Source organism: Lederbergia citri (genome assembly GCF_018343625.1).
In the GTDB taxonomy this organism is placed as follows: domain Bacteria; phylum Bacillota; class Bacilli; order Bacillales; family Bacillaceae_C; genus Lederbergia; species Lederbergia citri.
The window spans coordinates 233045-348387 of sequence record NZ_JAGYPG010000003.1; the positions used below are offsets into that span (position 1 = coordinate 233045).

General features: G+C 37.1%; 113 protein-coding genes and 1 tRNA gene (2 of these 114 running past the window's edge). 69 read left to right on the forward strand and 45 right to left on the reverse strand.

All coding sequences use genetic code 11. The annotated features are described in order from the left end of the window. The 9 genes from KHA97_RS17300 to KHA97_RS17335 form a co-directional block, all read left to right on the forward strand. Positions 1 to 784 carry the 3' portion of an MFS transporter gene (locus KHA97_RS17300; RefSeq protein ID WP_213126024.1) on the forward strand. The gene continues 428 nt to the left of window position 1, outside the view, so the window shows 784 of its 1212 coding nt (coding positions 429-1212); its start codon lies beyond the left edge, outside the window; the stop codon is at positions 782 to 784. Positions 785 to 912: 128 nt separating this feature from the next. Continuing rightward, complete coding sequence (locus KHA97_RS24135; protein WP_233713611.1) at positions 913 to 1305, forward strand: hypothetical protein; 393 nt, start codon at positions 913 to 915, stop codon at positions 1303 to 1305. Positions 1306 to 1313: 8 nt separating this feature from the next. After that, on the forward strand, positions 1314 to 1952 hold the full coding sequence (locus KHA97_RS24140; RefSeq protein WP_233713612.1) for a mechanosensitive ion channel family protein: 639 nt from the start codon (positions 1314 to 1316) through the stop codon (positions 1950 to 1952). Between the two features lie 183 nt (positions 1953 to 2135). Beyond that, positions 2136 to 2459, forward strand: coding sequence for a PadR family transcriptional regulator (locus KHA97_RS17310; RefSeq protein WP_213126025.1), 324 nt, complete (start codon positions 2136 to 2138; stop codon positions 2457 to 2459). Then, positions 2452 to 3012, forward strand: coding sequence for a DUF1700 domain-containing protein (locus KHA97_RS17315; RefSeq protein WP_213126026.1), 561 nt, complete (start codon positions 2452 to 2454; stop codon positions 3010 to 3012). The genes KHA97_RS17310 and KHA97_RS17315 overlap by 8 nt, the downstream gene beginning before the upstream one ends. Next, complete coding sequence (locus KHA97_RS17320; RefSeq protein ID WP_213126027.1) at positions 3005 to 3862, forward strand: DUF4097 family beta strand repeat-containing protein; 858 nt, start codon at positions 3005 to 3007, stop codon at positions 3860 to 3862. The genes KHA97_RS17315 and KHA97_RS17320 overlap by 8 nt, the downstream gene beginning before the upstream one ends. A gap of 328 nt (positions 3863 to 4190) precedes the next feature. Beyond that, positions 4191 to 5087 carry a helix-turn-helix domain-containing protein gene (locus KHA97_RS17325; protein WP_213126028.1) on the forward strand — a complete coding sequence of 299 codons (897 nt, stop codon included), beginning with the start codon at positions 4191 to 4193 and terminating at the stop codon, positions 5085 to 5087. Positions 5088 to 5130: 43 nt separating this feature from the next. Next, positions 5131 to 5592 (forward strand): hypothetical protein, encoded by a 462-nt coding sequence (locus tag KHA97_RS17330; RefSeq protein ID WP_213126029.1) that lies wholly within the window; start codon positions 5131 to 5133, stop codon positions 5590 to 5592. Between the two features lie 125 nt (positions 5593 to 5717). Beyond that, positions 5718 to 6458 carry a MerR family transcriptional regulator gene (locus KHA97_RS17335; RefSeq protein WP_213126030.1) on the forward strand — a complete coding sequence of 247 codons (741 nt, stop codon included), beginning with the start codon at positions 5718 to 5720 and terminating at the stop codon, positions 6456 to 6458. A 421-nt stretch (positions 6459 to 6879) separates the two neighbouring features. Here KHA97_RS17335 and KHA97_RS17340 read toward each other — a convergent pair whose 3' ends face one another. Genes KHA97_RS17340 through KHA97_RS17350 form a run of 3 tightly spaced genes read right to left on the reverse strand, consistent with a single transcriptional unit; the run spans position 6880 to position 9677 of the window. Beyond that, on the reverse strand, positions 6880 to 7128 hold the full coding sequence (locus KHA97_RS17340; protein ID WP_213126031.1) for a YkuS family protein: 249 nt from the start codon (positions 7126 to 7128) through the stop codon (positions 6880 to 6882). 51 nt (positions 7129 to 7179) lie between these two features. Continuing rightward, the gene (locus KHA97_RS17345; RefSeq protein WP_213126032.1) at positions 7180 to 8784 is read right to left on the reverse strand and encodes an ABC transporter permease; all 1605 of its coding nucleotides are present in this window, start codon (positions 8782 to 8784) and stop codon (positions 7180 to 7182) included. Continuing rightward, positions 8784 to 9677, reverse strand: a complete 894-nt coding sequence (locus KHA97_RS17350) for an ABC transporter ATP-binding protein (protein ID WP_213126033.1) — start codon at positions 9675 to 9677, stop codon at positions 8784 to 8786. Before KHA97_RS17350 ends, KHA97_RS17345 begins: the two co-directional genes overlap by 1 nt. 147 nt (positions 9678 to 9824) lie before the next feature. Between KHA97_RS17350 and KHA97_RS17355 the strand changes: the two genes are divergently transcribed. Beyond that, on the forward strand, positions 9825 to 10409 hold the full coding sequence (locus KHA97_RS17355) for a TetR/AcrR family transcriptional regulator (RefSeq protein WP_213126034.1): 585 nt from the start codon (positions 9825 to 9827) through the stop codon (positions 10407 to 10409). 33 nt (positions 10410 to 10442) lie between these two features. Here KHA97_RS17355 and splB read toward each other — a convergent pair whose 3' ends face one another. From splB to KHA97_RS17370, 3 genes are all read right to left on the reverse strand, one after another. Then, positions 10443 to 11471: a spore photoproduct lyase gene (gene splB, locus KHA97_RS17360; protein WP_213126035.1), complete on the reverse strand. Its 1029-nt coding sequence runs from the start codon at positions 11469 to 11471 to the stop codon at positions 10443 to 10445. Beyond that, complete coding sequence (locus KHA97_RS17365; RefSeq protein WP_213126036.1) at positions 11464 to 11715, reverse strand: transcriptional regulator SplA domain-containing protein; 252 nt, start codon at positions 11713 to 11715, stop codon at positions 11464 to 11466. Before KHA97_RS17365 ends, splB begins: the two co-directional genes overlap by 8 nt. 61 nt (positions 11716 to 11776) lie before the next feature. Beyond that, the gene (locus KHA97_RS17370) at positions 11777 to 12208 is read right to left on the reverse strand and encodes a DUF2383 domain-containing protein (protein WP_213126037.1); all 432 of its coding nucleotides are present in this window, start codon (positions 12206 to 12208) and stop codon (positions 11777 to 11779) included. A 170-nt stretch (positions 12209 to 12378) separates the two neighbouring features. Between KHA97_RS17370 and KHA97_RS17375 the strand changes: the two genes are divergently transcribed. Continuing rightward, on the forward strand, positions 12379 to 13137 hold the full coding sequence (locus KHA97_RS17375) for a class I SAM-dependent methyltransferase (RefSeq protein WP_213126038.1): 759 nt from the start codon (positions 12379 to 12381) through the stop codon (positions 13135 to 13137). Positions 13138 to 13148: 11 nt separating this feature from the next. Here the strand turns inward: KHA97_RS17375 and KHA97_RS17380 are convergent, their stop codons facing one another. Together KHA97_RS17380 and KHA97_RS17385 are read right to left on the reverse strand one after the other, a co-directional pair. Further along, entirely contained in the window at positions 13149 to 14099 is a 951-nt protein-coding gene (locus KHA97_RS17380; protein WP_213126039.1) for a C45 family autoproteolytic acyltransferase/hydolase, read from the reverse strand. Between the two features lie 93 nt (positions 14100 to 14192). After that, a complete protein-coding gene (locus KHA97_RS17385) occupies positions 14193 to 14834 on the reverse strand; it encodes a DedA family protein (protein ID WP_213126040.1) in 642 nt (213 codons plus the stop codon). A gap of 176 nt (positions 14835 to 15010) precedes the next feature. On the opposite strand from KHA97_RS17385, the gene glcD reads away from it, so the two are divergent. Next, positions 15011 to 16423, forward strand: a complete 1413-nt coding sequence (gene glcD, locus KHA97_RS17390; protein ID WP_213126041.1) for a glycolate oxidase subunit GlcD — start codon at positions 15011 to 15013, stop codon at positions 16421 to 16423. Then, positions 16423 to 17748, forward strand: coding sequence for a (Fe-S)-binding protein (locus KHA97_RS17395; protein ID WP_213126453.1), 1326 nt, complete (start codon positions 16423 to 16425; stop codon positions 17746 to 17748). Before glcD ends, KHA97_RS17395 begins: the two co-directional genes overlap by 1 nt. A gap of 34 nt (positions 17749 to 17782) precedes the next feature. On the opposite strand, the gene KHA97_RS17400 is transcribed toward KHA97_RS17395, so the two are convergent. Next, the gene (locus KHA97_RS17400; protein ID WP_213126042.1) at positions 17783 to 18322 is read right to left on the reverse strand and encodes a hypothetical protein; all 540 of its coding nucleotides are present in this window, start codon (positions 18320 to 18322) and stop codon (positions 17783 to 17785) included. 223 nt (positions 18323 to 18545) lie between these two features. On the opposite strand from KHA97_RS17400, the gene KHA97_RS17405 reads away from it, so the two are divergent. After that, positions 18546 to 19205 carry a Type 1 glutamine amidotransferase-like domain-containing protein gene (locus KHA97_RS17405; RefSeq protein ID WP_213126043.1) on the forward strand — a complete coding sequence of 220 codons (660 nt, stop codon included), beginning with the start codon at positions 18546 to 18548 and terminating at the stop codon, positions 19203 to 19205. A gap of 145 nt (positions 19206 to 19350) precedes the next feature. Here KHA97_RS17405 and KHA97_RS17410 read toward each other — a convergent pair whose 3' ends face one another. Together KHA97_RS17410 and KHA97_RS17415 are read right to left on the reverse strand one after the other, a co-directional pair. Then, positions 19351 to 19968, reverse strand: coding sequence for a CPBP family intramembrane glutamic endopeptidase (locus KHA97_RS17410; RefSeq protein ID WP_213126044.1), 618 nt, complete (start codon positions 19966 to 19968; stop codon positions 19351 to 19353). A gap of 545 nt (positions 19969 to 20513) precedes the next feature. After that, a complete protein-coding gene (locus KHA97_RS17415) occupies positions 20514 to 21431 on the reverse strand; it encodes an aminoglycoside phosphotransferase family protein (RefSeq protein WP_213126045.1) in 918 nt (305 codons plus the stop codon). Positions 21432 to 21554: 123 nt separating this feature from the next. On the opposite strand from KHA97_RS17415, the gene KHA97_RS17420 reads away from it, so the two are divergent. The 3 genes from KHA97_RS17420 to KHA97_RS17430 are packed head-to-tail and all read left to right on the forward strand — an operon-like array spanning position 21555 to position 23128. Further along, positions 21555 to 21911 carry a PadR family transcriptional regulator gene (locus KHA97_RS17420; protein ID WP_213126046.1) on the forward strand — a complete coding sequence of 119 codons (357 nt, stop codon included), beginning with the start codon at positions 21555 to 21557 and terminating at the stop codon, positions 21909 to 21911. Further along, a complete protein-coding gene (locus KHA97_RS17425) occupies positions 21901 to 22581 on the forward strand; it encodes a permease prefix domain 1-containing protein (protein WP_213126047.1) in 681 nt (226 codons plus the stop codon). Before KHA97_RS17420 ends, KHA97_RS17425 begins: the two co-directional genes overlap by 11 nt. Next, positions 22574 to 23128, forward strand: a complete 555-nt coding sequence (locus KHA97_RS17430) for a DUF4825 domain-containing protein (RefSeq protein ID WP_213126048.1) — start codon at positions 22574 to 22576, stop codon at positions 23126 to 23128. Before KHA97_RS17425 ends, KHA97_RS17430 begins: the two co-directional genes overlap by 8 nt. A gap of 197 nt (positions 23129 to 23325) precedes the next feature. On the opposite strand, the gene KHA97_RS17435 is transcribed toward KHA97_RS17430, so the two are convergent. The 3 genes from KHA97_RS17435 to KHA97_RS17445 form a co-directional block, all read right to left on the reverse strand. Continuing rightward, complete coding sequence (locus tag KHA97_RS17435; protein WP_213126049.1) at positions 23326 to 23751, reverse strand: exosporium protein C; 426 nt, start codon at positions 23749 to 23751, stop codon at positions 23326 to 23328. 181 nt (positions 23752 to 23932) lie between these two features. Further along, positions 23933 to 24559 carry a hypothetical protein gene (locus KHA97_RS17440; protein ID WP_213126050.1) on the reverse strand — a complete coding sequence of 209 codons (627 nt, stop codon included), beginning with the start codon at positions 24557 to 24559 and terminating at the stop codon, positions 23933 to 23935. Between the two features lie 74 nt (positions 24560 to 24633). Beyond that, positions 24634 to 25836: an MFS transporter gene (locus KHA97_RS17445; RefSeq protein ID WP_213126051.1), complete on the reverse strand. Its 1203-nt coding sequence runs from the start codon at positions 25834 to 25836 to the stop codon at positions 24634 to 24636. Positions 25837 to 25991: 155 nt separating this feature from the next. Here KHA97_RS17445 and KHA97_RS17450 point away from each other — a divergent pair, with 155 nt between their 5' ends. Together KHA97_RS17450 and KHA97_RS17455 are read left to right on the forward strand one after the other, a co-directional pair. Beyond that, a complete protein-coding gene (locus tag KHA97_RS17450; protein ID WP_213126052.1) occupies positions 25992 to 26918 on the forward strand; it encodes a phosphotransferase family protein in 927 nt (308 codons plus the stop codon). Between the two features lie 105 nt (positions 26919 to 27023). Further along, positions 27024 to 27764, forward strand: coding sequence for a ThuA domain-containing protein (locus tag KHA97_RS17455; RefSeq protein WP_213126053.1), 741 nt, complete (start codon positions 27024 to 27026; stop codon positions 27762 to 27764). A 134-nt stretch (positions 27765 to 27898) separates the two neighbouring features. Here KHA97_RS17455 and KHA97_RS17460 read toward each other — a convergent pair whose 3' ends face one another. Further along, positions 27899 to 29056, reverse strand: coding sequence for an MFS transporter (locus KHA97_RS17460; RefSeq protein WP_213126054.1), 1158 nt, complete (start codon positions 29054 to 29056; stop codon positions 27899 to 27901). Positions 29057 to 29274: 218 nt separating this feature from the next. Here KHA97_RS17460 and KHA97_RS17465 point away from each other — a divergent pair, with 218 nt between their 5' ends. The 4 genes from KHA97_RS17465 (at position 29275) to KHA97_RS17480 (ending at position 31668) form a co-directional block, all read left to right on the forward strand. Then, positions 29275 to 29724 (forward strand): GntR family transcriptional regulator, encoded by a 450-nt coding sequence (locus KHA97_RS17465; RefSeq protein ID WP_267912449.1) that lies wholly within the window; start codon positions 29275 to 29277, stop codon positions 29722 to 29724. 180 nt (positions 29725 to 29904) lie between these two features. Continuing rightward, on the forward strand, positions 29905 to 30234 hold the full coding sequence (locus KHA97_RS17470; protein ID WP_213126056.1) for a PadR family transcriptional regulator: 330 nt from the start codon (positions 29905 to 29907) through the stop codon (positions 30232 to 30234). 2 nt (positions 30235 to 30236) lie between these two features. Next, a complete protein-coding gene (locus KHA97_RS17475; RefSeq protein ID WP_213126057.1) occupies positions 30237 to 30911 on the forward strand; it encodes a DUF1129 family protein in 675 nt (224 codons plus the stop codon). A 1-nt stretch (position 30912) separates the two neighbouring features. Next, a complete protein-coding gene (locus tag KHA97_RS17480; protein WP_213126058.1) occupies positions 30913 to 31668 on the forward strand; it encodes an HAAS domain-containing protein in 756 nt (251 codons plus the stop codon). Between the two features lie 8 nt (positions 31669 to 31676). On the opposite strand, the gene KHA97_RS17485 is transcribed toward KHA97_RS17480, so the two are convergent. Both KHA97_RS17485 and KHA97_RS17490 read right to left on the reverse strand, forming a co-directional pair. Continuing rightward, positions 31677 to 32555, reverse strand: a complete 879-nt coding sequence (locus tag KHA97_RS17485; protein ID WP_213126059.1) for a DMT family transporter — start codon at positions 32553 to 32555, stop codon at positions 31677 to 31679. 105 nt (positions 32556 to 32660) lie between these two features. After that, positions 32661 to 32996, reverse strand: coding sequence for an MGMT family protein (locus KHA97_RS17490; protein WP_213126060.1), 336 nt, complete (start codon positions 32994 to 32996; stop codon positions 32661 to 32663). 178 nt (positions 32997 to 33174) lie between these two features. Here KHA97_RS17490 and KHA97_RS17495 point away from each other — a divergent pair, with 178 nt between their 5' ends. From KHA97_RS17495 to KHA97_RS17535, 10 genes are all read left to right on the forward strand, one after another. Next, positions 33175 to 33876: a response regulator transcription factor gene (locus tag KHA97_RS17495; protein ID WP_213126061.1), complete on the forward strand. Its 702-nt coding sequence runs from the start codon at positions 33175 to 33177 to the stop codon at positions 33874 to 33876. Continuing rightward, on the forward strand, positions 33873 to 34838 hold the full coding sequence (locus tag KHA97_RS17500) for a sensor histidine kinase (RefSeq protein ID WP_213126062.1): 966 nt from the start codon (positions 33873 to 33875) through the stop codon (positions 34836 to 34838). The genes KHA97_RS17495 and KHA97_RS17500 overlap by 4 nt, the downstream gene beginning before the upstream one ends. Positions 34839 to 35259: 421 nt before the next feature. Continuing rightward, positions 35260 to 36024: an ABC transporter ATP-binding protein gene (locus KHA97_RS17505; RefSeq protein WP_325167508.1), complete on the forward strand. Its 765-nt coding sequence runs from the start codon at positions 35260 to 35262 to the stop codon at positions 36022 to 36024. Next, on the forward strand, positions 35999 to 37294 hold the full coding sequence (locus KHA97_RS24145; protein ID WP_325167492.1) for an ABC transporter permease: 1296 nt from the start codon (positions 35999 to 36001) through the stop codon (positions 37292 to 37294). Before KHA97_RS17505 ends, KHA97_RS24145 begins: the two co-directional genes overlap by 26 nt. After that, positions 37237 to 37860 carry an FtsX-like permease family protein gene (locus KHA97_RS24150; protein ID WP_233713613.1) on the forward strand — a complete coding sequence of 208 codons (624 nt, stop codon included), beginning with the start codon at positions 37237 to 37239 and terminating at the stop codon, positions 37858 to 37860. The genes KHA97_RS24145 and KHA97_RS24150 overlap by 58 nt, the downstream gene beginning before the upstream one ends. Positions 37861 to 37952: 92 nt before the next feature. Then, positions 37953 to 38885, forward strand: coding sequence for an ABC transporter ATP-binding protein (locus KHA97_RS17515; protein WP_213126454.1), 933 nt, complete (start codon positions 37953 to 37955; stop codon positions 38883 to 38885). After that, a complete protein-coding gene (locus KHA97_RS17520; RefSeq protein WP_213126064.1) occupies positions 38878 to 40104 on the forward strand; it encodes an ABC transporter permease in 1227 nt (408 codons plus the stop codon). Before KHA97_RS17515 ends, KHA97_RS17520 begins: the two co-directional genes overlap by 8 nt. 277 nt (positions 40105 to 40381) lie before the next feature. Continuing rightward, positions 40382 to 40933 (forward strand): DUF3221 domain-containing protein, encoded by a 552-nt coding sequence (locus tag KHA97_RS17525; RefSeq protein WP_213126065.1) that lies wholly within the window; start codon positions 40382 to 40384, stop codon positions 40931 to 40933. Between the two features lie 480 nt (positions 40934 to 41413). Continuing rightward, entirely contained in the window at positions 41414 to 41809 is a 396-nt protein-coding gene (locus KHA97_RS17530) for a VOC family protein (RefSeq protein WP_213126066.1), read from the forward strand. A gap of 270 nt (positions 41810 to 42079) precedes the next feature. After that, positions 42080 to 43354, forward strand: coding sequence for an IS110 family RNA-guided transposase (locus KHA97_RS17535; protein ID WP_213126067.1), 1275 nt, complete (start codon positions 42080 to 42082; stop codon positions 43352 to 43354). Positions 43355 to 44131: 777 nt separating this feature from the next. Here KHA97_RS17535 and KHA97_RS17540 read toward each other — a convergent pair. Continuing rightward, complete coding sequence (locus KHA97_RS17540) at positions 44132 to 44842, reverse strand: SDR family oxidoreductase (RefSeq protein ID WP_213126068.1); 711 nt, start codon at positions 44840 to 44842, stop codon at positions 44132 to 44134. Between the two features lie 190 nt (positions 44843 to 45032). On the opposite strand from KHA97_RS17540, the gene KHA97_RS17545 reads away from it, so the two are divergent. Next, positions 45033 to 45593: a TetR/AcrR family transcriptional regulator gene (locus KHA97_RS17545; protein ID WP_213126069.1), complete on the forward strand. Its 561-nt coding sequence runs from the start codon at positions 45033 to 45035 to the stop codon at positions 45591 to 45593. Between the two features lie 222 nt (positions 45594 to 45815). Further along, positions 45816 to 46253: a YybH family protein gene (locus KHA97_RS17550; protein ID WP_213126070.1), complete on the forward strand. Its 438-nt coding sequence runs from the start codon at positions 45816 to 45818 to the stop codon at positions 46251 to 46253. Between the two features lie 396 nt (positions 46254 to 46649). On the opposite strand, the gene KHA97_RS17555 is transcribed toward KHA97_RS17550, so the two are convergent. Beyond that, a tRNA-Pro gene (locus KHA97_RS17555) sits at positions 46650 to 46723 on the reverse strand. Between the two features lie 48 nt (positions 46724 to 46771). After that, positions 46772 to 47521 (reverse strand): GTP pyrophosphokinase, encoded by a 750-nt coding sequence (locus KHA97_RS17560; protein WP_213126071.1) that lies wholly within the window; start codon positions 47519 to 47521, stop codon positions 46772 to 46774. 133 nt (positions 47522 to 47654) lie between these two features. Between KHA97_RS17560 and KHA97_RS17565 the strand changes: the two genes are divergently transcribed. The 8 genes from KHA97_RS17565 (at position 47655) to KHA97_RS17600 (ending at position 52346) form a co-directional block, all read left to right on the forward strand. Further along, on the forward strand, positions 47655 to 48038 hold the full coding sequence (locus KHA97_RS17565; RefSeq protein WP_213126072.1) for a GntR family transcriptional regulator: 384 nt from the start codon (positions 47655 to 47657) through the stop codon (positions 48036 to 48038). Next, complete coding sequence (locus KHA97_RS17570) at positions 48035 to 48943, forward strand: ATP-binding cassette domain-containing protein (protein ID WP_213126073.1); 909 nt, start codon at positions 48035 to 48037, stop codon at positions 48941 to 48943. Before KHA97_RS17565 ends, KHA97_RS17570 begins: the two co-directional genes overlap by 4 nt. Continuing rightward, positions 48915 to 49661, forward strand: coding sequence for a hypothetical protein (locus KHA97_RS17575; RefSeq protein WP_213126074.1), 747 nt, complete (start codon positions 48915 to 48917; stop codon positions 49659 to 49661). Before KHA97_RS17570 ends, KHA97_RS17575 begins: the two co-directional genes overlap by 29 nt. Beyond that, a complete protein-coding gene (locus tag KHA97_RS17580; protein WP_213126075.1) occupies positions 49658 to 50353 on the forward strand; it encodes a hypothetical protein in 696 nt (231 codons plus the stop codon). Before KHA97_RS17575 ends, KHA97_RS17580 begins: the two co-directional genes overlap by 4 nt. A gap of 42 nt (positions 50354 to 50395) precedes the next feature. Then, positions 50396 to 50647 (forward strand): hypothetical protein, encoded by a 252-nt coding sequence (locus KHA97_RS17585; protein WP_213126076.1) that lies wholly within the window; start codon positions 50396 to 50398, stop codon positions 50645 to 50647. Further along, positions 50648 to 50950: a hypothetical protein gene (locus KHA97_RS17590; protein ID WP_213126077.1), complete on the forward strand. Its 303-nt coding sequence runs from the start codon at positions 50648 to 50650 to the stop codon at positions 50948 to 50950. A 20-nt stretch (positions 50951 to 50970) separates the two neighbouring features. Continuing rightward, positions 50971 to 51705 (forward strand): glucose 1-dehydrogenase, encoded by a 735-nt coding sequence (locus tag KHA97_RS17595; protein WP_213126078.1) that lies wholly within the window; start codon positions 50971 to 50973, stop codon positions 51703 to 51705. Between the two features lie 68 nt (positions 51706 to 51773). Beyond that, positions 51774 to 52346: a superoxide dismutase family protein gene (locus KHA97_RS17600; RefSeq protein WP_233713614.1), complete on the forward strand. Its 573-nt coding sequence runs from the start codon at positions 51774 to 51776 to the stop codon at positions 52344 to 52346. 49 nt (positions 52347 to 52395) lie between these two features. Here KHA97_RS17600 and KHA97_RS17605 read toward each other — a convergent pair whose 3' ends face one another. The 3 genes from KHA97_RS17605 to KHA97_RS17615 all read right to left on the reverse strand — a co-directional run bounded on the left by KHA97_RS17605 (position 52396) and on the right by KHA97_RS17615 (position 54659). Continuing rightward, on the reverse strand, positions 52396 to 53322 hold the full coding sequence (locus KHA97_RS17605; RefSeq protein WP_213124256.1) for an IS3 family transposase: 927 nt from the start codon (positions 53320 to 53322) through the stop codon (positions 52396 to 52398). Further along, positions 53223 to 53789 (reverse strand): helix-turn-helix domain-containing protein, encoded by a 567-nt coding sequence (locus KHA97_RS17610; RefSeq protein WP_213122867.1) that lies wholly within the window; start codon positions 53787 to 53789, stop codon positions 53223 to 53225. Before KHA97_RS17610 ends, KHA97_RS17605 begins: the two co-directional genes overlap by 100 nt. An 81-nt stretch (positions 53790 to 53870) precedes the next feature. Then, on the reverse strand, positions 53871 to 54659 hold the full coding sequence (locus KHA97_RS17615; protein ID WP_213126079.1) for a TIGR00266 family protein: 789 nt from the start codon (positions 54657 to 54659) through the stop codon (positions 53871 to 53873). A 178-nt stretch (positions 54660 to 54837) separates the two neighbouring features. Between KHA97_RS17615 and KHA97_RS17620 the strand changes: the two genes are divergently transcribed. The 4 genes from KHA97_RS17620 (at position 54838) to KHA97_RS17635 (ending at position 57031) form a co-directional block, all read left to right on the forward strand. Beyond that, the gene (locus KHA97_RS17620) at positions 54838 to 55200 is read left to right on the forward strand and encodes a DUF2089 domain-containing protein (protein ID WP_213126080.1); all 363 of its coding nucleotides are present in this window, start codon (positions 54838 to 54840) and stop codon (positions 55198 to 55200) included. A 14-nt stretch (positions 55201 to 55214) separates the two neighbouring features. After that, positions 55215 to 55607, forward strand: coding sequence for an SHOCT-like domain-containing protein (locus KHA97_RS17625; RefSeq protein WP_213126456.1), 393 nt, complete (start codon positions 55215 to 55217; stop codon positions 55605 to 55607). A 5-nt stretch (positions 55608 to 55612) separates the two neighbouring features. Next, complete coding sequence (locus KHA97_RS17630; RefSeq protein WP_213126081.1) at positions 55613 to 55900, forward strand: hypothetical protein; 288 nt, start codon at positions 55613 to 55615, stop codon at positions 55898 to 55900. A gap of 141 nt (positions 55901 to 56041) precedes the next feature. Beyond that, on the forward strand, positions 56042 to 57031 hold the full coding sequence (locus tag KHA97_RS17635) for a nuclease-related domain-containing protein (protein WP_213126082.1): 990 nt from the start codon (positions 56042 to 56044) through the stop codon (positions 57029 to 57031). A gap of 371 nt (positions 57032 to 57402) precedes the next feature. On the opposite strand, the gene KHA97_RS17640 is transcribed toward KHA97_RS17635, so the two are convergent. From KHA97_RS17640 to KHA97_RS17655, 4 genes are all read right to left on the reverse strand, one after another. Beyond that, entirely contained in the window at positions 57403 to 58125 is a 723-nt protein-coding gene (locus KHA97_RS17640; protein WP_213126457.1) for an amino acid ABC transporter ATP-binding protein, read from the reverse strand. Between the two features lie 9 nt (positions 58126 to 58134). After that, positions 58135 to 58797 (reverse strand): amino acid ABC transporter permease, encoded by a 663-nt coding sequence (locus KHA97_RS17645; protein ID WP_213126083.1) that lies wholly within the window; start codon positions 58795 to 58797, stop codon positions 58135 to 58137. A 34-nt stretch (positions 58798 to 58831) separates the two neighbouring features. Then, positions 58832 to 59596: a transporter substrate-binding domain-containing protein gene (locus KHA97_RS17650; protein WP_213126084.1), complete on the reverse strand. Its 765-nt coding sequence runs from the start codon at positions 59594 to 59596 to the stop codon at positions 58832 to 58834. 211 nt (positions 59597 to 59807) lie between these two features. Further along, positions 59808 to 60554, reverse strand: coding sequence for a GntR family transcriptional regulator (locus KHA97_RS17655; protein ID WP_213126085.1), 747 nt, complete (start codon positions 60552 to 60554; stop codon positions 59808 to 59810). A 253-nt stretch (positions 60555 to 60807) separates the two neighbouring features. Between KHA97_RS17655 and KHA97_RS17660 the strand changes: the two genes are divergently transcribed. The 14 genes from KHA97_RS17660 (at position 60808) to KHA97_RS17725 (ending at position 77176) form a co-directional block, all read left to right on the forward strand. Further along, positions 60808 to 61794 (forward strand): N-acetylglucosamine kinase, encoded by a 987-nt coding sequence (locus KHA97_RS17660; RefSeq protein ID WP_213126086.1) that lies wholly within the window; start codon positions 60808 to 60810, stop codon positions 61792 to 61794. Next, on the forward strand, positions 61791 to 63104 hold the full coding sequence (locus KHA97_RS17665) for a 6-phospho-beta-glucosidase (RefSeq protein WP_213126087.1): 1314 nt from the start codon (positions 61791 to 61793) through the stop codon (positions 63102 to 63104). The genes KHA97_RS17660 and KHA97_RS17665 overlap by 4 nt, the downstream gene beginning before the upstream one ends. Before the next feature lie 174 nt (positions 63105 to 63278). After that, a complete protein-coding gene (locus KHA97_RS17670; RefSeq protein ID WP_213126088.1) occupies positions 63279 to 64223 on the forward strand; it encodes an aldo/keto reductase family protein in 945 nt (314 codons plus the stop codon). 492 nt (positions 64224 to 64715) lie between these two features. After that, entirely contained in the window at positions 64716 to 65471 is a 756-nt protein-coding gene (locus KHA97_RS17675) for a sugar phosphate isomerase/epimerase family protein (protein ID WP_213126089.1), read from the forward strand. 14 nt (positions 65472 to 65485) lie between these two features. Beyond that, positions 65486 to 66649, forward strand: coding sequence for a Gfo/Idh/MocA family protein (locus tag KHA97_RS17680; RefSeq protein ID WP_213126090.1), 1164 nt, complete (start codon positions 65486 to 65488; stop codon positions 66647 to 66649). An 84-nt stretch (positions 66650 to 66733) separates the two neighbouring features. Continuing rightward, positions 66734 to 68083 carry an MATE family efflux transporter gene (locus tag KHA97_RS17685; RefSeq protein WP_213126091.1) on the forward strand — a complete coding sequence of 450 codons (1350 nt, stop codon included), beginning with the start codon at positions 66734 to 66736 and terminating at the stop codon, positions 68081 to 68083. A 26-nt stretch (positions 68084 to 68109) separates the two neighbouring features. After that, entirely contained in the window at positions 68110 to 68709 is a 600-nt protein-coding gene (locus KHA97_RS17690; protein WP_213126092.1) for a VanZ family protein, read from the forward strand. Between the two features lie 95 nt (positions 68710 to 68804). Continuing rightward, a complete protein-coding gene (locus KHA97_RS17695; protein WP_213126093.1) occupies positions 68805 to 70034 on the forward strand; it encodes a S1C family serine protease in 1230 nt (409 codons plus the stop codon). Between the two features lie 91 nt (positions 70035 to 70125). After that, positions 70126 to 70827: a response regulator transcription factor gene (locus KHA97_RS17700; RefSeq protein WP_213126094.1), complete on the forward strand. Its 702-nt coding sequence runs from the start codon at positions 70126 to 70128 to the stop codon at positions 70825 to 70827. Next, positions 70824 to 72227, forward strand: a complete 1404-nt coding sequence (locus KHA97_RS17705) for a sensor histidine kinase (RefSeq protein WP_213126095.1) — start codon at positions 70824 to 70826, stop codon at positions 72225 to 72227. Before KHA97_RS17700 ends, KHA97_RS17705 begins: the two co-directional genes overlap by 4 nt. Positions 72228 to 72344: 117 nt before the next feature. Next, positions 72345 to 73232: a peptidylprolyl isomerase gene (locus KHA97_RS17710; RefSeq protein WP_213126096.1), complete on the forward strand. Its 888-nt coding sequence runs from the start codon at positions 72345 to 72347 to the stop codon at positions 73230 to 73232. 232 nt (positions 73233 to 73464) lie between these two features. Further along, entirely contained in the window at positions 73465 to 74217 is a 753-nt protein-coding gene (locus KHA97_RS17715) for a hypothetical protein (protein ID WP_213126097.1), read from the forward strand. A 141-nt stretch (positions 74218 to 74358) separates the two neighbouring features. Then, positions 74359 to 75975: a spore germination protein gene (locus tag KHA97_RS17720; RefSeq protein ID WP_213126098.1), complete on the forward strand. Its 1617-nt coding sequence runs from the start codon at positions 74359 to 74361 to the stop codon at positions 75973 to 75975. Next, the gene (locus tag KHA97_RS17725) at positions 75965 to 77176 is read left to right on the forward strand and encodes a Ger(x)C family spore germination protein (RefSeq protein ID WP_213126099.1); all 1212 of its coding nucleotides are present in this window, start codon (positions 75965 to 75967) and stop codon (positions 77174 to 77176) included. The genes KHA97_RS17720 and KHA97_RS17725 overlap by 11 nt, the downstream gene beginning before the upstream one ends. A gap of 110 nt (positions 77177 to 77286) precedes the next feature. Here KHA97_RS17725 and KHA97_RS17730 read toward each other — a convergent pair whose 3' ends face one another. From KHA97_RS17730 to KHA97_RS17745, 4 genes are all read right to left on the reverse strand, one after another. After that, the gene (locus KHA97_RS17730) at positions 77287 to 78309 is read right to left on the reverse strand and encodes a GerAB/ArcD/ProY family transporter (RefSeq protein ID WP_233713615.1); all 1023 of its coding nucleotides are present in this window, start codon (positions 78307 to 78309) and stop codon (positions 77287 to 77289) included. Beyond that, on the reverse strand, positions 78288 to 79082 hold the full coding sequence (locus tag KHA97_RS17735; RefSeq protein WP_213126100.1) for a DUF3231 family protein: 795 nt from the start codon (positions 79080 to 79082) through the stop codon (positions 78288 to 78290). Before KHA97_RS17735 ends, KHA97_RS17730 begins: the two co-directional genes overlap by 22 nt. A gap of 301 nt (positions 79083 to 79383) precedes the next feature. After that, on the reverse strand, positions 79384 to 80241 hold the full coding sequence (locus KHA97_RS17740) for an MBL fold metallo-hydrolase (protein ID WP_213126101.1): 858 nt from the start codon (positions 80239 to 80241) through the stop codon (positions 79384 to 79386). Positions 80242 to 80533: 292 nt separating this feature from the next. Next, on the reverse strand, positions 80534 to 81223 hold the full coding sequence (locus tag KHA97_RS17745; protein WP_213126102.1) for a DUF421 domain-containing protein: 690 nt from the start codon (positions 81221 to 81223) through the stop codon (positions 80534 to 80536). Between the two features lie 404 nt (positions 81224 to 81627). Here KHA97_RS17745 and KHA97_RS17750 point away from each other — a divergent pair, with 404 nt between their 5' ends. The 3 genes from KHA97_RS17750 (at position 81628) to KHA97_RS17760 (ending at position 91616) form a co-directional block, all read left to right on the forward strand. Further along, on the forward strand, positions 81628 to 84408 hold the full coding sequence (locus KHA97_RS17750; protein ID WP_213126103.1) for an FIMAH domain-containing protein: 2781 nt from the start codon (positions 81628 to 81630) through the stop codon (positions 84406 to 84408). A gap of 88 nt (positions 84409 to 84496) precedes the next feature. Then, positions 84497 to 87256 carry an FIMAH domain-containing protein gene (locus tag KHA97_RS17755; RefSeq protein WP_213126104.1) on the forward strand — a complete coding sequence of 920 codons (2760 nt, stop codon included), beginning with the start codon at positions 84497 to 84499 and terminating at the stop codon, positions 87254 to 87256. A 148-nt stretch (positions 87257 to 87404) separates the two neighbouring features. Then, the gene (locus KHA97_RS17760; protein ID WP_213126105.1) at positions 87405 to 91616 is read left to right on the forward strand and encodes an NPCBM/NEW2 domain-containing protein; all 4212 of its coding nucleotides are present in this window, start codon (positions 87405 to 87407) and stop codon (positions 91614 to 91616) included. Positions 91617 to 91688: 72 nt separating this feature from the next. Here the strand turns inward: KHA97_RS17760 and KHA97_RS17765 are convergent, their stop codons facing one another. Then, positions 91689 to 93167 (reverse strand): response regulator transcription factor, encoded by a 1479-nt coding sequence (locus tag KHA97_RS17765; protein ID WP_213126106.1) that lies wholly within the window; start codon positions 93165 to 93167, stop codon positions 91689 to 91691. 1052 nt (positions 93168 to 94219) lie between these two features. Between KHA97_RS17765 and KHA97_RS17770 the strand changes: the two genes are divergently transcribed. Together KHA97_RS17770 and KHA97_RS17775 are read left to right on the forward strand one after the other, a co-directional pair. Then, a complete protein-coding gene (locus tag KHA97_RS17770) occupies positions 94220 to 96427 on the forward strand; it encodes an FIMAH domain-containing protein (RefSeq protein ID WP_213126107.1) in 2208 nt (735 codons plus the stop codon). 235 nt (positions 96428 to 96662) lie between these two features. Continuing rightward, positions 96663 to 97157, forward strand: coding sequence for a DinB family protein (locus tag KHA97_RS17775; protein ID WP_213126108.1), 495 nt, complete (start codon positions 96663 to 96665; stop codon positions 97155 to 97157). 95 nt (positions 97158 to 97252) lie between these two features. Here KHA97_RS17775 and KHA97_RS17780 read toward each other — a convergent pair whose 3' ends face one another. The 7 genes from KHA97_RS17780 to KHA97_RS17810 form a co-directional block, all read right to left on the reverse strand. After that, the gene (locus KHA97_RS17780) at positions 97253 to 98956 is read right to left on the reverse strand and encodes a DL-endopeptidase inhibitor IseA family protein (RefSeq protein ID WP_213126109.1); all 1704 of its coding nucleotides are present in this window, start codon (positions 98954 to 98956) and stop codon (positions 97253 to 97255) included. A gap of 79 nt (positions 98957 to 99035) precedes the next feature. After that, a complete protein-coding gene (locus KHA97_RS17785) occupies positions 99036 to 100418 on the reverse strand; it encodes a sensor histidine kinase (protein WP_213126110.1) in 1383 nt (460 codons plus the stop codon). Next, the gene (locus KHA97_RS17790; protein ID WP_213126111.1) at positions 100415 to 101116 is read right to left on the reverse strand and encodes a response regulator transcription factor; all 702 of its coding nucleotides are present in this window, start codon (positions 101114 to 101116) and stop codon (positions 100415 to 100417) included. Before KHA97_RS17790 ends, KHA97_RS17785 begins: the two co-directional genes overlap by 4 nt. A gap of 174 nt (positions 101117 to 101290) precedes the next feature. Continuing rightward, positions 101291 to 101794 carry a sigma-70 family RNA polymerase sigma factor gene (locus KHA97_RS17795; protein WP_213126112.1) on the reverse strand — a complete coding sequence of 168 codons (504 nt, stop codon included), beginning with the start codon at positions 101792 to 101794 and terminating at the stop codon, positions 101291 to 101293. A 123-nt stretch (positions 101795 to 101917) separates the two neighbouring features. Next, positions 101918 to 103033: a Ger(x)C family spore germination protein gene (locus KHA97_RS17800; RefSeq protein ID WP_213126113.1), complete on the reverse strand. Its 1116-nt coding sequence runs from the start codon at positions 103031 to 103033 to the stop codon at positions 101918 to 101920. Next, a complete protein-coding gene (locus KHA97_RS17805) occupies positions 103030 to 104127 on the reverse strand; it encodes a GerAB/ArcD/ProY family transporter (protein WP_213126114.1) in 1098 nt (365 codons plus the stop codon). The genes KHA97_RS17800 and KHA97_RS17805 overlap by 4 nt, the downstream gene beginning before the upstream one ends. A 74-nt stretch (positions 104128 to 104201) precedes the next feature. Beyond that, positions 104202 to 105551, reverse strand: a complete 1350-nt coding sequence (locus KHA97_RS17810; protein ID WP_213126115.1) for a spore germination protein — start codon at positions 105549 to 105551, stop codon at positions 104202 to 104204. A gap of 745 nt (positions 105552 to 106296) precedes the next feature. Here KHA97_RS17810 and KHA97_RS17815 point away from each other — a divergent pair. Next, complete coding sequence (locus KHA97_RS17815; RefSeq protein WP_213126116.1) at positions 106297 to 108219, forward strand: LTA synthase family protein; 1923 nt, start codon at positions 106297 to 106299, stop codon at positions 108217 to 108219. Positions 108220 to 108537: 318 nt separating this feature from the next. Here the strand turns inward: KHA97_RS17815 and KHA97_RS17820 are convergent, their stop codons facing one another. From KHA97_RS17820 to KHA97_RS17830, 3 genes are all read right to left on the reverse strand, one after another. Beyond that, positions 108538 to 109143 carry an alpha/beta hydrolase gene (locus KHA97_RS17820; protein ID WP_213126117.1) on the reverse strand — a complete coding sequence of 202 codons (606 nt, stop codon included), beginning with the start codon at positions 109141 to 109143 and terminating at the stop codon, positions 108538 to 108540. 14 nt (positions 109144 to 109157) lie between these two features. Then, complete coding sequence (locus KHA97_RS17825) at positions 109158 to 110129, reverse strand: ring-cleaving dioxygenase (RefSeq protein ID WP_213126118.1); 972 nt, start codon at positions 110127 to 110129, stop codon at positions 109158 to 109160. Positions 110130 to 110250: 121 nt separating this feature from the next. Next, positions 110251 to 111657, reverse strand: a complete 1407-nt coding sequence (locus tag KHA97_RS17830) for a LysM peptidoglycan-binding domain-containing protein (protein ID WP_213126119.1) — start codon at positions 111655 to 111657, stop codon at positions 110251 to 110253. A gap of 95 nt (positions 111658 to 111752) precedes the next feature. Here KHA97_RS17830 and KHA97_RS17835 point away from each other — a divergent pair, with 95 nt between their 5' ends. Then, positions 111753 to 111947 carry a hypothetical protein gene (locus tag KHA97_RS17835; RefSeq protein WP_213126120.1) on the forward strand — a complete coding sequence of 65 codons (195 nt, stop codon included), beginning with the start codon at positions 111753 to 111755 and terminating at the stop codon, positions 111945 to 111947. A gap of 123 nt (positions 111948 to 112070) precedes the next feature. Here KHA97_RS17835 and pxpA read toward each other — a convergent pair whose 3' ends face one another. Genes pxpA through pxpB form a run of 3 tightly spaced genes read right to left on the reverse strand, consistent with a single transcriptional unit; the run spans position 112071 to position 114472 of the window. Next, complete coding sequence (gene pxpA / locus KHA97_RS17840; RefSeq protein ID WP_213126121.1) at positions 112071 to 112826, reverse strand: 5-oxoprolinase subunit PxpA; 756 nt, start codon at positions 112824 to 112826, stop codon at positions 112071 to 112073. Further along, a complete protein-coding gene (locus tag KHA97_RS17845) occupies positions 112819 to 113778 on the reverse strand; it encodes a 5-oxoprolinase subunit C family protein (protein WP_213126122.1) in 960 nt (319 codons plus the stop codon). Before KHA97_RS17845 ends, pxpA begins: the two co-directional genes overlap by 8 nt. After that, on the reverse strand, positions 113768 to 114472 hold the full coding sequence (gene pxpB / locus KHA97_RS17850; RefSeq protein WP_213126123.1) for a 5-oxoprolinase subunit PxpB: 705 nt from the start codon (positions 114470 to 114472) through the stop codon (positions 113768 to 113770). Before pxpB ends, KHA97_RS17845 begins: the two co-directional genes overlap by 11 nt. Before the next feature lie 118 nt (positions 114473 to 114590). On the opposite strand from pxpB, the gene KHA97_RS17855 reads away from it, so the two are divergent. Next, a protein-coding gene (locus tag KHA97_RS17855) for a dienelactone hydrolase family protein (RefSeq protein ID WP_213126124.1) crosses the window boundary here: on the forward strand, positions 114591 to 115343 show its 5' portion. It continues 153 nt past the right edge of the window; 753 of the gene's 906 nt are visible here — the first part of the coding sequence; its start codon is at positions 114591 to 114593; its stop codon lies off the right edge, out of view.

Sequence of the window (115343 nt, forward strand, 5' to 3'; positions counted from 1 at the left end):
AATTTTCGCCGTTTTCATGGTGTTGGGTCCGGTGGTTGGTACATTTGTGTTCCAACAATTTGGAATCGATGTATCGATTGCTATTACAGGCGTGGCATTCCTTCTCTCAGCTGTCGCACTTTTGTTCATCCCAGCTGATCACGATGTGGAAAAAGCGGACAATACAACAAGTGTTCTAGAGGAAATGAAAGCGGGCGTAAAGTATGTTTTAGCAAAAAAAGAATTAAAACTTCTTGGTCTCTGTTTTATGGCCGCAGGATTTGCGCTTGGTATGATTCAACCACTCAACATTTTTCTTGTCACAGAAAGATTGGCACTTGCAAAAGAAAACTTACAATGGTTATTGATGGCAAATGGAATTGGAATGATTGTTGGAGGCGCTCTGTCTGTGATGTTTACTAGGAAAGTCGCGTCACAAAGGCTGCTTGTCATAGGGATGCTTGCAAACTCAATTGGATTGAGTGTAGTTGGTTTTTCCACCTCTCTACCGCTTACGTTGGGAGCGGAGCTCTTTACTGGACTATTTTTCCCATGCATTCATATCGGTATTAACACGATGATTCTCCAAAGTTCGAAGGCAGAATTCATTGGCAGGGTAAATGGTACATTAAGTCCTTTGTTTACAGGTTCGATGGTTCTGACGATGAGTCTTTCCGGTATTTTAAAGGAAATGACATCCATTGTACTCATATTTGAAGTGTCTGCTCTCATTTTCGTGATTGGAATTTTAGTCATTTTGCCGATCTTTAATATGAAGATTCAGCCTCAAACCGAAGGGGCATAATTTTAGTCAAACGTCTTTTCCACCAATAATTTAGGTGGTATCTGCCGCTCCATTTCTACTTGGGGCGGTTTTTTTGTGTTAAAATCATTTAACGATGATTTTATGAAATTTTCCAGGAGGCCCTCGTCATGTTTTGGGAATATCTTAATACATATGAGAACTTAAAAAACATCTTGATATCCATCGCCATTTTATTATTTTTCCTGTTTTTGAGGAAAATTTTTGCGAAGTATGTATTTACATTATTTTTAAAATTGACAAGTAAGGCTCCAAGTAAGCTATTTTCCAATATTTGGATTGCCTTCGAAAAACCGATGCAGTGGTTTTTTATCATACTAGGGATTTATATTGCTGCGAATTATTTTCCTTATTTTGAGCAGACAGACCCGCTCTTTTTAAGTTTAATTAGATCTGGATTCATTCTTCTTGTTGCATGGGGATTGTTCACCTTTCTGACGCCTCTTCACTTCTTTTTTCAAGAATTAATAAGAGGTACAACATTGAAATTGATAATATATTAGTTCCATTTTTGTCCAAAGCTATTAGGGTGATCATAGTTGCAATAGCGATTACTGTTATTGCCCAAGAATTCCACTATGATATTAATGGTTTCGTTGCTGGCCTGGGATTAGGCGGTTTAGCCTTTGCGCTTGCGGCTAAAGATGCGCTTGCCAATTTATTTGGCGGAATCATTATTATTACCGAAAAACCTTTTACAATAGGTGATTGGATATCGACTCCAAGTGTTGAGGGGACAGTAGAAGACATAAATTTTCGGAGTACGAAAGTGCGTACTTTTACTCAGGCTCTAGTTACTGTACCAAACGCTACACTTGCTGACCAGCCGATTACTAACTGGAGCAAAATGGGGAAGAGGCAAATTTCATTTTCCTTAAAGCTTCCTCTTGATACTTCAAAAGAAAAGTTGGAAAGGACCATCCGTCGAATAGAAGAGTTATTGAAAGCATATCCCGGTATTCATCCAGATACCATTCATGTCACATTTGATAAGTATTTGGTGGATGGATATGAAATTTTCCTTTATTTCTTTACGAAATCAACAGAATGGGGAGAATATTTAAAGGTAAAAGAAGATGTTAATTATAAAATACTGGATATCCTTAAAAGTGAAGAAGACGATAAAAATGCTTCCTTCCAAGAGTCCTAACTGATCTCTAATCTCCGCTCAATATAAGAGCGGTTTTTTTGTTGAAAAAAAACACTAATTAATTTTATTTAGTACATTGCATTATACAGTACTGTATGATATATTATCTTTGCAAGGTATTTTTTAATGATTAGTAGTGTATAATGTACAGTAGTGAATACAGAAATGAGGTGCAACTTAACATTGAACGTTCAATTTAAAAAAGGTGTGTTAGAGCTATGTGTTTTAGCACTGCTTGATAAGCAAGATCGCTACGGTTATGAGTTGGTCCAGAAAATTTCGGATCAAATTGCTATATCGGAAGGCACTGTATATCCACTTTTGAGGCGATTAACGAAAGAGGAATATTTTACGACATACTTACAAGAGTCAACGGAAGGTCCATCTCGAAAGTATTACAGATTGACAGAAAAAGGGAGAAAGTATCTATATGAGTTGATTCAGGAATGGCAGGAATTCATTTCCGGGGTCAACCAATTAATTAAAGAAGGGGTAAATCATGAATAAATATCAATTTATGAGAATATTGGAATCATCTTTAGAACGACTTCCGTCCAATGAACGATTAGACATTATACAAGATTTCGAAGAGCACTTTACGATTGGATTGGAAGAAGGAAAAACGGAAGAACAAATTGTAAATTCACTTGGATCGCCACAACAAATTGCAAGAGAAATTTTGGCGACGCATCATCTTGAAAAAGTGCAAACAAAGGCAACGACTGGAAACGTGTTTCGTGCAGTATGGGCGGTCATTGGATTAGGTTTCTTTAATTTAGTCATTGTACTCGGTCCTTTTATTGCAATCGCTTCGATTATTATAGCAGGCTGGGCGGTAGGAATATCCTTTATAGCTTCTCCATTGTTAGTTTTGGTGAACTCAGTTATCTTCCCAGGAACTTTTGAATACTTTGACCTGTTTATATCAATGTTGCTTTGTGGAATTGGGTTATTTATCTCGATTGGAATGTATTTTGCCACTCGATCTATTGTTAACGGCTTCGTCCGTTATTTAAAATTTAATGCAAGAATCGTTAAAGGTGGGTTAAAACATGAATAATATTAAAATAATCGCAACAGCTGCCCTGTTTTTATTATTAGTAGGGCTAGTAGGGAGTATAGCTACATTTAAATCAATAGGCCAATCTGAACAAATTTCAGATGAAAGAGTAATAGACAAGGATATTGCGAACATTTCCATATCCACAAATAACTCTAAAGTAGAAATTTATCCTTCAAATGATTCTAAGACAACAGTAGAGCTTTCAGGTAAAGCAGCTAAAAACTTAAAATATACTTTTTCTGCTGATGTAAATGGAGATACATTGAACGTAGAATTAAAAGAAAAGCTTAGAAAACTATTTAACTTTGATTTTTTTGCAACGTCTTTGACCCTAAAAGTATATGTACCTGAAAAACAATATGAATCGATTCAATCAAAGAGTAATAATGGATATATTAAAGCGGAAAAACTAAATGCAGGCGAATTTACAATTGATACGGACAATGGACGAATTCAGCTTGATCATATTAAAAGCTCCACTGTTACAGCAAAAGCAAGCAATGGCATGATCGATATGAATAATATAACTGCTACCTCAGTTGAAGTAAAAGCTGCTAATGGGAAAGTTAACCTTAAAGACGTGGAAGGTAAGATTGTAGGAAAGGTAAACAATGGAAGAGTTTCCCTTACAACTAATAATCTAGATCGACCGATTAATATCGAATCAGATAATGGGGAAATCATCATTACCACAGACAAAGAGCCAACTAATGCAACTATTGATGTGACGGTTCACAATGGAAAAACAGACGTGTTTGGCCAATCCAATCGCAATGTCGTATTTGGAAAAGGGGAAAATATGATTAAACTCGTCACTCATAATGGAAGAATAACAGTTAACAAATAAATAGGTGAAACGGATGGGCACTGAGGACTAAAGTGTTCATCCGTTTTTTATTGAAGTAGTGAAGAACTTTATTATGAATACAGATAAGTTGGTGTTGCGGCGTAAAGTGAACTGGAAATACGATATGTATGTGTCATGTCTTCAAATATACACAAATGAAACATAAATGTTAAAATTGAATATTTTCTTTATTAGCTTGAATAATAGTACAATAATATCATTGGAAAAATAAAAGACACACTATATATAGTATGAAAGTATTGAAAACACTGCTATAATGGTGTTAAGAACTCAATGTTAAAGTTATTTTGACAAAGGGGTAAAGTGTATGAGCGAGAATTTCATAAACATTGGTGAAATCCTACAGTCATTAAGAGTGAACAAAGGATTGGCCTTAGACGAATTAGCAGAAGGTATTTGCTCAGTTGAGGAACTCGATTTAATGGAAAAAAACAAGCAAGTTCCTACAATTGATCAACTATTTAGATTGGCCAATAAACTAAATGTTAAACTAAGTGACTTCTTTGATTTTACTTCAGCAGACTCTGCAAGTTACGTTTCAGCAGTCAGCGGGTTAATCAATAAATATAGAAGAGAACGAAATTATAAGGCTATCCACGAAATTGTACAAAGAGAGAAAAACAATCCACTCTTTAATTTTCCATCTAGCCAGCAATTTCTACTTTGGCATGAGGCGATTTGTTTATATTATTTAGCAGATCCCGATAAAAGGGATAAAAAGACTTCAATAAAGATGTTAAATGAAGCATTAGATTTAACAAATCCATCAAGAAAAGGTTTTTCAGAAAGAGAAATAGAAATTAAAATGGCGATAGCGTTGATTGAGAAAGATGATTTGAACATTGAAGAAGCGATAACAATTTTAAAAGGAATATTAGAAGATATTGATAAACTTCCCTCGCTAGCTGAACCGCAAATTCGATTAAGGGCATTATTTGGATTATCTCAATGCCTTGCTAGGCTACATAAATATGAAGAATCACTGTTTTATAGTGAAAAAGGAATTAAACAGTGTATTAATGATGAGGTTATTTACTTATTAGGAGAGTTTCTTTATCAATCAGCATCGAATAACTTAGCTTTGGATAATAAGAAGGAAGGAATAAAATACCTTACAAAAGCACTTTATATTTTTAAATTACAGGAAAATAGTAGATTTAGTGATCTTGTAGAAACTCAATTGGAAAAATTATCATCTGAATGATATAATTTCAATAATTATATAATTATATAAGGAGAGTTTAATGATGAAGAAACTAATAATTACTTCTGCTCTTGCAATTGGATTGTTTGGTGTAGGGGGCTCTGTAGGGACTATAATAGCAGGACAACCGTTGCCAGAATTACCAACTCAACATAGTGTAAAACCAGTAATAGCGGGACAGCCATTACCAGAATTACCAACTCAACATAGTGTAAAACCAGTAATAGCGGGACAGCCATTGCCAGAATTACCAACTCAACATAGTGTAAAACCAATATTAGCAGGACAGCCATTACCAGAATTACCAACTCAACATAGTGTAAAACCAATATTAGCAGGACAGCCATTACCAGAATTACCAACTCAACATAGTGTAAAACCAATAATAGCAGGACAGCCATTGCCAGAATTACCAACTCAACATAGTGTAAAACCAGTAATAGCAGGACAGCCATTACCAGAACTACCAACTCAACACAGTATAGATATTAAAGCATACGCTTAATAACCAACAACGCCGCATTCAAATAAATGCTGCGTTGTTTTTTTATGTATAAAAACTTTAAAAAACACATTGACACTCACGTAACGTGATACCTTATAGTTAAAAAAGAAGGGAGGCACAACAGGTTGAAAGTGAAAGAAGTGGCTGATTTGGTTGGGATTAGTGTGCGCACACTGCATCATTACGATGATATTGGGTTGTTGATTCCGGAAGAAACAACCGAAGCGGGATATCGAATCTATTCCAATAAAAATCTCGAGACGCTACAGCAAATTTTATTTTTTAAAGAGTTAGGCTTCCCTTTAAAGCAAATTAAAGAAATTATCAGCAGTCCATCTTTTGATCGAGAAGAGGCGCTGTCCTTACACCGAAAGATGTTGGTTGAGAAGCGCCGCCGACTTGATCGGATGATTGAGACAGTTGAGAAAACAATGAAGCATATGAAAGGAGAGATAAAAATGTCTAATAAGGAAAAGTTTGAAGGCTTTGATTTCAGCCATAATCCATATGAGCAAGAAGCACGTGAACGTTGGGGAGATGAAGCTGTCAATAAAGCTAATCAAAAAATAGGCAATATTTCAAAAAGTGAAAAGGACGAGTTTGAAGAACGATTTAACGAAATTTATCGTAAGTTGGCAGAGATACGTCATACATCTCCTGATTCGAAAGAGGCTCAAGAAGGTATTAAAGAATGGTATGACTTTTTAAACACGATGGGGGATTATTCATTTGATGCCTTCAAAGGTTTAGGACAAATTTATGTAGATGATGAACGGTTTACGAAAAATATTGATCAATTCGGCAAAGGTCTAGCCCAATTCATGCGTGATGCGATGGCTGTTTTTGCAGACCGAAACAATAAATAATTGTTGTCTCAATTCGCATTCAATCGAGATCGAAATGGTCAAAAAGCGGAGAATGTGTCTCGATTCGCATCCAATCGAGACTGAAATCGTCAAAAAGCATAGAATGTGTCTCGATTCGCATCCAATCGAGAATGAAATCGTCAAAAAGCATAGAATGTGTCTCGATTCGCATCCAATCGAGACCGAAATCGTCAAAAAGCAGAGAATGTGTCTCGATTCGTATCTAATCGAGACCGAAATGGTCAAAAAGCAGTGAATATGTCCCCATTCGCATTTAATCGAGACTGAAATCGTCAAAAAGTAGAGAATGTGTCTCGATCCGTATTCAATCGAGAATGAAATAATCAAGAAGCAATAAACGTGTCGATTCAAATCCAATCGAAAAAAGAGCTTGGGACCCCAAGCTCTTTTTTTACACTAATTAATGAAGTTTTAGTTTATCTTCAACTTCCCGACAGACTTCATCAGCGGACATACCATCCGCATCAATGATGGACCCTTCCATGGAAATGTTTTGAATTCCCATAAAATTGGAATCCATGCCTGATACAACGCAACAATCGACATTTTTAATATCCGATTCATTATGGACTGGAATTACTTCGTAACCTTTTTCTTCTAGTGCTTGCTGTACATTTGTCAAAGCTGGTTCAATACCGATTTTAGCCACAGAGCACACCTCCCTTTTCTAATCTAGTTTCCCTGTTTACCATGGAAATATTCATCCATGAATGTCGCGCCTATTGTAAAAAGCAAATCCTAGGAATGACATGGCAATCGCGAATATTGTCAATACGGAAACAATCATAAAATCCATGTCTTCAACAGGAAGCTGTGGAATTTGGCCATAAGGTGATAAATTGCTCATCCAATCTGGGAATTGCAGCAATCTGCCTAAATAAACAACAATGAATGAATAAAGCAAATAGATCCAAGCAAGTCCGGAAAACTTAGGGGCAAAGCCAAGAAATAATACTGCCAGGCCGATCATGATCCACATTGCCGGGAGATAGGCCATTGCCGCGCCATAAATCGTACTAAAGGGAATGCTGTCATCCATTACAGCTGCACCCGCCGCCCATAATCCAATGGCTGCCATCGATAGAGCAAGAAAACCATTTCCAATCGATACGATTAGATAACTCATCAATAGTCGTGACCGTGAAACAGCTCGACTTAATAAGTGTTCAGTACGATTTTTTTCTTCTTCTCCTTTTAATTTTAAAATCGCCATTAATGCTGGAATTGTGCTAATCATCGCCAATATCGACATTAACATCGAAATAAACTGTTCGGTTAGAGAAAATCCTTCGGTTGATGTTAAGACGTCTTTCATCACTTCAAGATTTTCCAAAAACGATTCTAAATCACCTAAAACAGATCCATAAGATGCCCCTAAAACAAACATTCCGATTGCCCAAGAGATCAAACCAGTCCTTTGCAAACGAGCGCTAAGACCAAGAGGGCTCTGTAATAATGAGGACGCATGTTTTTTACCAGGCTTCGATGGCAAAAATCCTGCACCTAAATCTCGAATCGCATTCAAATAGTAAGCGAGAATAAATAAAACGAAGGCTGCACCGACCGTTAGTAAAATCGGCCACCAATAATTGTTCACATACACTTCGGAACTTAATATCCATCCCAATGGAGAAAACCAAGACAGCGTTTCATTGCTTACATCGCCGATTGCTCGTATCAAATAAGAGACACCTAATACGACAAAGCTAAGTCCAATCGTTCCACGTGAGTTTTCAGCAAGTTGGGCAAAAATAGCTGTAATAGCCGCGAAAAAAATTCCCGTTGCTCCTAGTGCTGCCCCATATAAAAGAGAACCATTCAAGTCCATGCTATCAATTCTTAAAGTATTTAAACCCAATCCGATTAAAAGGGCTAGTAACACATTCGTTCCAACTAAAACTAAAATGGTTGCACTCAAATTGGAGAGCCGTCCGACAGGCAATGAACGAATCAATTCGACTCGACCATCCTCTTCGTCAGTACGAGTATGGCGGGCAACAAGCAAAATGCTCATCAAACCAACGATGAGAGCTGTAAAAAGCAGCATTTGATGAGCCATCATCGCACCGCTAGTATAATTATCCAATCCGTAGCCTTTTCCAACCATTGCCGTCATAGCCGGATTTCGCATAGTTTCTGCAATTGCCTGTCTATCAATATCTGTTGCATATAAATCCTTAAAAGCTAAAGCGGTTAAAAATGTAACCGAAGATAATGAAAGTAGCCAAATAGGAATTCTTATACGATCTCGCCTGATAATAAAGCGGGTAAGACTCCCTGTCTCATTGTATAGCTTACTGGCCATTATGCTTCACCTCGAGATCCTTCGTAATGGCGCATAAATAAATCTTCTAATGTAGGCGGTGAGCTTTCCAATTTCACAATCCCAAATTGACTAATATATTTCATAACATTGTCCAACTCTTCTGAATCGACTTGGAATGAGAGGGTTTGTTCTTTTTGTATAATATCGTGAACACCTTTTATTTCATGAAGCTTTGGCATTGGCTGCCTAGATTCTACGACAAGATTCAGTCTTGTTAAATGGCGCAATTCATTCAAGGATCCTGTTTCAATAATTTTTCCTTCACGAATGATTCCGACTCTGTCACACAACTTTTCAACTTCCGATAAAATATGGCTTGAGAGAAGTACGCTTTTCCCTGCTTTTTTAGCGTCCATAACACACTCTTGAAAAACTTTCTCCATTAGTGGGTCAAGGCCAGATGTTGGCTCATCTAAAATGTAAAGATCTGCATCGGATGAAAAAGCCGAGACTAATGCAACCTTTTGTCTGTTTCCTTTCGAGTAAGTTCTACATTTTTTCGTCGGGTCTAATTCAAATTTTTTTATCAATTCCTCACGTCTACTCTTATGATTGGAACCGCGAAGTTTTACGAATAAATCAATGACTTCTCCTCCTGTTAAGTTAGGCCATAAATTCACATCTCCAGGTACATAAGCAATCCGTTTGTGTATTTCAACAGCATCTTTCCAGGCATCAAGTCCAAAAATCTTAGCTTCTCCTTCTGTTGCTTTTAGGATCCCAAGCAAAATCCGTATGGTTGTAGATTTTCCGGCTCCATTTGGACCAATGAATCCAAAGATTTCCCCTTCATTCATCTCTATATTTACTCCGTCTAATGCAGTAAAATTTCCAAATCTTTTTATTAAGTTGGATGTTCTTAAAATGGGCATTTCCCCTCACCACTTTCGAAAGTTTTGAAATATTTTAATTCGTTTAGTTCATAATATATAAAACCATGACTCATTTCAATATACTTATGAACTATTTTAATTGTTTTATTACAAAACTTTCATTAAAATTATGATGAGGTGAATTTAATGGATGGATTTATACGCCGGAAAGAAATGAAGAAGACCGATATCCTAAATGCAGCATTGGCGTTATTTTTAGAATTTGGCGTCCAGAAGGTTTCAGTTGCGGAAATAGCGAGGAAAGCCAATGTATCCCAAGTGACGATCTATAATTATTTTGAAAGCAAAGATAATTTAGTTCATGAAGTCATCATTTTTTACATAGATAAAGAGTGGCGTGAGTATGAGGAATTACTAAAAAGCAATCTTGCTTTTCCTGAAAAAATAAAAAGAATTATTTTTAATAAGAAGGAAACAGCTAATAAGATTCATGAGGATTTTTATCAGTATTTTATGAGGGAATATGCGGCAGGGATGAGCTATATCGAAAATCTTTATATTGAAAAGACAGTGCCAAGTTTCATTGAGTTGTTTAATGAAGGGAAAGAGAAGGGGTATATTGATCCAGATTTATCGAATGAAGTGATTTTATTTTATATTCAAATGATGAAGGAATATATGCAGCGTGAGGATGTTTATCAAAGGATCCTGCCCATGACAGAAGATTTAATGAATCTTTTGTTTTACGGAATAATGGGGAAAAGGGACTGACGAAAATAGGATACGGAGCTCAATGCCGTATCCTTAAGTGAAGTACTCCATTTTCGCTTCTGGAAAGTATTTTTTCAAATAACCACCGAGTGTATCTTTAATATCTGCTTGTTCTTCATCCTTATATACATATTTGCCGATTCCGTATTTCCCCCATTTATATTTCCTTTTTGCCTCATCGAGTTCCAGTTTTGTCATTGGATAGTTTTTTTGAATGACCCGTTTAGCCGGCATCGTAAAGCGATGCTGGATTAATTCAAATGTTAAATTCTTTTTTGCGAAGCTTGGCAACTCTGCTTCAAGCTTTTGAAACATTTCCCCATATCCTTCTTTCCAGCCTTCGTGCAAATAGATAGGAGCTACAATAAATCCTAACGGATAGCCGGCATTAGCCACTTTTATCGCGGCTTCAATTCTTTCATTTAACCGCGAAGTTCCCGGTTCAAAATACTTAATAATATAATCATCGTTAATGCTGAAACGAAATCGAGTTTTACCATTATGTTTGGCATCTAATAGATGATCCACATGGGCAAACTTTGTAACAAAACGTAGTTTTCCATGTTCCGATTGGCCAAAATATTCAATGGCTTTCTTCAACGTATGAGTCAGATGGTCGACACCAACAATATCAGACGTACAGGATGCTTCGAACCTTGTCTCTTCTGGTGCACGTTCTTGCATATAGTTTTCAGCGGATTCAAGAATTTCATCGACATTCACGTATGTTCTAATATATGGCTTACTTCCCATCGTTGTTTGCAAGTAACAATAATGACAATGCCCCATGCAGCCCGTCGCAAATGGAATGGCATATTCAGCAGAAGGCTTGGACGTATCAAATTTTAACGTTTTTCTAACGCCTACAACAAGTGTTGATTTGGCAATTCTATATTTTTGAAAATGATTTTCACCTGGTAAATTGCGGATTTGATTATGTGAAGTCGTTTGTCTCGTTTCAATTCCCATTTCTTTAAATTTATTTACTAATGTCTTTCCAAGTGGATATTCAAGAGCGCCCGGTTCAAAATAGACGAGTTGAGGAACAAAAGGTTTAACCATAGTATTCCTCAATATCAGAAGAGCCGAATGCCTCATAATAAGCTTGTTCAGCCTCTTCTTTTGATGGGAAAATAGCTAATTCCTCTGAAATGGGGTAATACGTATCATATAGAAAAAGAGATAATTGGTTAGGATGATCAGGAGCTTGGACGACAGCTGCTTCTTGAATGTTGGCGACATCCTGTGTATGTGGGTTGCGATAAATGACATATACGATTTGACCTGGACTATAATTACTCTGCATTTTTTCGCCTGCTTCCTAATAAATAATGTATATGTTTTTACTATGTATAAAAACAGTAACTTTATTCACCCACCAAGTTATTTAGCTCATCTATATGCATTCGATCTTCATTTAAATTAGCAATAACAATTTGCAAGCTTTCCTCGTCTAGATCACCTCTAACAATTTCTTCTGTTTTATTGATTCCCATTTCTTGGCCTCTTATCGCGTCCTTTAAAATATCCTCAGTATGATTTGGAATCCCTTTTAATTTCTTCATTCCTTCCATAATAGAGAGCATAAAGCCATTATCTTCTACAGGCTTTCCACCCAAGTTTTGAATTCTTTCCGCTGTTTTCGCGGCGTGTTGTTTGTGCTCTTGTTGGATCTTTTGCAAAGCTTTCTTTACGTTAGGATTTGATATATTTTGAATGTAGTGCTCATATGAGTGGATAGCCATAAATTCACCTTTGAGATATGCATTTAGCTCTTTTACTATATTTTCTTTGTTCATAGCATTATTCACTCCTTAAATATATTTAACTTTGATTTAGGTGTATAAATGGTAAAAAATAATTATAAAATTACTTTTCACTGATTTATAAAAAATATAACAATATAATTAGATAAGAAGCGATTTTTCGATTCGAATAATTTATATTGTAAAAGAAGGTGGGGTACATAATGTTCAGTAACTATGGGAAACTTTGTACAGAGTTTTATGATTTTACAAAACCAGTTGGGAAGTCAATCGACGGAGATATCGAATATTATTTTGAACGTTTAAAAAATGTTAAAGGAAGAATTCTAGAAGCTGGAGTCGGATCAGGCCGATTTTTGATACCACTTTTGGAAAATGGATATGTTGTAGATGGATTGGATTATTCCGCAGATATGTTGAAATCTTGCAGAAATCGTTGTGAAAGTCGAGGTTTCAATCCGGATTTATTTGAAGGCAGGCTAGAAGACTTTCATTTGCCTAACAGGTACGAAGCAATCATTATACCGACTGGAACATTTTCCTTGTTAGAGACAAGGGAAGCTGCGCTGAATGCATTAACGTGTTTTAAAAACCATTTGCTACCTGGCGGTCGAATCATCATCGACTTATATTTGCCTAATGATGTAAAAGTAGGGGACATTTCTACAAATGCTATTTCATTCCCTAATGGTGAAGGAATCACGCTTGAAAGTAAATCAGTTGAACTTGATTGGATTCAGCAAAGGACCGTAACACATATTAAATATGAAAAGTGGAAAGATGGAAAACTTATAGATACAGAGCTTCAAAGATTAGTATTGAGCTGGTATGGAGTCGAAGAATTTAAGCTTATATTACATAATATTGGGTTTGTGAATATTTCCGTTTCTTCTGGCTATGTTTATGACAAGTACCCGACGAATGCGAACGAAGTCATTACGTTTGAGGCGGAAGTAAAATGAGAGCTGGAAAATTAGGCTCTCATTTCTATTAAAAGTCGTTCCTTGCTTCCTGCAGCGGTAAGGTAGATTTTAGATTCATTCGGAATATAAGAAACAGTATAAAGCGTACCGAAAAATTGATCATAATCAGTATAAAACAAAGGAGAGTCTGTTTGACTGAACCAATCGTGAAGTTCCTCTGCTGTTCGTGAAGTGTTAACATTTTCTAGAACTGCTAAACGATCCTCTGATGAACCTGTCCATTTTCGGTTATAGGCTCCCATTTTTTCGGTTTGGAATTTGTTTACACAGGCAAGCTCGTTTGGACGAGTAAGAATATGAATTTCACCAGGTGAAGCTTCGGCCACGGCAAAGTTACCTTTTCGATCCAACAAAGAGTAGTTATAACAAGCCGCATGAGGTAGTTTTTTCAATAATTGAATCGCTTCCTCTACATCTTTGCACATTTCCAAAACAATCCGTACAATCGTACTGCACAAAAAGCCTTTTTGATAAAATTCATTATTCACAAAATGCAAACCAACTACGAGACCATTGTGATTCATTCCGTCCAATCGTCCAACAAGAAATTGGGTATTTCCGTAAATGGTGTTGTTTTTAATAAATAGACTATCATAAACCTTTGGGCTAAAATCATAATTTCTTACATAAAAGTCGCTTGTAATGAAACTCGTACAGCCTAATTCAGAAAGTTGCGGCATATCATATCCAGCGAGCATGCGAAGGACGTCAGCTTCAAGATGGCCCGACCCATCGATAATGCCTTGCAGTTCCTCAAAAAGAGGAGGACAATAAACATTTAGAGCTTCTTTGATTTCATCGATATTTTGTTGCAAGGAATATGCCTTTTGCAGCTCTTCGAATTGTGTTTGCATCACTGGTGATTGCTTTAGCATGGCACCAATGGATAGTCCATTTTCGTAGTAACTTCCGGAAAGAGTTAATGATTGAATAGGAAACAAATAATCACTCCCTTTTATAAATTGTAAAAATATTTTAACATTTTACCAAAAGAAAAACCGGACTTCAATTGCTCAATGAAGTCCGGTTTGGTTTTATTTTGAAAATCGCTCTTTTATAAAGGCAATAATTGCAGGTAGAACAGATATAAAGATAATAAGCAAGATAACCGTTGAGAAATTATTTTTGATAATAGGGATATTCCCAAAGAAATATCCTGCGATTGTACAAAGTAAAACCCAAATTGCACCGCCAATGATATTATAAGTAATAAAATAACGGTAGTTCATTCGGCTTGCACCTGCTACGAATGGAGCGAATGTACGAATAAATGGCATGAAGCGAGCGAAAATAATGGTTTTGCCACCATGTTTATTGAAAAAATCTTCTGCCTTTTCCATTTTCTCTTTGTTAATCATCTTACCGAGCCAGCTATTTGGCGGAATCGATGTGCCAACTTTTTTTCCTATATGATAATTGACCGTATCACCAATTACCGCGGCACTAAAAAAGACAACCAAAAGTAATACAATATTAAATGCTCCTACTGCGGCAAAAGCCCCACTCGCAAATAATAAAGAATCTCCAGGTAAAAATGGAAACACGACGACTCCGGTTTCAACAAAGACGATTAAAAATAAAATGGCATAGGACCATAGATCAAATATTTGAATGATGTCGATTAAATGCTCATCTATATGTAAAATGAAACTAATTAAACCTTTAATAATATCCACGTTTCCAAATCCTTTTCGAAGTTAATAAAAAATGTATGCCCAAAACACATTATCACCTTTTTATACTTTTACCGCAAGTGATAATCATAGAAAGGGCTACATGGTGGCAAACTTTTTTAGTAAAATGAAGTTAATATGTAGTAGATTGATAGAAATGTTGAAAAGGTTGTGAATACATGATTACGGGTCAAATAAGGGCAAGACTAGCAGAAATTGTTGGGAAAGAAAATGTGATCACTTCTATAGCTGGTCGTCTTGTATATTCATACGACGCTACACCAAATTATCAATCGATGCCAGATTTGGTCATTGCTCCACAGAATACAGAAGAAATAGCTGAAATTGTAAGCGTTTGCCGAGATGAGAGAATACCGATCATCCCTCGTGGATCAGGGACGAATCTATGTGCCGGGACAGTGCCGACTGAGGGAGGGATTGTTCTTTTATTCAAACATATGAACAAAATCCTCGAAATCGATGAAGAAAATCTAACAGTTACCGTCCAGCCAGGTGTTATTACGCAGGATATGATACGGGAAGTGGAAAAACGCGGATTATTTTATCCACCTGATCCAAGCTCAATGAAAATATCAACGATTGGCGGCAATATTAACGAGAATTCAGGTGGACTACGTGGGTTAAAGTACGGAGTAACCGCCGATTATGTGATGGGGCTTGAGGCGGTGTTGCCGAATGGAGACATCATTCGAACAGGTGGAAAACTGGCAAAAGATGTGGCGGGCTATAATTTGACTCAGCTGCTCGTTGGCTCTGAGGGGACCCTTGCTATCATTACGGAAGCAACCTTGAAACTTATTCCGATTCCGGAAACGAAGCAGACGATGCTTGCACTCTATCAAAACATGGATGCAGCCGCGCGATCTGTTTCTGAAATTATTTCATCTAGAATCATTCCGGCAACACTTGAGTTCCTTGATCAACCGACCTTAAAAGCAGTTGAAGATTTTGTAAATATTGGACTTCCTACTGATGTGGAGGCGGTTCTTTTAATTGAACAAGATGGACCACCTGAAATTGTTGCAAGGGATATGCAAAAAATGGCGGATATTTGTACTAGGGAAGGAGCGGTTTCTGTAAAAATTGCCGAAACCGAGGTAGAGGCACTTGCTTTAACAGAAGCGAGGCGATCGGCACTTTCTGCGTTGGCACGATTGAAGCCGACTACGATTCTCGAAGATGCGACTGTTCCTAGATCGGAAATCGCTAATATGGTGAAAGCCATTAATGAGATAGCCAAAAAGCACAATGTCACGATTTGTACGTTTGGTCATGCGGGGGATGGAAATTTACATCCTACATGCCCAACTGATGTAAGGGATAAAGAGGAAATGAAACGGGTGGATGCAGCTTTTGCGGACATTTTTGCGAAAGCAATTGAATTAGGTGGAACAATCACTGGTGAGCATGGAGTGGGGATGATGAAAGCTCCGTATTTAGAATGGAAGCTTGGAACAGAAGGGGTTTTAATCATGAGTGCGATCAAGCAGTCTTTTGATCCTCATAACATTATGAACCCAGGGAAAATATTTGCAAAAGAAACACGGAAACGGCTGGTGGTAAGCCGATGATGGATATGACGAAAAGGGAGAAAGCGATTCAGAAAGCATTTAAAGAACGAATGGATGAAACAGAGCTACTAAACTGTATGCGTTGCGGTTTTTGTTTGCCGGCATGTCCAACTTATATAGAAACTGGATTTGACGAAACGCAATCACCGCGTGGACGAATTGCTTTAATGAAAGCGGTCCATGATGGCTTGATTTCCCCAGATGATGATGTCGAGAGGTCGCTCAATCTTTGTCTCGGATGCCGTGCATGTGAGCCAGTTTGCCCAGCGGGGGTTCAATATGGGCATTTGCTTGAAGAAGCAAGGGATATCTTTAATGAATATAACCGCCATTCTCTTCCTGTAAAAACGGTGAGGAAAACAGTGTTTGAAGGAGTATTTCCTCATCAAAACCGAATGGAGAAAACAATTGGCTTGCTTAGCTTTTATCAACGGAGCGGATTACAAAAGGCTGTTCGAAAAATAGGTTTTATGAAGTTGTTTCCGGAAAATCTCAGACAAATGGAAAAAGTGTTACCTGAAGTGCCTTCGCGAAAGGAAATGAAAAATAGACCTATGAAGCTTCCTGCTAATACGAATCAAGTAAAATCAAAAGTAGCCTTCTTTAGTGGGTGTTTAATGGATACGATGTTTATGGAAACGAATGATGCGACGTTAAAGCTTCTGCAAAAAGCAGGATGTGAAATCGTCATTCCAGAAGGGCAGAATTGCTGCGGTGCTTTGCATGGTCATAGCGGTGAAAAGGATAAAGCGATGGAGCTTGCTAAGAAAAATATTGATGCTTTTGAAGATACAGGCGCAGACTATATTATTGTTAATGCTGGAGGTTGCGGTGCGTTTTTAATAGATTATGGTCACTTGCTAAAAGATGATCCTGAGTATGCGGATCGCGCAAAAGCGTTCGCGGGAAAAATGAAAGACATTTCCGAAATATTATACGAACTCGATTTCCATCAACAAGTTCCTCTTTCCATCAAAAATCAAACCATTACGTACCAGGACTCCTGCCATCTGCGCAACGTAATGAAAACATTTTTAGCACCACGGGCACTGATTACGGCAATCAAAGGTGCAGAATTTAAAGAAATGGATAAAGCGGATAGCTGTTGCGGATCTGCAGGAATTTATAATATTATAGAACCCGAAATGTCCATGCGAATATTAGATCATAAAATGGAGAAAGTAGTTGAAACAAAAGCTCACACAATTGTAACAGCCAACCCGGGATGCCTCCTGCAAATGAAGTTGGGGATTGAAAGGGAAGGATTGTCAGATCGCGTACGTGCGGTGCATATTGTTGATTTGTTGCTGGAGGCGTGTAACTAAGAAATTAAAGAATGACGAAACATTAATCGATTCGTCATTCTTTTGCTTTTTTTGGCGAAATAAAATAGCTCATTGATATAGCGAAATCTATTCCAAGCACAAGTGTCCAAACTTTTAAAAATCCTGCCAACACTGCTGTTCTGGAAGCATCGTTGATAAAAAAGATAAGCCCAACTAGAAAACCTGCACCTATAATGTATGCAAGTAGATGCTGCCCCCAACTTTTAAAATAATGTTTGGCATAATCCAATCCATATCGTCGTTTGGGCTTGGGACCTTGCTTCGTAATGTAATATTGAAAGCGAACATCAGCCCATTGAATCATACTCTTACCAAAGGCAATCGAGACACCAATATAAATTGCAGCCAGTGCATGTGCAACTGTAGCAGTAGCGCCGCGATAAAGATCCACGCTCGTCGCAATTAATAATATTAAATCAATGACTGGGGTAAGGGCTAAGAGAATTAAACCAAGCTTCTTATATTTCAAAATATATCTTGTGACAAGTCCTAAAATAATCAATACCCAAAAACCAATTTCACTCGCTACAATCAACCAAGCTACTAAATTCAAAGAAACACCTCATTTTTCAAGTTACGGATTAAAGTAGATTAGTAATATAACAATAGGTAATTAATACACACTTTTGATATACTTTATTACGCATAATGCCAAAAATGGAACCATCTTCCCTATTATAACGATGGAATTTGTAATATGAAAAGGCATCGAGAATAAAAAATTCACTAAAAATATTTGAATGATAAAAAAATTGGATGATAAGTAGGTGTAAATAATGGACAAACATTTATTTCTTTTCGGTGGCGGACCTCCCTTTACTTTAAACATGGCAAAGTTATTTGTAAGGAAAACTTCCCACTCGAAAGAACCGATCTCCATTTTATTCGTTGAAAGGGACGGCTGGGAGGAATATATGCCGGTTTATACTCAAGCATTGGAGGACTTAGGAATAAACGATTTTCATTACTTGCCTCTTCCTAACATACCAATTGAGCAAGTGATCGAGTGTCTCACCAAAAGCTCAGGAATCATTATTGGGGGCGGGGATACGAATTTATATGCAGATTATATCGTTGAAACTGAAATCTCTAATATTATTAAAGAACGATATAAATCAGGTATCCCGGTTGCGGGATTTTCGGCGGGAGCGTTAATAAGCCTAGAACAATGCATTATTTCCCCTAAAGATAATGCACAAAACGAATTTCAACAACGAAAAGGTTTGGGACTACTATCAAATGTATTGATAGCCGTACATTTTTCTGAATGGAAAGATGAAGATCATTTAAGAAATGCCGCAGTTCATTTTAACGGTCATGTCAATTATGGAATTGATGAAAGTACGGGTATGTATTTTTTAAACGGACATCTTGAATCAACTGAAGGTAAAGGTGTTTATCGTTTAGAAAATGGAATGATAAATAAGATAAATTAACAAGATTCAATAACCAGTCGGAAGGTAGATAAGCCAACTGGTTATTTTATTTGGCTCTTTCCCAAACATAGTTGCAATTAGATGTAAATCTAAATAACGAGAAATAGATTTTATCCTTGGAAAATAGAAACCCATAATAAATATCTTATTTTAGAAAATAATTTGAAATATTGAATATCCCATGCAGTAAAATGCTTGGATAAATCGATTCTGTTTTTTGACGAATCCAAGAAAAGATTAATCCAAGTAAAAATGTAAACACGCCATATGAAACTGCATCTGTCATTGTACTACCATTTGCCAAAGATCCTAAAAAATGAATAGTACCGAAACCTACTGATGAATACCAAAAGCCAAACTGTTTTTGGACAAACCCTCTCCAAAATAGTTCTTCTGAAATGGATACAAAAAACAGTTGAAATAAAATGGTACTTAAAGAGGGTACGTAAAATTGTAATATTCCTTTTGAAAAATAATCAGCCAATTTGGTTAGAAAAAGAACACTAAGTGAAATTAAACTATACCAAATCAAATTTTCTTTCCATTTGCCCAATTTTAAACCCATTTCTCTTACTTTACTTTTTGTTAAACTACCAAGCAAAATAAATAACAGTAGATTAAAAGAAACGCCAATGTAATTCCATTCCCATACATCTCTTTGCCATTCCATCAAGCTAAAACCATTTATAGAAATGAACGCTGGAACCGAAAGACACAAAAATAAAGCGATAATTAAAAGGAAAAAATATGTTATTTTCTTCAAGCTAACATCTCCTGTTATAAAAAGTAATTTGTCATCACTCTATTAAATTTAAAATACAAAAAGCTTAAATTCATTATTCAATTCATCATAAAATGAAAATACCACAGTCCAAAAGACCTTGGTAGCCCCTTAGCCTATAACAATAATAAAAGCGACATTAGATGGACTACGCTGATCAGGTTTTAAACCAAGTTCTTTCAAGGCCAATTGTCTGGCCATTTGCTGCAGGAACGATCTTGAAATCAACTGAAGGTAAAGGTATATAGTTTAGAAAATAGAATGATAAATAAGATAAATTAACATGATTCAATAACCAGCCGGAAGATGCATAAGCCAACTGGTTATTTTATTTGGCTCTTTTCCCAAACATTGTTGCTTTTAGATGTAAATCTAAATAACGGGAAATAGATTTTATCCTTGGAACTGATATTAAAATGGGAAAAGAGCTACCGGCTAAATAAGAACCGCTAAACTTCCTTATTAGGAGTAAAAGCCTGCTCTTGGGCTTTTACAAAAACAATAAACTTTAAAAAATAGCCTTTTATTTAAATCGAAGAAAGTTTATCTTTTATCATTTCATATGCCGCTTTATCTTCCTTTTTTGCAAAAAATCTCAGAGCATCTATCCCCTTAAAAAGCATGCCGCACTTTAAACGTTCTCTAAAATAAGGTATATCTTCACCTGCTTTATTCCAGGTATGGCGAAAAACTTTAGGGATTTGTAACTGTGGAGCCCAGAAGTGTAGGTTAGCAAGATCGAACATAAAGTCCCCATACATTGCCATCTCCCAATCAACAATGCCGGTAATATTCTTACCGTCTGAAATAATATTTCCTAAGTGGAAATCTCCATGAACGAGATACTTTTCCTTAGGTGCATACAATGATAATTCCATCATCATTTCGTAATAATAGTCAAAAACCTCTTTTTCTAAGAAACTATGATCAAAGAGTGTGTACCAATCCTTCCAAAACCCATCCTGATCTTTCTGAAAAAACGATTCAATATATTCTTGCCACGTATCAAATGCTCCTTCTCCATAATGGTTAACTGCTCCATATTTTTCAGATGAATCGATTGGAATCTCAGTCATTTTCTTATATTCAATAACTAGTGAAGGTAAAATCTTCTTGATCTCATCTTCGGGATAGGCAACCAACGATTGTCCAGAAGCTTTTTCTGATATTGAAAAAAATAAATCATTGAACTTACCATTTCTTTCAATTCGTGGAATGGGGATCCCCAACATTGATAGTTTTTGATACAAATACTCGTCTTTTATAAACCGTTCGCCATTGTTATTAAAATGAATAACATATGCTCTGCCTTTATATTGATAGCTAAAGACTTTGCTCAATTCTCCGAAGTTAATGGATTCAACATTAGAAACAGCATCTTCCATTATTTTTTCTATTATCGTATGTGCAGTATGTAAATCCATATCTAATTTAAAAGATTTCATTATTCTAATCCACCTCTCTTCTGTGATTATACCAATTATGAATGTTAATTAATGATTTTTTTAAAAAGTACTTCAACACACATAGTAATATGTGATACAATGCAAAATAAGAGGAGGGTTATTATGGATAATGCTACTCCCATCAGCAGCGATTTGATTCGGGGTCACATTGATACGATCATATTGCGCGTTTTATCTGAAGGGGATAATTACGGATACGAAATCATTAAAACTATTTTTGAAAAAAGTAATGGAACATTTGAATTGAAAGAGCCATCTCTCTATACAAGCTTGAAAAGATTGGAGAAACAAAAATTGATTGAGGCTTACTGGGGCGACGAAAGCCAAGGTGGAAGGCGAAAGTATTATAAAATCACGGATGCCGGAATAGTTGCTTATAAAGAAGCTGTAGATTTATGGATGAATGCAAAGGAATTGATTGATTTATTGATTGTAAAGAGGGGTGAGAATGATGAATGAATTAAAGGTTTATGTTGATCATTTGTTTAAAAAATATAAAAATCATCGTGATATCGAAGAATTGAAGGAAGAAATTATAGGGAATTTAGAGGCAAAGGTTTCTCATCTCATCGCAGAAGGTGTAGATGAAAAAAGTGCAATAATAAAAGCAAAAAACAGCATTACCAATATTGATGACCTTATCGATAGTAATAAATCTGTGAAAATCAATGAATTTATGTATAAAGCCTTTCAAATTGCTTTTTTATATTTCATCATAGCTTGGATTGTCACGATTCCCTTTACACTTATGAGAATAGGGATACTGGTTAATTATTTACTATTATTTATTGTCCTTGTACTTTTCGTTGTTTACTTGATTGTAGGAAAGCTGTTCAAGAGCAACCAGGATAAAGTTGTAACATTGAATATAGCATCCTTCATGAAAACAAAAAAGATAATATGGCTACTTTGGGCGATTTTCATTTTTATTACTTGGGGCTATCTTTCTGCGATATTGTTTGGAAGTAATATATGGTTTTCAAGACCTATTCATATCGACGGACCCTATCAATTCGGGGTATTAGTGGCTAGATACGCCTTACCATTTATAACAATTATCTTCCCGCTTATTTTTTCAGCTTGGGAAAGATTAATATCGCAAATTGAAGTGGGGGAGCAACATGAGTAAATTGGGAAACTGGATTATCGGGTTATTTGTCCTTGGTGTAATTCTGTTTGTCGTCGTTCAATTCGTGGTCATTCCAAAGCAAAACGCAGAAGCTGAACAATATTTAATTGATCAAAATAAGCCGCTTACACATGATTTAGAGTATATAAAGCAATATAAAAATCCTTATATGGGGAATGCGAGCAACATCACCAATCTTTTTCGTCATCTGCCATTAAATGATACGTTGAAGGACTTTGAAATAAAATCCGAAGAGTTGACTGTGATGGTTAATTTTACTAAGAAAACGACTGACATCAACCAGCAATTATTGAATCAATCTCTTATCTATAACTCTACTGCTGCTTTCGCTTTAATCGATAATCTTGAAAAAATTGAATATCGTTTTTTAGATCAGACCATTGAAGTAGAAAGACAAAGCGTTGAAAGCCAATATCAGAATTTTAACGAATTGACCGAGAGTACAAAAACTTGGAATGAAAAAGTTCGAAATCCGTTAAAGAGTCCTCAATATGTAGAGGATTTTATAAAAGAAATTATGAATTAAAACACGAAACAAAAGAGGAAGGGAGAGACGATGCAAGCTTTCATCTACCCGCTACTCTATTACTTATTCAATTCCAAAACAACAAACCCCTTCAGTGCCTAAGCCGAAGGGGAATGATTTTATTTTTTGATACTTTAATCAGACTAATATCTTCGCTCATTTAGATTTTGACCCTGCTTTAATCCACGACTCAGTCATTATGAACGAGCAATTGCTAAACCACTAAAGGATATAGGGCCAACTACAGCAGCTTCCGTTCCCCTTGTTATATTTTCAACAGTTACTTGATAAGTATGGATACCTTTTCTCACATTCGTATCTATCGCTTGGAATGTTTCTACATAGTTTACCTCAGAGGTAGGATCTGATTCTACTCCTACTTGAGTCTTAAAGATTTGTCTTCCGTCACGGAAGATCCTAAACAAAAGTTGTGATGTACCAGTAACACCACGTACTCCAACTGTTGAAATTAATTCTACACGATTGTTGGTTGCATTACTTCGAGGAATAGTTATACGAATAGTTGCTAATGTAGTTCTAAAAGGAGAATGAGGTATACTAAGATTAACTTGATTAACTCTGCTAGCGGGTTGTGTTGCTTGGTAATCAATAATACTAACCATTACAGCCACCTCCTTAACGTAATACAAATAAAATACGCAATTAAGAAGAAGTGGCTTGGATATTCTAATTATAGTAATGGGTAAAAGTAGTCGAAAAATGAAAAAAGGGCTACGATCTTTATAATAATTGTATTTATATAGACTATTTTGTTGAACTATCACGGCAAATTAATCTTTTGAATTAAACCTCAAGTACCTTATAAATTTTGAGTACTCTTTTTAATTGGGGTGCCGTAAGCTCGTTTTCTCTTTTTTTTAGCACGGCTAAAAATTGCTCTTTATTGTAGTCTGTTACTGCAAAGATAGTACTTTCGGAATGTTGAGGGATTTCCTTTGGTCTACAGGTTTCCAAATGAGTGAGTAAAAACGGAAAAATTCGTTTATTGTTTTGATCATTTACTGCCGCTAATTTAGCCAGGGTTAACACGCCTTTATCAATCGTAATAACAGAGCCAGTTTTCATTGCAGAAAATAATGTTTCAATATGTTCCATAATAATCTCGGATGACACTTGTGCAATGGTTGATATTGCAGTCATCGCTCCCCAGACTAAACGATTATTACGACTTTTTAGAAGTTCTATGAAAATCAAAGCGTACTCACTAATAAGTTCTGGCTCAATTTCTCCAATTTCATATGCTACTTTTATACAATCCTGTTGAATCTTTTTATCCTTATTTGATAAATTCTGAATAACTTCTTTAATACCATCATGATTACTTGTGTTAACTAGTTCGTGTGCAAGTTCAATATTAGGCTCTTCATCCTTACGATTAAGTTGTGTAGCTAACTTTTTTATGATCGTCATAATAATCCCTCTTTTGTTATCCAGAAAAAGACTGCCGAATAAACTCAACAGCCTTTTTCCTTAATAATAGGTTGTTAAGCCGTAGCTTTATCAACTACTTCACTTGCCCCTTTTCGATAGTAAAAGATAGCCCCCATTAATACGACAAGAAGGAACCCAAATAATACAAGTGTCCATAAAGTAACCGAAATAGGGAATCGATCAATCATTACACCTGCTATTTTAGGTAGGAAGGCTCCGCCTAAACCACCCATCGCAACGAGTAAGCTTGTCGTCCATTCTTCCAACCCAGCTGAATTTTCGTTAATGATTAACAATCCAATAGAGAAAATACCGCCCATCAATAACCCTGTTAAAAAGATTGCCGCGTAACTAATGATGGTAGAAGGTGAAACGGCAAAAAGGATTAAAGCGAAAAATTGCCCTATGCAGCTGATGATGAAAAGCTTTACATATCCAATTTTATCAATAATGAATGTCATGCAAAGTCTTCCAATCGTCATTGCTAACCAGAAAACAGTTATACTTAGTGCTAGTGAGGAAGCGTCTAAATTGGTTGTTTTACCTAAAATTGTAGGTAAGTAGTTTGGAAGTACCATTTCTGTACCCACATACATAAAGAAAAAGAATGCTCCAATAACCAATAACGGAATTTGTTTTCGCGGATATCGGCTTCTACTTATCTTATCTTTATTCTCTGTACGTTCTTTCACCTGCTTTTTTAAAATAGGATCCATTTCTCCGAATGATAGAAAGAACCAGCCAATTAACGTTACGCTAGTAATAATGGCGACAGTTGTAAAAGAGGCATTCCACATGCCATTTAAAATAAAAAATGCGGAAATGATTGGTATAACGAGTGCACCCACTCCAAAAAACACTTCTGTCAGTACAAGAGTGGAAGCTTTTCTTTCCTTTAAATGTCCGACGATTAGTGCCGCCACAATCGTTTCTGCAATACCAATACCAGCTCCGCCAATTGGAGCAGTAACTAATAATAAGTCCCACTTCGGAACAGAGCCTAATACAAATTGGGCAATAGCGAAGCAAAGCAATGCTATGGAAAGGGTCATTTTACGACCAATCGCCTTTACAATCGCTGGTGCAAATAATACCCCGACTAAAAAGCCCATAAATTGATTCATAATGAGCTGGCCGCCATCTCCGTAATGAATACCGTATGATTGCACCATAGGTTCTAAAACTGTACCAATGATAATATGGCCAAACCCATTCAAACAATAGATGAGGCAAGCAAAAAATACAAATCGTTTCATATAATTCTCCTATACAATTAATGTCCACGTTATCTTATCATTGAAGATGAAAAAGGTCTATATAAGAAACTATAATAGAAAAAAGGAGTATATGGAGGTTGTATGGAATGTAAATATAATCTAAATCTTATAGATTGAAAAAAGGCGGTTGTTAGATGGAAACAGTCGGAAATATGATTTTGCCGGAAAGAGTTCAGAAGTGGGTAGTAGATTCAATTAATCCGGAAGCTACGATAGAATCTATAAATCAATTGAAAGGCGGCATTTCCTCCCTTGTTTATAAAGTTAGACTAAAGGTGAGTGAGGAAATATATGAATATGTAGTTCGCTTGCATTTCGCCGAAGGCTGGAATGAAAATAGTCCAGATTTAGTCATTAATGAGGCTGAGAACCTTCGCTTTACAAAGCTAAAAAAACTTCCGACACCTGAGATTATTGCGATTGAAGAGACAGGGACTCTTTTTGGTTCTTATGCTTCAATCATGACCAAGCTTGAAGGCAAGGTTGTTCTGGAGCCCGATGATATGAAATCTTGGCTAAGTGGACTTGCTCTGGCGCTTGTGCAAATACATAAAATAGAAGCTGATTTTCCGCGTTCTTACTATACATATCAGGACCCTAATGCATTCGAGATTCCTGCATGGTCGGGCTTAGAGGAAGAATGGAAAAAGGTTCTTACCATTATTAAAGGGCAACGTCCTGAATTCCAGGAGTGTTTTATCCATCGAGACTACCATCCAAATAATGTGCTATGGTCAGGAAATTCTGTGAGTGGAATAGTAGACTGGATTAACGCGTGTAAAGGTCCTGCTGGTGTGGATGTTGGCCATTGTCGAGTCAACCTTGCTCAATTGTACGGGGTAAAAGAAGCGGATCTGTTCTTATCTTATTATCAACAGTACGCTGGTCGAAAATTTGAGTATGAACCCTATTGGGATATCATTTCGCTCGTTGATTTTCCTTTAGAAGATCCCGAAGTATACCCAGGATGGACGGACTTAGGTTTTAAAGGATTATCTGCTCAATTAATCAAAGAGCGTTTGGAAGCCTATTTGGTAAGTTTAATCAATCGTTTTAAATGAATATCAACTTAATTTAACGGTTAAACAATGTACAGAGAACCGTATGTTTGTTAAAATGAATACAGCTTATTAATAATTATTTATAGTAGGGAGTGGGAGGAGCATATGAGTAAAAAAGCACTGATTGTATGGGGTGGCTGGGATGGTCATCAACCTGAACAAGTAGCGGAAATATTTAAAGGAATTCTAGAAGAAGAGAATTTTAACGTAGAAGTTTCTAATTCACTAGATTCATATGCCGATACAGAAAAAATGAAAGCGTTTGATTTAATTATTCCACATTGGACAATGGGACAAATTAAAAATAATTTCGCTCTGAATATTTCTGAAGCAGTGGTAAGTGGTGTTGGCTTGGCCGGCTGCCATGGCGGGATGTGTGATTCCTTCCGCAATAATGTGGACTGGCAGTTCATGACAGGGGGCAATTGGGTTGCTCATCCTGGTAATGATGGCATTGAATATATGGTAAATATTAAGCATTCTTCTAGCCCGCTTTTAGAAGGGATTTCAGATTTCAAGGTTGTCAGTGAGCAATACTATTTACACGTCGATCCTGCTGTAGAAGTTTTGGCAAGCACTCGCTTTCCAGTTTTTGAAGGTCCTCATTCAACGAATAAAGCTGTTGATATGCCTGTTGTGTGGACAAAGCGTTGGGGAGCTGGCCGTGTTTTTTACTGTTCACTAGGCCATCAAGCAAATATTGTTGCGATGCCTGAAGTGACGGAGATTATGAGAAGAGGGTTCCTATGGGCTGCAGAAGGCAAGACACTTTACAGCGAATTAGGAGCGAAATTATCAGTAGGAAATGTTCGTTCTTATACAGGAATGGGAGATAGTTCAGATTGATAAAGAGGAGCTGTCAAGGTGCAAAGCACTTATGACAGTTCCTTTTTATGTTATTGAAAAAACCCTTTTTAAATCCATTTAAAGTAAGTGGGTCTATTCACGAAAACGAGTTAACAAAAAAATGGAACTGCCCATTACGACAGTTCCACTTTTTTCGGTTGAGAGGTTTTTCTACGAAGAATCATAACTGATGCTCCTCCAATTAATAAGATTCCTGTAAATAGAAAACCTTGATTGGCAGTTAAGCCTAATAACCCAGTTAATCCCGAGCCAACGACTACGCCAATGGAAAAGAATGCGTAAAAATATCCATACGCTTTACCTCGATGTGTTTGTTCTGTAGCTTCTATCAACAAAGAGTTAAGTGAAGGGAATAGAAAAGCAAATCCAATTCCATAGATCCCCATAATGACATATAGGGAAGGAATGCTATTGCTAAAACTAATTAAGATTAAACCAACAGCCATTGCTGACATACCAAATGCAGCGCTCTTTACGGGCTTTATAATATCAAATAAATTATTAATTGGTAAAACGAATACAAGAATAGCTACGATTCCAAACGTACTTAACAAAAGCCCACTCGTTTGCGAATCCTGTCCAAGTGCAACTACTTTTAATGGAAGCATGTACGCAAGTACCCCTTGGGAAAACATTAGAAAAAACGCTCCGGAAAATGCCCTTATAATAAGTTTGTTTTTGAAAAAAACTCTTACTGATAGCGTGTCTGCCTTCTCCTTATTTCCTTTTTCAATTACTCTTCTTCTTAAAAAAATAATAGAAAGAATTCCTAGTAAAATCATGAAAAATGCGGTCACACTTAAAACCGTTGTTTCACTTGATTTACTTGCTACAATTCCGCTGAATGCCGGTCCAATCACAGCAGCAAGACCTACAAATGCACCAGATAATGCAGCACCCTTTCCTTTTTTCTCTTCCTTAGCCGAATTTGCTAAATAAGTAAAAGCCGCCGGCACAATTAACCCTGCTGTTAAGCCATGTAAAAAGCGAATGAACAGAAGAGACCAAGCATCAATGGCGAGAAAATATGAAAATAGCATTACTCCTGTAAATAATAATCCTATTAACAAAATAACGAAAGGACCTCTTTTATCTGTTAAAAACCCGGAAATGACATTTCCAATTGTATTTGAAAAAGAGTACATCCCAACTGCCAAACCTGTTAAAAAGGGAGTGGCGCCAAGTGATGTCGCAAGAGGAGTTATAATCGGCAGCTGAGTAAATAAATCAAAAAATGAAAAGAATACAATGAAATATACGAAAACCCGCATGAATATGATTGCCTCCATCTACTAAACTTATTTCTATCATCTCTTTTTCATGTTCAATAGGCAAGTGGTGATCTTCCTCTTCCTAACTCCCAATGGATTTTAGCAACTCGCAAAATAGATAAGCTTGTTTTTTATTTTATAATAAGGGAAAAGGTACCTTTATTGCCAAACCGAAACTGGAGCAATCATTAACGGGATTTTATAGTTTTAGTAAGGTAATGCAGGAAAGTGGTTTAGAGCCAAATGATGTGATTATTGAGATGAAGGTAGTTCAGCCCACAACGAAAATAATGAGAATTTTGCAATTAAATATGAATGATAAGGTAATTGAGTTAAAAAGACTGCGATGTGCTAATAACGAACCAATTATATTTGAAACTTCCTACATTCCAGAACGTTTCTTACCAGAAATTTCGATGAAAGACATACAAGACAGTTCGCTTTATGATGTGATGGGGAAAAAATTTGGAATTATCGTATCAAGAGCAAAAGAGGTCTTTGAACCAATTTTAATCCAAGAATACGAAAGCAAGTATCTGGAGGTAAAAGAGGGATACCCAGCACTATTATTAGAGAGAATAGCCTATGACACTAGTGAGACGCCGGTTGAATTTTGTCATTCCGTTGTTCGCGGGGATCGTTGTCGGTTTTATACAGAGTTAATTTAAAATTTTATCTTGACAAAATAAAGATTCAATTATATGTTTAAAACAACTACTTTGCAAAGCCAAGTAGTTGTTTTAAAAGTTGCTATCTTGTTAAACAAAGTAGCGAAGTTGTTCGACTAAGATCTTTTTATTTTGATTCGCTATCTTGTTTAACAATGTAGTAAAGGAAGGAGGGTGCATATGTCGATACGAAGCCAGCTATTAAAAGGAATTTTAGATGGATGTGTGTTGGCTGTAATCGAAAAGGAACCCGTTTACGGATATGAACTTTCAAAAAAACTACAGGATATTGGTCTTGAAGATGTAAGTGAAGGGACGATATATCCGGTTTTGTTAAGACTTCAAAAAAACGGATTAATTAGAGGGGAAATGAGGCCATCAGATTCGGGGCCAAATCGAAAATATTATTTTTTGACGGAGATAGGGGAAGAGGCCTTACTGACCATTACAGAAGAGTGGAATCAAATAAGTGAGCCTGTCAATGCATTGTTCAAAAGGAGAGAAGACTAGTAATGAAAGCCAAAGAGTTAATAGAAGAAAACAATCGGAAAAGAGAATTATTGACTAAGGAAAACGAAGTTTATTATAGCGATATGATGATCTATATTCGACTTCAAATGTCACTATCAGAGCAACAGTCAGAAGAAGTATTAATGGAAATGCTTGATCATTTGCTTGAAGGTCAGGAGGAGGGAAAAACCGCTAACGACATATTCGGAGACGATCCAAAAGCTTTTGCAGATGAAATCATTGAGCAATTGCCGAAAGAGAAAAAAAGAGCGGTCATTCCTTTTGTAACAGGAATAGTAGCCAATATAGTCAGTTGGGTTTTAATGATAAGAGGAGTTCTTTTTCTTGTATTGTCACAGTTTACAAAGGTGAAAACTGAAGTTTATCTAATCGGTACTATAGTAGTTGCATTAGTCATCGCTTGTTTCGTTGCCTTCACGATTTGGTTTATTTTTAGATTAATTAAAAATTCTCTGTTTAAAGAAAAGAAAAGCACAAAAATGGATATGCTGAAGGCTGGGTTAGTCGGAGCGGCAGGCATGGCTGTCGTAATAGTAGCTACAAAGTTTACCCCGGAAGTTGGACCCTCATTTAATTTTTCGTGGTGGGCATCTTTAATTGCTGGGGGAGTTCTGTGGTTGATTGTGTTTACTACGAAAAAATTCGGAGGGAAATAAAATGTTATCGAATAAAAGTAAGAGATTCATTGAAAATCTTCGATTGTATCTCATGACATCAGGTAAGAATGAAAGAGAAATAAGTGAATTAGTAGAGGAATTAACGAATCATCTTATTGAATCAGAAAAACGGGGAAAGAATATTGAGGAAATTATAGATTGCACTCCTGCTGAATATATGGCTTCTCTGAAAAGGGAAATGAAAACTGATTATAGAAGTCTAGTAAAAAATCTACCTATCTTTTTTCTAGGAGTCATTGCTTATTTTATGATGGGACCTGCGATAAAAGGTGAATTTGAACTGAATATTGTTCAAGTATTGGGATTTCCCATCATTGCTACAATTGGACTGGTCATTTACGTTGTCTTTTTACAACGTGCAGGAAAAAATCAATATTCCAACAAGAAACTTTTCTTTGCTGGCATGATGGCTAGTGCAAGTGTGATGGTCCTGTTCATACTTTTAATGGTAGTGAGTGGTATTTTTATTGAACCTTTTTATAAGGCGAGTACACTTGCAAACTGGATTATTGTAGCGATTTGTTCCTTCATTTTTATTTTCGGTGCGTTATGGGCTAAAGCATGGTTTCCTATTTGGATCCCGGCTATTCTTTTCATTCCCGATTTTCTTTTCCGTTTTTCCAATTTAACGGATGAAACGATTCTTGTTATTAGTTTTGTGTCTTTTATACTTATGTTTATTTTAATTATTTTAAGTTTAGTGGTGACCGAGAGAAAAAAGCCAAAAGTAACATAATGGATATGTTACTTTTGGCTATACAGCTGCTTTCGTTGGTAGGTAGACAGTACGACTCCTCCTACAATGAAAATCGAGCCAACTATTTCTACGCCAGTAATTGGTTTGAATAGTAATATGAGTCCAAATAACATTGCGACAAAGGGCTCAAGATTTGATAATATGGATGCCTTAGAAGCATCAACATGTCGTATATTACTATTCCAAATGAGTGTAGCAAGCCCATGCACAATAACAGCTGTCCCAATTAGAAGTCCCCAATCGAAGATGCTACTACTGATTCGTAATGGACGATCGAGTGGTAAAGCAAAAAACATCGAAACAATTAAGCCTATAACATTTGAATATAAAGTAATCATCAGGGGATCGATTCTTTGAGAGAGTATTCTTGTCATAATGATCATAATTGCGAAGGTGATCATTGTAACTACAATCCAAAGGAGACCACTATCAACATGTATAGAAGATAAACTCCCTTTTGTTACAACGAAAAAAATTCCAATAATCGCCACAATAGAGCCCAATGCCATTCGAGTAGATAGTTTTTCTTTTAAGAAGATCGCAGCCAGAACACTAGTTAAGATAGGAGTCGTGGCTAATATTAATGCAGAAGTTGTGGGGTCAGCTGTTTGTAGTCCTACAAAAAAAGACCATTGATTAATATATACCCCGATAAATCCTAGAAAGAAAATAACAATGGCATCTGTCTTATTTAAACGGAATAGCTGTTTTTTGTAAGATAATCCGAATAAGAAAAGGACAATAAAGACAAGCCTTAGAAATGTTAATAGTGCAGGAGAGAAACTTTGAACTAAAATTTTTCCAAATACAAAATTACTTCCCCATACAACCACACAAAAAGTTAGCCATGCATAAGCCTTAAACATAGGTGCACCCATCCTTTTACAAAATGCTAACTTTTCTATTCTATCCTTCAATGGATGTATAGTAAACTTTCGAACCCCATTTCAAAACTTCCCTTTTCTATTGAGTTAGCCTTCAAGCCAATCCCAATATGAGTCCTCTTGTTCCCACTGATATTGACGGAGGTTAATCTGCTTGCCATTAATAAGCTCTAGCCCTTCACGTTCTAGTAATATCTTTTGTTCGTAGGCAGTTTCAGGATCTCCGATTACAATTTCCCCTTTCGCATTAACGACTCTGTGCCAAGGTAGCCCGTATTTCGAACTCATGGAGTGAAGAATTCGTGAGACCTGCCTAGCCGCTCGTGGATTTCCTGACAGGCGAGCTATTTGTCCATACGTTGCAACACGACCTTGAGGTATTGATTTTATTAAAGAAATAACTTTTTCTGTAAAGGCATTCATGTTTACCCTCTCCAATCTTTTTTAGTATATCATTAAAATAATTAGGATTATGAAAGGGAGGAGGATCCTAAAAGGGTTACTATCGTACCCTAGTGGTCTTTCTCGTTCAGAAAATCTATAACGTAACGAGGATTTTTTGTATAATGAAAAGTAACAATTTGGTAAAAGGAAGATTGATATGGCGAAAATCATGATAGTAGAAGATGATCCTAAAATTGCAAAACTGCTTCAAAATCATCTTGAAAAATACGGATATCAAGCTAATATAACAGAAGACTTTGATCATATATTTGAGCTTTTCACTGAAATTAATCCCGACATGGTTCTGCTGGATGTTAATTTGCCAAGTTACGACGGCTATTACTGGTGCAGGCAAATTAGAAAAATATCAACGTGTCCTATTTTATTTATATCTGCAAGGTCTGGTGAGATGGATCAAGTCATGGCCTTGGAAAACGGTGCGGATGATTTTATTACAAAACCGTTCCATTATGAGGTAGTTATGGCGAAAATACGCAGTCAACTGCGGCGGGCGTATGGAGAGTATGCTCCTAAAGTTGAGGAACGAACAGTGGAATTAGAAGGATTGACCTTATATATGGAACGGATGGAAGTAAAAAAGGGTGATCATATCGTTTCTTTGACTAAAAAAGAAGCCATTATGCTAGAAATCCTTATGAAACGTTCTCCTCGAGTGGTCAGTCGAGAGACGATTTTAGAAAAATTATGGGATGATCAATCTTTCGTAGATGAAAACACGTTGAATGTAAATGTGACTCGTGTGCGGAAAAAGCTTCAGGAATTAGGAATTGACGATGCAATTGAAACCGTACGAGGAGCGGGTTATCGTTTCATACCTAATTGGGTGAAAGAGGGATGAAGTTATTTTTCCGTGAGCACCTACCTCTGATCATTGTTAATATCGTACAAATGATAGCCGTCTTGTCCATCTATGTTTTAGATGGATACCGGAATTATTTGACGGCGTTTTATTCTATATTTATCGGGATTGTATTATTAACCGCCTATCTAATCTATCGCTATGTTACTCATAAAGATTTTTATATGAGGTTATCTATCCCCATTCACAAGCTTGATGAAGTAAATGAAATATTAGGATTTGCTCCTCTCCCAGAAGCATTAACTCAACTTTTAAAATCCCAATATACCGAGTATATGAATGAACTTCACCTACAAGAAAGAAAACGGAATGATCATCTAACCTTCATTAATCAATGGGTTCACCAAATGAAAACGCCGTTATCAGTTATCCAGCTGATTGCACAAGAGGAAGATGATGAACGTTTCACTAGTATTCAAGAAGAAGTAGATAAAATTGGGAAGGGCTTGGATATGGTTTTATATGCGGCAAGGCTAGAGGCTTTCGAACATGATTTTCAAGTGGAATCCGTCAACTTGAGAAAAATAACGGAACAAACTATCACGGAAAATAAGCGACTTTTTATTAAAAATGGTGTTTATCCTGAAATTCAAATTGATCAGAGTATTATAATTGAGTCAGATGAAAAATGGCTAATGTTTATTTTGAATCAGTTAATCACGAACGCTGTAAAATATTCAGCAGGAAAGTCGCAAAAAATATTTATAGAAGGTTCAGACAGATGGGTTGAGGTGCGGGACAATGGGATCGGAATCCCAAAGGCTGATATTAAACGAGTATTTAATCCGTTTTATACTGGGGAAAACGGTCGTCTGTACCGTGAATCTACCGGGATGGGTTTGTATCTTGTAAAAGAAATTTGCGATAGACTCGGGTCTAATATTGAAATTGAGTCAGAAGCAGGAAAGGGTACCTCGGTAAAAATAACATTCCTTGTCTAGCTCCAGCGCCTATCGACTAGCAAACTTCTGTCCTCTTCCCTACCATAAGTCAACATCGGCTCGTCCTGTCTAGCTTCAGGCACCAGCCCCTCGAGGTCAAATAACCTGAGTCAATAAAAGTCAAAGATCGGACTTTTTTTGCCTCAGAACATTTGCTTGTCAGGGCTGACCAGGCGCCTTACGCTTTTCCAACCTCGCCGTGTTTCCTTATCTCAGCGAAGGTCACAAGGAACGTCGACTAAATGCGTCACGTCCTGTGGCGACGTCGACGGACCCACATCCGTGGGCCTGTACGTCGATGAGCAAGGCGCTTACGCTTTCCTTACAAAGATGTAAGGAAACTGAAAGATAAATAGATGGTTGAATATTCCTCTTTTCATCTACAATAACGATAGATGGAAAGGGGATTTTTATAATGGAAATGTTAAAAATCAAAAACTTAAGTAAAGTATATGATGGAAAAGTTGCATATAGGGCGCTATCAGATATCGATTTAACCATTGAACAAGGTGAGTTTGTTGGGATTATGGGACCTTCTGGAAGCGGAAAAACTACTCTTTTAAATATGGTGGCAACAATTGACCAGCCAACTTCTGGTTCAATTTTAATTAATGGAAAGGATCCATTTCGCCTAAAACAGAATCCATTGGCTTTATTTAGGCGCAGACAATTAGGGTTTGTGTTCCAAGATTTCAACTTACTTCAGACGCTTACTGTTGAAGAAAATATCGTCCTTCCGCTTACATTGGACGGGGTAAGCGTAAAAGTGATGGATGAAAAAGTAGAGGCTATTGCCAAAAAATTAGGGATCACGGAAATTTTAAAAAAACGTATTTACGAAATTTCTGGAGGACAGGCGCAAAGGACAGCGATTGCACGAGCAACGATTCATTCTCCACAAATGGTACTGGCGGATGAGCCGACTGGAAATCTTGATTCGAAAGCGTCCAGAGCCGTGATGGAAATGATGGAATCCATCAATAAAAAGGATAGAACGACGATGATGATGGTGACACATGATCCGATTGCAGCAAGCTATTGCGATCGAGTTGTCTTTATTAAAGACGGGAAATTTTATAATGAAATTCACCGCGGTGATAATCGCCAAGCCTTTTTCCAAAAAATCATCGATGTGCTCTCACTGTTAGGAGGGGATTCAAGTGACCTTCAGACAGTTCGCATTTAACAACGTCTTTCGAAACAAACGGACATATGCAGCCTACTTTTTAAGCAGTATGTTTTCAGTTTTGGTGTTTTTCGTTTACGCCGTTTTCGCATTTCATCCTGCACTTAAAAATATTAATGCGAATGTTGCGGTTGGCCTGCATTTTGCGGAAGGGATTATTTATGTATTCTCATTCATTTTTGTGCTAGTTTCAATGAGTGCGTTTTTAAAATCGAGAAAAAAAGAATTCGGTCTTATGGTTATGCACGGGATGACGAATATGCAGTTGCGTAAAATGGTCTTTTTAGAAAATGTCTTTATAGGATTTTTTGCAACTGTTTTTGGAATGCTGATTGGTGTTATTTTTTCTAAAATGATTTTACTTACTGCAGAAAACGTCTTGAATTTGGATGAAGTTTTACCTTTTTATTGGCCGGTTAATGCAGTCATATTAACGTTTGTTGCTTTTTTGCTTCTTTTCGTCACGATTTCCTTTTTCACTGTTTCTGTTTTAAAAGGGAATAAACTCGTTGATTTAATTAAAGGAAGTGCAGCACCAAAAAAAGAACCGAAAGCTTCATTTGCATTATCGTTATTAGCCATTGTCCTTTTAGGTATTGGTTACGCGGGTGCTTTAATAGCTAATGGTTTGCAGGTCGTTGTGGCAATGATTCCTGTTACGATTGTCGTTATTATTGGCACATATTTTCTATTTACACAGGTTAGTGTTTTTACGATTAATCGACTAAGAAAAAGCAAATCCTTCTTCCTTAGAAAAACGAATTTAGTCGTGATGTCCGACCTTGCATATCGAATGAAAGATAACGCAAGAGCCTTTTTCTTCGTTGCGATTGTTTCCACTGTGGCATTTTCAGCGATAGGTTCGCTCGTTGGGTTTAGGACGATGATGACGGCGGATTTGTTTAAAAATAACCCGTTTGCTTTTGAGTATACATCAGAAGAGGGCAATGGTTTGGAAACGAAGCATATCCAACAAATTAGAAATGAACTTGAATCGTTACCTTATACAGAAGCAAGTGTGGATATTAAAAGAATGCTTTCGAAAAATGATTCATATAGTGTAACTAGTCAGTCTGGATACAATCAACTTCTTACAATGTTAGGCAAGGATGCTGAGAAAGTCGATCTTAAAGAAAATGAAGCTACGAAAGTGCTCTTGACATGGCGCCAAGGGTTAGTGGGCAAGATACAATTACTTTTGGTGATCTCGTTTTGGAACAGAAAGAAGCACTTCCTACTAATGTATTTCCATCGTATCGAAATTTTTTAGTAGTTTCTGATGACGTATTTGATCAGATGAAAAACTTTGAATGGAAACAAACATACTATGCTTTTTATATGAAGGATTGGAAACAATCAATAGAAGCTGGTAAGAAATTAGCAAAGGAAATTGACCGTTTTGGTCCTGAAGGAAAATATGAATATTTTTCACTAGCCTACACATGGCATGAAATTAATCAGATGTATGGTGCCGTGTTATTTATAGGATTGTTTATCGGAGCAGTATTTTTCGTATCAGCCGGTAGCTTTTTATACTTCCGACTATATGCCGATTTTGAAGATGAAAAGCGAAAGTTTTCTGCAATCAGAAAGCTAGGATTGACGGATAAAGAATTGTCTAAAATTATTACGATTCAATTGGCTTTGCTGTTTTTCGTTCCGATTATTGTGGCTGTGATTCATGGGGCAGTTGCCCTGACAGCATTGGAGCATATGTTCAATTTTAGCTTGGTAAAGGAATCTACACTTGTCCTCAGTAGCTTTGGGTGTATCCAAATTATCTACTTTTTATTTATTAGATTCAATTATATAAGAAAAATTAGACGTTCGATTTAAGCACTCATTGTTATGAGTGCTTTTTTTCTGGAACTTTTTTGGAATTCATTCGTAGATGATAGGGCAGATTGATGAAAGGGTGAAATGATGTGATGGAGACTGTTTTAACAGTCGAAGGACTAGGAAAGTCTTTCAAGCAAACGCAAATAATCCAAAACATCTCCTTTGATGTTAGAAAAGGAGAAATCATGGCCATTCTCGGCCCAAACGGAGCTGGAAAATCTACGACAATCAGAAATATTATGGGAATTATGTATCCTGATGAGGGCTCGGTAAATTTTCATAACTATGCCTCCGGTGAAATTCCTCGCAATAAAATTGGTTATTTGCCGGAGGAACGCGGGTTATATAAAAACGTAAAAGTTATGGACATGATTTTATATTTAGCCGAGCTAAAGGATTATCCGCTTAAAAAGGCAAAAGAGCGTGCACTTGAGTACTTGGCGAAGCTTGGTCTCGAAGGGAAAGAAAAAGTCTCGGTTGAAGAATTATCAAAAGGGATGGGGCAGAAGGTTCAATTTATTGGCTCGATTATTCATGAACCGGAATTGTTGATATTAGACGAACCTTTTTCAGGGCTCGATCCAGTTAGCCAAGAAGTTTTTAAAAATGAAATTAAAGAACTTGCTAGTAAGGGAACAGCGATTTTATTATCTTCCCACCAAATGAATATGGTTGAAGAAATATGTGATCGCTTGTTTATGATTCACCGTGGTCAAAAGGTGATTGACGGTACGTTGGAAGAAGTTAAGAATCAATATGCTAATTTTAAATGTACGATACGGGGGAAAAATGACATTTCAATATTGGAGCGACTTTCTCATGTGAACCGTGTGGAGCAAAAAGGGGATATCTCTATCGTTTATTTAACTCAGGATGTGGTTGTGCCTCGTTGGCTTAAACAGTTACCTGAATCGTTGAATATACTGGAGCTTTCCATAGACCGGATTTCACTCCATGAAATTTTTATAGATGTGGCGACGGATCAACATGTCGTAGGCGAAGGGAGTGTCGTGAATGCGTAATAGCTTAAAAGTAGCAAAATGGGAGATCAAAAGAAATATGATGAATAAATCGTTCATTATATCTCTTTTATTAACTCCAGCTCTTTTTATGTTCTTCTTTTTCGTTCCACAATTATTTAGTAGCAAGGACAAGTCTGATGAAGTGAACGTTTTTGTATCCGACGAGTTGGGAGTTTGGGATGATGTAAAAGCGATTGTCGATACGCAAGGATTAGACTGGAATTTACAATTAACTGATTTAAATGAATCCGAGATGGAGAAACAAGTTGCTAATACGGAAAATACTGTATATATTCCGCTCACAGAAAAAGCATTAGACCAAGGTTTAATCAACTTATTTATGAGTGATGATGTCGGAGAAAATTTTACTTATGAAGCTTATACGTTGGAAGCTCCTTTACGCCAAAAACAAATTGATCGACTCGGATTATCGGAGGAACAGAAAAATGTGATCGCGAAAGGGATTTCCGTTCAGCAAGCCGACTTGGGACCAGCTGGGGAAAGTGAGGAATCTGCTGCAGATGAGAGCGATCCACTTAAAAGGGTAATTCCAGGGGCTTTTGCAGGAATCATTTTGTTTTCAATTGTCATGACAGGTATGATGATTTTTACTTCAGCTTCACAGGAAAAGAAAGAGAAAGTAGCTGAGATTATCTTGTCATCCGTCACTCCGGGCGAATTAATGCAAGGAAAAATCATCGGGTACTTTGTCTTAGGTATCACACAAGTAGTCGTTTGGCTCGCAGTTGGACTTCCATTAGTTGCATGGAAGCTTGAAATGCCACTGATGAAATACTTATTGGTACCAGAATTATTGTTGCTGCTAGTACTAGCCATTTCTGGATATCTATTATTCTCGGCAATCTTTGTCGCAATCGGCGCTACGGTCGAGGACATGACTTCTACAAGCAATTTCCAAGGACTCGTCATGATGCTCCCGTTTTTACCACTTATATTTATCGGACCGATTATCAGTGACCCGAGCGGAATCATCGCCAAAATTGGCTCTTTTTTCCCAATCACGTCACCTGCCGTCTGGATCATCCGCCTCTCCATGCTGGACGAATGGCCATGGATTGAAATCGTAATTGCATTAGCCATTTTGTTCGTAACCATCTGGTTCATGATGAAAGCTGCCGGCAAGATATTCAAAATTGGAATCCTTATGTACGGAAAAAACGCTACACCGAAAGAAATTTGGAAGTGGTTGTGGGCATAGGAATTTAGAAGGCTAAGCTCTCGGTGAATGTTGAGCCGAGAGTTTTTTGTTTTTGTTATATTGCGATTATGACAATTTAATACGGAGTAGGGTGATGTTACCGCTTATTTTCACCGTTAAACTACTCACTAATTAATATCCTTACAGTATTATAGAATAGTTATAGAGGTAATAATAGGGAGGCAAAGCAAATTAATCAAACGTTTTATTAAGTATAAAATGGAACGTTTTCGATCCTTTTCCGTCTAACTTAATAAAGGGAACAAGAGGTGAGAAGATGAAAATTCGATATTTGATGTTTCCTTTGGCCGTTTTTCTCCTTTTTATACTTGCTGGCTGTACATCCAATGATACGCTTGCAAAAGCCAATTCCGTTGCAAAGACAATAAATAAACCATCCAAAGAGGGTTCATATGTTGTAAAAATTGAAGGCGAAGGTGTCTTGGTAGTGGATGCAAAACCACAGGATTTTAGCGCGACAGGTGGAATAAAAGAATTTTATAACGCAATAAGATTCTCGAACGTAAAGGAGAAATTAGAAATCGGTCAAAGAGTACGGATAGAAGTTGATGGCCCTATTATGGAATCATATCCAGCGCAAGCAAAAGCGGGAAAAGTTGAAATCCTGCCTACGTATAAACCAGATAAAGCCGACTTAACGGAAGCTCAGGTGGTCAAGGAAGCTGTAAAAATAGCAGACACAAAATCCAACTGGTTTCCAGCGATACGATATGTCGAATATGTAGAAGCAGAAGATATTTGGAAAGTTGGTATTAAGCAGGAAGAAAATGAGTATGAACTAGTAATTGAAGATAAGGCAGAAAAATAATAGTATCCGCCGGAGCAAATCAACATGCTTCAAAGCGGTTTTTTTGCATCTATTTAATTAAAAATTGGGATGACTTGAATTGAACCCGCGACCCCTAGCACCCCATACAACACGTTCGAGGAACTGAAGGACATTAACCCTACATCCACTTCTACAATAACGACTGAATACTGCTGCATACAACAGGTTTGCTCCGATTAGACTTGACCCTTGATAAGGTAAGCCATCAGCATTTCCGCATTGGGCAAACAAATCGATCTTTTAGCGAAAGCTTCATCATGGCTAACCCTTGAATCGTCGAGAAGAACAACAAGGTGTGCGTTAATCGAAGAAGGATTAACGCCTTTTTTGTTGAAGTTATTAAGCTAACGGTACAGTTTAGTTCAAGAGAGGTTTTTTACTTGTATTCAACAATCGGGCCATATTGCGGAAAAAGGGTTATTAAATTTTTAGATGTATAATATATTGGAGGTGCTAGTTATGAGTGGAATATCTTTTGCAATCTCGCAAATAACAATCGCTTATAATCAAGAGAATGAGATGGTTGATTTTTATAATCATCTTTTCAACGCCGATTTGAAACCTCTCAAGGCTGGTGACTTTATATTTTATAAAGGAAAGATTGGGGAAATTGGCTTATTATTTTGCCCGAATGAAATGCTAGGAATTAAAGCTGAAAAAAATAATATCCAATTTACTGTACAAGTACCAAACCTGGAAGAAATTCTTTCTAAAGTTTCTCAGTATGGTGGTAAACAAATTCAGGAAATTAATAGAGAGGAGAGTAAATCCTCAGTAGGAATTTCAGACCCAGACGGCAATTCCATAGAATTGTTGGAGATAAAAGTGCCAGACAGAAGAATAAAACGAACGTGAATAGCATGGAACTGTCGCGTGCTTTAGTTGATCAATACTTGTTCAAGAATAGGGAGCTTTTCTTTAAAGCTTCTGATTCTGGAATAACTTATTTAATAGATTGGATTATGTTTAAAGTATAGAAGAGATTGTGAAGGTTTCTACTTATACTAACGGGCAGGTTAGCATTCCTGTAGATCGTTAAATATCGGGTTTGAAAAAATTAGAGCTCCTCAGTAAGATACGAGTAGAGTCCAATCTAACTAAGAATCTTAAGGAGGAAGCCCTACTATGAATTTTAAAATGCAAGACAAACAAAATCAATTAATAGAAAGAATTTCTGATACTCATCTTATTGTTGGTGTGGATATCGCTCAACAATTACACGTCGCACGAGCTGTTAACTACCGTGGAATTGTAGTTGGAGATTCTCTTACATTTGAAAATAATGAAGAGGGTTTTGTTAAACTATTAAACTGGATTCAAGATTTAAAGAGACTAAAAAAATTAGATTCAACAATCGTAGGGATGGAGCCTACTGGTCATTACTGGATTAACCTATCAAAATGGTTATATAGCCAAAGCATTGAGGTAGTAACCGTCAATCCCCACTTAGTAAAAAGGAATAAAGAGAATCGTGATAATACCCAATCAAAGAGTGATAAAAAAGATGCACTCGTTATCGCTGATATGGTCAAAAACGGCTATTATTCTTTTATCCGCCCATCATCTGAATCATTCGAGAAACTTAGAGTTCTTATGTCTAATCGTGATGTGATTGTGAAACGACTGGTCATGGCAATCAATCAGATCAACCGATGGGTAGATGTGGTATTTCCTGAGCTAAGACAAGTATTTAAAGATGTTTCATGTAAAGGTGCCATCGCAACCCTTCGTTTGTTTCCAACTCCAGATGAAATATCCCCCATGACTTCACTCGATATTATAACGGGATGGAAGACAGTGATGAAAAGACAACCTGGACTAAAAAAAGCTCAATTATTGATCAAGTCAGCAAAGTCCTCTGTTGGAAATAGACAAGCTCTTGATGCTTATAAGTTTCACCTAGAACAATTACTAGAGGAATATGACTTGGCTGTAAAACAACTCGAAAGAGTAGAACAACAAGTGAGAGAAGTTCTCTACAAGATCCCATTTGCCCAAAAACTACTTATGATGAAAGGAATAAGTGAAATTTCCTTAGCTGGGATACTAGGGGAAGCTGGCGATCTTAGTGGTTTTTCTCATGGAAACTCCTTATTACGGCATGCGGGATTACATCTAGCAGAAGCTAGTTCAGGTAAATGGAAGGGGCAGATAGTGCTTTCTAAACGTGGGAGATCACGACTAAGACGCTTCCTCTATTTAGCCACTATGAGCCTTGTGATGAATAACCCTGAGTTTAAAGCCATCCATTCTTATAATGTCAAAGTAAAGAATATCAAGAAAATGAAATCGATCATGAAATTAATCGGTAAATTAGCAAGGATATTTGTAGGAATAGCACGAAGAAACGAGTCTTACCGCCCTGATAAAGTTCAAGTATTAATACCTTTAGCAGCATAGAAATAAAACGTTAGTCAATGAAAATGTATCTATTAAAATAGTTCCCTTAAATTTTGAATGTTGTCTTATTCGTAGGATTTTCAAATATGTACGGAGTACCAGGTTTCTTAAACAAAAGGGCATCACGACCCATCAGGTTAGCATAACTGGCCTCCACCCCTTGGATAGGCATAACGAAGGAATGAGGGCAATAGACCCGTTGAGACATGGGAGGGAAAGCCTCCAGGGGCGGCGTGGAGATGTACATTATATGGTAAAATATGGAGTGAAAGCTGACTCCTTTATTTCACTATGCCTTCACGAAGCCAAACTTGTCTGGACTCATATCTATTAGCCCACAATACTATTTTAAGGGTTATGAAATCCTGCGAATAAGGGAGCATTCGAGAGATATTCGTATCAAACTGAGGGAGTTGAAGAGTATTGTTTAGCATATGTTCAACAATTTTGACCATTTAATGGAACAATATAAGCAGAGAATGGTCAAACTTTTTTATAAAAATAATTTAAACTACAGGGAAAGACTCCATTTTGATCATTTTTTTTCAAAATGGAGTCTTTTAATTTATCGTAAAATATGGGCTTGTGAGGTATTTTTAATGAAACTCTATTAGAAAGTTAAAATTAGCTGGTTTTATTCCAAATCACCATTTCACACTTTCGTCAATCTCTACTTACCTGATTTATCTTGCCTTCTTTTTTTTCACTTGGCATCGGCCTTTATTAATTTTTTACACGAAAAATGGTGTTAATTTCCTATAGTATAATCAGAAAGTTTTATATTGATTGCAACGTAGGTCTGATTACAATCTCGTTTACGTTGGCATCATCAGGCTGATTGATTGCATAAGCAATCGCTTGTGAGACAGTGGATGGGGAAAGACTTGGATAATCTGAATACTCATCCAACACACCAGTCGCTGTCATTCCTGGTGAGATGATTGTAGACCGAATCTGAGAATCCGTTGATTCTTCTTGACGCAACCCTTCCGAGATTGCGCGGACAGCAGACTTACTTGCGCTATATACAGCAGTTGTTGGGATAATCTTATGTCCCACGACTGAGGACATGTTGATAATATGTCCTGATTTCTGTTTCCTCATTGTCGGCAATACTGCTGCAATGCCGTAAAGAACTCCCTTGATATTCACATCAATGGTTTGCTCCCATTCGTTCATTTTCAGTTCATGTAATTTAGAATTCAATTGAACACCAGCATTATTGATAAGAACATCAATTCGCCCAAATTTTTCCAGTGCAAACTGTGCCAGTCTATGCATGTCTTCAGCTGAAGTAACATCTGTCTGCATATAAACTGCGTTACCACCATCCTGAAGAATGGTGTCCACAATGGTTCTTATCCGATCCTCTCTTCTTGCGGCCAATACAAGTCTTGCTCCATGTTGAGCTAAAAACTTGGCAGTGGCTTCTCCAATTCCGCTGGATGCCCCCGTAATAATAATTACTTTAGATTGTATGTTTTCCACTTCTATCTCCCCTTAAATTTATTTTTTGATAGCCTCTCAACAGTTTATTGAACAAATGTTGATTATTTAACTGTTGTTGATTATTATTTTAAAGAGAATATAGATAAATTCAATCGCTAATATATGTGATTTTGTTTGATATACAACAAACGGATGAATAGTGTTGATTAACGAAGGGAGACATTAACAAATGGAAACCAAAACAGATAGACGAATTCTTAGAACGAAGAAAGCCATTAATAGAGCGTTTCTAGAATTGTTTACGGAGAAAGAATTTGATCGAATTACCATTAATGACATTTCTGAACGGGCTGATGTGAATCGTGGGACTTTTTATCTTCATTATATTGATAAATATGATTTGTTGGATCAATGCATCGACGACCATTTGAACAGAATGATTCACTCTTGTACCTTTTCCAAGTTTACAGAGGAAAAGGTGGAGCAGGTTGAAGCAATTGAGGCGCTGAAGTCCTTGTTTGTATATTTTGAAGAGAATTTTCTATTCTTTTCTTCAATGCTCTCCAATAAAAAAACATCCGCATTTCGAGAACGGATGTTGGAATTCCTTTCGTCTGCTATACAGAAGAAGATTCATCTGCAGGGCATGGAGAATGAATTGATTGTACAATTTATGGCCTCAGCCTTTGTTGGAACTGTGGAGAGCTGGATATTAAATCACATGCCACACCCACCTCAATGGATGGCAGAGCAAATATGGACATTATTTGAAAGGAATGGTATAAAATAATTTCAGCTGTATTGTTTCGACACCAATAACTATAGTATCACCAAGTCTATGCTTGATAAGAGCACCTTTTTTTTGTTGAAGCTATTAAGTTAACGAGCAGGATTGTTTAATAAGAGTTTGGAAATCAAGAAAGAATATGGATATTCGCTACAACATTATGTTAAACTCTACTATATATTACCTCATTATTTTGTATTATCAGAAAATTAGGGAGGTTAGAGTATGAATGATGGATTTACAAAGGTTCAGGACGTTATAGAAAATTATAAGACAGCCGTTTATGAACAGGATGTTGAGAAGTTTGTAACAGCATACGCTACTAACATTCAAGTTTATGATTGTTGGGAAGACTGGGAGTATAAAGGTATTTCGAAGTGGAAGGAAGCTGTGAATGGTTGGTTCAACCACTTGAAAGAGGAAGGTGTTCAACTCAAAGTAGAGTTGAATGATTTAGTTGTTGAAGAAAATGTGGGACTTGCCTTCATATATTGTAATATGTCTTTAATGGCTTACAATGGGTCTGGAGAGAAACTACGCCAGATTACTAATAGATTTACATTTGGATTAAAAAAGGAAAATAATTCTTGGAAAATAATACATCAACATTCATCATTACCAATCAGTATGGAAACGGGAAAAGGCATTTTTAACTTAAAGTAATAACCAGAACTAACTAAAATATAATCATTCCTTAAATTATAGGGGTATTCTTTAAATAGAGTATCCCTTTTTCTTCAATAAACGGAAGCAAGAGCAGAAGAACAGAGCTGTCATTTAGACGGCTTTTTCTTCTAGCTTCAAGAAGCGATTAATTTACTTTGATAATAGATTACTTTATATGGTACTTGGATAACGTACAGTCATCGTAATGAATTTAAAGGTGGATTGAAAACGTCACTCGATTTAATGAATTTTATTATTCTTTCAGTGAGAAATAAATAATAAACCCCAATTAACCCCCAAAACTTCTGTATTATTAAAATAACAACTAAACTGTATCAATATAAAAAGCGCCAAATCCTTTGATGCGAAAGGACTTGGTGCTTTTCTGTTATATCGGGATGACAGGAATTGAACCTGCGACCCCTAGCACCCCATGCTAGTGCTCTACCAAGCTGAGCTACATCCCGATAATTTCATTATAGGACGTCACCGTCATATAAACAATTTACTAAAACCTATTCATGCCCAATCCTTTTCTGATACTCAGACAAGGCTTTCAAAAGAAAAGCTGGAATATCCCCATTTTCCAGAAAGGCCAGCCCCGTATCTTCACTATTTTCCTCTTTAATCACAGATACCTCTTTGTGAAGCCATTCCATTTTTCGATCAAGCTCTGCTGCTACGAGAGCGGCATTTCGAAGTTCATTGGCGAGTCCACCAGGAATTTCTTTATTGTATTTGTAATAAATTTTATGCTCCAAGCTTGCCCAAAAATCCATAGCAATAGTGCGGATTTGAATTTCTACATATGTATTTTCAGTACGGTCTGACATAAAAATAGGAATTTCCACAATCATATGAAGGCTTTGATATCCATTTGGCTTTGGAGTTTTTATATAATCTTTAACCTCAACTACCTTGATATCCCCTTGATTTTGCAGCATTTCACTTAGAACATAAATATCGGAAATAAATGAGCACGTGATCCGTACACCCGCAATATCCCTAATGTTTTCACGGATGGAAGCAAGGGAGAAATCATATCCTTTTCGCTGCACTTTTTTAAAAATGCTTTCGGGTGATTTTATACGTGATTTCACATGCTCAATTGGGTTGTAGTCGTGAATGTAGTTGAATTCGTCGGATAAAATATTGATTTTTGTATTAATTTCATCGCAAGCAAATTTATAAGCCATCATGAAACGGGTGAGTTCTACTCGCATTTCTTTTAAATAATTTAAGTCAAAAAAATGATTATTTTCCATACAAGACAATCCCTTCTTGCTGAAATGCTTTAAAAATATCGTACCATATTTAGTTTACTTCTTGCATATTTTAAAAATATATTATATAGTACATTACAACAGTAATGCACTGCGTTAGAGAGGAGGCAACTGTGTGATATTAAACTCGGACAGTTCTAAACCGATTTACGTGCAAATATCGGAATGGTTGGAAAATGAAATTATTAGCGGAAATTTTAACAGTGATGACAAAGTGTACTCACAATATCAGCTTGCCGAGTTGTTCAATATTAATCCAGCTACGGCTGCAAAGGGGTTGAATATACTTGTGGATGAGCAAATTCTTTATAAAAAGCGTGGACTCGGAATGTTTGTTGCAGAAGGGGCATTGGCGAGAATTTTGGATAAACGAAAAAATGAAACGTTAAAGGAATTGGTTAATGCACTCGTTATAGAAGCAAAACGGTTGAACGTTTCTGAAGAAGAGTTAATCAAAATGATTCAAGAAACAAGCAGAAAAAGGAGTGAAGAAGAATGAATGTAATTAATTGTACGGATTTAACGAAAACATATGGGCGGCACACCGTACTTGATCATATGTCCTTTACGATTCAAGAAAACAAAATTACAGGCCTTATCGGGCGAAATGGAGCAGGAAAAACAACTTTATTAAATATTATTTCTGGATTTATTCACGAAACTTCTGGTCATATTGAAGTTTTTTCGGAAGCACCTTTCAATAATTTGTTTGTGTCGGCAAATAGTATACACATCGATGATCAAATGACATTTCCTCCTTCTATGAATCTAGCGGAAATATTAAAAGAAGCCGAAAGTTTTTATGGAAACTTTAATTCGGAACTTGCGGATGGGCTTTTTAACTACTTTTCTCTTAATCCAAAACAGCTTCATAATAATCTTTCAAAAGGAATGAAAAGTACGTTTAATATGATTCTCGGTTTGGCATCGAGGTGCGCGCTTACGATATTTGATGAACCGACTACTGGAATGGACGCGGCGGTTCGCAAAGATTTTTACAGGGCATTGCTAAAAGATTACATCGCCTTTCCACGTACGATTATCATTTCTAGCCATCATTTGAATGAAATTGAGGATCTTTTGGAAGATGTACTTCTAATCAAGGACGGAAAAGCCCATCTTCATCTACCTATCTCTGAATTAAAAGAGTGGGCGGTAGGGCTTCAAGGAAAAAAATCGACAGTAGCAGGTTGGACACATGGCAGGGAAATCATATACAAGCAAGAAAGTGAAAATAGGACATTTACGGTTGTCCGTAATAACTTTAATGAAAGTGACAAGCAAAGTCTAAAACTCGATGATATCGAACTGAAATCTGTATCTTCGAGCGATGTATGTGTATATTTGACAGGCTCAGATAAAGGGGGAATAGATGATGTCTTTAATCGAATTGAGTCTATCTGATGTGGTGAAAAAACAATATAAATTTAAATTAAGAGCCTTTTTTGGCAGTTTTAGCTCCCTTGCTTTTATGCAATTATTGGGTTTGTTATTTTCCCTCGGCGGTTCTGGTGGAATGGGGTTTTCGAGTGAACATTATTCCATTCATATTTCGTACTATTCTGCAGAAATGGTTATTGTTTTCACGCTGCTATGGGCCTTCCTAACGGCAATATTGATAACAGCAAAAGCGGCAAGATTCGATGATTTTTCATTTGTATCAAATCGAATAAGCAGTAATATTGCTAATGCTTTGTTTCTAGTTACAGCTAGTGTTATCGGTGGAACATCGGCCATTTTGTCAGGATATTTACTCAGAGTCATCACATATTTCACTTCTGATGTCCAATACGGTGTTAATAGTGGCCTGCTTGTAGCGCCAAAGGAATTCTTTCTTGGCATTTCAGCGACTATTTTGTATGTGCTTTTATTTAGCTCAATTGGTTATATGTTCGGTATGCTTGTTCAAATAAATAAAATTTTTATTGTGTTACTCCCGTGTCTGATCATTGGATCCTGGATTTTTTTGGGAATTACAAACGAGGGAATGATAAAACCCATATTTGATTTTATTTTTAGAGAGTCGGTTTTTTCATTGTTCTTTATAAAAATAATTGGCATCTCAGGACTGCTATTTGCGGGAGCTGCGGCATTATCTAACAGAATGGAGGTTAGGAAATGATGAATTTACTAATTTTTGCACCATTCCTTGTTCTTATTATCCTCCTTGTTTGGTTTTTCTTAAGCAGTCGCTCAAAAACCATCTTTAAAAATAAGCTGGTTACAAAAACTTTTTTATTAACATATGCCATTCTTTTGGTGCTATCTCTTATTGTGTACGAAATGCTCCCTCATGATATCAAGGAACTTCCGATGGCCAAAGTGGATAATTTAGATAAATTAGATACTGCTGTTTTTCATGGGAGAATTAATGAAATTGACCCTTCCCTCATTCGTGAAGAGTGGAAATTTGATTATAGTGGTAAAGAGCTGCTAATTCGTCAAGTGGAAGGTTACTTTGATGGCATGATTATAGTAGATAGAAAACCCGAAAATGATGGATTAATAGAAGTGAAATATATAGCTACGAGTAACTTAGATGGATTCGATATAACAGATGAGATGAAGCCATTAAATGCCGAACTTCAAAATAATAACTTAAATCTAAGTTTTAAATTTAGACAAAGAGAAATTAGTTTCACAACGTATAAAAAGGAATTTGTGATTAACCAGTTTACAGGAAGAAAAGACAATGATTTTGGTTCATCGGGTTCATTTGGGGAAGCTAGGTACGTATTTTTAAAAATTCCAAAGGACCTTAAAATCGTAGAAGATGAGAATATTTGGGTCAATTATACAGATGAAGTGCAATAGAACGGTTGAAGGATAGTACTTACCAACAGGGGTGAAATCGTTTTGAAAAGTATAAAATTAGCCATACCATTAATTGCTTTAATCATTGTTTTTCTTTTAGGAAATTGGTTTTACCCATATTCTTGGATAAGTATTAATAAGGCTTACTCTTATAACCAAGACAATGTATCAGGGAGGGAATTCCTTGAAAAATATCAACGTGGTAAGGAGTTTATAAAGGAACAAGAGACTGATAAAGTGTCACTTGCAGTCAAGGATTTCTATAACACGATTGATGATTCATTTATTGTATAATTGGGGAAACAATCAATCACTAAGCAAGAATTATCTTCACTTGAACGAGTTTTAAAGAAAAACAGAAAATCATTTACGAAATTATTAGCATACGGTAATGTTGAATTGACAGCAGAATCTAGGCAAGATTTATTAAAAGTGATTGATACAATCGAAAACACTGAGAACTGGATCGAAGACATACAACATCAACTTTTTGATAGGAAGACTTTGAGAAGGTCGCTTCGCAACACGCTCGTTACCTTAGTATTCGCAAGCGAGTTAACGGATGATTTTTACCATCAATATGTAGAGTCAAAATAAAATACTAGGATGTGGATGTAATGCAAAATCTAGTTGTCATCATTACAGGCGCTGCAAATGGAATAGGCAAGGGAATTGCAAAAGCATATGTTGACCAAGGGGCGAGAGTGGTACTTGCGGATGTGGATGTAGAAAGTGGGAAAAATGTTGCAGCTGAAATAGGAACGAATGCTTTATTTATCAAAACCGATGTCCGAGAAAATAATGATATCATCAACTTAATGAAGCAAACTATGGAGTCTTTTGGAAGAATCAATATTTTTATTAATAATGCTGGTAAAGGTGCATTTCTTTCACCATATGACTTGAAGATTGAAGAATGGGACGATGTGATCAACACAAATTTGCGAAGTGTATTTTTATGTTCCCGTGAAGCGGCAAAATATATGAGGGGAAATGAAAATGGCGGAGCGATTGTCAATATAGCCTCTACCCGAGCGCTGATGTCTGAGCCAAATTCTGAGGCTTACGCTGCTTCAAAGGGAGGCATTGTTGCCTTGACCCATGCGCTAGCTGCCTCATTCGCCGAGGATCGGATTACTGTAAATGCCATCTCCCCAGGCTGGATTGAAACAGGAGATTATGCAGTTTTACGAGAAATCGATCATACACAACATTTTTCAGGACGTGTGGGGAAACCTGAAGATATTGCAAGAGCATGCCTTTATTTAACAAATCCTGAGAATGATTTTGTAACGGGAATTAACCTGGTCGTGGATGGTGGAATGACGAGAAAAATGATGTATGTAGAATAAAAACCTGTGTTTAAAATTTAAATTCTTGGAAATCATGCTAAGGATTTAAAACACAGGAGGTTTTTACTTTGAAAAAAGCAATCATGTTTATCACAACGCTAGTTTTTACTATTGCTTTAACGGCCTGTGCTTCTGATAAGGATATAAATCCGCAACACCTCGAGGAGGCCATTCCGGTTACGAGCCATACCCCGATTTATGTGAACATGCTTAACACGGAAGGGGTAAAAGTAGGAAACGCAACACTCACCGAAACGACAGAAGGGGTTAAAATTCATCTTGAAGCTAAGGGGCTTGAACCTGGAACAAAAGCAATCCATATTCATGAAACAGGAAAATGTGAAGCTCCGGATTTTAAATCTGCAGGCGCCCATTACAATCCTGGACATAGGCAACATGGGTTTCATAATCCGAAAGGGTTCCATGCAGGAGATTTGCCAAACATAGAGGTAACGGATAAAGGCAAGATAAACGTGGAAATAACAGCTCCAAATGTTACATTAAAACAAGGTGAGAAAAATACGCTGCTTGATGAAGATGGAAGTGCTATTGTCATTCACACTCAGGCGGATGATTATAAATCGGATCCAGCTGGAAATGCCGGAGATCGAATTATATGTGGAGTTATAAGTGAAAAATAATAAACATAGGGGCTTGTCTGAGGTGACCCCCAAAAGTTAGAGTTTTATATTAAGCTGCTAATTGGCTGGTATGAATCCGGTATTCAACTGGGCTCATGCCTGCCAGTTTTTTCTTTATACGTTTATAATTATAATAATTTATGTATTCTTCTATTCTCGTTTTCAATTCCTCATATGAGCACAGAGCTTCCCCGTAATACATTTCTTGTTTCATTAATCCGAAAAAGTTCTCCATAGGTGAATTATCTAAACAGTTTCCTTTTCGAGACATACTTTGAAAGACCTTGTGTTCCTTGAGTGTTTTTACCCACATATTATGTTGGTAGTGCCAACCCTGATCAGAATGTACGGTGGTTCTATACTTTGATTCTTTTACTATCTCTAGAGCTTTCTCTAGTGGTTTAAGGGCTATTTCTAAGGTTGGTCGCATACTTACCCCGTAAGATAGGATTTCACCATTGAACATATCCATAATAGGATTTAGATAAAGTTTTACACCGTCTGAACACTTGAATTCTGTAATATCCGTTGTTAACTTTTGACGACAGACATTTGTGTAAAAACGACGTTTAATACGGTTCTTGGCAATATTTCCAACCGTCCCTTTATAAGAACTATACTTGCGTGATTTTCTTGTAAACTTTGTAGCTTTAAGTCTAAGTTTCTTCATGATGCGCTGTACTTTCTTATGATTTACTTGAGTACCACGTTTTTTTAATTCCAAGTAGATTCGACGATAACCGTAATTGCCATCATGTTCATCAAAAATTAATTGAATACATTCTTCAAGCTCTTGATCTGGGTTTTCCCGTTTCATCACTTTTATATGATAATGGTAGGAAGACTCCGGAATACCCACTCTATGTAAAACATCTTTTAATTGGAAGGTTTCTTTGAGTTCGAATGATAACGCTGCTTGTGCTTTTCGAGATAGCCTTCCGGATCCATCTGAAAAGCTCGCAACTTTTTTAAGTATTCTATTTCTAAACGAAGAAGTTCATTTTCTCTCTCCAATTTTTGTTGATATGTCATTTCTTTTTCATCTGTTCTTTTTTGGCTTTTTCTATTCTTAGCTTTATCAGACATGGGCGGCCGTCCTTTCGGTCTCTCCAGGCCTTCAATTCCCCCCTCCAAAAATGACTTTTTCCATGAGGCTATAATAGGAGGATTTGTTAACCCAAAACGAAGGGCAGCCTCTGTCTCTGAAGAACCTGTTCTTTTCATAAAGCTTAATACATCTAGCTTAAATTGAACAGAATAACTTTCAGAATGCTTCTTCCTCTTTAATCCTATTTCTCCAAACTTCTCATAGATTTTTACCCATCGTTCAACTTGTGCTTTACTCTTAACACCATGCTTCTCAGCAAGAGATCTATGTCCAAGTTTTCCTTCCTGATACTCTTTAACCACCATAAGTTTAAATTCTTCACTGTATTTAGCCAAAAACAAACACCCCAAAAGTCAGATTTCACTCTAACTTTTGGGGTGCAGTACAGTCCATTTAATTGGAAGCCCCTTTTTATTTTAACGATCTCCACCAAGAATATTAAATAATCCTCCGATTCCACCTTCATCCTTCGAGCCGCCGCCAGCAGGCATTGCTGCAAATACGCGACTTGCAAGCCTCGAGAACGGAAGGGATTGGATCCATACGGTTCCAGGACCGCGAAGTGTAGCAAAAAATAAACCTTCGCCTCCAAAGAGAGCTGTTTTTACTCCGCGAACCATTTCAATATCGTATTCAACGTCCCCTGTCATCGCAACGAGGCAGCCTGTATCCACTCTTAAAAGTTCACCAGGACCTAAAACTTTTTTGTGAATGGTTCCACCTGCATGAACAAATGTCATGCCATCGCCTTCAAGCTTTTGCATAATAAAACCTTCACCGCCAAAAAAGCCTGCTCCTAGTTTTCGCTGGAAGGCTATACCGACAGATACTCCTTTAGCCGCAGCAAGAAAGGAATCCTTTTGGCAAATGATTTTTCCGTTTAATTCACTTAAATCCATTGGGATGATTTTTCCAGGATAAGGTGAAGCAAACGATACATGTTTTTTACCAATGCTATCGTTTGTAAACATCGTCATAAAAAGACTTTCACCTGTTAGAAGTCTCCTTCCGGCACCCATCAATTTTCCCATAAGTCCGTTTCCTTCATGGGATCCGTCCCCGAAAACAGTCTCCATCCTTATACCGTCATCCATCATCATTAAACTGCCAGCTTCGGCCACGACTGTTTCGCCGGGATCGAGTTCAACCTCGACAAATTGCATATCATCGCCAATGATTTCGAAATCAATCTCATGATTATTCATTTTGTCCACCATCCTTTTGTAGTGATTACGGATTATAACATAAAAAAGATTCAAAAATAAAAAATGTTGAGTGATGAATTAATTATTTTAATTTAAATATTAATATTTTTAATAAAATGTCTTTACAATTTTAAATATGTGTAATATGATGTTGATAACATTAAGAGAGGAGAAGATTATGGCTTACCCGATTATCACAAATTGCCCTGTTTGCAGCGAAGCATTAAAGATCACAAAGTTACAGTGTACCCATTGCCATACAACCATTGAAAATGAGTTTGAGCTATCCAAGTTGGCGACTCTTACTCAAGAACAGTTAGTTTTTGTAGAAATATTTCTAAAGACGCGCGGAAACATTAAAGAGGTTGAGAAAGAATTGGGTGTTTCCTATCCGACTGTGCGAGGAAAGTTGAATGAAATCGTATCCGCACTTGGGTATGCCGAAAAGAAAAATGAAGTGGATGAACGAAAAGTCATCTCGATGTTAGAAAAAGGAGAAATCTCTCCTGACGAAGCATTAAAAATAATAAAGGGAAATTAGGGAGGAACTAGATGATGAAAGAAGAAATTACGAAGGTGCTTACGATGGTACAAGAGGGGAAGCTTGATTCAGATGAAGCAAGTGAACTAATTCAAGCATTAAAGGAAAAAGATTCTACCCCTGCTACAATAAAAGGTTCCAACTACCTTGATAAAATGTTAAAAATTCGCGTTATGTCCGAAGAAGGCGATAAAGTAAACGTGAACCTGCCATTACGACTAATCAAAGTCGCATTAAAAACAGGCTTAAGTATTGCTTCAGCGATACCAGAATCTGCTAAGTACGTAAAAGACATCGACGTTTTGGACGTTGACTTAATTTTAGAGGCAATTGAAAATGAATTATCAGGTCAAATTGTCGACGTAGAGAGTACGAAAGGCGAAAAAGTCTCCGTCGTTATAGAGTGATTGCCATGTTAAAAGTTAAAGTGAAACTTAAAGATAAGAAGGAATTCACGGTTCCTTTACCATATGCTCTATTACATGCTGGCGGTTGGGTCGCTTCTTCTCCAATGCTTTGGAAATTTGTAAACACTACTTTTATACAGAAAAACGTTGAAGAAAATGCGAAAGCTTTCATCCCAACCTCTATTGACCGCAGAGCAGTGAGGCATTTACTGAGAGAAATTAAACGATATCGCGGGTTAACGATTGTTGAAGTGAAAGAGAAGGATGGAACAGAAGTCGTTGTCAGATTATAAATGCAGATGGTACCGAAGTAGTTGATAAATATAAATTACGGGGGCGTTCCGACGAATTGGAATGCCTTTTTGATTTTTAAAAAGGGATGTAAGGAGTTTTGTAGAAGACATATTATGTACTATTAATTTTGAGGTGATGAATTGATAAAGAAACTACGCACCATTCCGATTATTATTGTTATGTTAGAGGCATTGTTAAGGAGACTTCCGCAAAACCATCCTAAAAGAGGTGAAATGGAAGAAGAATTATCAAGACGATGGGCAGGATTTCGTGGAGAACAAAGCCTAGATTACTATGTTGAGAGTCTTTTGGGTCGTGAAAGATATATCGTTTTTCATGATTTACGCCTTCCGATATCAAATGATAAATTCTTTCAAATTGACACCCTAATCCTAGGTCCAAATTATTTCATCATTTTGGAAGGAAAAAACATATTAGGAGAACTATTTTTCGATCCAAACCAGTTGAAACGTACATTAGATGGCAAAGTAGATATATTCCCCAATCCCATTCTTCAAGCAGAAAATCAACAATTTTTTTTAACATCCTTGTTGGAAAAGCATTCTATTCCCCGATTACCGAATACCTCCTTTGTAGTAATTGCCAACCAAAACTCCATTATTAAACCGAATCCAGATTATCCCGCTGTTGCTCAAAAAGTCATACGCCCGGCCGCTATTCGATCCAAATTGGAATTAGTCAGCAACAAATATCGTAATCCGATATTAGACAAAAAGGATATCCAGAAAACAACCCGTTTGTTGTTGAAACTGCATACACCTGCCTGGCCTAATGTAATGCAGAGATTTCAAGTAAGTGAGGACGAGCTATTGCGGGGTATGCATTGTCAAAAATGTAATCGTTTATCTGTTGAAAGAAAAGGGCATTCCTGGATTTGCCCTGTTTGCGGTAGCGAAGAAAAACATGCACTAATCAATACATTGATTGACTATGTTCTTCTTGTAGATTCTAAAATTTCCAATGGAAGGTTAAGAGAGTTTGTAAGAATTCCTTCTGTTCACATGGCATCAAAAATACTAAAGTCACTAAACCTTCCATATACTGGGGACCGTAGACATCGGAAATATGAATTGCAGTTTGATTATCTTCAAAAGCTACTGGGGATATAACTCAAGAAAATAGTTGTAACTAATAATTCCGGAATAAATAAAAAGCTGAAAAAATAGCTAATAGAAATGGAAATTGGCTAATAGGAGCTCTGAAACAGCTAATAGAAATGGAAATCGGCTAATAGGCGTTCTGAAACGGCTAATAGAAATGGAAATCGGCTAATAGGCGTTCTGAAACGGCTAATAGAAATTGAAGTCGGCTAATAGGTGTTCCAAACCAGCTGATAGAAATGAAGACTAGCTACAAGGAACTGTGAAGTGTTTGCTTTTAAATAGGGTTAGTATTTAAATTATCTACATGAGTCGTGTAATCGCCTGAAACAAAGAAGAACCGCCTCTCTCCAACAGAAAGGCGGTATTTTCTCATAATATTACAAAATCTTACTCAAAAACTCCTGCGTCCGCGGATTCTCAGGCCGATCGAAAATTTGCTCCGGATCTCCTTCTTCCATCACGATGCCTTCATCCATAAAGATTACGCGGTCGGCCACTTCGCGGGCGAATCCCATTTCGTGGGTGACGACGACCATGGTCATGCCTTCTCCAGCTAGTTCTTTCATGACTTGTAGAACATCGCCGACAAGCTCGGGGTCGAGAGCAGAGGTAGGTTCGTCAAATAACATGACTTTCGGATTCATGGCAAGCGAACGGGCGATGGCGACACGCTGTTTTTGGCCGCCGGATAAACTAAGTGGATAGTCATCTGCTTTGTCGGCCAGCCCGACTTTTTCTAACAGTGGCAAGGCTTCTCGTTTTGCTTCCTTGCTAGACATGCCCTTCACTTTAATAGGTCCTAATGTAATATTCTCTAGAACGGTCATATGTGGAAAGAGATTAAAGTGTTGGAACACCATCCCGACTTGAGAACGCAATCGGTTAATGTCCACATTATCACCGGTAAGATTTTCACCGTCAATGATGATTTTGCCTGAGGTTATATCTTCAAGCAGATTCAAACAACGGAGAAAGGTACTTTTACCAGAACCTGATGGACCGATGACGCAAACGACTTCATTTTCTTCAACTTCAGCGTTGATTCCTTTTAATACTTCCAGGTCATCAAAATATTTATGCAAATTATTTACGGTGATCATACTAGACATCTAGACATCCATCTTCCTTTCTAGTCTTCTTAAAAAATACGAAGTAGGTATCGTAATGATTAAATAGAGTACGCATACCATTGTTAATGTTTGAAAGGGTGTGTAAGTCACGTTGTAATATTGTTTACCCATGTATAAAAGCTCACCGACTGCAATGACGGAGAAGAGGGATGTATCTTTTAAACTAATAATAAATTGATTTCCTAATGGGGGAATCATGCGCTTGAATGCTTGGGGCCATATGATGTAGCGCATCGTTTGTTTTTTTGAAAGTCCAATTGATCTTCCAGCTTCATGCTGCCCTTTTTCAATTGAAGCGACTGCGCCGCGAACAATTTCGGCGATATAGGCACCTGCATTAATGGAAATGGCAATGATTGCAGCTGCTACTTTATCAATATTGATGCCAATGACTTGTTCGGTTAGCCCTAAATAAATGAATAACACTTGTACGAGGATAGGAGTCCCGCGGATAACTTCAATATATATGGTACAAATCGCACGAATGAATTTTTTACTTGAAAGTCTTCCAAGTCCAACAAGTGCCCCGATCAAAAAGCCTAAAACAAGACCTATCACTGCAATAAGTATTGTCCACACCAAACCTTTTAAGAGGAAGGGCAGACTTTGTATATAATGACTGTGGATAAAAGCATCTATCATTCAAAGTATCTCTCCCTTGGCTTAAATGAATATCCTATTTTCCTAGCCACTTCTCGGTAGGTTTTTCTCCAAAGTATTTTTCATAAAGCTTTGCGTACGTGCCGTCATCAATTATACTTTGCAAAGCTTTGTTTGCATCGTCGACAATTTTGGATCCTTTTGAAAAGGCAATCCCATACGATTCACCTTGAAGCACTTCTCCTACTGTTTTTAATTTGTTTTTTCCTTCTGTCGCAATATAATGTTTCACATTTGGCAAGTCATAGAGCGCACCGTCAAGTCGTCCTTCTTTTACATCTTGATAAGCCGTTACAATTTCCGGAAAAGCTTCTACTTTTGCCGAAGTATTTTCCTTTAAATAAGTTTGACTTGTGGAGCCTTGGCGAGAACCGATTTTCTTTCCGTCGACATCGTCAATAGACTGTATATCACTATCTTCTGGCACCATTAAAATCATTCCAGAATCATAATACGGTATGGAAAAATCTATGCTCTCTTTTCGTTTTTCAGTTATGGACATGCCTGCAATCCCGATTGGATAGCGCCCGGATTGCATTCCTGCCAGCAAACCGTCAAAATCCATTGTTTCAAATTCAACTTCGAATCCAGCTCTTTTCGCGATTTCTTTAATGATATCGATATCAAATCCTTCTAATTCTCCAGTTTTAGGATTCAAATATTCGAATGGTTTGAAGTTCGAATCAGTTGCAACTGTGTATTTTTTTCCATCTTTACCGTTTCCGCATGCTGCTAGTAAAATTAATACAGAAATGAATACAATGAACATAACTTTTTTCATAAAAGTAAAAGACCCCTCCTCTGTTTTTTCTATTTGTAGACACTTTTATTTACCCACTTACCGACAAGATAATCGTAAATGACTCATATTTTGATAGAGACAATAAAACTTTAAGACAAATTTTTCACAAAAATAAAGAGAGACTTTTTCTTTTATGAAAAAGACTCTCTATAATATGGTAACGCTTTCAGTTAGGGATGAATAATTGCTGTTACATATCCAAAGCAGTATAAAATCTTTCGATTGTAAATTTGGAACGATCTCCTCTAAATACGGAATCAGAAAACTCGATAGGTTTCATATCGTCGTTATACGTTATCGTTTCTAGTGAAAAAACGGGTGAACCTTCCGAAATGCCCAAATACTCACTTACTGTCTCATTTGCAAGAATCGGTTCAATCGTTTCGATCGTTTTATGAATTTCTACATTATATTTTTCCTGTAAAAGTTGGAATAATGAACTCTTGCATCCTTCCTCATCATTCACTAATCCTGGGGCAAATTTCCAAGGTATATATGAAATCGAATAGAATAGCGGTTCATCGTTCGCATAACGAATACGAGTTAATCTTGTAACCGGATCATTTTCATTAATTTGTAAGTGAATGGCGAGAGCTTGATCAGCTGGGATAACACGTAGGTCGAGTATATCCGTTTTAGGCTTATATCCTTGTTCAATTAATTGGCTTGCAAATCCTTTTTCAGTAGTAGATAAGGATGTTTGGATTTTTGGTTTAGATACAAATGTACCTTTTCCTTGAATTCTGTGAATCCGTCCTTCCAAAGCAAGTTGTTGCAATGCAATCCTAACTGTTGTACGGCTGACGCTGTATTCCTCACATAATTCCATCTCCGTAGGAAGTTTGTCGCCAACTTTATATTTGCCTGCTTTAATTTGATCTAGTATCTTATTTTTCACAATGTTATAGAGAGCTGGCTGTTCTCTAGTAGACTCCATCGGTACTCCTCCTATGCTATTTCTGTCAAGGTCATAACAATTTAATGGTTAAAATATATTATAAACATATCTTCTTATAAAAGATATATAAAGAATGCAGTAAAATATGTATTGACTATTTGTTATAACAAGTGTAAATTAATGATAGTAACAATTTTTTGTTTGTATTTTCTAATAAAAGATTTACTTCTTGCTTTTTCGCAATATAGAAAACGCTACCAAATTGACTATTACTTAGCCGAGGGGGATGAGAATGCCAATCATTATGGGTGTCGATGGCGGGGGCAGTAAGACATTCACCGTCATTTCCGATGAGAATGGAAATTTGCTTGGAAAAGGTGTATCAGGTGGAGGCGGCGGAAACTATCAAACTGTCGGAATTGATAAGGCAGTTGAAAATATTACAGCGTCTATAGAAGCAGCGTTGAAATCCGCAGGACTTGATTACAAGGACATTGATTTTGTTCAATATGGCCTAGCGGGTGCCGATAGACCGAAAGATAACGCCATTATTGAAACCGGTTTAAAAAGAATACCATTTGAAAATTGGAATCTCGTTTGTGACACGATGGAAGGTCTAAGAATTGGTTCTAAAAACTTTACTGGTGTCGTATTAGTATGTGGGACAGGAACAAATGCTGCAGGCAGAAACAAAGAAGGGAAGCAAATCCAAGTTGGTGGATTTGGTTACTTTTTTGGTGATTATGCTGGTGGAGCTGCGATGGCTCAAGAAACATTCCGTGCAGCTGTTCGTTCCTGGGAGCAACGGGAACAACCTTCTGTATTAACGGAAAAAGTACCAAAATACTTTGGACTTAACAATATGGAAGAGTTATTTAACCACTTCCTTGATAATGATATTTACCATGCCCCTAATGATCTTGCTCTTATTCTTCACGAGGCAGCCGATGAAGGTGATGCATTAGCAATCAGCCTTATGGAAACGATGGGCAAGGAATTAGGTTTGGCGGCAAGTGCAGTAATTAAAAATCTCGGGGATCTAGATCAACCGATTCCGATTGTATTAACGGGAAGTATTGTTCAAAAGGGTCAAAATAAATACTTGCTTGATGCTCTGCAAAATACAATAGAAGCGGACCATCAAAAAGAAATTGAGTTAGTCATTCCGGAGATGGAGCCGGTTTATGGATCGGTTTTATTAGGGATGGATCATTTAGGCATCACTGCTACAGATGATATATATGAAAAATTTAATTCGTATGGAGGCTATGAAGAATGAAAAAAGCATTAAAAGTGGCTGTCATTGGGGGAGGCTCCTCCTACACACCTGAAATTGTTGAAGGTTTTATTAAAAGATATGATGAAATGCCAGTAAGAGAACTTTATTTAGTTGACATTGAAGAAGGTAGACACAAACTAGAGATTGTTGGCGCGCTTGCTAAAAGAATGGTTGAAAAAGCAGGAGTTCCAATCGATGTAAAACTAACTTTAGATCGCAGAGAAGCGATTAAGGATGCAGACTTTGTAACAACACAACTCCGTGTTGGCTTGCTTGACGCACGTAAGCGTGATGAGCATATCCCGCTCAAACATAATGTGATCGGTCAAGAAACAACAGGTGCAGGCGGATTTGCTAAGGCGCTTCGTACAATTCCTGTCATTCTTGGTATTTGTAAAGATATTGAAGAACTAGCTCCAAATGCATATCTATTTAACTTTACAAATCCAGCGGGTATTGTGACAGAAGCTGTAACTAAATATACGAATGTTAAATCAATTGGACTATGTAACTTACCAATCGGAACAAAAATGCAAATTGCTAGATTATGTGATGTTGAGCTCGACAAAGTATACATTGAAATGATGGGGATTAACCATCTTAACTGGACAACAAGAGTTGTAGTCGATGGCGTAGATATTACAAATGAGATATTGTCTAAAGTGTCTGAAGCAAAAGGGATGACAATGAAAAATATTCCTGACTTTGGATGGGATAAAGAATTCCTTCAATCTTTAGGAGCATTACCATGTTCATACCATCGCTACTATTATATGAAAGATGAAATGCTTAAAGAGCAATTAGAATCAGTAGAAAAGAATGGTACTCGCGCAGATGTAGTAAAAAGAGTCGAAGCTGAATTGTTCGAACTTTACAAAGATCCTGAGCTTGCTATTAAGCCGCCACAATTACAAGAACGCGGTGGAGCTTACTATTCAGAAGCTGCACTTAATCTGATGAGTTCAATTTATTTAAACAAAGGTGATATTCAAACAGTTAACGTTCGTAACAATGGAGCAATCTCCTGCTTGCCAGACGATGCTTCTATAGAAATTAACTGTGTAATTGACTCTCAAGGTGCACATCCGGTTCAATTACAAGCAGAAATGACTCCACAAATTAGAGGCTTGCTGCAAGTAGTTAAAGCATACGAAGAATTAACTGTTGAAGCCGGAGTCCATGGTGACTATGAAAAAGGTCTTCAAGCGTTGACGATTCATCCTCTTGTTGGTTCTGCAGCTCTTGCGAAAACTCTATTGGATGAAATTTTGGAAGCAAATAAAGATTATTTGCCACAATTTAATCAGTAAAAATGTATTAACAATCCGTGGATTCTATCATCTACGGATTGTTTTTAAGATTTTTAATTAATGTTGCGAAGTCCTTACAGAACTCTTGACACCCAGCGTTAAATATTTGATGATTAAGAAGTAAAAATTCCTAAAAAGTTATATTATTTTTACAAATGAAAAGGAGAGGTCATGATGAATTATCGTCGACTTGGAAGATCCGGTTTAAAAGTAAGTGAAATTAGTTTAGGCAGCTGGCTGACATATGGTAAGTCAGTAGAGGATAATACAGCAGAAAAGACAATACATAAAGCATACGAACTAGGCATTAACTTTTTTGACTCTGCAAACGTTTACGAGCGTGGTCAAGGCGAAACAGTTATGGCAAAAGCGTTGAAAGAATTCCCTCGTGAATCATATGTACTCACAACTAAAGCTTTCTGGCCAATGGGCGAAGGTCCAAATGACAGAGGCTTATCACGTAAGCATGTTTTTGAGCAACTGCATAATAGCTTAAAGCGTATGGAATTAGATTACGTTGATATTTTTTATTGCCATCGTTATGATCCTGAAACTCCTGTGGATGAAACATTACGTGTTATTGATGATTTAATTCGTCAAGGAAAGATTCTTTATGCGGGTGTCAGTGAATGGACTGCAGCGCAAATTGAAGAAGCTGTTGGAATTGCAGACAAATATTTATTAGATAGAATCGTAGTAAACCAACCTCAATATAATATGTTGCATCGTTATATTGAAAAAGAAGTCATTCCTGTATCTAGTAAATACGGAATCTCTCAAGTTGTATTTTCTCCACTAGCACAAGGGGTTTTAACTGGAAAATACTTAAGCGGTAATATTCCTCAAAACAGCCGTGCGGCAAATGATGATATTAATATGTTTGTTAAAGGCTTTTTGAATGAAGATGTTCAAAGAAAAGTGTCTCAATTAGATACATTGGCGAAAGAATTGGATACAACGTTGCCAGCATTGGCGATTGCTTGGGTTTTACGTCAGCCAAATGTAGCTAGTGCATTAGTTGGAGCAAGCCGTCCTGAGCAAATTGAAGCAAACGTAAAAGGGGCAAGCTTACAATTATCAAGTGAAGTAATTGAAAAAATTGAAGAAATTTTAGCATAAAAATTGGAGGATGTTCCAAAGACTTTTGGTTGGTTCTCTCCACACCATGTAAAAGTGATGGTGGGAGATGTTTTTTCCCACCTTTCTTTGAAACGTCCTCTTTTGTTCGAAATGCGTAAGCGCCTTGGTCATCGACGTACAAACTTCAGGGCCTCTGACTGAGATAAAGGAAACACGGCGAGGTTGGAAAAGCGAAAGGCACCTGGTCAGCCCCAACAAGCAAATGTTCTGAGGCAAAAAAAAGTCCGATCTTTGACTTTTATTGACTCAGGTTATTTGACCTCGAGGGGCTGGTGCCTGAAGCTAGACAGGACGAGCCGATGTTGACTTATCGTAGGGAAGAGGACAAGAAGTTTGCTAGTCGATAGGCGCTGGAGCTAGACAAAGATAAGCGTAAGCGCCTTCTCATCGGCGTACAGGCCCACAGTACAGGATATTTGTTAGTCACAGATATAAAAATATTTTTACATAAGCGAAGGGAGAGTTTTATAAATGGAACAAAAATTTGCAGCGCAACTATACACTGTGCGTGATGAACTTGCAAAAGGAATTAAACCAGTGCTAAAAGAATTGAAGCAAATGGGATGGGCGGGAGTCCAAGTTTCTGGTCTTCCTGAAGGGTATGACCCTCAAGAAATTTCTGCTATTTTAAAAGAAACTGGATTAGGAACAGCAGGAATGCATATTTCACTAGATCGGCTGGAAAACGATCTAGACAATGTCATAAAAGAAGCGGATCTATATGGTACGAAGGATATTGTTTGCCCATATCTCCCACAAGAGTACTGGAATCAAGAAGGTTATACGAAAGTTAAAGAAAGCTTGAATGCCATTGCGAGAAAAGTTCCAGAATATCGCATTAGTTATCATAATCATGCTTTTGAATTTGAAACAGAAATTAATGGGGTTTCTGCTCTCGAGTATATTTTAGAACCTTCAAAAGATAATTTAATCTTAGCCGAGGTTGATGTGTATTGGGTGAAAAAAGGAGGACGCGACCCGCTTTCCTTTATCCAGCCATACGCTAATAGAATGCCGATCATCCATTTGAAAGATATGGCGAATGATGATGAGGAATTTTTTGCAGAAGTTGGTACGGGAAAAATAGATTTCGTTCCGATTTTACAATGGGGTGAAAAATCTGGTGTCGAATGGTATGCGGTGGAACAAGATGTTTGCCCGGGGAACCCAATGGATAGCTTAAGAATCAGTTTGGAAAATTTAATGAAATTTAAAGAAAGAGTTTAAGTGGAGGTGTGCTCATGGAACAAGTAAGAATCGGCATTATCGGAATGGGAAATATGGGATCATCTCATGCAAAAAATATCTTTGATGGACATATAAAAGGTGCGATATTAACGGCAATTTGTGATGAGAGACAAGATCGTATCCAATGGGCTGAGAACATGTTTGGAAATAAGGTTCAGTGTTTTAATTCATACGATGATTTTTTTGCCAATGCTGATATAGATGGAGTGATCATAGCAACTCCACATTATGATCATCCTCCACTTGCCATTAAGGCTTTTAAGCGTGGACTGCATGTTTTGTCCGAAAAACCAGCTGGGGTCTACACTAAAAATGTAAGAGAAATGAATGAGGCTGCGGTTGAAAGTGGGAAAGTATTCGGTATGATGTTCAATCAACGGACGAACCCGCTTTATCAAAAAGTAAGAGAACTCATTTCTTCAGGAGAGCTCGGTGAGATTAAACGGACGAATTGGATTATTACAGATTGGTACCGCTCACAAAGCTATTATGACTCAGGCGGCTGGCGTGCTACTTGGTCAGGAGAAGGTGGCGGAGTCATGCTTAATCAATCTCCGCATCAGCTTGATTTGTGGCAGTGGACAACGGGCTTAATGCCTAAGCGTGTTCGCGCATTCAGCGGTTTTGGGAAATATCACGATATCGAAGTAGAAGACGATGTTACGGCTTATGTAGAATATGAAAATGGTGCTACTGGGGTGTTCATTACTTCAACTGGAGAAGCTCCAGGCACGAATCGATTTGAAATTGTAGGCGACTGTGGAAAGCTCGTCGTAGAAGATCATAAACTAACCTTTTCACGCCTAAGACAATCTGAGCGTGAATTCAATCGCACATATAAAGGTGGATTCGGTGAACCGGAATGTTGGAAAATTGACATTCCAATTCATGGGAAGACTACTGAGCACATAGGCATTATGAATAACTGGGTCGATGCCATTTTACATGGTGCTGAACTCCTTGCCCCTGGTGAGGAAGGCATTAAGAGTCTAGCAATCTCAAATGCTGTTTATTTATCAAGCTGGACGGACGATTGGGTAGAAATGCCAATAGATGAAGACCTTTATTACGAAAAACTTCAAGAAAAAATTGAGCAGTCCACTTTTAAAAAAGAAGATAATAACGACATTACATTAAATGTAAGTGGTACCCATTAATGATATGATAAACATAATCCGGAAGAGATGAAACGTCTCTCCGGATTTTATATATAGTCATTAGTGAAAGGGGAGCTGTATTGATTGAAGCAACAGAATTTTACAACCGGAAGTATATGGAGGCAACTCGTAACGTTTTCAGCCCCAATCATGGTAACAAATCTTCTGCAAATCTCCTATCAATTTATTGATAGTTTATGGGTAGGTAATTTACTAGGTGCTGATGCCCTTGGAGCTGTTGCTGTATCCAGTACTGTTATTTTTACTGTTTTATCTTTTATCATCGGAATCAATAATGCTACTTTAACGATATTGTCTCAACTAAAAGGGAAGGAAGATCCCGAAGGTCTACGAAGCTATGTAAATGCTTTTACCGTCATACTAGGAACGATGGCGATTCTTCTTGGAGTGGTAGGGTTTGTTTTTACGGAAAACATCTTGAAAATACTTGGGACGCCTGACGCCATGATGGCAGATGCATCGAGCTATTTAAAAATTAACTTTTTAGGTATTCTTTTTTTATTTGGCTATAATTTTATCGCTACCGTATTTCGTGCATTGGGCAATAGTAAGACACCATTACGATTTGTAATGATTGCTGTTGTTTTAAATGCGGTTTTAGATCCAATTTTTATATATGTGTTTAATTGGGGGATTCAAGGCGCGGCGTATGCAACAATTTTTGCTCAAGGGACTGCCTTTATATATGGTTTGTTTATTAGCCTACACTACAAACTCATTCCGTTTTCTATCCCTTCCATCCCTAGGAAAGAAGAAGTGTCTCTTATACTAGGACAAGGAATTCCATCAGGCTTGCAAATGATGGTCATTTCTGCAGGTTCAGCCGCCATTATGAGTGTCGTTACGGGATTTGGCAGTGACACAGTAGCTGGATTTGGTGCAGCCCAACGACTCGAGAGTATCATTATGCTTCCTGCTTCTGCACTTGGAACTGCTGTGAATAGTATGGCTGGGCAAAATATTGCCGCGGGGAAATGGGACCGCGTCCATAAGATAACATTATACGCAACGTTTCTGAACCTTGGTGCAATGCTTATCGCTTCTACGTCCATATTTTTTCTAGCTAGTCTTGGAATTAAGCTATTTATTTCAGAAGCTGAAGCTGTAAATTTCGGAACCGAATATATTAAACTAGTGGCCTATTTCTTCCCGTTTTTAGGATTTAATTTCGTTTGGAACGGGGTTGTGAGAGCTTCGGGTGCCGCTGTTCAGGTACTCGTGTTGAATATCATATCTTTTTGGCTTTTGCGCTATCCTTTAACCTTTTTGTTTTCTGACATTTTCGGTCAAAAAGGAATTGCACTTGGAATGGGAGTCAGCTTTTTTATAAGTAGTTTTTTTGCCTTTGGGTATTATCAGTTTGGAAAGTGGCGGAAGAAGGATTTATTTGAAGATAGTGAAAGTGAAAAATAGCAATTCGTGAAACGAGTGAATGAAATATGAGTCTAGTAAAAATGTACATCATCGACATGCTAGGATATATGATTGTGGCATTGCCGTTTTATATTATCGGTAGAATGATTTATTTAAAAACGAAGAAAAAACAAGTAAAGCCGTTTCACGAGCTTACACTTGCTCTATTCGTTTTATATATATTTGGACTGGCTTCGCAAACTCTTATTCCCAGGTGGGATATTGGAATCATGGGTGATACTGGGAAATTCTATTTTGATGTTTATTTATTTAATAATGCTGCTAATGTAAATCTGATACCATTTCATACAATCAGTCAATATTTTTTCACAACGAATGCCAATGTAGATAATTGGGGCGGCGTAACGCTAGTGAATATCGCTGGAAACATGTTTATGTTTTCGCCGATTGGAATTTTCGTCCCCATCCTTTGGGGTAGGTTTCAATCTCTTCCGAAAATCTTACTACTTGGATTAGGTGTGACTTGTTTTATCGAATTCGTTCAATTATTCATTGGGCGCAGCACTGATATTGATGATGTGATTTTAAATTCAATTGGCGTCGTCATTGGGTATGGTGTTTACGCTTTGTTAAAAATTCCTTACTATAAAGTAGCATTTCGTTAAACATTGTTTATTTCTCTTTAAACGATCGTTCATAATTTGTTAATAACTCCTGGCTATGATGAAAACAAGTAATCATTCGTTAGGAGGAAAGAGCGATGACAGAAATGAACAATAATCAAAATGAAGAAGTTACAAAAATTGAGGAAAGAGCAAAACCTTATCGGACATCGAAAAAAACAGGGTTAAAGAGATTTTTTTCAACTGTAGGGGCAGGTGTAATTGGTTCCGTTTTAACTCTGACAGCTGTGACGTATACACCGTTATTAAAAGAGGCCAATACTTCGAATAATAATGATGTTCAAGCATCTTCTGTGCAAACAGGAAATAACAATTCCTATTCAGTAAGCAATGTATCAGCTAGTACGAAATCACTTGCAGATATGGTGGAAAGTTCGTCAAAAGCCATCGTCGGAGTGGTTAATTTTCAAAATAAACGCAGTCAATTTTCTCCGATAGAAGAAAGTGCTGAAGTAGGATCCGGTTCTGGTGTCATTTTTAAAAAGGATGGAAATCAAGCCTATATTGTTACAAATAACCATGTAATTGAAGGTGCTCAGAAAATTGAAGTTTCTTTCTATAATGGTGAAAAAACGGAAGCCGAACTCATTGGCGCGGATGCATTGACTGATCTCGCGGTATTAAAGGTTGATGGGAAATATGCCGATACCATATTAAAGTTCGGAAATTCTGATGCATTACGTGCTGGTGATCAAGTAGTGGCGATTGGTAATCCGCTCGGCCTTGACTTTTCACGAACTGTGACACAAGGGATTGTCAGTGCCGTTAACAGAACAGTAAATGTCACTACATCTGCTGGTGAATGGGATTTGAATGCAATTCAGACGGATGCAGCGATTAATCCAGGAAACAGCGGTGGAGCGCTTATTAATTCCGATGGTGAGCTTGTCGGGATTAATAGCTTGAAAATTTCCGAGAGTGGAGTGGAAGGACTCGGTTTTGCCATTCCAATCAATGACGCTATTCCTATTATTGATGAAATCATTAAAAACGGAAAAATTGAACGTCCATACATGGGAGTTAGCTTAGCTGACCTTGATCAAATTCCACCGCAATATTTGCGTGGTTTGCCACTAACTGTTGAAGATGGCGTAATGGTTGCTTCAGTTGAACCGAATTCCGCAGCCGAAAAGGCAGGCCTCGAAGTAAAAGATGTCATTGTTTCTGTTAATAAAGAAAAAGTTAAAAATTCAGGTGAGCTACGTAGATATTTATATACAAAACTAAAAGTCGGAGATAAAATTTCATTAGAAGTGTATAGAGATGGAAAATTAAAAACGATTAATATTACTCTTGCAAGTAAATAACCTAGAAAAAACCTCTTGCTTCGTAAGTGAGAGGTTTTCTTGCTAAAATTTATTATTCGTTTTAAGTTAAAAGAAAGGTGGTGCAGCTCATATGAAAATATTAGTGATTGAAGACAATGAAAGCGTGGCATCGATGATTGAAATGTTTTTTGCCAAAGAAAATATAGCTGGCGTTTTTGTGACAGATGGACTTGAAGGATATCAGAGGGCAATGCAAGAGGAATGGGATTGTTTAATCATTGATTGGATGCTGCCAAATATGGATGGCGTCACAATTTGTCGTAAAATTAGACAGGAAAATAAGTCAGTCCCGATTATTATGCTGACCGCTAAAGACAGCGAATCGGATCAAGTGCTTGGTCTTGAAATGGGAGCAGATGATTATGTAACAAAACCGTTTAGTCCATTGGCACTTATGGCAAGAATTAAGGCAGTAACAAGAAGATATCATCCTATAAAGGATCAGAAAACGGAAACGGATATCATTGAAACTACGCACTTTAAGATTAATAAAAATACGAGGGAAGTATTTCTTGATGGTACTCCTATTACGAATTTGACACCAAAGGAATTTGATCTGCTCCTTCATTTCGTTCAGTATCCACGGCAGGTTTTTTCACGTGAGCAGTTGCTTGAAAAAGTATGGGGATATCAATTTTATGGTGATGATCGCACGGTAGATGTTCATATTAAGCGTTTGCGCAACAAAATTGACAATGAGAATCAATCTTTTTTTCAAACAGTATGGGGTGTGGGTTACAAATTTGAAGAAGGAAGTAAAGCTCAAACATGAAAGTCAAATATTTATACCAGCAGCTAGCAAGTCACGTAAGTGTCATCATCATCGCCTTTTTAATATTAAGCCTGCTCTTTGCTCATCTCACGGAAAACTTTGTTTATCAAAATAAAATAGATGAGCTGTCTTCCTACGGTGAAAATATTTTAAGAGATTTGGAAAGAAATCGAGGAAGTTCTCAGCAAATCCTTTCGGAATATGGACGTGTACTTGCGGGACGCGACATTCAATATAGTCTGTTTGATGAAAGTTCTACCATCATTTACTCAATAGGAAGAACACCGATTGTAGAACTGAAGGATGAGGAGTGGAACAAAATTAAGCAAGGCTACACCGTTGTCGTGAAACAAGATTTTAAACGGTTGGAAGAAGGAGTCACGTTCGTATTGCTTCCGTACATTCATAATAATCAATTTGTCGGAGGCATTTTATTGGCCTCCCCTATAAAAGGGTCAAGGCAGGTTATATCGCAAATTAATCAGTATTTATTATACACCGTAATGATTGCCGCGGTTGTAGCCTTTATGCTGAGCTGGATTTTGTCCGCCTTCCACGTGAAGAGGATTAAGAGACTACGAGAAGCGACTTCACTCGTTGCAGGAGGGGATTATTCAGTTCGTATTCCTTCATCGGATTTTGATGAAATCGGTGAACTCTCTCGAGATTTTAATAAAATGGTCGAAAAATTAAATATATCAATGGAAGAGATTGAGAGCCTTGAGAATCGCAGACGTCAGTTCATGGCTGACGTTTCCCATGAATTAAGGACTCCACTTACAACAATCAGCGGTGTCATTGAAGGGATAAGAAACGATATGATCCCTGAATCAGAAAAAGAAAAGGGGATGCAACTTGCCAGCAATGAGACAAAACGACTGATTCGACTCGTGAATGAAAATCTTGATTATGAAAAAATACGTTCTAATCAAATTAAATTGTATAAACAAGACATTCAATTAAAAGAAATACTAGAAATCATTAAAGAGCAATTAGACGTTTTAGCTGAGGAAAAGCATAATGAAATCATTGTAGAAGCTGACGAAGAAGCCGTTATTTACGCTGATTACGACAGATTAACACAAATTTTAATCAATATTACAAAAAATAGCATCCAGTTTACTGAAAATGGAGTAATTACACTAAGAGGCAGAACCGAAGGTAACGAAACCATTATAGAAATAGAAGATAATGGGATTGGCATCGACCCGGACGAAATTGAAAAAATTTGGAGACGTTTTTATAAAGCTATGCTTTCAAGAACAACCAATCCTTATGGTGAATTTGGTCTTGGATTATCTATCGTAAAACAATTAGTGAATATGCATAATGGTGAAATAGAAGTATCGAGTGAAAAAGGAAAAGGAACAAAATTCATATTGAAATTTCCTTTAAAATAGAAAAAAATGGATGTAGGGGTTTCGCTTTTGTTCATCTTCATTTAAAATCTTGTTAATAGTTTGTTCATATTTTCTAGGTATCTTATTTTTATTGACTCTTTACGAGGGGGAAAAAGAATGGAGAAAAAATCAAGTAAAAAATTCACGATTAGTGTGATTATATTAATTGTAATAGGGTTGGCCGCTATTTTTACAGCTGCCTTTTCGAAAAGAGAAGTTGCTGCGAGTATAGGCGGTGAAAAAATCACTCAAGCTGAATTGAATGAGGTACTTGTTAAACGCTATGGACAAGATACCCTTAATTCATTAATAGAGAAAAAAGTTATTGAACTAGAAGCCAAAAAGGAAAAGGTATCTATTTCCGATAAGGAAAAGAAGAAGGAAATGGATTCTTATATTGAACAATATGGCGGAAAGGATGCATTTGAAGCAGCCCTTAAGCAAAGCGGTATTTCGAAAAAAGATATTGAACAGGATGTCATTCAATTTTTATCCATTAAAAAAATGCTTGAACCAAAAATTAAAATTACCGAAGACGATATGAAAAAATACTTTGAAGAAAATAAAGCTACCTTTGATGAAGAAGAACAAGTACAAGCAAGTCATATTTTAGTTGAGGATGAAAAGAAAGCTGAAGAAGTTGAGAAAAAATTAAAAGAAGGTAAAGACTTTGCCGAATTAGCAAAGGAATATTCAACTGATCCAGGTAGTGCCCAAAATGGGGGAGATTTGGGATACTTCGGCAAAGGAAAAATGGTTAAAGAATTTGAAGATGCTGCTTTCTCTATGAAAATAGGAGAAATAAGTGATCCTGTTAAATCCGAGCATGGTTACCATATCATAAAGGTAACAGGCAAAAAAGCAGCGAAAGACGCAAAATACGAAGATCATAAAGACGAAATCAAAGATTCTTTGTTTAACGAAAAACTTCAAAGTGAATATCAACCATGGCTTGAAGGAATTAAAGCAAAATACGATATTAAAAATAATTTAAAGGTTTCCTAAAAAATAAGGCCTGATACGCTAAAGTCAAAGAACGACTTAACGCGTATCAGGTTTTTTTATCGATTAAAAGTGGAGAGCAAATGCGAGAACGAACTGTACCAAATAAGCCCTTCCGTTCTCGATCCGTTCTCCATCATTTTCTATGCAAATTTTCCATTCTTAAACATTTTTGTTAAGAACATCGGGCATGCTAAAAAGTGTGATGATCGATCAACGAAGGAGGAATGGCAAAATGAATAGAAAAGGGTTGGCGTATATATTGGCTGTTACCCTGTTTGTAGGAATGGTCTCAACAGGAACCGTATATGCTGAGAGTGTTAGTGGAGATCACCAAAAAATTGTGAATTATCATCATAAAGGTGAATTCACTCAAGATCTTGAGTTATTAAAACAAAAAGCGAATGAGATGGGAATCTCAACAGAAGGTAAGGATGCCCAAACGCTTCATAGAGAATTGAAGGAAGCGTACATTAAAAAGCACGCAGAAGCACTTGGAATCAAAACAGAAGGAAAAGATATTGAAACACTAAAAAAAGAAATCCGACATGTATGGACGATGCAGATAGCTAAAGAGTGGGGCATTAGTACAAAAGGCAAAGATGATAAAACGATTATGAAGGAAGTCAAAGAGGCTAAACTCAAAAAAGAAGCGATGGAATTTGGTATTTCTACAAAAGGAAAAGATTTCAAACAAATTAAACGGGAAATATATGAAGCAAAAGTCTTAAAATACGCGAAAGAGTTAGGCATCCCAACTGAAGGAAAAGACATAAACCAATTAGGTAAAGAAGTCCACGATAAGATGATTTACAATGCAGCAGAAAAATTAGGCGTTGAAACGGAAGGAAAAACTCCGAAGGAAATTTTCCATGAAATCATGATTAATCACGGTGAAAAGGCAAGAGAAATGAAGCTCTTTCCTTTTAGGGAAGAAAAAATCTATTTCTTTAGAGAGAATCACGAAGATCAACAACAAGGCGAATAATGTGAAAGGAGCTTTCCAGTGTGGGAGCTCCTTCTTTTTTTATAAAGAAAAAGAGAGGGATTGAATCAATTATTTCGATTGTATACAAACGCATTTATATGGATAAAACGATGAATAAAAGCGAAGAAAGGTCCAAAATCGATGCCTTCATTTTTTAAGAAATCTAAGCAAAAACAACAAGAACAGACTAGGCCAAAAAATCAAATGAAACTGGGCTTGTATTCTTCATTAAAAGATAATATAGAGCTGATTAAAAAAGAGACAGGAAATAGTCCTGATATCACGGTACGAACCTTGAATATTGATGTAGAACCGAAAAAAGAAATTGTAATTGTTTACGTTGGGGGAATTGTCGATGAAGAAAGCATCAATAAATTTATCGTTAGTCCTATTATGGAAAATCAGGATCGGTTTGATGGCCCTCCACAAGATTTATTTAATCTTTTAACCGGTCATGGAGTAACTCTTGGTGATCTAAACTTAGTGAGTAATTGGGATGACTTTTTCCAATCATTAATGGATGGCAGAACCCTTCTCCTCATTGACGGCGAGAGTAAAGCGTTGGTCGCAAATACAAAAGGTGGGGAACAAAGGTCTATTGAGCAGCCAGAAAGCGAAGTGTCTGTACGCGGACCTAAAGATGGTTTTACCGAGTCTATCCAAACGAATTTGGCCCTAGTTAGACGCCGAATTAGAAATCCTGATTTATGGGTTGAATCGATGAAAATCGGAAAAAGAACAAAAACAGATGTTTCGATTATGTATTTGAACGATGTCGTAAATCCGGCAATTGTTGAAGAAGTCCGACATAGATTAAATGAAATTCAGATCGATAGTATATTGGAATCGGGTTATATTGAACAATTGATTGAAGACCAGACTTGGACCATTTTCCCGACAATATACCATACGGAAAGACCAGACGTCATCGCAGGGAATATTCTGGAGGGCAGGGTTGCCATCTTTATAGATGGTACACCTTTTGTTCTTCTTGCTCCTGCTGTTTTCATTCAATTTTTTCAATCGGTAGAAGACTATTATGCCCGCTTCGACATAGCAAGTGCTTTGCGATTTTTAAGGATTTTGACTTTTTTCCTCTCCATTATGGCACCATCGGCATATATTGCGGCAACTACCTTTCATCAAGAAATGATCCCTACACAGTTAGTCCTTATTATTGCCGCACAACGTGAAACTGTGCCATTTCCAGCTTTTGTTGAGGCAGTGTTAATGGAAATCACATTCGAAATTTTACGGGAAGCCGGTGTCCGGATGCCTAGGGCAGTGGGTTCTGCGATATCTATTGTAGGCGCACTAGTTATTGGCCAAGCTGCTGTTCAGGCGGGAATTGTCTCCCCAGCAATGGTCATCATAGTATCCATTACGGCCATTGCCAATTTTGCAACACCATCTTTTGCAATGGCGATATCAGCTCGATTGATCCGCTTTCTATTTATGGGAACAGCAGCGATATTTGGATTTTATGGAGTCATTCTCGGTATCATTATGCTAACCGTACATTTATGCAGTTTACGTTCTTTTGGAGTTCCTTACATGTCCCCTCTCGCTCCCTTATCTCTCGGTAATTTAGGGGACACTCTCATTCGGACACCATTATGGGCAACAAGGGAAAAGGCGAATTTAATCATGAATGAAAGAGAAAATCTTCATGGGGCTCATATGCCAAGACCCAAGCCTCCTATTAATCGAGAAATGATTACAAGAAATAATAAAAAAGGTGACAAAAATGAAAGCTAAAGTGTTAATTTTCTTAATCCTTACTATTATACTATCGGGATGTGGAAGTCAGAGAGAATTAACCGATATTGCATTCGTAACAGCTCTCGGCATAGACAAAGATGAAGATGGAAAGATTATTGGAACCTTTCAAATTGTGAATCCGAGTAATGTTGCGGGTGGTTTACAAGGTGGTTCGGCGGGAGAAGGGGCTGCTGTTACGGTTTACACAGCAAAAGGAGATAGCATCGTCGCTGTAAGTAGGCACGCATCTACCAAAGTTTCGAGATTATTATATTATGCCCATACTAATCTGGTTGTTGTAAGCGATAAGTTTGCAAAAGAAGAAGGTCTCAATGAAGTTTTAGATGCTTTGGACCGAGATGTTCAATTTCGTACCACAACCAAATTAGTCATTGCTCATGGAGCTAAAGCTAAGGATGTATTATCAATTACAACCCCTATCGATAAAATTCCCTCGACAAAAGTGATTGAAACTCTTAAATTCTCGGAAAGAAGATGGGGTGGGAATAAGTCAGTCAGCGTCCACCAAATGATCGACATTTTAACGGCTCCGGGAAGAGAACCGATTATCCCAAGCTTTAAAATAAACGGAAATGTAGAAGAAGGAATGCAATTAGAAAATTTGCATAGCACGATACCTAAGGCAGGACTTCAAGCTGATGGAATGGCTATTTTTAAAGAGGGAAAAATGATTGATGTAGTTAATGAAAATGATGCAATAGGGATCATATGGTTACTGGATAAAATACAGGAAACGAATGTACCTATTTATTGGGATGGTGACAAAGGAATCATTTCTTATCAAGTTTTGCGTGATACTGTGAAAATCTCAGTGGACGTAGAGGATGGAAAACCAAACTTTTCGGTACATATTCGTGTGAAGGGAGATTTGGGAGAAGTAAATGCACCTATAAATATAAAAGATAGACAAGTACAAGAAAAAATTGAAAAGAAAGTTGAGAAGCAAATTAAAGAAAAAATACAATTAGCGATTCGATTAGCCCAGGAGAATAAATCAGATATATTGGGGTTTGGAGAAAAGATATATCGATCACATCCGAAAACATGGAAGACATTACGTAATGATTGGAACGACAAACAATTTCCAGAACTAAAAGTAAAGGTAACGGTCGATGCTTCCATTATTCGTCCCGGTTTAAGGAATAGTCCTTTTATATATCAATTGGATAATGATTAATACAAGAAACTCGCTGGGCGCTTAGAGCTAGACAGGACAATTTTTCTTCCTTAAGTCTTCCTAAGTAAAAATGCATTCTTTCTTTACTTTTGAAAATGCCAAGTACCTACCTACTTGGCATTCTTATTTTTAAAAAAAGCAATCATTAATATAAAAAGCGGAAAAATAACTTGGAATGGGAGTTGTAAATAAAGAGGAACAATGTCTAATCCTTCTTCCATATGCTCTGTAACCTTACTCGCAATGGCTATAGAGAAAAACCATACCACAAAGCCAAACGGAAAAGCTAATTGTGAAGGTTTTTCAATTTTAAATAAATCTGCCGTTCCGATAAGGGCTGCGTAAACGTAAATACTAATTTTAAAAAAGCCTAAAATAACTAGGGCGAGCATAAAAAATATATCAAGCCGTTCCAGAAAACCCAAATTAATAGTCTGTATCGTTGAAAGAAGAGGGAATAGCGAACGCGAAACTCCATCCACACCGAGGACAGTGATATTTACAGCCATGACAATGGCTAAATTAATCCCGGCTAATCCTAAGGCAAGGATGCCCGTAATTCTAGCCTTTTTGGAATTATTTAAATAAGGAAGAACCATTGAAAATGCAAATATCTCTCCAAATGGAAAAAAGATGACCTGTGTAAATGACACTTTTAAAATAGGAAAAAATCCGTATTCTAAAAAAGGTCTCAATTTATCTAATTCAATCAAATTGGAAGACATAACTAAAATAAATCCACTAATGGCAAGAAAGTAAATAAGAACAGAAAATATTTCTCCGCTTCTCGCCAACACTTCAATTCCTTTACGTAAACTATAAGCCACAACAAGGATCAGTAATAGGTTATTAACAGAGAGTGGGGTTTCGCGATAACCGACTACTGCCAACATTTCACCGAAATCTCTCAACACCCTTGAAGCCAAATACAAAAAAAATATGATATAAATAAAAGCTACAATCCGTCCAAAAAATGTACCAATAATTTTTTGGACGTAAGTGGTTGGTAATATATTAGGATAATATAAATAAAGACGATGATAGATTAAAAAAATGAAAACTCCGCCAATCGTGGCTAATAAAATTGAAATCCAAGCATCTTGTTTCGCATCTATTGCAAGGGGAACGAGCAAAGCGCTTCTTGTGATTGAGTTACAGTTTGACTCCATGAAACGGGCGTAGCAATATTGCTTTCTGAAAGAAACTTCCAAAAAACAGCTTCGTGGTGTTTGGCAATTTCGGCACCTCTTACCATAAATTTACGAACTGCTTTTGACTCGGAAATTTGGGAAAAGCCTGTCAACAATGCTGCTCCAATTGAGTTTCGAAATAAATTTAAATATAAAAATGAGATTTCAGTACTTGTCAAAGGTCGTTGCTCTCCCATCCATCCTGCTAAAAAGTGTTTCTTTTCAACGAATTCGGTAATGCTTGGATAAGCGATATAAGGGGAACGAATGAATAAACCTTTTTCAAGCAAGGTTTCCGCTGAGCGATTAAATAATTCAGCAGAATTATGTAAACAAGATGTATAATGTTCACGTATATCACGTCGTGCTGATACTGAAACTGTTGAGCTATATGCCCCCATTGAAACTATCCCTAAATTTGCCACATATTGAAGTATCATTTCATCACTAAAAATTCGTGGAGCGTTTACATTTACATCATGTTCTGAAAAGCCTACCGGTATGGGGAGCTCCTCCATTTTATATAGATTCCTTCGAAAATTAACATTGCTTTTTGCATTCTCTAGAGCAAATTTTACGCATTCTTTTATGTCAGGGTCGTCTACATGCTCCAAAAAGTAAGAGGTAACACAAACGACTAATGTATCTTCTAAGTAAGACATAAATAAATTAGATAATTCACTTGCGGTCAATTTTATATGATCGTGACTGGTCATGAAATGCCTCCATTTCTTATCGTTTCTAATAGTATTTCCATTAATGGAAAACTTATTATTATGTTTCCTTTAGTGGAGGTCTCTTATGAAAGAAAAAAATCCTTTAACATTTGCGTAAATTGTATCGCTTGGGGCAACATTTTAGGAAAATATTAAAACATAATGGGTTTACGGAACATATAGAGAAATTGAAGAAGAATTAATGATTATTGAGGCGGTTTTCAAGACAACAAAATCCTGCTGTGCACATTTTCTATTGATTCTTTAGGAGGGGAATCCCCTCCAATTTTAGATAATAGCTTTAATGTTTTCGTTTATCCACATACTTCCCATAATCCGGAATGGCGATTTGTTCAAAGTTTTGTACCAATTTTTGCAAACTATCAGTCAGCGTTTCACCCGAAATTGGCACACCATGTCCTGTAATGGCCACACTTGGTTTTAAGGCTTCTAATTTTTTTACAGATTCCCACGCTGCTTGCCAATCAGTTGTTAAGTATCTTGGAGGTCCATTTATTTCTAGTTCCTGTGTGAATACTTTATAAAGAAAATCTTGTTTAACTGTAACGAATGCATCTCCAGCAATCAATGCCCGGTCTTTTTCCCTAAAAAAGGAAACATGCCCTGGTGCGTGTCCGGGTGTATGGATCCAACGTAAATCCGGCATATGAGGAACACTACCGTCAGAAGGAAGAGTTTCTACATGATTACCTAAGTTTATAGGTTCATTAGGAAACATAGGTGACATTTTGGCAACCATTCCCCCTTCAACGGACGCATCAGGGTTCGGATAACTCTCTTTCCCAGTTAAATATGGAATTTCAAGTTCATGAGCATATACGGGAACTTGCCATTCCTTAACTAATTCAATCACTGCGCCTACATGATCAAAATGACCGTGAGTTAAAATAATGGCTTTCGGTCGACTATTCCTACCAAATCGATCTTCAATAACATCCATAATTTCGTTAGCAGAGTGAGGCATACCTGCGTCAACTAGGACAAAATCATTATTCTTCGGGTTGCCAACTAAAACAATGTTAACAATTTGAATAGTATAGCAATATAAATCTGGCAACACCTCTATTCCTAGTCCATTTCCAATCGATGTAGCTGGAATAAATTTGTAATCATTTCCATAGGAAATATCTTTATCCATTTTAACACCTCTTTTTTAACGCAATTTTTTACAACCAAGTTTATTCTTTCCAAGTAGATAACATCTATGAAAGATTTGCTTAAAGAAATGAAAACCCAAACCTTAATTCATGCTGACTTAATAGCACCTTTTTTATCATAAAACATGGATAGTTCGATATCTCTATAATCACTCAACATGGCAAAAAATAGCGAAAACATAGGTGATACAATAGAATTTATATACCACCACAACATATTCCTAAACTGAAGGAATACTTCGAATGAATAAAAGATAAGTAAACATAATGATATCAACCATTACAATCCTTATATGTTTTAATATAAAAGCTATTTGTAGGAGACCATTCAGCTACAAATATTTCGGTTATAATAGGATACCCTTCTTTTTGAAGTGCATCTTTGAGCCATTTAGACGACTTGCCTGCGTACTGCAGGTTTTCTTTTTTTATCTTGCCTTCGTCGACTAGTAAAATGGAAGGAGCTTCGTCAGCAACTTCAATATTTAGAGTTTCAGCGGCAGGGGGCTCAGTTTTAGAATGTTTCTTAATACTGATAGTTCCTCCGGGTTCTAAATATAAATCCCGAACTTCACTTAAAGAAAATACACCTTGTTCACGCAGCATGGATCTAAGCTGTTCCATCTCAATATGATTTTTCTTCATCACCTTCATATCTAAATTGCCATCCTGAACGATAATGGATGGTTCTCCCTTAAGAATTTTTCTGATTGGCCTACTTTTTACTGCGAGAATTTCAACGATATAAATGAGTATCCCCCAAACAGTAACGCCAAAAAGCATTTGAAATACGGAAATTTTTTCATCATACAAACTTTCTTCCAGTAGAGCCCCTAAAATTAAGGCATATACAAAGTCAAAGGGAGTAAATTGTCCCATTTCCTTTTTTCCAAGAAGTCTGGTTACTATAAGTAAAGCCAGTAGACCAAGCACAAGTTTTACTACCGTGTCTAAATAGAGCATCCGCATTCCTCCTTGTGCTTTGTATACCCGATTATCGGTAAATTAAGTAATGATAGACTCATTGACTTTGTTGCGCTTAATGATGGGTGATTGGTAACATATCACTTTTTATTAAAAACACGTTACGAAAGTAACGGAACCTTATTCTTAGGGATAGAAAATAGCGCTTTTATTGTAGAAATGAATCATATTTTATCTTCATTCATTATGTTAAACTCTTAAACGATGGATTCAGAATACTTTGAAAAAAGGCAGTCATTTTTATTTTATAGAACTCTAATCTTATCTGGAAAGGAGTCGATCTAATGTAAAAGAATTTTTTTGAAGTTTATTTCAAAATTTTACTATCATTTATTCGTCCTTATCTTATGGTAAAGAAAAAGCAATATAAGGAGGAACTCTATATGGGAAAGACGAAAAAAATTTCTAAATTTATAATGATGGCAATCATAACTGTTTTATTCGTTATGCTTTTTTCTGTAAAAGCGTTAAACAAACCTGTACAAGCAAGAGAGAGCCAATTCACAAACAAGGGATCAGGCCCGCTATATTATAATACTTACGATTGGCAGGACTCACATAATAGCTTTTTTCCAGAAAGTAGAATGAAGCCAACAATAGATTGGCTTGCAGAAAACTATTTGCCGTTTGGCTTTGAGTATTTCACTTATGATGGTTGGATCAATGGTGGGACAAGGCATACAGAACATGGTTATGTTACAACGCATAATGATTCATGGGAACATGATATTGGTTACTGGGCTGATTATGCTCATTCTAAAGGTCTTAAGTTTGGTGTGTACTATGCTCCGTTCTGGCTGCTTAAATCCATTGCAGATGGACCTACACTTTATGCAGAAGGAACTGATTATACACTAAAAAGTATAACGAGTAGTAATACATTTGAGGATTGGTATCTTATTGATCCAGATAAACCAGGAGCAGAAAATTATATTAAAGGATTCATAAACTATTTAAAAGGACAGGGTGTTGATTCGATCAAAGTCGATTTCCTGCATCATTATGAGAATAGAATGGGAACTAAGAAGCTAGAAACGGTCTTAAAATGGATGAATGAAGCATGCGGAGACGACATGTTTTTAAGTTTTTCAGCCCCAAATAACAAAAATCATGCCAATATTGAAAGAAAATATGGGGATATGATTAGAATTAGCCAGGATATTTACAGAGGAGGATGGGGGCCTTTTAGCAGTAATAAAAGGGGAATCAGGAAAACGAGTAATGGGCTAGCTGCGTGGCCGGAATGGGATAACTCCTTCGATGCCTTAATTGATTATTCGGACCTGTCCGGAAAAGGTACTGTGATACTTGACCCTGACTTTGTAAATGCAAGTTCTTTTAATACCGATACTGAAGCCATGACAGCCGTTTCATTATATGTAATGGCGGGAGCGGGAGTTGGGATAACGGATAGCTACGAAAATATAGGTAGAAGAGCGTTTGTTTTCCAGAACAGTGAACTTTATGATCTAAACAGGAAAGGGTTTGTAGGTAAACCGTTAACTAGGGATGTAAATAACCCATTAAGCCAAATTTGGAAAGGTCAGCTGACTGACGGTACTTGGGTCGTAGGCCTATTTAATAGAGAAGAAACCGCTCAAAATAGAACGATAGATTTCTTTGATGATTTGGGAATAGATGGCGATTTTCTTGTAAGTGACATATGGTCTCATACAACTATTGGCACAATGTCCTCATATAGTGAGGATATTGAACCACATGGAGTCAGACTTTTAAAAATATCAAAATTAACAATGGAGCCATATGGTGGATTTGTAACGAAACCGCAGGAAGTCAGAATGAGTTCTATCGATCCGAATGCAGAAATTCATTATACACTTGACGGAAGTGAACCGGATGAAGATTCCCCTAGGTATACAAAGCCTATTCTTGTAGATTCGCCGACTATTGTTCGTGCAAAAATCATTCAAGGGGACGGAAAAGGGTATGAAGCAAAAGGAATATTTGTTGAAGAGCCTAAAAAAGACCCAGTAGTAGAAATTGCGGAAGGAATTAAAACTATTACTGCACCGGTCAAAGATGCTGAATCACTAGTCCTACCTAAAGCGCATTCAGGATATACGGTTAGAATCAAAAGTACGGATCATTCAGATGTTATCCAAGAGGATGGTGTTATTTTCCCTCCAGAGAAAGATACAATCGTGAAACTCGTATTGGAAGTTATGAGGGATTCAGACCGATTCAAGGCAGACACCGATCCAATTTCGGTATTAGTACCAGCAGGAAGCGAAGGCAATTATAAGGTAACATATGATTCAAAATCTGTAACACTAAGCGGAAATGCGAAATTAAGTAATTGTAGTGCATGTACGACCGGCCAAAAGATTGGAAATCTTGGAAACGGGCCGAATAACTTTGCAACATTTAACAATGTATATGCACCAGGTGATGGTACGTATACGATGAGTATCGATTATTTGACTGGTGATCCAAGAAGTTTATTTGTGAGTGTGAACGGAGAAGAGGGGAAGGAGTTGCTTTTAACTGGACCTAGCTTTAGTACAGTTCGAAGCACAACGATGACTGTACAATTAAAAGAAGGAACGAATTCTGTGAAACTTTATAACGACAGTGGCTGGGCTCCAGACGTGTCCAAAATTGTGATTAGGTCTATAAGTGCACATACAATCGCATCCAAAATTCAATCAATTACAGCCCCGGAAAAAGATGTTACAAGCGTAACGATGCCAACGGTTCCTAGTGGATTTGCTGCAAAAATTAAGAGTTCTGATCGTCCAGATATTATTAATACGGATGGAACGATATATCCTACAAACAGGGATATCATAGTAAATCTCATTATAGAAGTGACGAGGATTTATGATGGGCAAGTAGCGGATACAGAAGCCATTCAAGTGGTTGTACCGGCAAGGACAATTACTATCCAATCGGTACGAGAGACGATAGATTCCTATATTTTGTCAGGAGATGTGACTGTTCCTCTTGTAAATCAACTAAACGTCCGTCTAGATCAAGCTGAAAAACATATAAACAATGGTAAAAAAGATCAAGCTGTTAAGAAGATGAGCGATTTCTTGAAGGATTTAGATAATGAGCCTATGCAACGTTATATTTCCGAGGAGGCAAAAATCAGGTTGAAGTCAGATGCACAAGCATTGATTGTGGAATGGACTACTTATTAATGCATTTAATGAAGTCTGTTGATTGTTTTTGGTAACAATTAATAGACTTCATAATGATAACGGTTAAAACACAAAAGGAGGTCATATTATGAAAACGCTTAAAGGTTATTGTAAGCTTGGGCTCTTCTCAGTCCTTTCCTTTATCCTAATGTTGCTTGCCAACAACATTTTCCCAGATTCAAAGGTTCATGCATCAGATATTGAGTATGCCAAAAGAGGTACTGGTACGATGGGATGGCATGCGACACAGTATGGGGGCAGTTTTACCGAGGAAAGAATGAAGGCGAATGTTGATTGGATGGCGGAAAACTTCAAGGACTTTGGTTACGAATATATTGGTATTGATGGTTGGATCAATGATGCAACAAATCATAATGAAAATGGTTACATTGTAAGTTATAAAAAATGGAAAAATGATTATGCCTATTGGGCAGATTATGTACACTCTAAAGGATTGAAATTAGGAGTTTACTATAATCCTTCCTGGGTGTTGAAATCTATTGCCAATGACGAGTCTATTAAAGTTGTAGGTACCGATTACACCATCAAAAGCCTTGTTCATCCCGATGATCCTAGTAAAAGCTTTCAGGATTGGTATATGATCGACCCCAATAAGCCAGGTGCTGAGGAATATGTTAAAGGAATGGTTGAATTCTACAAAAGCATCGGGGCAGATTTGCTTAAGGTTGATTTCATAAGACTTTTCGATGATGCATACGGTGCTGAGGCTACGGAGACCTTTTATCGTTGGATGAGAGAGGCAGCCGGCGATGACATTATCTTGTATTATGCCAACCAAAAAAATCGTAATCATGCAGAAGCTGAAAACAAATATGCAGACTTAATTAGGGCTAGTGAGGATTTCAGACAAGATATATGGTATCACACGAGTGTCCGGAATAGAGGTCAAGTAAGGGATAACAGTTGGCCACCAGCCTACAATCTTTTTGATGGATTGGTATGGTTGTCAGATATAAGCGGAACAGGAAAAGTAGCTCTTGACGGTGATTACAGCGTTCTTAGTACAAGTGCAAGTGATGCCGAAAAGAAATCCAGAATAAGCTTACTTGCAATGGCTGGAAGCAGCATTAATATTGGTGATAATTATCAAAATATCGGTTTAAATGATGTGTATTATAAAAATTGGGAAATAGTTGATATGAACAAGCAGGGGTTTATAGGAAAACCGCTAGTTAGAGATGTCAAAGATCCATTAAGCCAGATTTGGAAGGGTCAACTTCCTGACGGTACATGGATAGTAGGCTTATTTAATAGAGAAGAAACTCCACAAGAAAGAGCGATTGATTTCTCAAATGATTTAGGACTAAGCGGTGAATATTTGGTGAGTGACATGTGGTCACATTCAATTATTGGTACAAAATCTTCATACAGTGAAATGATTGAGCCGCATGGAGTAAGACTATTAAAAATATCCAAACTTTCGATGGAACCTTATGGTGGATTTTTAACAGGACCGCAAACAGTAAAATTGCAGTCAATAGATCCTGAGGCAAAAATCCACTACACAATGGATGGTACTGAACCAGATGCTAACTCACCGCAGTATACAGGACAAATTTTAATCGATAAACCTACTACTCTTCGCGCTAAGATCTTTCAAAGTGACGGACAAAGCTATGAGGCGTCAGCAATGTTTGTTGAAAATAAGCCACATCCATTGGCAGAAATAGTAGCTGGAATCACATCGGTACCTAAACAAGAAAAAGACGCGGTTTCCTTAACAATGCCAGCTGTGCCGGATGGATTCGCAATTGCGATTAAGAGCTCTGATCGACCGGACGTTATTCAGAGGAGCGGTGCAATTCATCCGCCTATCGTCGATACGACTGTTAATCTAGTATTTGAAATTAGGAGACTATCTGATGGTCTTAGCGCTGATACCAACAGAATAGCAGTAGATATTCCAGCGGGAAGCCCAGGCAATGTAAGAAACACTTACGACGCTACTTTAGCGAAATTGAATGGTTCAGCAAGATTAGTAAGCTGTGCACGATGCTCTGGGGGGCAGAAGATCGGAAATATTGGGAATACACCTAATAATTATGCGTTCTTCGATGTGACTGTTCCCGCAGAAGGTGCATACAAATTGCAACTAGAATATTTAACAGGCAATGAAAGATCATTTTTTGTAGGTGTAAATGGGGAAGAAGGAAGTCCCATCACATTGAATGGCCCTGATTTTAATACTCCATTAATGGCAGATATGACAGTGATACTTCAAGAGGGATCAAATGTAATAAAAATCTATAATAACACCGCCTATGGTCCGGATTTAGCTAGTATTTCCTTACACTTTATCCATCCGTCATCAATTGCAGCTGACATTATATCGGTTCCGACAATAGAAAAAGGTACTACTTCCTTAACTATGCCGGCTGTCCCACTAGGATTTACAGTTGCAATCAAGAGTTCCGATCATCCGGATATCATCAAAACGGACGGTACAATAAATCATCCGAAGAAAGATACAATCGTAAATCTTATCTTGGAAGTTACGAGAACTTATGATGGGGAAAAGGCGGATACAGAAGCCATTTCAGTTCTAGTTCCTGCCGGTGACATTACCATCCAATCCATGCGAGATACACTCGAAACCTATATACAATCTGGAGATTTAAAAGGCCCGCTTATTAAACAATTGCAAAATAGATTGAATCAGGCTGAAGAGTATTTGGACAAAGGCAATCAGGAACAGGCTGCTAAGAAAATGGAGGATTTCTTAAAACATCTGGATAACGAGCCGATGCAGCATTTTGTATCAGAGGAAGCAAAAGCCACTTTGAAGTCAGATGCTGAGACATTGATTGCTTTGTGGTTAAATCTTTAACAGCTTAGAGTGAAAAGGTTTGAAATAGGTAGAAAGAAATTTTCAAGGTGACCCAATATTCTTAGTTTTTGGGTCACCATTTTGTATGTAGCAACCCTCAAAAATTATCTTAGCACATTACCAAAATAGCAATTAGGGAGGAAATGAAATGTTTAATAAAAAGCTTATAAAAAGCATTAATAAAATTTTTATAGTACTAATAACCTTAATGCTCATGGTAAGTGGACTTGAAGTTTTGCCATCTGTTATCCATGCGGATGATGGAGAGGAAGCTATTTATTTGAGTGACCTTAATTGGGTTTCGGCAAAGAGCGGATGGAAAACAGTCCAAAAGGATAAAAATGTTGACGGGCAGCCTATTAAAATGAATGGAACCATTTATACCAAAGGACTAGGGACCCATGCGAACTCGGAGATTATTTATCATTTGGATGGGCAGTACTCCATTTTCAAATCGACAATTGGACCGGATGATAAACATATTAATAACCCTGCCAAAGCAACTTCTATCATCTTTCAAGTTTATGGTGATGGTGAGAAGCTTTATGATAGTGGAGTCATGAGAATGTATCCGGATTCATTACAACAAAATATAGAAATAGATATTTCTGGGATAAATGAACTTAAATTAATTGTAGATGATGCTGGTGAACCGATAGAGAATCCGAATCATAGCGATTGGGCGAACTGGGCGGATGCAAGAGTGTTAAAAGTAAAAGATCCTTCAACTATGCTTAGTGAAATCAAGATAGATGATGAGGCATTACCTGGTTTTGTAAAAGAAAAGATGATCTACGATGTTGAAGTTGAAGAAAATACTCCAGTACCGACAGTTACCGCAAGCGTTTATGATGCAAATGCGACGTTATCCATTCAACAAGCTTCTACTGTGCCGGGGACTGCAATAATTACTGTTAAAAACAATTCAAATACATCTGTGTACAAGATCAATTTTATACCAAGAGGTATTGTCTATTTAAGCGACTTGAATTGGACATCGGCTATAAGTGGCTATCAAACAGTTCAGAAAGACAAAAACGTCAATAATGGTCCAATAAATGTTTTAGGAAAAGTATATTCCAAAGGTCTTGGTACTCATGCTAATTCAGTAATTAAGTATGATCTTGATGGTAAGTATACAAGATTTAAAGCAGATGTCGGTATTGACTTCGCTAAACAGGAATCTAATGCTACTGTTGAATTCATAGTTAAGGCAGATGGTATAGTACGTTTCACTAGTGGGGTAATATCCACTGATTTCCCTTATGATCAACCAGTAGATATCAGTGTAGAAGGAGTTAAGTCGCTTGAGCTTATCGTTACAGATGCCGGGGACGGTAATACTAATGATTGGGCAAACTGGGCTGACGCAAGATTGGTCATAGGCGAACCAACAGGTACTTTACTAAACCAAATTTATTTGGACAACGAGCCGCTCTCTAACTTCTCCAAGGGTAAATTGGAATATGATGTTGTACTACCGGCAGGAACTACAAAACCACCACTTGTAACGGTCGAAAAAGAAGATGAAGAGGCAATTTTTGATATTTCAGAGCCCGCTAAATTGCCTGGAACAACTACGATTAAGGTTACTAAAGGAACGAATACGACATCTTACCGAATTCATTTCACTTTGAAGGATAATGGACTTGATTACATTCATTTATCAGCAGATAAAATTGAAATTAATCCCTTGCTAAACCCTGATGAAGTAAGCCAGCTGTTTGTTGAGGCTGTAAATGGAGATGGAAGCACCGTTAATTTAAAAGATCCCGGGGTAGAAGTGAAATATTCCATTGAGTCACTTTACAAGAGCAGTGAATCCGAGGTTGCTACCGTTAATAAAAACGGAGTAGTTCGTCCAGATAAGGACGAATCAGGACATTGGGTTGGCGGCGTTGCAAAAGTAAAGGTTACAGTAACCATTGACGGCAAAACAAAGGAAGACACGATTAATATCATTGTTCGACCTTTCTATATCGATTATAGTAAAACGCTTGTGATGAAATATTTCTTAGCAAGAAACGGAAATGTTGAGTTGAATCTTGAAGAAGCGTTGGAAGCCACGAAAAAAATCGATAACTTGACAAGAGGTATTCCTAAAGTTGTTTATTTGGTTGGTTGGCAGTTTGAGGGACATGACTCTAAGTACCCTTCTTGGGATGAAGTAAATAAAGGATTAAAAAGAGCGCAAGACGAAACCGCTGAGGATAGTTTAATTTGGTTAATGGAAGAAGCAAAAAAATACAATACAACGATTAGCCTTCATATGAATATGACGACCGCTTTTCCAGATAGCCCGCTTTGGGATGAATATGTTGCAGCAGACTTGATTGGTAAAGTTGGGAAGAAGTCTGCGGGAGTTTATAATGGCGTAGAAGTAAAAGAAGGTGACTATTCGATTTATGGGGGCAGTCATGCCATCTCTTACTATAGAGATTGGAATTCAGGCTTGCTCCAGCAAAGAATTCAGCGACTCATAAATATGCTGCCACCTTTAAAAGACGGACAAACGATTCACACAGACGCCTTTCATCTTGTTATTCCTAGTTCAACTAATCCGACCCGTAGAAACCTCAATATAAGTGAATGGCATCAGGAGAGGGAAGGATATACGAACGAAGATGAAGTAAAAACGATGAGAAAAATTTTTCAATATTGGCGAGATCAAGGGTTCGATCTAACATCCGAGTTTGTAGACAGTTATAGAGACGGAGAAACGTTTGTCGGCCTCCAACCAATGGCATGGCATTTTAGAGGGGCAGGGGCTCAAAAAAATTGGCTGCTTAACGTTCCCGCAAGTTTATATGCAGGCGGTGACGGACCCAATGCACTTTATGGAATGTCAATGCTAGGTGAAGGAAGAGTAAAAAGAAACAATTTAGCGAATTTGAATGGTTTCTTACAAGATTTTGCTCTTAATACATTACCATGGTATTACCTTAATAGATTACAGCGATTATCAGATGATGGTATGGTTGTACAATTTTCAGATGATGTAAGAAGCTATATGGATGGGGATAAGGTAACTATTAAGCAAGGTGACAAACTGCTCCGAATCGGTGGAGATGTATTTATTCCCGTACTATGGAGAGAGACTAATAAAGAAATAATGGCCTATAGTCAAAACGGCTATACGAATAAAGTATGGGAGTTTCCAAGCGAGTGGTCAAACGTAACGAACGTGGATATATATCGACTTTCGGTAACTGGACTTGTTAAGGAACAATTGAATGTACCTATTATTAATGGGAAAATAACATTGTCACTGGCAAATAATGCAGGAGTTTCGATTGTTCCTGCTGGTACTGACATAAATACTGTATCAGGAATAGTGTTGGATAAGGAACATCTTACTTTGCAAAAAGGTGAAGAAAAGAATCTAATTGCAACCGTGCAGCCTGAACAAGCGGAGAACAAAGATGTGATTTGGACATCACTTGATCCAAATGTTGCTAAGGTGGATGAAAATGGAAGAATAACTGGCAATGCTTACGGAACGACAATTATTACAGTTTCGACAAAGGACGGTAAATACAGCAGAGACTGTATCGTATATGTCGCGCCTAAACAAGTGAAAGCACCAATATCCAATTTACCATCTAAAGTCTATGACGAAACCAAGATAGTTACGTTGGAATCAGATACTCCTGGCGCTTCTATATATTATACGGTTGGCGGTGCAGAGCCTAACGATAAAAGCCAATTATATACTGGACCTATTAGGCTGGCAAAAGGAGTAAATGTCATTCGTGCAATTGCGGTGAAGGACGGAATGAGAAATAGCAATGTAACCGCTTATGCTTATAACATTACCGAAGATAATGATCCGACTGCTGCCCAAATAGCAGAGGTAATTAAATCGCTTGTTGCTCCCAAAAAGGGTGAAAAAGACTTAACTTTACCTTCATTACCGGAAGGATTTACGATATCTATTAAGAGTTCGGATCGTCCAGATATCGTTAATATCGACGGTTCAATACATGCTCCAACTAGAGACACCATCGTTAATCTAATCTTAGAAGTTACGAGAATGTATGATGGAGAAAAGGCGGATACAGGAGTCATTCCAGTGGTAGTTCCTGCTAGTGACGTTACCATCCAATCAATCCGAGATACAATCAATACGTATATACAATCTGGAGATTTATCGGGACCGCTTATAAAACAATTGCAAAATAGATTGGATCAGGCTGAAGAGTATTTGGACAAGGGCAATCAGGAAAAGGCTGTTAAGAAAATGCAGGATTTCTTAAAACATCTGGATAACGAACCAATGCAGCGTTTTATAAAAGAGGAAGCTAAAGAATACCTAAAGTCTGACACTGAAACATTAATTGCATTGTGGATAAATCTATAATCATCTAGTTAATGTTCAAAAAAATCCCCTTTCTGCAAGGGGATTTTTTATTTTATTTGAAATGTAAAATGATTAGCCAATATTAATATGATTCGATTTCTTATGATATTCGGATGGATAGCAGCCAGTTAGTTCAGTAAATACCCTTGTAAAATGTCTTGTACTATAATAACCTACATTTTTTGCGACTTGCTGCACCTTTATATGAGGATCTGTCAAGAGTTCTTTTGCTTTTGAGATTCTAATTTTAGTTAAGTACTTCGTAAAGGTAATGCCTGTTTTTCTGTGGAATAAAGTGCTTAAATAATTCGGGGTAACATGAAGTTCACGGGCAAGTTGTCCAATTCCAATGTCTTTCATAAAATTTTTATTAACATGGTTGATTACCTCATCGACAATCCATTGGCTTCGATCCTCTTCCTTATGGTTTAAACTCAGTAACTTTTCTCCGGAGGTCTTCAGATAGCTTAATAAATTTTCTGGTGTATTATCATTATAAAGTTTATATGGAAATACAGAATTGAGATAATTAGTAAGATGATCACTAATTTCCTTAAAATCTACTTTGGAAAGCAATATTTCTATTTCATCAAGTGCTTTTATGTAATTTAGAGTTGATTTTTGATTAGAGTATTTAGATAGATTGATAAGGGATGTACTTATTTGATACAACTCTTCGATTTGTTTCAAATCTCTTAATTCTGATAAACACCATTTTCTCCGTATGCCTGCAACTACACGAAGTGAGGCCAATTCGCCCATTTCCCTAAATAATCTTTTCATATCCTCCAATTTGGATGGCAATGCTGAAATCATTGTGAGATAGAAATTATCAACACTATTAAATAATATGAGTTTCTCAACTATTTGCATGAACATACTGATGGTATTTTCTGCATGTTGATTAGCCTTCAAATCCCAAGCGGTCACTAGGGCTAACGCATTATCGGAAAGGGAAAAAAATGAAAATCTTGTATCAGATGTCTGCATACCCTCTATTATCCTTTCAAGACTACTACAGAATGCAATTATTCTTTCTTTTTTCTCATTGCCAGCTAGGTGACTATCAATAACTATTACAGAATTCAAATATATCTTATCGCAGATGATATCCTTAGGATAGCTTAGACCACAAAAATATGAAACAAGACTGTAATCAAATTCTCTATTAATATTAGTAAGAAGTTGTTTGTAATCATTTATGGCTTTTTTTATAGAATTATTTAGATCTTCAGGAGAGACTGGCTTTAGTAAAAGGCTCGACGCCTTAAGTTCAATTGCTTTACGAGCACTATTAAAATCGAAGAATCTAGATAAAAAAATCCACTGTGTGAAGGGAGATACCATCCTACCATTTTCAAGCACTTTAAGCCAGTTTAAATCAAGCATATCTATATTTATAAAAGCTAAACTGGGCTGTATTTTTTTTATTTTTTCTATAATGTTATCTCCATTTTTAACTTCGTCTATCAATTTTATTGAGTATTGTTGAAGCATGTTCTTTAGGCTTATACTAATAAGTTCTTCATCATCTACTATCAGAATTTTCATAACGGCACTTCCTTTTCAGGAATTTTCCTCTTTTACTTACAATACATTTTCATGAATGGTTGAGTGCTTAATTTGAATAATTTGTATTTAGGTATTCTATCATCTATAAGAATCTATTTTGATTCAGTCTAGAAAGCGTATACATTACGGGGTTTAATGAAATTTTCTATAGAATTTTGGAGATAGATTGAGAGAGGAAATAAGTATTCATTTTCTAGTAAATTTTGATAAATTATACGGAAAAAAGAATTAAAAAGACAGAAATGACTATCGTGATGCGGTGAAGTGAATACATTATTACAATCCTTTGTAAATAAAATAATATGATTATTGAAAAAATTTGTCAATTTTCTATAATCGCGAGTGATATTACACCAGAAATATTGTCTAGCCAAATGAAAAGGGAAGTAGTCTAAATTCGAAGAAGGGAAAAAATCTCTCATTTTTCAAATTAGTTCATGGAAGGACTGTTTGTTAAAAGCTGAAGCGGTAAAAAAGTTCGCAGGATATGAAATCGAGTATAACGGATAATCTGCCTTATAAAGCCAGTAGACCGACTTTTCAAAAAGTCGATTTTATAGAATTTAGAAAGCTTCTTTCGTCAAAATGATATGAACTATACATTCTCTTTAATTACCCAAGTGAATGGTAAGTCGGAGGAGTTTTTTCTAAAAGATCTCGAAAAAAATCTTCATTATTCAACATATTATTAGCACAGGATTCAACGAACTTTTACAAATAACCGATTAAATATACTTATACTTTGTTCCTATTTTCTTATTTTTTTTGAAGATATATACAATAAATTAGCGTAATTTAGCTCTCATACCCATTTTCATTGTTGTAACAATGTCAATCGATTTGTATTTACAAATAAAAAAGTTTCTATTATAAATGTTGTAACTACTATCATCAATATTTTTAAGAAGGAGGGATATATTTATAACGAAAAGGATGGTAGCGCTTTCAAAAAACATCCTTGAATCAGCATAAATCTTTGAGAAAAAAATTAGATTGCTAGGCCTTATACTTTTGAAAGGGGCACTGGATGTATGACAAATACTAGATTGATAGGTGAAAAATCAAAGCGGGTTCTTATTGTTGTTATAACTTTTCTTTTAATTTTACCATCAATATTCACTTCTCAGGATGAAGTGGGCTTTGCTGCTGCTGCAACTCCTGATGAGACGGTAACGGACATGATAAAAGCGCTTGATGTGAAGTCACTAGATGATCGTGAAGCAGTCGTACTTGCAAGGCGTTTTTATGCTAGGCTAAGCGCTGCACAAAAAGCTTTGGTTACTAATGTACAATCCCTAGAAAAAGCAGAAGCGCAAATAATAAAGCTTTGGATTGATAGTGCTGAAGTTGAAACACTTGTTGATGAGGGGCTAGTGTATGTCCTTAAAGAAGAATACGATGCATTGAAGCCTTCACAAAAAGCGTTGGTAACGAACGTGGACAAGCTTGATCAACTTGATGCAAAGCATGAAGGCTTAATGAAAATAAAAGATCAAAATTTTGCAAAAGCAAAGGAAGTTCAATCTATTATTGAGCAAATGCAGGTCTTAAGTTATTCCGATAAGTCTGCTGCTGCAAATGCCAGAGCTGCATACGATTCCTTAACAGGTGATCAAAAAGCGATGGTTACTAATTATCATCTACTGAAAGAAGCGGAGAATAAGATTTCTACATGGGAAGGTGGTCCGCCAGTTCATAAAGCTCCGGAAAATATTGTTTATGCTGGTACACGATCATCCGATTATGGTGTTAATGGACAATGGCTAGGAACTGAGGATTGGCAACACATTACAGATCAGATGGATGGTTACTTTCCTGGAGCTGAGCCTACTTATGTGTGGATCATTGGTAGATTGAATACAAGTGTAGGAGCAGGCGGAGTCAGGCTTGAATTTGAACAGCCAAACGACGGAGTGGACTATGCATCGCAAAATATTAGCTTCGGCCCACCAACAAAAGCGGGACATCTAACACACGAAGAATATCTAGACTATTTTGATAAGCATGGAATTAAAGTTTTCTTGCAGGTAGAATCAGGCTTTGCTGACATGAAAACATTAATGGATCTCATTTTTGATAAGTATGGGCACCATGAAAGTGTTGTTGGGTTTGGTGTCGATGTTGAATGGTATTATGGTATTTCCGAAGATGCTGGAATTCCAGTTACCGATGCGCGTGCCCAAGACTGGGATGAACATTTGAAATCAATCAATCCATCATATCGTATGTTTTTAAAACACTATAACCACCGTTGGTTGCCGCCTACTTATCGCAGTGATATTTTGTTTTGTGATGATAGTCAGAGCATTGGCAGCATCGATGGAGAAGTCGAAGGAATGTATGAGGATTCAATGGGCTTCATTCCTGAATTTAAGGCGTGGGCGGATTATTTCTATCCAAACGAAGTTCTTTATCAAATTGGATACCGACCGGATGCAATGTGGTACTATCCTTTAGAAAAGCCGGTAATCAAGGATCTTGGTGAGAGGTTGGCTGAGGTAACGAGACAAAATTTAGGAATAGCATGGGTCGATTTTACAATCAAAGATCCTCTAACTTTTCCAGCGCTGTTTAAAGCTGATACTGAGGTTGTAAGTGCAGTTAATACATTGGTAGGTTATTTAAGAAGTTCAGGAAACAACATGGTAGGAAGACGTTTTGCGGCAGGTGAGGCCACTTTAACAGATGCTCTATATGTTGCAGAAATTCGAAAGGTGGTTAATTCATTAACTGAAGCTCAACGTAATGCACTGAACCAAAGTTACCTTGAAAATTTAATTAATCTTGAACCAAAGGCAGTGGACATTCGCATAAACAATATAGATATAGCCAATTTAAAAATAAAAGATAAAGCAAAAGTAGCTGATATTAGGGCAACATATACAGCACTTTCAGCGAATCAAAAAGCACAGGTGACTCAGCTAAGTCATCTTGAATCTGCGGAAAAGGCATTGGCTGCAATAAAAGAAGATGGCAGTAGCAAAGCATTGGCGGATTTAGATGCTCTCTTGAAACATTTTGATTCTACAGGTGATATTAATGGTCCATCAGTGAGTCAACTTTCTAGTCGCCTAGATCAAGTAGATCATCACCTAAAAGCAGGACGTATTAAGCAAGCTGTTCAGCAATTGGATCAATTCGAAAGTCATTTGAATCAGCCGCCGCAAAGCAAAAATGTATCGATGAAAGCAAAGAGTTCGTTGAATCAGATGTTAAATTACCTTTATGAAAAGCTTTAAATGATTTATTAAATGGACTGTTCCTGAAGGAGCAGTCCTTTTTATGTGGATGCTGTTACACAAAAACAGCGAACCATTAAAAATTTATTTGCGGGTGTAAATAACTTTAGGCTGTTTATAAAAGATTGTTGTTTTATAAGCATTTCTAACTGCAATAAATATAGGAACGTATGTTTTGTTAAAATATTGTTTTTTGTTATACTATTCTTAATTAACAAGTAATGGGGAAATAAAAATGAGCGAAGATACAAACATTATTAGTGAATTTGGTAAATATTCATCTTGGTTAAACACATTAGAAGATATGGATGACACCTCATGGGTTAAACCAATAGCCCAAGGTAAGTGGTCTGTAAGTGAAATAATAGCCCATATAATAAATTGGGATAATCACCTTTTATCAGTAGTTATCCCATCAGTACGGAACGAAAAAGGGATGGAGTTTCCTGATCTTGATAACTATAATATAAAAGCATCTGATTACGCAAAATCAGGCATATCACAGTCAAAATTACTTGAAGAAGCAAAAGACACAAGAAATCTACTTGTGAAAGAGCTTAACGAACTACCAGCCGAAAAGCTAAACAAATCATTAACTGCAAACGGTGTAACTCATTGTCCACATACTGGAACGCCTTATTCACTTATATATATTGTCAAGGAATTTACAGACCACGATAATCACCATAAAGGACAAATTATACAATTTCTAATGGAAAAAACAACTTGAACTAATTCAAGTTGTTTTCCATTTATTGTACTTTCAACAGTTGTATAATTCTACTCGTTTATTAAATGTAAAATCTTTCCGAAAACAGCATAACTTTAGAACGTTCCCACATCTGAAGAAATTCTCCAACCATCGCTTGTTTTAGTGAAAACTACGTGTATATATTCATAGTATAAGCTAGAGCCGAGAGGAGTTTTTAAATCAAATTCTTTTTCATTGCCATTATCCCGCATTCCGATAACAATGGCTTTTTCATGGTTAACGAGAGAACCTCCGTCAGCGTTTGGTTGGGCTAGTTTTCCGTTGTGATTAATAATTTTAACTCGATTAATATAGGATTGAATCGCACTGGTGGTGTAAGATTCTCCTAGAAACGCATTTAGTTTTTCCCTTGTATCTAGGTCTGAGCCCATATAACGATAGTCCAAACCTTCGTCAGAAGTAAATGAATCGACTTCGCCTGTTATTTTTCCGCCGCTCGTTACGTACCAATATTTATTTGCAGCTTCGTTGGCCAATTTTATTGCTTCTGACTCTTCTAAACTCGTATACGATGGGTATACAAGACCTGGTCGAACGTTTGCGATCATTTTATCAACTTGTGCAATGCTTTGTTCGTAAACATCTTTTAGTTCTGGCTCCAATCCAGTTGGATAAATCTTTTCTTTATTCCTTTTTGCGAAATAAATATATTGATCATTTTCAGCTATTTTTTCCAGATTAGAATCGGGTTCGGGTACGCTCATTTCTTTTGAATGAATAAAAATCGTAAATAAAAGATCTTTCTTTTCCTCTGGAGAAACAAAAACTGAAACAGCATATCCAACCATTGGAGCATTTTCTTCCTCGATGGTGATATAACGGGCAATTTCTTTAGGAATATCGAGGGTAATTCCTGCATCGCGAACTTCATACTGAATTTCGGAACGATCATACTCTTGCAGCCTTTTTTCGATTTTTTCTTGGAGCTCTGCGAATTGATTAAAGCTTGGTACGATCATTTTGAGCCTCATGCCGTGTTCAATCGATTTCTGTGCCTGTTCAGGATGATTCGATTTTAACTGTGCATCTGCTAGATAATACCAATAATATGATGCGTCCGGAACCCTATCAATTCTACTTTTATAATAATCGACTGCTTTTGGGAAATACGATGGATAATGCTCCTCGTCAGCCACTAATGCCCCATTTTCCCACTTTAATAATTGGATATCGTAAATATCATTTACATCTTTTTTCCATACGGCAAGCCTTGTTTTTGGATCGTCCTGGACCTCAATGGATTCTAATACGTGGTAATTGACTTTGGTCAATTGTTTAAGACCTTTGTCGCCCCATGAATATACTTCAAGTACATTTCCGGCTGTACTGCCGATTTTCCAACCGACCAACAAGTCTTTTTTACCATCCCCGTTAAAATCAGACGAACTGGCCCAGTTAACGTCATAACCTAAACCTTTTTTAGCAAATATCTTTTCCCATTCTCCTGATTGTTTTTCCAACACAAACATACCAACTTGATCAGGGTTAATCTTTGATTGATAGAAGACAACGATTTCTTCTTGCCCATCCCCATTTAAGTCAGTATATAGCACGGAATCCGCACTGACAGGAGCATTTGCCGTTACAAGGGCCGTACCTTTTGGTAAATATTTTTTGGCTATAGATTGGATACTTTCATTTTCAAGTGAAGTGGCAGATGCCAACTTAGGGGCTTGTATTAAGCTCCCCGGTTCAGGCAGCATATTACACCCACTAAGAAGGAAACAAGCCGCTAGCATGAATAGAACACTTCTCATGGAAAAATCCTCCGATGCTCTTTTGAACTTACTATACATTTAATAGTGAAAGTAAAAGTTATTAAAATATGAATAATGGTTACATAATGGTTACAGGTAATATGATTCTTACAGTTGTGCCTTCACTAGGGCGACTATCTATATGCAAAGTCCCTTGGTGGCCTTTTATGATTTCCTCGCAAATGGCTAAGCCAAGGCCTGTCCCTGATTCTTGCGTCTTTCCTTTTACAAATTTCTCCTTGATGGAATCCAACTTGTCAATTGGAATTCCCACTCCAGTGTCTTTAATGTTAATGACAATGGAATCTCCGTTTCCCTCACTAACAGATATTGATATAGTTCCGTTTGGAGTAAATTTAAGTGCATTATCCAAAACATTGATAAATACTTGGATAAGTCTATTTTTATCAGCTTTAATCTCTCTAAGATTAGGATCCATCTCCGTTAAAATTTGTACGCCTTGTCTTTCGGCTCTTGGTTGTAATTGGGATACAACTTTTTTAATAATGGCAGGGAGATCAACATGTTCAAAAACAAAAGAAAGTTTTCCGCTTGATAAACTTGAAAGATCAAGAAGATCGCTGACAAGACTTGTTAAACGATCACTTTCATTTGTGATAATTTCTAATCCCTCTTTGAATAAATCGTCAGTTGCCATTGATTGCAGGGTGATTGCCCAACCTTTAACGGACGTAAGAGGTGTTCTCAGATCATGACTAACAGAGGCAATAAATTCATTTTTTAAATGTTCATGCTTTTCAACCTGCTCCGCCATATAGTTTAGTGTATCAGCTAGTTTTCCCAATTCGTCATCTTGTTTCTTAGAAATCCTAGTTGAAAATTTCCCTGCAGCCATCTGTTCAGCAGCTGTAATGATATGGCTAACTGGTTTCGTAATCGTTCCAGCAAGGAAAAAACTAATAACAGCAGCCAAAACAACAACGATGCCGCCAATCGCAAGTAGTAAAAATGCGTTCTCGGTAAAAACTGAGTTTAATGGAGATAGAGAAGTTGTGAGTCTAATTGCTCCTTTTGTTTCACCACTGAAAACAAAAGGATATGTAACCGCCATAACCTTTTCACCATTCATCTTGCCAGTCCAATAGCTTGGTGTACCCGTAAGTCCAATGCGAACATCTTCTTCTTGACTTAAATTTTTTATATGACTCTTATGTGTTTCAGCTAATACTTTGCCGTTATTATTGATTAACTGAACCTGTACATTTACTAAAAAGTTATACTGAGCTAAAAACTGTTCAGCTTCGTTTTCTAATCTTCCTTCAAGTAATTCCTGTTCATAAAAAGCAGAAAACATGGCACCTTGATCTCGAAGTGTTTGCTGAACGCCGCCTTTATAGTACACCATTAAGGCCGATAGTATAATAGTTTCAAATAAAGCAACTGTAAAGATAATTAAGAGCAAATAGCTCCAGACAAGCCTCTTTTTTATCCCTTTTTTCATTGTGCTTCCTCATCGAAAAAGGAATAGCCATATCCCCATACGGTTTTCAAAAACGATGGGTTGGAGGGATCATCCTCAATTTTTTCTCTTAATCTGCGAATATGGACATCTACAGTTTTGGGATCTCCGAAATAATTTAACCCCCAAATTTCATCAAGCAGTTCATCTCTGGTAATCGGTTCATTTAGTTTTTCTGTGAAAAATTTGATCATTTGGAATTCACGTGCTGTTAGTTTCATAAGTTTGCCTGCTTTATACACTCTTTGTGTTTTAAGTTCAATCATAAATGGTCCTGTTTTGATTATGTCAGGATTGACCTCTTTCTCTGATTTCGCTGTCCTCCTCAGAACGGAACGGATCCGTGCGACAAGCTCTAGCGGATTAAATGGTTTCACGATATAGTCGTCCGCTCCAAGCTCCAATCCCATGATTTTTTCCATGTCCTGACCTCTTGCTGATACGATGATGATTGGGGTTCCTGGCTGTTTTTCTGTTAGTTTCTCACATAGTTCAAATCCATCCGCATCTGGAAGGTTTAAGTCTAATAAAATTAGGGATGGTTGATGTTCTTTTGCTAATTGTAAGGCTAATTTGCCTTCTCCTGCTTCGATCACTTCAAAATTTGAACGCTGCAAATTAAAAGAAATTAATTTCCGTATAGATAACTCATCTTCAACAACTAAAATTTTCCCTTCCAATGGTAAGCCCCCCTAATAATCTCTCTAGATTCATTATATTGGATGTTGATTAAAAAAAGCGGGTTTTTTTACAAAAAAAAGAGGAGAAAAAGCTCTCCAAATTGCTGTTTATTAATGCATCAGAGGTGAAGTTATGAAAGACCGGGTCTTATATAGTGCCATTGTAATTTCTACTCAACTTGCCTTTACTCGATAATGATCTTTTAAGTATTGAATGGCGCGATGTTGGAGGGTTTTCACTTTGCTCTCTGTCCACCCTAAAGTGTTGGCTGTTTCCGCAATGGATAAGCCGCGTATAAAACGAAGGTCAATGATGACCTTTTGATCGGGCTTCATTTTGCATAAGTATATTTGCCGAACTTGGTCTTTGCGTAAGACGATTTCTTCTGGGATTGGACTAGTATCTTTTAATGTAAAGGCGTCATATTCGCTTAAACAGATTTCGCTTGTGCCTTTTTGTTTGCGGAGATAATCAATGGCTACATTGCGGGCAATTGCATACAGCCATGTTTTCTCCCTGCTTTTCCCTTCAAATGTTTCATAGTTTTTATATACCTTTATGTACACTTCTTGTACGAGGTCTTCAGCAAGCTCACGGTCCCGAATCATATAATATAAATGCCTAAGCAAATCTTGATAATAGGATTGATATAATTGGTTAAATATAGATTCTAACATTCCCCTAAACTCCTTTGAACAATTTCTTTCCATCTCATCATAATCGTTAGAATCTGTTCAAAGTTTATAAATAAGTAACACTTTTAATTGTTTTTGTAACCTTTTTGTAATAATTGAAATAACTTATTCAACTGTGCCAGTACTTTTGATAGAAGTTTCAACCGTTACATCAAATTTTACGTTAGGGTAAATTCGGGTCCATTCTTTATAAGTATCTTTTATATGGAGTCTTGTGGCCTTGTATCTTAATCCGAATCCTAAGGGGTCGACATTCTCATCTCGGAATCTTGAGAGGAGTTGTAAGGTGTCTTTTTTCGTTTTCTGATTTGCTAGTTTACTGTACTTTTTTAATAAAGAAGGGGAGAGGCTTTCATTGGTTTCTTCAATAATTCCAGTCGTCTTAATCTTCATTTCAATGACCGGCTGCGAATTTGGCGGAGTGATAATTTTGTATTTTACCTTTGAATTTTCAATTGCTACAGTAAAAGACTTTTTATTTTTTTTTACATGGATATCTACTTTATTTGCTTTATTTTCGAGTAAGTTATATAATTTCGTTTCATTAGACGAAAGGGTTATATTATTATTGTTTTTCGGTGCAATGATCGATTCATTCACCATTAATTTAGTCTTTTTTTTATTCGCCCGGAAAATTGGCAAGATAGGATCTAAACCACTCTCAAACATTCTTCTTCTTAAATCAAAAAGAAAAGTTGAAACTATATAGGCACTTTCTACTCCGTTATCGGAGAAAAAGTTGGCGAGCGCGAAGGATACTGCCATTTCTGAATGAGGTTCTGTTTTTACTACGTTTTCAGCTGATGGTTCTCCTACTCCAACCCACGAAATCATTTGAATATCTCTTCTTCTAATAAGAAGGTCCATGACATCTGCTAAATCCTTCTCTATGACGCTTCTCCCAAGAATAATGACGCTGGAATGGCCAAAATCCATTTCTTTGTCTACATGTGTCTTCATAATGCGGAGCGCTTTTGCGAGAGTTTCACTTTCCTTTGACACATATGTGTATTTTTCTCCACCTTGTCCTCCTTTTATTGCTCCAGATGGAATCGCCATCTTCAACGTTACTTTATAAGGTTTTTCCTTGTTTTCCGTCAAATCAATTCCGATTGCAAGTACGAAAATTCTTTTATCGATATCTTTAAATCCACAGGAGGAGAGAAGAACGAGGGAGAAGCAAATGAAAAGCAACAGCCCTTTCCGTATTAAGCAACTCATACTTTTGCCCTCCTTTTAACAAACCAAAAAGAAACGATAATGATCATCGTAATAAAAGGTAAACAATAAAAAAAGTAATCGGTATATTTAAACAATTGATATTCACTTAAAGAAGTAACGGTTTTTAAGGAAATCAACCAAAAAATGATGATGAGAATATAAGGTGTTAAGTTATTTTCCTTCCATTTAAATTTCTTAATCCAAAACAAACTTTTCAGGATTTCAATGGTGACATGCCAATGAAGCAATAAGTTTAAAAAGGTAATAGCCAAAAAGAATAACAAAAATAAATATAAGACTCGCTCTATTACCCCAAATGTCATCCGTAACGTATCACTTGTTGTGATGGCAGGGTAGACAAGATGATCAACACTGTTAAATCCATTCATTCCCAACGGTACAATATAGATGGTAAATAAGATCATGATCCCGGCTAAACTCATTAGGAATATATGTTTTCCTGAAACTTGAATAGCTTTCGTTGTCCAAGCACGATTAAAAATAAGGAGATTTGTAATTCCAAGAAAAACATATAATGATGCAGTAAAGGCACTGTACGAAGGAAACTGATATACATACATAACGGCTTCTCGTACAAAGTCCCATTCAAATTCTGGGCTCATAAAAGCTTTTGTCGTTAAAAAAATAGTGACAGGTGATGATATGATAAGGATTGCTTCAATGGTGTATAGGATGCTTTTCGTATGCATTAAGATGCCATATGAAATAAAAATTAAGAAAGTCGACGCGATCCACACAACAGGCATTTCAGGTGTTAAAAACCTCTTTAACATAAAGGTGTAGCTAATTAAGGTATTGAGACCAGCTATAAACCAAACTAAAGATAAAAAGAGGAGAAAAGGAAATTGCAGCCACTTAGGAAAATATTTTTTTAGTAATTCAGGATAGTCTTTTCCTGGGAATTTATTAAAAAACCAAAGGTATGCATAAATTACGAACACACCTGCAATGATTCCCAAAATCATTCCAATGATAGCCCCGTCTTTTCTTTCATGTAAAAGTATTCTTGGAACGGCAATAACCATACTGGCAAACATATTAATATAAAGTAAATAGTACACATAACGGTTCATGGTTTACTCCCTACTTAAGGAAATAATAATTGGGTGGTTTACCATCCTTACAACAGGAAAAGATAGATCCCGCATTAGGTTTCTTCTTTTTTTCCTTGTATAAAAAGTTTGAAATAAGCTTCACCATAACTCGATTTATTTGCCATCCACATAAATAATCCAATCAAAGAGAGCGCCAGTCCCGTCATACCTGCTATGATTGTAAATAGTAAAACGACGTATCGGCTGACCCTAATAGCAAAACTCATTTCGTTAATAGGAATGACAAACATTGAAATCGCCACAGCAGAAGTAATAATAATCAATATATTGGATGCCAACGCTGCTTCTGTAACAGCTGTCCCCAAAATCAGCCCTCCTACTGTGGTTGCCGTTGCACTAACTGCTTTTGGAAGTCGGATGCTAGCCTCTATTAAAAATTCCATCACAATGAGCATGATCAAAACTTCTATGTAAGAAGGATACGGAACTCCTACTCGACTACCTGCTAATGATAAAGCTAGTGAGGAGCGGAAAATATCGGGATTGTAAGAAGTTATACCGACATATAATCCAGGCAAGGCGATACAACTGAAAAATCCAATATAACGAAGACTTGAGGTAAATTTCGCCACCCAATATGGATGATATTCATCTTCCATTGAGACCATAAAATCGAAAAATACAGCTGGAGCAAGAATAGCGTTTGAATCGCCGTCCATTAAAATAATGACCTTTCCGCCGGAAATATTGTAGCTTATACGATCGGTTCGTTCTGTCAAGATAGTGGTTGGCAATAAGGCACGCTTTTTATTATTTATGCAGCGAGTTAAATCGGCACTTGCTAGAATCAGATCTTTATCGATCTCTTTCAATTTTGACTTAATTTGTTTCAGTGCCTCTTTTTTTACGATGTTTTCATCATAAAGAATGGCAACCGATTGATGGACTTTTTTCCCGACGGTATACATTTCAACTCTTAAGGATGGCTGATGATAGCGTTGGCGAATCATATTAATATTTGTAATGAGGTCTTCGCTCAGAGCGTATTGTGGACCTTGAATCGTTGGCTCTACATTTGTTTGGAGTGGAGCGTCTATATGAACTTTCTTAAAATCGAATAAGAGAATCGTTTCTTTAATTCCAATCGCGACGCTTCCCTTCGTTAACTCTACTAACAACTGATCTTTTGAACTAATTTCCTGTTGGTTAGGCAGGGAGGTCAAGTAAGCTTCTATATTTGTTAAAGATTGCATTTCAAAAAAAGGCTTAATGACAGTGTTATGAAGTCTATCTCCATCCACGACCGTTTTAATGTATAAAAGCTCGATATGTTTATTATCGATATGTAGTGGCTTATGTGTAAAATCAAAGGTTGGTTTTAATTGATCGATAATCCAAGGAAAAGTGGAGGAGACCTCCAATTTTTTTGATTTAATAGGCATAGTTAGCCCGCCTTTTCATAAAACGTAATATTGTATAGCATTCACGAATCGCCGTAATTATATGTAAAAACTTGTATATTTTAAAAAATATAACCATAAAATTATTCGAGACAAGTAGCTCAATAATATAAAACGTAAAGATTACAAAGCTTTAGTATTAATTGGGAATCAGGCAATAATGGATGATGGGATCTAAGTAATGTTTTTCAATTTACCAATCTCTATTGATGAAAGGCAAACAACGTAAAAAACAGCGTCTCTGCAACTGCGGTGATAGCATTTTTCGTTTGATTTGATTTTTTTATCCTTCTTTAGGTTACTTTCTTGCTAAAACGGGGTATCCATGATTTAGCACCGTTTTCCTAGCTGCTCTGCTGTCACGATGGCATCATCCAATTTTTTTTAGGAGTGAAATAAAAGCTTCATCACTTTTGCGCCTTGATGCTTTTTTAAGGCAGTTTTAATCTTTTTAGTGCATGATGGAAAGGAAAGAGTCCCTTGACGTGTATCAAGTTCGGCTATAGCTTTACATTTTTAACAATTAGATGACAATCACTTGAAATAAAGCACGAAAGGACAAAAGATTGATAGCATGTATGTATAATTAATAGTGAATATAAAGGTGAGTTAGGACAATCCGCTTATTTTTTGGGGATTACAACCTTTACCACTAGATTTTTTTAAGAAAAGCAGTATAATATTTACGTTCATTTTTTTATTTTAAAAGATTAAGGGGTTGTTTTAGTTGGAAAGACTTAAAAAGTTCGGCGTAAGTCTTCATGACAAAAACGTCCAATTCTTCCTAATAGCTGTTATCCTGTTTTGGTTTAAGACGTATATAACTTACCGAATAGAATTTAATTTAGGAATTGATAATGAATTGCAGCAATTTTTGCTTTTCATTAATCCGATTAGCTCGGCATTATTTTTTCTCGGATTATCATTTTTGAGTAAAAAGAAGCGTTGGGGAGCAATATTGGTTGGCATTGAGTTTGTAATGTCCTTTTGGCTTTACGCAAACGTTGTATATTACCGTTTTTTTAACGACTTTATTACGTTGCCGGTCCTTTCGCAGCTAACAGTAAATGGTGGCCAAACGGAAAGTGCGTTGTCGTTGATGTCTCCATTTGATGTGTTTTATTTTACGGACACAATAATTCTATTATTATTGCTTGTTTCAAAAAGATTTTCTTTGAATGCTCGTTCAAATAGAAAGATTGCGTTTGTGCCTCTTACGCTTGCTGTCGCGATCTTTATGTTTAACTTGTCTTTAGCTGAAGCCGATCGACCTGAGTTGCTTACAAGATCGTTTGACCGTAACTATCTAGTAAAGTATCTTGGAATTAATAATTTTTCAATTTATGACGGAATACAAAGTACGAGATCTTCAATGCAAAGAACTCTAGCGAGCAGTGATGATTTAACAGAGATTGAAAATACTATAAAAGCGAATTTTGCTAAGCCGAATCCTGATTACTTTGGCAAGGCAAAAGGAATGAACGTGATCTATGTATCACTCGAATCCTTACAATCTTTTATCATTGATTACAAATTGGATGGGCAAGAAGTAACTCCGTTTTTGAACTCGCTCGCACGTACTGGTGAAGCTTTTTATTTCGATAACTTTTTTCACCAAACAGGACAAGGCAAGACGTCCGATGCTGAATTCATGATGGAGAACTCTTTGTATCCATTGTCACAAGGGTCTGTATTTATTAATAAAGCGCAAAATACGTACCAATCAGGTCCTGCGATTTTAAAATCAAGAGACTATACATCTGCTACTTTTCACGGGAACTATAAAACGTTCTGGAACAGGAATGAAGTTTACAGAGCGTTTGGAATCGATCACTTTTTCGATGCAACGTATTATAATATGAGCAATGAAAATGTTAAAAACTATGGGATGAAGGATGAACCATTTTTAAAGGAATCCATGCCTTTATTGGAATCACTCCCACAGCCGTTTTATTCGAAGTTTATTTTGCTTTCGAATCACTTCCCATTCGCAATGGATGAGGGGGACACGGATTTTCCAGCTGGAGATTTCGGAGATAAAGTAGTAAATCAGTATTTCCAATCTGCTCATTATATGGATCAAGCATTGGAACAATTTTTTAACGATTTGAAAGCCGATGGTTTGTATGATAATTCTGTCATTGTTATGTATGGTGATCATTACGGTATTTCAGAAAACCATAACGATGCAATGGCTCAGGTAACAGGAGAAGAGATCACTCCGTTTAAAAATGCCCAGCTTCAACGGGTTCCACTTTTTATCCATGTACCTGGAATGCAAGGAAAAACAATTCATAAATATAGCGGTCAAGTAGATGTCATGCCTACTGTCCTTCATTTGTTAGGTGTTAATACGAATGATTATTTGCAAATTGGTAATGACATATTCTCTTCTGAATATAAGGAATTGGTTCCTTTCCGAAATGGGGATTTTGTCACACCTGAGGTGACTCAAGTAAACGGGAATTGCTATTCAACGGATACAGGGGAAGAATTGGACGTTCAGGCTTGTGAATCACCTGATCAAATTACAAAAGAAAAATTAGAAATATCCGACCGTATCGTTACGAAAGATTTATTGAGATTTTATAAACCAGAAGGATTTGTACCAATCAATCCGGATGACTATCAATATAATAATGCTAGGTAAGAACAAAAGCACAAGCGCATGTAGCTAGACACTTGGCGAGCCGATGTTGACTTATCGTAGGAAGAAACCGAAAGTTTGCTAGTCGCTAGGCGCTGGAGCTAGACGGGAACTACCTTAATGTCCTCAGTAACCAGAAAAACTCTCATCTGTTGAAATGATGAGAGTTTTTTCTTTAATTTGGACTGAAGGATTAAAACAACAGGAATTTGTCGAATATAAAAACTTAACTGGGAACAAATAATAAACCCAAATAAGTTCGTTTATGAGTTCCTTTAGTCGACTAATAGTAGCATTATAAATATAATTATCTACCCAAATTCAAAATTTACTTAAAGACCATTCAGCCGCTTTTTCAACTTCACTTCGAGTCAACTGGTGACCGTGATTTTCCCAATGGATTTGAACTTGAGCACCTGCATTTTGTAAGAGCTCCATTAAATCAATTGACTCTTGAGCAGGACAGAGTGGATCGTTTTTACCGGCACCAATAAAAACGGACGTTCCACTTAGGGCCGGAAGTTCAATACCTCGGCGCGGTACCATTGGATGAAAAAGTATAGCTGCCTTCAGGCTATCTTTATAATGAAATAATAAGCTTCCAGCAATATTGGCGCCGTTTGAATATCCAATAGCCATGACGTTATGTCGATCAAATTGATATTCCTCTGCGCTTTTATCAATAAATTGCTGCAGTTCTTCTGTGCGCAAAACTAAATCTTCCTCATCAAACACGCCTTCCGCTAATCGACGGAAAAAACGCGGCATGCCATTTTCAAGCACGTTTCCTCTTACTCCGAGGAGGGAAGAGTTGGGAGAAATCATTTTACCAATATTGATTAAATCGTGTTCTGTCCCGCCCGTTCCATGTAGGAGAAGGAGGGTAGGGGCTTTAGGGTCTTGCCCCTTTTGAAAAATATGTTTCATTTTCAATCCTCCACTTAAAAATTAGTGTCTAATGGTTTTAACTGGGCTTCAATTTGCTCACGCTCAGGCTCTAAAAATGGCGGCAATGCAAGGGATTCTCCTAGATGATCAATATGCTCGTCCGTATCGAAACCAGGTCCGTCTGTTGCAAGCTCAAAAAGAATTCCGTTTGGCTCTCTAAAGTAAAGTGAACGGAAGTAAAAGCGGTCGACAAAACCGGAATTCGGAAATCTTGCAGCGCGAATTCGTTTGATCCATTCACGTAATTCATCTTCATCCTGAACACGGAAGGCAACATGGTGAACCCCGCCTCGACCTAATCTTTCCGGAGGTAAATCGCTTCTTTCTTCTAAGTGCACTTCAGCACCGCTTCCGCCTTCACCCGTTTCAAAAATGATGATATCAGGTTGTCCTTCATAAGGAGATGAATATTTTCCAACCTTCCTAAATCCGAGTAATTCCGTTAGCACTATAGCCGTAGGCTCCGCTATTCGAACAGTTAATTTTACTGGCCCTAATCCTGTTACACCATGTTCACGAGGCACAACGCTTTTTTTCCAAGGAACCCCTGCAGCTACTCCTTTATTATTTTCGTCCGATACAAGAATGAGACGCTGTCCTTCCGGATCTTGAAAGGCCAATGTTGCACGGCTTGCGCGTTCCATTATCTCCTCATGTTCAACATCAAGTTCTTCAAAGCGTTTTTTCCAAAAATGCAGCGCCTCATCATCTTTCACTCGAAGAGATAGAGCGGAAATACTGCTGACTCCTTCATGATTACGTCCCGCATTTGGTATTTCGAAAAAGGTCAATTCCGTACCAGGATTACCTCTTTCATCACCGTAAAAAAGGTGGTAAACAGATGTATCATCCTGATTAACAGTCTTTTTAACAAGTCTCATTCCTAACACTTTTGTATAAAAATCTAAGTTCAATTTTGCATTTGCAGTCATAGCGGAAACGTGATGAATTCCTTTTAATTGCATGATTAAAATCCTCCTTTTTAGTGGATAATGTAATTGTATAATAACAGATTATGGTAGTCAATTTATAGTAACTTACTTTTTGTAAGTTTAATAAAAGCCGAAACACATAAGTCTCGGCTTTTTATATTTTCCGAACGATAAAATTATTCTCAAGCAGTAGCCAATTTTGTGGAAATGGATATCCAAGTACCCAATAACTGATCCCGCGTAGGCGATAATCTTTTACTAAATCAAATTTCGCTTGAGCACTGCGAGCATCTTCAAACCATACTTCATGCTGTTTTCCTTGTTCATCCGTATATCGGTAAAAAGGGGTTTGAGATATCCGATCGTATTGTATGGAAGCATTATATTTATCCGCACGCCGAATCGCTTCTTGCATATCGAATGTTTCTGCTTCCTGTCCTTTTACGTGTGGAAGCAGCCAATCCCTGGCATATAGCTGGAAGCCCATGAAAATTTTATTTCTAGGAATAACGGTCACAGCATAATCTATGACACGTCTAATTTGATTGAGGGGAGAAATTGCCTGCGGTGGTCCGAATCGATATCCCCATTCATATGTCATGAGTACAACGAAATCGACAATTCTTCCATGTGCAGCGTAGTCATGGGCTTCGTATAATAACCCCTTTTGTTCGCTGCTCGTTTTTGGTGCCAATGCTGTTGACACAAAATATCCTAGTGGATGAAGACGATTGACAGCTCTCTGTAAAAATTGATTATAAAGTTCTCTATCTGTTTGCCGAACATTTTCAAAATCGATATTTAAACCTCGATAGCCTTTTGCATTCATAATATTGATGACATTAGTGAGAAGTCGTTCTTGGAGCTGTGTGTTGGATAAGATGGTATGGGCAAGGGTCGTACCTGGGTCTTGGAAAGTAAAGTTGGTAATACACATGATAGGAGCGACATTTGTTGCCCTCGCCGCTTGGATAGCTTGTTCATCTCGAATAGATGAAAGGCTTCCATCTGTTTGCATAATATAACCAAAGGGAGACATATACGTTAAATGTTCCCCGACTTCGCGAACCTCTCTTCCACCAGTTTCCCCCATATTGATGATATAGGCATTTACATCTATAACTGGCTTTGTAAAAGGGATTGTTAAACTAGTTCCGACTAAAATAGTCGCCTGTGTTAACCGATTTGCTCGCATGATTTCGCGGACAGTCGTACCAAAACGTTGTGCAATCGTACCTAAAGTATCTCCAGCTTGGACGACATAAGTTTTCGGAGGAATAATAATCTCTGTTCCTACATTAAGCATAGACGGATGTGTTAACTGATTTATTTGAATGATAGTTTGAATGGGGACGCCATATCTTTGTGCAATCTGCCATAGTGTTTCGCCTCTGCGGATAACATGTTGGGTAGCACCAATTGGAATGACGAGAGACTGACCTATTAATAGCTTATTAGGATTTGGCAATTGATTTGCTGCTGCAATGTTTTGAACAGTGCTTCCATACTGGTTGGCAATACTCCATAACGTATCTCCTCTTTGAACGACATCAATAATCATAAAACCACCCCTAACCTGGTCATATGACTAATGTATGCTCCCATAATTACTGTAAGACTAGAAAAGAAGGATGAAACGTCAAAAAAACCCTCTCCATGATTGAGAGAGGGGAACAAACACTTTATTCATTTACTGATGGTTTTGCTCGTTTTATAAAAAATGCAAGCAGTAATGCAACCCCGGCAATGCCAGTCGCAACAACGAAAGCATCATTAATACCGCTCGTTGCATTTTTACTATGTCACTATAGAGCGTTAAGTTGGAAGCAAAGTTTTGTAGTTGCAAATTAGCAAATGGTCATTTCATTACTCGCCCTAACAGCATTCCTACCTGCAGCTGTTAAGATTAAATTAACAAAAATGTTCCATCCTTCACTCGTGATTGGGATTATGTTTGGATTATTAACTCGTTATTTATTCTGATTTTATCAAAATGCTCTCGGTAGCAAGAACTTCATTGATTTTTTGAGCAAATCTAAGAGCATTTGGTCCATCTCCATGAATACAAATGGTATCGGCTTTAATGTTGATGTTTGTTCCATCTACGGAAGTAACCTTTTGTTCCTTTACCATTTTAACGACTTGCGAAATAGCATCATCTGTATCTGTAATAAGAGCATTTGATTTAGATCTTGGGGTAAGGGTGCCATCGTTTTGGTACGTACGATCAGCAAAAACTTCGCTCGCGGTCGCAAGTCCGATTTTTTCCCCTGCCTTAATGAGTGCACTGCCTGCCAATCCATATAAAATGAGTTGTGGATCAAAATTAAAAACGGATTCTGCTATCGCTGTGGCGAGATTTTCATCAACAGCAGCCATATTATATAAGGCGCCATGTGGTTTAACGTGATGTAAAGAACCGCCCTGAGCTTTGACAAAAGCCGATAAAGCACCAACTTGATATAACACGATTTCATAAACTTCTTGTGGATTGATTGCCATGTTTCTGCGACCAAATCCTTGAAGATCGGGAAATCCTGGGTGGGCTCCAATCTTTACTCTGTTCTCAAGCGCTAGTTTAACCGTTTTATTCATAGTTGCAGGATCGCCAGCATGAAAACCGCAAGCAATATTAGCTGATGAAATATAGCGCATGATTTCTTCGTCATGCCCTAATAGATATTGCCCGAAACTTTCTCCCATATCGCAGTTCAAATCCACCTTATACATTTTGAGAATCCCTCCATTTTAGTAGGCAGGCAGCCTTTATTGCCTTTAGTTCTTTTTGTTGTGCAATGAGAAGTTGTTGCGCCTCTTTTAATGAAATTTCTTGAAAGAGAATTTGCTCTCCTGGACGGAATTGACTTAATCTTGGGAGATCTATGCTTATTATGTCGCCGATTTTCGGATAACCACCTGTCGGTTGGCGTTCTGCCATTAAAATAATCGGATTTCCGTCCGGCGGTACTTGAATCGAACCAAAAGTCGTTCCTTCTGTGGTTAATTCAAGTTTTTGTATTGTACATAGCTTTGGACCAGCAAGACGATAGCCCATGCGATCAGAGTCTGGGCTAACTTTAAATCTAGATTCTAAAAATGCCTGCTTTGATTCCAGCGTAAACAAATCATACTGGCGCCCTTTTACGAAACGAATAGGGGTTTCTTTGTCATGAATATAGGCTTCTAGTTTGAACGATAACCCCCACGAAAACTTTCTGGCTGAATATGAGTGATTAGTAGGAATAACATCACCAGCTTGTAGGGGGTGTCCAATGTGAGCCTTTGCGTTCGTACTTTTGCTGCCAAGAACTTCTGGAAGAGAAAATCCCCTTTTAACGGCCATATATGTTCTAACTCCCGATTGGGCTGTACCAAATGCAATGATATCGCCTTTCTTCACATGGATAGGCTTTCTATGTTCAATTGCTTGTCCGTTTAGTTTGGGAGACATATTTGCTCCAAAAATAGAGATGATAGCATTGTCTTCAAATTGGATAGTAGGCCCAACGAGAGTCATTTCTATAACTGCCTCATTTTCATTATTGCCGAGAAGGATGTTCACAAGTTGAGCAGACATTTGATCCATTGCGCCGCCAACGGGTACTCCATATGCCTGCCATCGATTTCTGCCGAGATCTTGTATGGTCGTAAATGCTCCGTTTTTTATCATTTTAAGAGCCATTTTTGTCCTCCAATGCATTAAATTCTTGTTTGCTGATAGGAACAAAGCGAACTTTGTCCCCCGGTAAAAGTAAGGAAGGTGGTGTCGTATTCGGATTAAAAAGTAGTAACGGAGTTCTTCCAATGATTTGCCAACCGCCGGGGCTTTCAAAAGGATAGACTCCGGTTTGTTTTCCGGCAATTCCGACTGCACCTATTGGAACTTTTAATCGGGGAGTCGTCCGACGTGGTGCTGCTATTTTTTCATTCATGCCTCCAAGAAAAGGAAAACCCGGAGCAAAGCCTAAAAAATATACATGGTATAACATGTCACTATGGATGTTGATGACTTCTTTTTTAGTTAACCCATTATGGTGGGCAACAAAATCTATGTCCATAGCAAAATCATTTTCGTAGCATACAGGAATCTCAATAATTTTTTCGCTTTGTTTTTTTATAGTTGAAAAACTTGGAACCCTCAGTTCAAGTTCACTTTTTATAGTTTCATAGGGAAAATTGGTGCCAACTGAAACGGGATCATAAAAAATCGTTAATGTCGTATAGGCAGGAACGGCTTCTATAAAACCTGGAAATGGTTGATTCATTATGGCTTTCTTCATTTCCAAGATTCTATTATTTATTTCCAAATTAATTTCATCTCCAAATTCAATGACAATGGCGCGATCACCGAGTGGAGAAAAAGATAGATGTTTCAATTGCAGTGCACCTACTTTCGTACATTGGATGACTTTGGCTAATAGCAGGACTTCATGGATAGATTGCCGAACTATTTATTGTATATTAACCATAATTCTAACATAGGAGATGTTTTAGATGACAATGGAAAAACGTCGGGAAGAATTGTACGATTTGCTTGGTGATCTCCCTTTACGAACCAAACCAATTTCATCAAAAAAAATAAAAGAAGAGCAATTGCCGCATTACATTTTAGAAGAATGGCTACTTAATTTAAATGGGGAAGAGCCGGTACCTGCTTATTTCGTACGGCCGATAGAAGGGGAAGGCCCGTTCCCTACTATTATATTTAATCATTCGCACGGCGGCTTTTATGAAAAAGGAAAGGATGAACTGATTAAAGGAAATGTGTACTTACAAAATCCACCTTATGCGGAAGAGTTAACAAAACTTGGGTATGCCGCCCTTAGTATAGACGCGTGGGGATTCGGGCAGAGAAGAGGGAGGTCGGAAGGAGAAATATTCAAGGAAATGCTTTGGAAAGGCCAAGTAATGTGGGGGAAAATGGTTTTTGATAGTTTACGAGCAGTTGATTATGCGATATCCCGACCCGATGTTGATCACGAGAGAATTGGTACTATGGGAATTTCGATGGGAAGTACGATGTCCTGGTGGCTCGCAGCCCTAGACCCTCGAATAAAAGTCTGCGTGGATTTATGTGGTTTATGCGATTTCCATTCATTAATAGAAAGCCGCGGACTTGAAGGGCATGGGATCTATTATTACGTTCCAAAATTGCTCAACCATTTTACAACTTCAGAGATTAATGCTTTGATAGCACCGCGCCCTCATTTAAGTCTTGCTGGAAATTATGACAGATTAACTCCGCCG

Bases quoted from the DNA above. Each gene is read 5' to 3' on its own strand.
- KHA97_RS24135 (WP_233713611.1), top strand. From the start codon at position 913: ATGTTTTGGGAATATCTTAATACATATGAGAACTTAAAAAACATCTTG.
- KHA97_RS17315 (WP_213126026.1), top strand. From the start codon at position 2,452: ATGAATAAATATCAATTTATGAGAATATTGGAATCATCTTTAGAACGA.
- KHA97_RS17320 (WP_213126027.1), top strand. From the start codon at position 3,005: ATGAATAATATTAAAATAATCGCAACAGCTGCCCTGTTTTTATTATTA.
- KHA97_RS17325 (WP_213126028.1), top strand. From the start codon at position 4,191: ATGAGCGAGAATTTCATAAACATTGGTGAAATCCTACAGTCATTAAGA.
- KHA97_RS17330 (WP_213126029.1), top strand. From the start codon at position 5,131: ATGAAGAAACTAATAATTACTTCTGCTCTTGCAATTGGATTGTTTGGT.
- KHA97_RS17345 (WP_213126032.1), bottom strand. From the start codon at position 8,784: ATGGCCAGTAAGCTATACAATGAGACAGGGAGTCTTACCCGCTTTATT.
- KHA97_RS17350 (WP_213126033.1), bottom strand. From the start codon at position 9,677: ATGCCCATTTTAAGAACATCCAACTTAATAAAAAGATTTGGAAATTTT.
- KHA97_RS17355 (WP_213126034.1), top strand. From the start codon at position 9,825: ATGGATGGATTTATACGCCGGAAAGAAATGAAGAAGACCGATATCCTA.
- splB (WP_213126035.1), bottom strand. From the start codon at position 11,471: ATGGTTAAACCTTTTGTTCCTCAACTCGTCTATTTTGAACCGGGCGCT.
- KHA97_RS17365 (WP_213126036.1), bottom strand. From the start codon at position 11,715: ATGCAGAGTAATTATAGTCCAGGTCAAATCGTATATGTCATTTATCGC.
- KHA97_RS17370 (WP_213126037.1), bottom strand. From the start codon at position 12,208: ATGAACAAAGAAAATATAGTAAAAGAGCTAAATGCATATCTCAAAGGT.
- KHA97_RS17375 (WP_213126038.1), top strand. From the start codon at position 12,379: ATGTTCAGTAACTATGGGAAACTTTGTACAGAGTTTTATGATTTTACA.
- glcD (WP_213126041.1), top strand. From the start codon at position 15,011: ATGATTACGGGTCAAATAAGGGCAAGACTAGCAGAAATTGTTGGGAAA.
- KHA97_RS17395 (WP_213126453.1), top strand. From the start codon at position 16,423: ATGGATATGACGAAAAGGGAGAAAGCGATTCAGAAAGCATTTAAAGAA.
- KHA97_RS17405 (WP_213126043.1), top strand. From the start codon at position 18,546: ATGGACAAACATTTATTTCTTTTCGGTGGCGGACCTCCCTTTACTTTA.
- KHA97_RS17415 (WP_213126045.1), bottom strand. From the start codon at position 21,431: ATGAAATCTTTTAAATTAGATATGGATTTACATACTGCACATACGATA.
- KHA97_RS17420 (WP_213126046.1), top strand. From the start codon at position 21,555: ATGGATAATGCTACTCCCATCAGCAGCGATTTGATTCGGGGTCACATT.
- KHA97_RS17425 (WP_213126047.1), top strand. From the start codon at position 21,901: ATGATGAATGAATTAAAGGTTTATGTTGATCATTTGTTTAAAAAATAT.
- KHA97_RS17430 (WP_213126048.1), top strand. From the start codon at position 22,574: ATGAGTAAATTGGGAAACTGGATTATCGGGTTATTTGTCCTTGGTGTA.
- KHA97_RS17435 (WP_213126049.1), bottom strand. From the start codon at position 23,751: ATGGTTAGTATTATTGATTACCAAGCAACACAACCCGCTAGCAGAGTT.
- KHA97_RS17440 (WP_213126050.1), bottom strand. From the start codon at position 24,559: ATGACGATCATAAAAAAGTTAGCTACACAACTTAATCGTAAGGATGAA.
- KHA97_RS17445 (WP_213126051.1), bottom strand. From the start codon at position 25,836: ATGAAACGATTTGTATTTTTTGCTTGCCTCATCTATTGTTTGAATGGG.
- KHA97_RS17450 (WP_213126052.1), top strand. From the start codon at position 25,992: ATGGAAACAGTCGGAAATATGATTTTGCCGGAAAGAGTTCAGAAGTGG.
- KHA97_RS17455 (WP_213126053.1), top strand. From the start codon at position 27,024: ATGAGTAAAAAAGCACTGATTGTATGGGGTGGCTGGGATGGTCATCAA.
- KHA97_RS17460 (WP_213126054.1), bottom strand. From the start codon at position 29,056: ATGCGGGTTTTCGTATATTTCATTGTATTCTTTTCATTTTTTGATTTA.
- KHA97_RS17465 (WP_267912449.1), top strand. From the start codon at position 29,275: ATGCAGGAAAGTGGTTTAGAGCCAAATGATGTGATTATTGAGATGAAG.
- KHA97_RS17470 (WP_213126056.1), top strand. From the start codon at position 29,905: ATGTCGATACGAAGCCAGCTATTAAAAGGAATTTTAGATGGATGTGTG.
- KHA97_RS17475 (WP_213126057.1), top strand. From the start codon at position 30,237: ATGAAAGCCAAAGAGTTAATAGAAGAAAACAATCGGAAAAGAGAATTA.
- KHA97_RS17480 (WP_213126058.1), top strand. From the start codon at position 30,913: ATGTTATCGAATAAAAGTAAGAGATTCATTGAAAATCTTCGATTGTAT.
- KHA97_RS17485 (WP_213126059.1), bottom strand. From the start codon at position 32,555: ATGTTTAAGGCTTATGCATGGCTAACTTTTTGTGTGGTTGTATGGGGA.
- KHA97_RS17490 (WP_213126060.1), bottom strand. From the start codon at position 32,996: ATGAATGCCTTTACAGAAAAAGTTATTTCTTTAATAAAATCAATACCT.
- KHA97_RS17495 (WP_213126061.1), top strand. From the start codon at position 33,175: ATGGCGAAAATCATGATAGTAGAAGATGATCCTAAAATTGCAAAACTG.
- KHA97_RS17500 (WP_213126062.1), top strand. From the start codon at position 33,873: ATGAAGTTATTTTTCCGTGAGCACCTACCTCTGATCATTGTTAATATC.
- KHA97_RS17505 (WP_325167508.1), top strand. From the start codon at position 35,260: ATGTTAAAAATCAAAAACTTAAGTAAAGTATATGATGGAAAAGTTGCA.
- KHA97_RS17515 (WP_213126454.1), top strand. From the start codon at position 37,953: ATGGAGACTGTTTTAACAGTCGAAGGACTAGGAAAGTCTTTCAAGCAA.
- KHA97_RS17520 (WP_213126064.1), top strand. From the start codon at position 38,878: ATGCGTAATAGCTTAAAAGTAGCAAAATGGGAGATCAAAAGAAATATG.
- KHA97_RS17525 (WP_213126065.1), top strand. From the start codon at position 40,382: ATGAAAATTCGATATTTGATGTTTCCTTTGGCCGTTTTTCTCCTTTTT.
- KHA97_RS17530 (WP_213126066.1), top strand. From the start codon at position 41,414: ATGAGTGGAATATCTTTTGCAATCTCGCAAATAACAATCGCTTATAAT.
- KHA97_RS17535 (WP_213126067.1), top strand. From the start codon at position 42,080: ATGAATTTTAAAATGCAAGACAAACAAAATCAATTAATAGAAAGAATT.
- KHA97_RS17545 (WP_213126069.1), top strand. From the start codon at position 45,033: ATGGAAACCAAAACAGATAGACGAATTCTTAGAACGAAGAAAGCCATT.
- KHA97_RS17550 (WP_213126070.1), top strand. From the start codon at position 45,816: ATGAATGATGGATTTACAAAGGTTCAGGACGTTATAGAAAATTATAAG.
- KHA97_RS17560 (WP_213126071.1), bottom strand. From the start codon at position 47,521: ATGGAAAATAATCATTTTTTTGACTTAAATTATTTAAAAGAAATGCGA.
- KHA97_RS17570 (WP_213126073.1), top strand. From the start codon at position 48,035: ATGAATGTAATTAATTGTACGGATTTAACGAAAACATATGGGCGGCAC.
- KHA97_RS17575 (WP_213126074.1), top strand. From the start codon at position 48,915: ATGTCTTTAATCGAATTGAGTCTATCTGATGTGGTGAAAAAACAATAT.
- KHA97_RS17580 (WP_213126075.1), top strand. From the start codon at position 49,658: ATGATGAATTTACTAATTTTTGCACCATTCCTTGTTCTTATTATCCTC.
- KHA97_RS17595 (WP_213126078.1), top strand. From the start codon at position 50,971: ATGCAAAATCTAGTTGTCATCATTACAGGCGCTGCAAATGGAATAGGC.
- KHA97_RS17615 (WP_213126079.1), bottom strand. From the start codon at position 54,659: ATGAATAATCATGAGATTGATTTCGAAATCATTGGCGATGATATGCAA.
- KHA97_RS17620 (WP_213126080.1), top strand. From the start codon at position 54,838: ATGGCTTACCCGATTATCACAAATTGCCCTGTTTGCAGCGAAGCATTA.
- KHA97_RS17625 (WP_213126456.1), top strand. From the start codon at position 55,215: ATGAAAGAAGAAATTACGAAGGTGCTTACGATGGTACAAGAGGGGAAG.
- KHA97_RS17630 (WP_213126081.1), top strand. From the start codon at position 55,613: ATGTTAAAAGTTAAAGTGAAACTTAAAGATAAGAAGGAATTCACGGTT.
- KHA97_RS17640 (WP_213126457.1), bottom strand. From the start codon at position 58,125: ATGATCACCGTAAATAATTTGCATAAATATTTTGATGACCTGGAAGTA.
- KHA97_RS17645 (WP_213126083.1), bottom strand. From the start codon at position 58,797: ATGATAGATGCTTTTATCCACAGTCATTATATACAAAGTCTGCCCTTC.
- KHA97_RS17650 (WP_213126084.1), bottom strand. From the start codon at position 59,596: ATGAAAAAAGTTATGTTCATTGTATTCATTTCTGTATTAATTTTACTA.
- KHA97_RS17655 (WP_213126085.1), bottom strand. From the start codon at position 60,554: ATGGAGTCTACTAGAGAACAGCCAGCTCTCTATAACATTGTGAAAAAT.
- KHA97_RS17660 (WP_213126086.1), top strand. From the start codon at position 60,808: ATGCCAATCATTATGGGTGTCGATGGCGGGGGCAGTAAGACATTCACC.
- KHA97_RS17665 (WP_213126087.1), top strand. From the start codon at position 61,791: ATGAAAAAAGCATTAAAAGTGGCTGTCATTGGGGGAGGCTCCTCCTAC.
- KHA97_RS17670 (WP_213126088.1), top strand. From the start codon at position 63,279: ATGAATTATCGTCGACTTGGAAGATCCGGTTTAAAAGTAAGTGAAATT.
- KHA97_RS17675 (WP_213126089.1), top strand. From the start codon at position 64,716: ATGGAACAAAAATTTGCAGCGCAACTATACACTGTGCGTGATGAACTT.
- KHA97_RS17680 (WP_213126090.1), top strand. From the start codon at position 65,486: ATGGAACAAGTAAGAATCGGCATTATCGGAATGGGAAATATGGGATCA.
- KHA97_RS17690 (WP_213126092.1), top strand. From the start codon at position 68,110: ATGAGTCTAGTAAAAATGTACATCATCGACATGCTAGGATATATGATT.
- KHA97_RS17695 (WP_213126093.1), top strand. From the start codon at position 68,805: ATGACAGAAATGAACAATAATCAAAATGAAGAAGTTACAAAAATTGAG.
- KHA97_RS17700 (WP_213126094.1), top strand. From the start codon at position 70,126: ATGAAAATATTAGTGATTGAAGACAATGAAAGCGTGGCATCGATGATT.
- KHA97_RS17705 (WP_213126095.1), top strand. From the start codon at position 70,824: ATGAAAGTCAAATATTTATACCAGCAGCTAGCAAGTCACGTAAGTGTC.
- KHA97_RS17710 (WP_213126096.1), top strand. From the start codon at position 72,345: ATGGAGAAAAAATCAAGTAAAAAATTCACGATTAGTGTGATTATATTA.
- KHA97_RS17715 (WP_213126097.1), top strand. From the start codon at position 73,465: ATGAATAGAAAAGGGTTGGCGTATATATTGGCTGTTACCCTGTTTGTA.
- KHA97_RS17720 (WP_213126098.1), top strand. From the start codon at position 74,359: ATGCCTTCATTTTTTAAGAAATCTAAGCAAAAACAACAAGAACAGACT.
- KHA97_RS17725 (WP_213126099.1), top strand. From the start codon at position 75,965: ATGAAAGCTAAAGTGTTAATTTTCTTAATCCTTACTATTATACTATCG.
- KHA97_RS17735 (WP_213126100.1), bottom strand. From the start codon at position 79,082: ATGACCAGTCACGATCATATAAAATTGACCGCAAGTGAATTATCTAAT.
- KHA97_RS17740 (WP_213126101.1), bottom strand. From the start codon at position 80,241: ATGGATAAAGATATTTCCTATGGAAATGATTACAAATTTATTCCAGCT.
- KHA97_RS17745 (WP_213126102.1), bottom strand. From the start codon at position 81,223: ATGCTCTATTTAGACACGGTAGTAAAACTTGTGCTTGGTCTACTGGCT.
- KHA97_RS17750 (WP_213126103.1), top strand. From the start codon at position 81,628: ATGGGAAAGACGAAAAAAATTTCTAAATTTATAATGATGGCAATCATA.
- KHA97_RS17755 (WP_213126104.1), top strand. From the start codon at position 84,497: ATGAAAACGCTTAAAGGTTATTGTAAGCTTGGGCTCTTCTCAGTCCTT.
- KHA97_RS17760 (WP_213126105.1), top strand. From the start codon at position 87,405: ATGTTTAATAAAAAGCTTATAAAAAGCATTAATAAAATTTTTATAGTA.
- KHA97_RS17765 (WP_213126106.1), bottom strand. From the start codon at position 93,167: ATGAAAATTCTGATAGTAGATGATGAAGAACTTATTAGTATAAGCCTA.
- KHA97_RS17770 (WP_213126107.1), top strand. From the start codon at position 94,220: ATGACAAATACTAGATTGATAGGTGAAAAATCAAAGCGGGTTCTTATT.
- KHA97_RS17775 (WP_213126108.1), top strand. From the start codon at position 96,663: ATGAGCGAAGATACAAACATTATTAGTGAATTTGGTAAATATTCATCT.
- KHA97_RS17780 (WP_213126109.1), bottom strand. From the start codon at position 98,956: ATGAGAAGTGTTCTATTCATGCTAGCGGCTTGTTTCCTTCTTAGTGGG.
- KHA97_RS17785 (WP_213126110.1), bottom strand. From the start codon at position 100,418: ATGAAAAAAGGGATAAAAAAGAGGCTTGTCTGGAGCTATTTGCTCTTA.
- KHA97_RS17795 (WP_213126112.1), bottom strand. From the start codon at position 101,794: ATGTTAGAATCTATATTTAACCAATTATATCAATCCTATTATCAAGAT.
- KHA97_RS17800 (WP_213126113.1), bottom strand. From the start codon at position 103,033: ATGAGTTGCTTAATACGGAAAGGGCTGTTGCTTTTCATTTGCTTCTCC.
- KHA97_RS17805 (WP_213126114.1), bottom strand. From the start codon at position 104,127: ATGAACCGTTATGTGTACTATTTACTTTATATTAATATGTTTGCCAGT.
- KHA97_RS17810 (WP_213126115.1), bottom strand. From the start codon at position 105,551: ATGCCTATTAAATCAAAAAAATTGGAGGTCTCCTCCACTTTTCCTTGG.
- KHA97_RS17820 (WP_213126117.1), bottom strand. From the start codon at position 109,143: ATGAAACATATTTTTCAAAAGGGGCAAGACCCTAAAGCCCCTACCCTC.
- KHA97_RS17825 (WP_213126118.1), bottom strand. From the start codon at position 110,129: ATGCAATTAAAAGGAATTCATCACGTTTCCGCTATGACTGCAAATGCA.
- KHA97_RS17830 (WP_213126119.1), bottom strand. From the start codon at position 111,657: ATGATTATTGATGTCGTTCAAAGAGGAGATACGTTATGGAGTATTGCC.
- KHA97_RS17835 (WP_213126120.1), top strand. From the start codon at position 111,753: ATGATTGAGAGAGGGGAACAAACACTTTATTCATTTACTGATGGTTTT.
- pxpA (WP_213126121.1), bottom strand. From the start codon at position 112,826: ATGTATAAGGTGGATTTGAACTGCGATATGGGAGAAAGTTTCGGGCAA.
- KHA97_RS17845 (WP_213126122.1), bottom strand. From the start codon at position 113,778: ATGGCTCTTAAAATGATAAAAAACGGAGCATTTACGACCATACAAGAT.